Annotated in this window: 71 protein-coding genes and 1 tRNA gene (1 of these 72 running past the window's edge); 41 read left to right on the top strand and 31 right to left on the bottom strand. The window is 48.6% G+C overall.

Annotated elements, in window-relative coordinates:
• Positions 1-937, top strand: the 3' portion of a protein-coding gene (locus J0A67_RS20855; RefSeq protein WP_206571329.1) for an alpha-E domain-containing protein. It extends 56 nt beyond the left edge of the window; only the last 937 of its 993 coding nucleotides appear in the window; its start codon lies off the left edge, out of view; the stop codon is at positions 935-937.
• Positions 938-1,187: 250 nt separating this feature from the next.
• Positions 1,188-2,051, top strand: coding sequence for a transglutaminase family protein (locus J0A67_RS20860; RefSeq protein WP_206571330.1), 864 nt, complete (start codon positions 1,188-1,190; stop codon positions 2,049-2,051).
• A 4-nt stretch (positions 2,052-2,055) separates the two neighbouring features.
• Here the strand turns inward: J0A67_RS20860 and J0A67_RS20865 are convergent, their stop codons facing one another.
• Complete coding sequence (locus J0A67_RS20865) at positions 2,056-2,832, bottom strand: DUF6503 family protein (RefSeq protein ID WP_206571331.1); 777 nt, start codon at positions 2,830-2,832, stop codon at positions 2,056-2,058.
• A gap of 244 nt (positions 2,833-3,076) precedes the next feature.
• On the opposite strand from J0A67_RS20865, the gene J0A67_RS20870 reads away from it, so the two are divergent.
• From J0A67_RS20870 to J0A67_RS20920, 11 genes are all read left to right on the top strand, one after another.
• On the top strand, positions 3,077-4,303 hold the full coding sequence (locus tag J0A67_RS20870; protein WP_206571332.1) for a PepSY-associated TM helix domain-containing protein: 1,227 nt from the start codon (positions 3,077-3,079) through the stop codon (positions 4,301-4,303).
• A gap of 80 nt (positions 4,304-4,383) precedes the next feature.
• Complete coding sequence (locus J0A67_RS20875; protein WP_206571333.1) at positions 4,384-5,496, top strand: glycoside hydrolase family 130 protein; 1,113 nt, start codon at positions 4,384-4,386, stop codon at positions 5,494-5,496.
• A 78-nt stretch (positions 5,497-5,574) separates the two neighbouring features.
• A complete protein-coding gene (locus tag J0A67_RS20880; protein ID WP_206571334.1) occupies positions 5,575-6,243 on the top strand; it encodes a response regulator transcription factor in 669 nt (222 codons plus the stop codon).
• Between the two features lie 85 nt (positions 6,244-6,328).
• Positions 6,329-7,708 carry a sensor histidine kinase gene (locus J0A67_RS20885; RefSeq protein WP_206571335.1) on the top strand — a complete coding sequence of 460 codons (1,380 nt, stop codon included), beginning with the start codon at positions 6,329-6,331 and terminating at the stop codon, positions 7,706-7,708.
• A 72-nt stretch (positions 7,709-7,780) separates the two neighbouring features.
• Positions 7,781-12,103, top strand: coding sequence for a CusA/CzcA family heavy metal efflux RND transporter (locus tag J0A67_RS20890; RefSeq protein ID WP_206571336.1), 4,323 nt, complete (start codon positions 7,781-7,783; stop codon positions 12,101-12,103).
• A complete protein-coding gene (locus tag J0A67_RS20895; RefSeq protein ID WP_206571337.1) occupies positions 12,103-13,260 on the top strand; it encodes an efflux RND transporter periplasmic adaptor subunit in 1,158 nt (385 codons plus the stop codon). Before J0A67_RS20890 ends, J0A67_RS20895 begins: the two co-directional genes overlap by 1 nt.
• A 156-nt stretch (positions 13,261-13,416) precedes the next feature.
• Positions 13,417-14,594 (top strand): IS3 family transposase gene (locus tag J0A67_RS20900; RefSeq protein WP_206571338.1). Its coding sequence is split into 2 segments (ribosomal slippage): positions 13,417-13,690 and positions 13,690-14,594, totalling 1,179 coding nucleotides; the frame shifts between segments, so codons are not numbered across the junction.
• Positions 14,595-14,987: 393 nt separating this feature from the next.
• On the top strand, positions 14,988-15,743 hold the full coding sequence (locus J0A67_RS20905; protein ID WP_206571339.1) for a hypothetical protein: 756 nt from the start codon (positions 14,988-14,990) through the stop codon (positions 15,741-15,743).
• A gap of 243 nt (positions 15,744-15,986) precedes the next feature.
• Positions 15,987-16,631: a dihydrofolate reductase family protein gene (locus J0A67_RS20910; protein WP_206571340.1), complete on the top strand. Its 645-nt coding sequence runs from the start codon at positions 15,987-15,989 to the stop codon at positions 16,629-16,631.
• Positions 16,632-16,745: 114 nt separating this feature from the next.
• On the top strand, positions 16,746-17,099 hold the full coding sequence (locus tag J0A67_RS20915) for a hypothetical protein (RefSeq protein WP_206571341.1): 354 nt from the start codon (positions 16,746-16,748) through the stop codon (positions 17,097-17,099).
• 92 nt (positions 17,100-17,191) lie between these two features.
• Positions 17,192-17,749 carry a hypothetical protein gene (locus J0A67_RS20920; protein ID WP_241265280.1) on the top strand — a complete coding sequence of 186 codons (558 nt, stop codon included), beginning with the start codon at positions 17,192-17,194 and terminating at the stop codon, positions 17,747-17,749.
• Here J0A67_RS20920 and J0A67_RS20925 read toward each other — a convergent pair.
• Positions 17,723-18,583: an oxygenase MpaB family protein gene (locus J0A67_RS20925; protein ID WP_206571342.1), complete on the bottom strand. Its 861-nt coding sequence runs from the start codon at positions 18,581-18,583 to the stop codon at positions 17,723-17,725. The genes J0A67_RS20920 and J0A67_RS20925 overlap by 27 nt on opposite strands.
• A 103-nt stretch (positions 18,584-18,686) precedes the next feature.
• Here J0A67_RS20925 and J0A67_RS20930 point away from each other — a divergent pair, with 103 nt between their 5' ends.
• Positions 18,687-19,115, top strand: coding sequence for a nuclear transport factor 2 family protein (locus J0A67_RS20930; protein ID WP_206571343.1), 429 nt, complete (start codon positions 18,687-18,689; stop codon positions 19,113-19,115).
• Between the two features lie 107 nt (positions 19,116-19,222).
• Here J0A67_RS20930 and J0A67_RS20935 read toward each other — a convergent pair whose 3' ends face one another.
• The 3 genes from J0A67_RS20935 to J0A67_RS20945 all read right to left on the bottom strand — a co-directional run bounded on the left by J0A67_RS20935 (position 19,223) and on the right by J0A67_RS20945 (position 23,900).
• Positions 19,223-21,568 carry a TonB-dependent receptor gene (locus tag J0A67_RS20935; protein ID WP_206571344.1) on the bottom strand — a complete coding sequence of 782 codons (2,346 nt, stop codon included), beginning with the start codon at positions 21,566-21,568 and terminating at the stop codon, positions 19,223-19,225.
• Positions 21,569-21,711: 143 nt separating this feature from the next.
• On the bottom strand, positions 21,712-22,323 hold the full coding sequence (locus tag J0A67_RS20940; protein ID WP_206571345.1) for an acyloxyacyl hydrolase: 612 nt from the start codon (positions 22,321-22,323) through the stop codon (positions 21,712-21,714).
• 365 nt (positions 22,324-22,688) lie between these two features.
• On the bottom strand, positions 22,689-23,900 hold the full coding sequence (locus tag J0A67_RS20945) for a hypothetical protein (RefSeq protein ID WP_206571346.1): 1,212 nt from the start codon (positions 23,898-23,900) through the stop codon (positions 22,689-22,691).
• Positions 23,901-24,172: 272 nt separating this feature from the next.
• On the opposite strand from J0A67_RS20945, the gene J0A67_RS20950 reads away from it, so the two are divergent.
• From J0A67_RS20950 to J0A67_RS20965, 4 genes are read left to right on the top strand one after another with little or no spacing between them, the layout of a single operon-like run.
• A complete protein-coding gene (locus J0A67_RS20950) occupies positions 24,173-24,499 on the top strand; it encodes a PadR family transcriptional regulator (protein WP_206571347.1) in 327 nt (108 codons plus the stop codon).
• The gene (locus J0A67_RS20955) at positions 24,499-27,117 is read left to right on the top strand and encodes an ABC transporter permease (protein ID WP_206571348.1); all 2,619 of its coding nucleotides are present in this window, start codon (positions 24,499-24,501) and stop codon (positions 27,115-27,117) included. The genes J0A67_RS20950 and J0A67_RS20955 overlap by 1 nt, the downstream gene beginning before the upstream one ends.
• A 51-nt stretch (positions 27,118-27,168) precedes the next feature.
• Entirely contained in the window at positions 27,169-29,775 is a 2,607-nt protein-coding gene (locus J0A67_RS20960; protein WP_206571349.1) for an ABC transporter permease, read from the top strand.
• A gap of 7 nt (positions 29,776-29,782) precedes the next feature.
• Entirely contained in the window at positions 29,783-32,422 is a 2,640-nt protein-coding gene (locus tag J0A67_RS20965) for an ABC transporter permease (protein ID WP_241265281.1), read from the top strand.
• Between the two features lie 112 nt (positions 32,423-32,534).
• Here J0A67_RS20965 and J0A67_RS20970 read toward each other — a convergent pair whose 3' ends face one another.
• The 7 genes from J0A67_RS20970 to J0A67_RS21000 all read right to left on the bottom strand — a co-directional run bounded on the left by J0A67_RS20970 (position 32,535) and on the right by J0A67_RS21000 (position 39,733).
• The gene (locus J0A67_RS20970) at positions 32,535-34,187 is read right to left on the bottom strand and encodes a peptidase associated/transthyretin-like domain-containing protein (RefSeq protein ID WP_206571350.1); all 1,653 of its coding nucleotides are present in this window, start codon (positions 34,185-34,187) and stop codon (positions 32,535-32,537) included.
• An 18-nt stretch (positions 34,188-34,205) separates the two neighbouring features.
• On the bottom strand, positions 34,206-35,183 hold the full coding sequence (locus tag J0A67_RS20975; protein ID WP_206571351.1) for a FecR family protein: 978 nt from the start codon (positions 35,181-35,183) through the stop codon (positions 34,206-34,208).
• The gene (locus tag J0A67_RS20980; RefSeq protein ID WP_206571352.1) at positions 35,180-35,761 is read right to left on the bottom strand and encodes an RNA polymerase sigma-70 factor; all 582 of its coding nucleotides are present in this window, start codon (positions 35,759-35,761) and stop codon (positions 35,180-35,182) included. The genes J0A67_RS20975 and J0A67_RS20980 overlap by 4 nt, the downstream gene beginning before the upstream one ends.
• Before the next feature lie 100 nt (positions 35,762-35,861).
• Positions 35,862-36,434 (bottom strand): helix-turn-helix domain-containing protein, encoded by a 573-nt coding sequence (locus tag J0A67_RS20985; RefSeq protein WP_206571353.1) that lies wholly within the window; start codon positions 36,432-36,434, stop codon positions 35,862-35,864.
• 133 nt (positions 36,435-36,567) lie between these two features.
• Positions 36,568-37,698 carry a TIGR03364 family FAD-dependent oxidoreductase gene (locus J0A67_RS20990; protein ID WP_206571354.1) on the bottom strand — a complete coding sequence of 377 codons (1,131 nt, stop codon included), beginning with the start codon at positions 37,696-37,698 and terminating at the stop codon, positions 36,568-36,570.
• Positions 37,695-39,017: a DUF5690 family protein gene (locus tag J0A67_RS20995; RefSeq protein ID WP_206571355.1), complete on the bottom strand. Its 1,323-nt coding sequence runs from the start codon at positions 39,015-39,017 to the stop codon at positions 37,695-37,697. The genes J0A67_RS20990 and J0A67_RS20995 overlap by 4 nt, the downstream gene beginning before the upstream one ends.
• A gap of 2 nt (positions 39,018-39,019) precedes the next feature.
• Entirely contained in the window at positions 39,020-39,733 is a 714-nt protein-coding gene (locus J0A67_RS21000; protein ID WP_206571356.1) for an HAD hydrolase-like protein, read from the bottom strand.
• A gap of 307 nt (positions 39,734-40,040) precedes the next feature.
• On the opposite strand from J0A67_RS21000, the gene J0A67_RS21005 reads away from it, so the two are divergent.
• Positions 40,041-40,613 (top strand): phosphonate degradation HD-domain oxygenase, encoded by a 573-nt coding sequence (locus tag J0A67_RS21005; protein ID WP_206571357.1) that lies wholly within the window; start codon positions 40,041-40,043, stop codon positions 40,611-40,613.
• Positions 40,614-40,860: 247 nt separating this feature from the next.
• Here J0A67_RS21005 and J0A67_RS21010 read toward each other — a convergent pair whose 3' ends face one another.
• From J0A67_RS21010 to J0A67_RS21030, 5 genes are all read right to left on the bottom strand, one after another.
• A complete protein-coding gene (locus tag J0A67_RS21010; RefSeq protein WP_206571358.1) occupies positions 40,861-41,949 on the bottom strand; it encodes an alkaline phosphatase family protein in 1,089 nt (362 codons plus the stop codon).
• Between the two features lie 80 nt (positions 41,950-42,029).
• The gene (locus tag J0A67_RS21015) at positions 42,030-43,580 is read right to left on the bottom strand and encodes a SusD/RagB family nutrient-binding outer membrane lipoprotein (RefSeq protein ID WP_206571359.1); all 1,551 of its coding nucleotides are present in this window, start codon (positions 43,578-43,580) and stop codon (positions 42,030-42,032) included.
• Between the two features lie 34 nt (positions 43,581-43,614).
• Complete coding sequence (locus J0A67_RS21020) at positions 43,615-46,830, bottom strand: SusC/RagA family TonB-linked outer membrane protein (RefSeq protein WP_206571360.1); 3,216 nt, start codon at positions 46,828-46,830, stop codon at positions 43,615-43,617.
• 347 nt (positions 46,831-47,177) lie between these two features.
• Positions 47,178-48,998 carry a Xaa-Pro dipeptidyl-peptidase gene (locus tag J0A67_RS21025; protein WP_206571361.1) on the bottom strand — a complete coding sequence of 607 codons (1,821 nt, stop codon included), beginning with the start codon at positions 48,996-48,998 and terminating at the stop codon, positions 47,178-47,180.
• Positions 48,999-49,058: 60 nt separating this feature from the next.
• Positions 49,059-49,898 (bottom strand): N-acetylmuramoyl-L-alanine amidase-like domain-containing protein, encoded by an 840-nt coding sequence (locus J0A67_RS21030; RefSeq protein WP_206571362.1) that lies wholly within the window; start codon positions 49,896-49,898, stop codon positions 49,059-49,061.
• A 201-nt stretch (positions 49,899-50,099) separates the two neighbouring features.
• Here J0A67_RS21030 and pta point away from each other — a divergent pair, with 201 nt between their 5' ends.
• Positions 50,100-52,241 carry a phosphate acetyltransferase gene (pta, locus tag J0A67_RS21035; protein ID WP_206571363.1) on the top strand — a complete coding sequence of 714 codons (2,142 nt, stop codon included), beginning with the start codon at positions 50,100-50,102 and terminating at the stop codon, positions 52,239-52,241.
• Positions 52,242-52,383: 142 nt separating this feature from the next.
• Positions 52,384-53,589, top strand: coding sequence for an acetate/propionate family kinase (locus J0A67_RS21040; protein WP_206571364.1), 1,206 nt, complete (start codon positions 52,384-52,386; stop codon positions 53,587-53,589).
• Positions 53,590-53,661: 72 nt separating this feature from the next.
• On the opposite strand, the gene J0A67_RS21045 is transcribed toward J0A67_RS21040, so the two are convergent.
• The 5 genes from J0A67_RS21045 to cax all read right to left on the bottom strand — a co-directional run bounded on the left by J0A67_RS21045 (position 53,662) and on the right by cax (position 61,681).
• Positions 53,662-55,047 (bottom strand): efflux transporter outer membrane subunit, encoded by a 1,386-nt coding sequence (locus J0A67_RS21045; RefSeq protein WP_206571365.1) that lies wholly within the window; start codon positions 55,045-55,047, stop codon positions 53,662-53,664.
• Positions 55,048-55,138: 91 nt separating this feature from the next.
• Positions 55,139-58,300 carry an efflux RND transporter permease subunit gene (locus J0A67_RS21050; RefSeq protein ID WP_206571366.1) on the bottom strand — a complete coding sequence of 1,054 codons (3,162 nt, stop codon included), beginning with the start codon at positions 58,298-58,300 and terminating at the stop codon, positions 55,139-55,141.
• A 40-nt stretch (positions 58,301-58,340) separates the two neighbouring features.
• Positions 58,341-59,480 carry an efflux RND transporter periplasmic adaptor subunit gene (locus J0A67_RS21055; protein ID WP_206571367.1) on the bottom strand — a complete coding sequence of 380 codons (1,140 nt, stop codon included), beginning with the start codon at positions 59,478-59,480 and terminating at the stop codon, positions 58,341-58,343.
• 431 nt (positions 59,481-59,911) lie between these two features.
• Positions 59,912-60,568: a GDSL-type esterase/lipase family protein gene (locus J0A67_RS21060; protein ID WP_206571368.1), complete on the bottom strand. Its 657-nt coding sequence runs from the start codon at positions 60,566-60,568 to the stop codon at positions 59,912-59,914.
• Between the two features lie 3 nt (positions 60,569-60,571).
• A complete protein-coding gene (gene cax / locus J0A67_RS21065) occupies positions 60,572-61,681 on the bottom strand; it encodes a calcium/proton exchanger (protein ID WP_206571369.1) in 1,110 nt (369 codons plus the stop codon).
• Positions 61,682-61,973: 292 nt separating this feature from the next.
• On the opposite strand from cax, the gene J0A67_RS21070 reads away from it, so the two are divergent.
• Positions 61,974-63,095 (top strand): DUF4407 domain-containing protein, encoded by a 1,122-nt coding sequence (locus J0A67_RS21070; protein ID WP_206571370.1) that lies wholly within the window; start codon positions 61,974-61,976, stop codon positions 63,093-63,095.
• 44 nt (positions 63,096-63,139) lie between these two features.
• On the opposite strand, the gene J0A67_RS21075 is transcribed toward J0A67_RS21070, so the two are convergent.
• From J0A67_RS21075 to leuS, 5 genes are all read right to left on the bottom strand, one after another.
• Positions 63,140-63,901: a DUF5995 family protein gene (locus J0A67_RS21075; protein WP_206571371.1), complete on the bottom strand. Its 762-nt coding sequence runs from the start codon at positions 63,899-63,901 to the stop codon at positions 63,140-63,142.
• Positions 63,902-63,907: 6 nt separating this feature from the next.
• Entirely contained in the window at positions 63,908-64,633 is a 726-nt protein-coding gene (locus J0A67_RS21080) for a VIT1/CCC1 transporter family protein (RefSeq protein WP_206571372.1), read from the bottom strand.
• A gap of 3 nt (positions 64,634-64,636) precedes the next feature.
• A complete protein-coding gene (locus tag J0A67_RS21085; protein ID WP_206571373.1) occupies positions 64,637-65,800 on the bottom strand; it encodes a dipeptidase in 1,164 nt (387 codons plus the stop codon).
• A 700-nt stretch (positions 65,801-66,500) separates the two neighbouring features.
• Complete coding sequence (locus J0A67_RS21090) at positions 66,501-67,529, bottom strand: glycosyltransferase family 4 protein (RefSeq protein WP_206571374.1); 1,029 nt, start codon at positions 67,527-67,529, stop codon at positions 66,501-66,503.
• Between the two features lie 86 nt (positions 67,530-67,615).
• Positions 67,616-70,390, bottom strand: a complete 2,775-nt coding sequence (gene leuS / locus J0A67_RS21095) for a leucine--tRNA ligase (RefSeq protein ID WP_206571375.1) — start codon at positions 70,388-70,390, stop codon at positions 67,616-67,618.
• A 171-nt stretch (positions 70,391-70,561) separates the two neighbouring features.
• Here leuS and J0A67_RS21100 point away from each other — a divergent pair, with 171 nt between their 5' ends.
• From J0A67_RS21100 to lpxB, 12 genes are all read left to right on the top strand, one after another.
• Complete coding sequence (locus J0A67_RS21100; protein ID WP_206571376.1) at positions 70,562-72,151, top strand: amidohydrolase; 1,590 nt, start codon at positions 70,562-70,564, stop codon at positions 72,149-72,151.
• A gap of 91 nt (positions 72,152-72,242) precedes the next feature.
• Positions 72,243-72,680 (top strand): GNAT family N-acetyltransferase, encoded by a 438-nt coding sequence (locus J0A67_RS21105; protein ID WP_206571377.1) that lies wholly within the window; start codon positions 72,243-72,245, stop codon positions 72,678-72,680.
• Positions 72,681-73,061: 381 nt separating this feature from the next.
• Complete coding sequence (locus J0A67_RS21110; RefSeq protein ID WP_241265282.1) at positions 73,062-73,712, top strand: 7-carboxy-7-deazaguanine synthase QueE; 651 nt, start codon at positions 73,062-73,064, stop codon at positions 73,710-73,712.
• Positions 73,713-73,716: 4 nt separating this feature from the next.
• The gene (locus tag J0A67_RS21115; protein WP_206571378.1) at positions 73,717-75,639 is read left to right on the top strand and encodes an OmpA family protein; all 1,923 of its coding nucleotides are present in this window, start codon (positions 73,717-73,719) and stop codon (positions 75,637-75,639) included.
• A gap of 438 nt (positions 75,640-76,077) precedes the next feature.
• Positions 76,078-79,053 (top strand): SusC/RagA family TonB-linked outer membrane protein, encoded by a 2,976-nt coding sequence (locus tag J0A67_RS21120; RefSeq protein ID WP_206571379.1) that lies wholly within the window; start codon positions 76,078-76,080, stop codon positions 79,051-79,053.
• 12 nt (positions 79,054-79,065) lie between these two features.
• Entirely contained in the window at positions 79,066-80,517 is a 1,452-nt protein-coding gene (locus tag J0A67_RS21125; RefSeq protein WP_206571380.1) for a RagB/SusD family nutrient uptake outer membrane protein, read from the top strand.
• A 13-nt stretch (positions 80,518-80,530) separates the two neighbouring features.
• Entirely contained in the window at positions 80,531-81,382 is an 852-nt protein-coding gene (locus J0A67_RS21130; RefSeq protein WP_206571381.1) for a DUF4843 domain-containing protein, read from the top strand.
• A 237-nt stretch (positions 81,383-81,619) separates the two neighbouring features.
• Positions 81,620-85,072 (top strand): S8 family serine peptidase, encoded by a 3,453-nt coding sequence (locus J0A67_RS21135; RefSeq protein WP_206571382.1) that lies wholly within the window; start codon positions 81,620-81,622, stop codon positions 85,070-85,072.
• Position 85,073: 1 nt separating this feature from the next.
• Entirely contained in the window at positions 85,074-85,772 is a 699-nt protein-coding gene (locus J0A67_RS21140) for a hypothetical protein (RefSeq protein ID WP_206571383.1), read from the top strand.
• Between the two features lie 108 nt (positions 85,773-85,880).
• Complete coding sequence (locus tag J0A67_RS21145) at positions 85,881-86,300, top strand: 6-pyruvoyl trahydropterin synthase family protein (RefSeq protein ID WP_206571384.1); 420 nt, start codon at positions 85,881-85,883, stop codon at positions 86,298-86,300.
• 59 nt (positions 86,301-86,359) lie between these two features.
• Positions 86,360-86,680, top strand: a complete 321-nt coding sequence (locus tag J0A67_RS21150; RefSeq protein WP_317195072.1) for a GxxExxY protein — start codon at positions 86,360-86,362, stop codon at positions 86,678-86,680.
• 73 nt (positions 86,681-86,753) lie between these two features.
• Complete coding sequence (lpxB, locus tag J0A67_RS21155; RefSeq protein ID WP_206571385.1) at positions 86,754-87,869, top strand: lipid-A-disaccharide synthase; 1,116 nt, start codon at positions 86,754-86,756, stop codon at positions 87,867-87,869.
• A 32-nt stretch (positions 87,870-87,901) separates the two neighbouring features.
• Here the strand turns inward: lpxB and clpX are convergent, their stop codons facing one another.
• The 4 genes from clpX to J0A67_RS21175 form a co-directional block, all read right to left on the bottom strand.
• A complete protein-coding gene (clpX, locus tag J0A67_RS21160) occupies positions 87,902-89,125 on the bottom strand; it encodes an ATP-dependent Clp protease ATP-binding subunit ClpX (protein WP_206571386.1) in 1,224 nt (407 codons plus the stop codon).
• A gap of 2 nt (positions 89,126-89,127) precedes the next feature.
• On the bottom strand, positions 89,128-89,799 hold the full coding sequence (locus tag J0A67_RS21165; protein ID WP_206571387.1) for a ClpP family protease: 672 nt from the start codon (positions 89,797-89,799) through the stop codon (positions 89,128-89,130).
• A 76-nt stretch (positions 89,800-89,875) separates the two neighbouring features.
• Complete coding sequence (gene tig / locus J0A67_RS21170; RefSeq protein ID WP_206571388.1) at positions 89,876-91,204, bottom strand: trigger factor; 1,329 nt, start codon at positions 91,202-91,204, stop codon at positions 89,876-89,878.
• A 92-nt stretch (positions 91,205-91,296) separates the two neighbouring features.
• Positions 91,297-91,378 (bottom strand) — tRNA-Leu (locus J0A67_RS21175).
• A 165-nt stretch (positions 91,379-91,543) separates the two neighbouring features.
• On the opposite strand from J0A67_RS21175, the gene J0A67_RS21180 reads away from it, so the two are divergent.
• The 7 genes from J0A67_RS21180 to J0A67_RS21210 all read left to right on the top strand — a co-directional run bounded on the left by J0A67_RS21180 (position 91,544) and on the right by J0A67_RS21210 (position 100,566).
• A complete protein-coding gene (locus J0A67_RS21180; RefSeq protein WP_206571389.1) occupies positions 91,544-93,760 on the top strand; it encodes a RelA/SpoT family protein in 2,217 nt (738 codons plus the stop codon).
• Positions 93,761-93,810: 50 nt separating this feature from the next.
• A complete protein-coding gene (locus tag J0A67_RS21185; protein ID WP_206571390.1) occupies positions 93,811-94,299 on the top strand; it encodes a Fur family transcriptional regulator in 489 nt (162 codons plus the stop codon).
• Positions 94,283-94,624 carry an STAS domain-containing protein gene (locus J0A67_RS21190; RefSeq protein WP_206571391.1) on the top strand — a complete coding sequence of 114 codons (342 nt, stop codon included), beginning with the start codon at positions 94,283-94,285 and terminating at the stop codon, positions 94,622-94,624. The genes J0A67_RS21185 and J0A67_RS21190 overlap by 17 nt, the downstream gene beginning before the upstream one ends.
• 55 nt (positions 94,625-94,679) lie before the next feature.
• Positions 94,680-95,750 (top strand): hypothetical protein, encoded by a 1,071-nt coding sequence (locus J0A67_RS21195; protein ID WP_206571392.1) that lies wholly within the window; start codon positions 94,680-94,682, stop codon positions 95,748-95,750.
• 86 nt (positions 95,751-95,836) lie between these two features.
• Complete coding sequence (locus J0A67_RS21200) at positions 95,837-97,108, top strand: adenylosuccinate synthase (RefSeq protein ID WP_206571393.1); 1,272 nt, start codon at positions 95,837-95,839, stop codon at positions 97,106-97,108.
• A 93-nt stretch (positions 97,109-97,201) separates the two neighbouring features.
• Positions 97,202-99,550 carry a PKD domain-containing protein gene (locus J0A67_RS21205; protein ID WP_206571394.1) on the top strand — a complete coding sequence of 783 codons (2,349 nt, stop codon included), beginning with the start codon at positions 97,202-97,204 and terminating at the stop codon, positions 99,548-99,550.
• Positions 99,547-100,566, top strand: a complete 1,020-nt coding sequence (locus J0A67_RS21210; RefSeq protein ID WP_206571395.1) for a PorP/SprF family type IX secretion system membrane protein — start codon at positions 99,547-99,549, stop codon at positions 100,564-100,566. The genes J0A67_RS21205 and J0A67_RS21210 overlap by 4 nt, the downstream gene beginning before the upstream one ends.
• The last annotated feature ends 220 nt before the right edge of the window (positions 100,567-100,786 follow it).

The raw sequence follows: 100,786 nt of genomic DNA on the forward strand, positions 1-100,786 counted from the left end.
GGAGAATTATGCCAGGTTCATTGATGTCAATTTCAACCTGATGCAGGATCTCCCCATGGACATGAAGGAGCAATGGGCCCCATTGGTGGCTGCCACGGGAGACTGGGATCTCTATCAAAAGAAGAATGAAGGCTTTGAAAGGCACCAAGTGATGTACTTTTTGACCTTCGATCCGGACAACCCAAATTCCATGCTTTGCTCGGTAACCAAAGCGCGTGAAAACGCCAGGATAATCCGCGAAAATCTCAGTAAGGAGACCTGGGAGAAAGTCAATGAACTTTACTACATGCTGAAGGAAGGATTTGATAAGAAAGTCTGGAAGAAGGAAGACCCCAGAGCGTTTTTTGAAAATGTGAAAAATCAAATTCTCCTTCTCTATGGGCTTGCTGACTCCACGGTAGCGAGGACAGAGGGCTGGTATTTTCGACAGTTAGGTCAGTTACTGGAGCGCGCGGACAAAACGTCCAGGATTTTGGACGTGAAATACCACATCCTTCTTCCCTCGACCTATGAAGTGGGCTCGCCCCTGGATTTCCTCCATTGGATGGCGTTGCTTAAATCAGTCACAGGATTCAATACCTATCGCCGCCTTTACGGCAATATCGACCCGTCGGGGGTGGTGGAGTTTATGCTGCTTAACAAGTACTTTCCGAGATCCATCTTCTATTGTCTCAAGGAAGCTGAGCGATGCCTCCACTGCATCTCCGGCAATACCTCAGATGGATTCAAAAACTCCGCCGAAAAGGCAATTGGGGAAATGCGTTCTCGTTTGGAGTATTCGGAGATCGATGATATTATTTCTGTCGGCCTCCATGAATACCTCGATACAATTCAGATAAAAATTAACCATATTTCCGACCAGATAGATATCAATTATTTTCGGGCAAAGGAGGTCTTTGTTTTCGAACCCGCTTCCCAGTCACAATCCCAGTCATGAACTCCTCTTGCAAGTCCGACTTTAAAAATCCAGCTTTGGCGCTCCCATGTCCAATGATAGTGTCTGCCGAAGCAAGTAAATCGGATCAGAGAAGGCGAAATCCACCCGTCAAAAAGAAGTCTTTGCGACAGGTGGAGACGTCGTACGTTTCTTGCCATGGCAAAATAGGGGCTTCACTCACCAGTAATCTGAAAGAAGACCCGCACGGTTACTATAAGGAAATTGGTTTGCTTACTGGGTTTTTTGTTAAATGCTGATTCAGGTTAGTCATCAGTCGCGATATGAGTATAACTCTGAGGTGTTCCTCGGAATCCATAAGTTGTACCTGATCCCACAATATCGTCCATATTTCAGGATAGAATTTCAAAAGTTTCAAGTTTGTCCTCAGCCCGATGGAGACAATTTCCGCCAAGATTTGGCGGGCAACTGGTATAAGCAATGCTGGTTTACGGGGCAAACAGCTTCCCTGCACATCAGTGGGGACTGGATATTCAAGCTTCAGAATTTTAATCCTTTTGGGTTTATCCTCGATAGGGAATTTGAAGAAAGGGGATGGAACCATGCCGACTTCCAGTTTGACTACGAGGAAAAGACGGCCTTTTTGATCCCTTTTATCTCCGACAAGAGAACTGGCCCATTCGACGAGTTTCTCTTGAAAATTAAACACCGGTCTGAGGGTCTCGTAGATTTTTTGGTCAATGTCACGAAAACGATCAGTGAAGGCTGGAAGCATATCCACCGTATCGAGCAAAACATTTGGGCATCGGACTATACTTTTTCGCAGGAGCGGGGTTCTTGCCGGGATCTCGCGGTGATGCAGATGGAGATGCTCAGGGGATTGGGCCTTGCCACTCGCTTCGTCAGCGGCTACGCCTTCAATCCGGATTTGGCTGAGGGCCATGAGCTCCACGCCTGGCTAGAAGTGTTTCTGCCAGGTGCGGGCTGGGTAGGAATGGACCCAAGTGTGGGTTTGTTTACCGACCATCGCTATATACCGCTTGCGTCACACCCTGATCCGGCACGCGCGATGCCTGTGCAGGGTACTTTTCTGGGTGACTCCGACTCTGCGCTGAAGACCCATGTGGAGATGAAATTGCTCCATCAGGGAAAGTAGCGTCTTAGTTGGCTACTACCGCATTCTTTTCTGGCATGGAGAAAAGCTCGTCTTCCATAGGCTCATCCACCAAGATGACGTCGGAGAAACTCACCTGATAACTGATGCGCTTGGTGGAGTCGTTTTCGTACTGGTAGCCGGTCAAGACCCTAGGGAATACCAAACCGCCCGCATCCCTGTAGTCCTCGTATTTTAGAGCGTTTGTTTTGGTATTGGCTTTGTCAAAAAAGGTAACCGTGTAAAGCAGCCATGCCAGCCTGCCGGTCTCGGGGTCGACCAGCATAAAATAAGTGTCCTTTGGACTGTCGCCGACGTTTTCTGCAAAACTCACCTGGAAAGCTTCATAAGACTGCCCATTGACCAGCTTGTTTTCCGTTTTTTCCACTTTTACACCCGGATCGGTAAAGATGTAGGGGATAGAGAAAAAGTAGAAGTACAGGTTGTGGTAAAACCTCACCGAACTTCCCTGAAAAGCCTGTCGATTGGGACTGATCCATACTTTTTCTCCATCGTTTCCAATCTGCCAAGTATCCGCGTCAATTCGGACCTTGCGCGAGACCAGATCAATGTAGTGGTTCTCCCAGGCAAGGTTGGTCTCATGAACCATCGCAAATGAAAACGCTCGGCCGTCAATCCATTTTTCCCAATTTCCATGGGCATCCAGGAGTTTTTTAAACTCTTCTGGCTGGTTCAATCGGGCATCCGGGGCGGAACTCTTTTGTCCGCAGGCAAAAATCAAACTGAGTAGCGTGAGCAGAAGGATAGATTGGGAGATTTTCATGGGGCGATTTTGGCGATAAGTTACCAAAAGGGATCAAATGTGCCAGAAGTCAAACTGTCATTCTTAGAGACTGTCTTTGCATATGGGTTGTCCATTTCAGCTCCGGTCTAATTCAGGCTTGGATTTGAAAGGTGCCAGGCTCGGTTTTCACTGATTTTCAACAGGAATCGAATTTTTTATTAGATCGAATCTAAATAAATAAAAACACTTCTTTAGATTTGTTCCAATTAACAATTAGCACGTTATGTGGAAATCCATCCGGAAGTTTCTTGTTGACATTCACCTCTATGCAGGCCTGACTTGTGGACTAATCGTAATCGCCGTCTGCCTCAGTGGAACCATTTATGTTTACAATACTGAAATACGGGAATTTGCAGACTCAGAACGCTATTTCGTAGAAGCGTCGGGTCAAAAGATGACCTTGGATGGGCTGAGAAGTGAGGTGGAAGCCACATTGTCGGGAGAGGTCGTTGGGGCAAATGTGTACGGGGGTGAAAACAGAACTGTGCAGTTTCAGGTGAAAAAGGAAGGCGAAGAGCGTCCGACGACCTACTACGTGAATCCCTACACCGCAGAAATACTCGCAGACAATAGCGAAAAAACCTCTGCCGAAGAGTTTATGGGCTATATGTTTTCGCTCCACCGCTGGTTGCTGCTCGACAGGATAGAGGAGCCTATGCTAGAGTCCATGGGCAACCGGGACTTGGGACGCTTCATCAACGGAGTAGCCACCTTGCTTTTCCTGCTTGGAGTCTTTACCGGGATGTTCATCTGGTTTCCACAAAAGTTGAAAAACTGGAAGCAAGGCCTAAAGATCAAGTGGTCGGCCAATTGGAAGCGCGTCAACCATGACCTTCACAACACGCTGGCGTTTTACTCCCTGATCATACTCTTCCTGATGGCGGTCACCGGGCCATTCTGGTCCTACGAATGGTATCGCACCGGCTGGCAAAAGACTTGGGATATCTATCAGGCCCAGTCTGCTAATGGTGGAGCAAAACCTGAGGCACGAGGAGGTGACGAGAAAAAGTCTGAGGAAGTAGTGGAAGAAAAAGCGCCAGCTTCCTTTGAGGAAATTGTCGCAGCAAGCAATGCCACCCTTGCCTATGAGGGAAACCTGAGAATTTCTCTGCCCAGCAAACCCAAGGGTGATATCTCCGTCAGCAAGTCCCGAACCGGATTTTTCGCAAAAGCTGGATCGGACCAACTGACTTTGGATCCCGCCAGCTTGGAAGTGAAAGAAGCTAAACTGTTTTCGGATCTTTCGGTCCGCCAGCAAATTGGCCGCTCTGTCAAATCACTTCATACCGGCGAAATCTTTGGCCAGTTTACCAAGTTTCTTTGGTTTGTAGCTTGTCTGATCGCGACCTCACTTCCGATCACCGGAACGCTGATCTGGTGGAACAAGCAGAAAAAGAAAAAAACAACTAGACCCAAACAGTCCAAAAATACCCAGGTCGAGATGGCCTGATTTTTATCAAAAGCGGGTGCTTCGCCCGCTTTTTTCATTTTTCCATGAATGAATGATCGCTTAGCTGTATTTTACAGGCTATGAGAGCAAATCTGAATCTATTTTTGGCTGCAGGGCTGGTTTTGGCTTTGTCATGGTCTGCATCCGCACAGAGCAAAGCTTGGATGCTTGGACCGTTTGAGCGACCCGAAAATGCCCAGCCAATTATTTCTCCACTTCCGGATTCCGAGTTTTTGGATCCCATGAGCGGCAAAACCGTCCGATGGGAGTCCATGGCTACTTTCAATCCTGCCGCGATCGTCCGCAACGGCGAGGTGCAGGTAATCTATCGGGCGGAAGAGAAGTTGGGGGAAAGGGAAATTGGCGGCCATACTTCGCGCTTGGGTTTGGCGACTTCAGCAGACGGTTTTTCATTTTCAAGGGGAAAAGCTCCGATATTCTTTCCGGGCCCAGATTCCCAAAAAGAGTTTGAATGGACAGGCGGTACGGAGGACCCCAGGATTGTCGAGACGGAGGAAGGGCTTTATGTATTGACCTATACCCAATGGAATAGGGAAGTGCCCCGCTTAGCTGTAGCTACGTCAAGAGACTTGAGAACCTGGCAAAAGCATGGGCCGATTTTCAAAAACTGGAAAGAGGGCAAGTACCACAATGTCGAGTCCAAGTCCGGGGCTATCGTGACTGAATTGAAAGATGGTAAGCTGATGGCGGCGAAAATCGAGGGGAAGTACTGGATGTACTATGGAGTCCCCCATATTTGGTTGGCGACTTCGGTTGATTTGGTGAATTGGGTTCCGGTCGAAAACCATGAGGGAAACCGCGTGGCAGTGCTTAGTCCGCGTCCCGGCTTTTTTGATTCCTGGCTAGTCGAGGCCGGACCTCCGCCTGTGCTGACCAAAGAAGGAATTGTTGTGCTCTACAATGCTGGGAACTCCCAACAGGTCGGAGTAAAAGACCTTGGAAACCGTGTTTACACCGGTGGGCAAGCACTTTTTGATGTGAATGAACCTTGGAAACTTCTTGATCGCGCAGAGGAGCCTTTTATCCAGCCGGAATTGCCGTTTGAGAAGTCTGGACAATATCCCGAGGGAACCACCTTTCTAGAAGGCTTGGTTTATTTTCGGGGAAAGTGGCTGCTGTACTACGGCACCGCTGACAGTATGGTGGGAGTCGTGAGCGCGACCATGAAGTGAAAAGTTAAGTGAATCTTAAGGAAGCAGATCCCAGTTATCCGATCTAATTTTTAAATTTTGTGGCTTTAGTCCATCCTGATGCGAATCCTGGTAGTAGAAGATGAGTCCGGAATTTCCAATTTTCTCAAGCAAGGCTTGGAGGAAGAATCCTTTGCAGTCGATGTTGCAGACAATGGAAAGGATGGGCTGAATCTGGCACTTTCGGGAAATTACGACCTACTGCTATTGGATTGGATGCTTCCTGGAATAAGCGGGATAGAGCTGACACGACAGTTTCGTCGGGACTTTCCGCAGACTCCCATTATTTTTTTGACCGCAAAGGATACGCTTGATGAGACGGTTTTCGGGCTTCAGTCTGGAGCAAATGATTACATCAAAAAGCCTTTCCATTTCGAGGAGCTTTTGGTGAGAATCCGGGTACAACTCAGGGGAAAAGAGGGGATCGAGGAGAAGCTTACCTTGGGGCCTATCAGTATTTTTCCCGACAGGCATGTGGTGCTGAGGGAGGAAGAGGAGATTTCTCTTACGCAAAAGGAGTTTGCGCTGCTGGAATATCTAGTGCGGAACAAGAACAAAGTTTGCCGTCGAACCCGGATTATCGAGAGCGTGTGGGATATCCACTTCGACTACAACACCGGCGTGATTGATGTCTTTATCAACTCTCTCCGCAAAAAACTACAGCTGAAGAAGGAGGAAGATTACATCCAGACGATTCGGGGAGTGGGCTATATGGCGAAGGAATTATGAAATCGAGCAGATCTAAACTGATCCTAAGGGGTGATAGCGAATCATGCGAGATTCCATGTGGCAAGAAAAAGCAAATCTCGACCACATGAAATTGGCTTACAAGGAGCGCATTGCCGGGCGGCTGACTCTGGTTACTTCCCTGATCATCTTGGCGGTGTTTGGGATCATCTACTTGGTAGCCAATGTCACTGTGGTCAACAGCATAGACCGGGAACTTGGCTTGGAAACCGACAAGCACCGAAACCAGATTTTTTTGGTAAACGGAGAAATTCGCTTCCTGCACAAGGATGAATGGCAGGAAATGGAACACAGCCAGATCCAGCTTAATCCCATCTTTATCGAGATCGTTGACTTGGAGGGGAACTCCATGGACCGATCCCCTAACCTTCGTACAAATCACCTTAGTTTTTCACCAGAAAAGTCTGCCAGAAAAGAAGCTTGGACGCTTAGAATTGGAGCCAGCGAGGTTCGGCAGATGCAGATCCCCCTGGTCAATGCGGGAAAGCATGAGGGCTACCTGCTGTTGGCGAAGTCCTTTGAAGATTCGAGGGAACTGCTCGATAACCTTAGGAATGTCTTGCTCATTCTGTATCCAGGGGTGTTGCTTTCGCTCTTTTTGACCATGCGATACCTCGCGGGAAAAAGCATCGAGCCTATCCGCCAGATCATCAGCAAGACGAACCGAATCACCCAAAGCAATCTCAATGAGCGGGTTCCACTCGTTGAGCCAAATGATGAAATCGGACAGCTCACCCGCTCGATCAACGAGCTTTTGGAGCGTCTAGAAGCGTCCTTGAACCGTGAAAAACAATTTACGTCAGATGCGTCTCATGAGCTGCGAACGCCGCTTTCGGTATTGCGCGGCACGCTAGAAGTGCTGATCCGCAAACCAAGAACTTCGGAGGAATATGTGGAAAAGATCAAATCGGCCTTCTCCAGCATCGACCGGATGTCTGCGACGATTGATCAGCTTTTGGCTTTGGCCAGGGAAGAGAAAGGCAAGTTCTCGGTGAAGGAAGAATTGGAGCTGATTACGTTTTTGGAGGAAATAACCGACCAGATCGCAAGTGAACAGAAGCGGGTGATCAGCTTTCAATGCGAGGCCAGTGCGCCGATTTTTGTCAAGGCCAACGAACAATCCCTGCAAATGATCCTGAGCAACCTGATTCAGAACGCTGTGAAATATTCCGGTACCGATCAGGAGATACAGGTAAAGACCGGAACTCACAATTCAATTCCGTACATCGAGATTTGCGATGCGGGCTCCGGGATTTCACCCGAGCATTTGGGAAAAATTTTTGATCCTTTTTTCAGGGAGAAAGACGCGATCAACCGATCTGTCCCCGGCACTGGCTTAGGCTTGGCCATCGTAAAAAAGCTGGCACTGGAGTCGGGAATCAGGATTAAGGTAGCCAGCGAAAAAGGCAAGGGCAGCACGTTTCGTCTAGAATTGCCCGATTCTTAAGCAAATCTTAAGAATAGCCTAAGACTGGCCTAAGGTCCAAGCACGACCTTCGTTCGAAAATTTGGCCGGTACATGCTAGATCGCATCATTCAGTGGAGTATAGGGCATAAGCTCATCATTTTCATTTTTATCGCCGTTTGGATAGGATTTGGGATTTATTCCCTTTCGCATCTCCCGATCGGCGCAGTTCCCGACGTGACCAACAACCAGGTCCAAGTCATCACAACGTCCCGAAATCTCGCCACGGAAGACGTGGAGAAGTATCTGACCTATCCAGTAGAGCTGGAAATGGCCAACCTTCCCGGAGTAAAGGAGATTCGCTCCGTTTCCAAGTTCGGTTTGTCGGTGGTGACTATCGTTTTTGAGGAAGAGATGGGAACCTACCTTCCGCGCCAGCTTATTTCGGAGCGCTTAATCATGGCGCAGGAGCGGATTCCAGAAGGCTTTGGCACTCCTTTCATGGGACCTATCTCTACTGGCTTGGGTGAGATTTACCAATACATCATCGATGTAAAGCCTGGCTACGAAGGGAAGTACTCGACCACGGATCTGCGCACTATTCAGGATTGGGTGGTGAGGCGTCAGCTGGCCGGCATATCTGGTGTAGTTGAGATCAATACTTGGGGTGGCTATCTCAAAGAATATGAGGTGGCGATTAATCCCGACCGCCTGAAGGCTATGAATATCAACCTTGCGACGGTCTACGAAGTGCTGAGCAAGAACAACTCAATCGCGGGTGGTAGCTATATCGAAAAGACCAACGAAAGCTTTTTCATCCGTGGAGAGGGACTAGTAAGTAATCTTGAAGACATCGGAAATATAGTAGTTGACCTGCGAAATGGAGCTCCAGTGTTTATTCGGGATTTTGCCGAAGTGCGATTTGGACATGCGAATCGATTCGGCGCAATCACTGCGAATGGAGAAGGGGAAAAGGTGCTAGGCCAAGTCATGATGCTCAAAGGTGCGGATGGCAAAAGAACCATCGACCGAGTCAAAGAGCGCATCGCCGAGATGGAGAATACCCTTCCAGAAGGCGTCGTGATCAACGGCTTTCTGGATCGCTCTGATCTGATCGCGCGAACAACCTTTACCATTGCCGAAAACCTAATCCTCGGCTGTCTCATCGTAGTGTTCGTGGTGGTGTTGCTCTTGGGCAATTTCCGTTCTGGGCTGGTTGTCGCTTCGGTTATTCCATTGAGTTTGCTGTTTGCGTTGGCGATGATGTACATCTTCGGTGTCGATGCCAATCTGATGAGTTTGGGAGCGATTGATTTCGGGATCATCATCGATGGCGCCGTGATTATCGTGGAGTACATCGCGTTCCGATTTACCAAATCCTCTGCTCTTTTTGCCGGGCTTTCACGAAAGGAAAAACAAGGGGAGAAGGACAAGATCGCACTAGAAGGAGCCACCAAGATGATGCACTCTGCCGTGTTTGGGCAGATCATTATCATCATCGTGTTTATCCCGATTCTTTCACTTTCCGGTGTGGAGGGCAAGATGTTCCGTCCAATGGCCGAGGTGTTCAGCTTTGCTCTGATCGGTGCCATGATTTTGGGATTGACTTACGTGCCTGTAGTTTCCTCGCTTTTCCTAAAGTCTGAAGCTCCGGGGCCGAAAAACGTCTCTGTAAGGCTAATCGGATTTCTCAACAAGATCTACGAACCTACCATCAATTGGGCTTTGAAGCATTCAAAAGCCGTTTTGGGCGGAGCGGCTGCGATCCTTGTAGGGACTTTTCTCCTTTTCTCCACTATGGGTTCTGAGTTTGTGCCGACGCTTGACGAAGGGGATTTTGTGATCCAGCCAGTCTTGAAAACCGGGACGACGCTGACTAACACCGTGGAAACCATCACCAAGATGGAGAAGATCCTTTTGAAATTCCCTGAGGTGAAGCAAGTCGTGACCCGAATTGGCGCGGCGGAGATTCCCACCGATCCTATGTCCATGGAGGAAAGTGACGTGATCGTGACATTGCATCCACCATCTGAATGGACTACCGTGGAGACTAAGGATGAATTGGCAGAAAAGTTCAAGGTGGCGCTGGAGGCAATTCCCGGCTTGGACTACGAGTTTACCCAACCGATCGAGATGCGTTTCAACGAGCTGATCACTGGCGTGAGGGCTGATTTGGCGATCAAAGTTTTCGGCGAGGATCTCGACGTGCTGTTGAAGACCGCGCAGGAAATAGAAGCGGCAATTCAAGGAGTTGAAGGCGCAGCTGATATTATCCTGGAAAAAGTAGACGGACTTCCACAAATGAAGATTGACTACGATAGAGCCAAAATCGCAAAATTCGGCTTGAACGTTGAAGACCTGAATCAGGTCGTGACTTTGGGTTTCGCAGGTATGAGTACCGGGACTATTTTCGAAGGCGAGAAACAATTTGACTTGGTTGTTCGGTTTGCGGAGCCTTTCCGCAAGGACATATCCCATCTCGAAAATGCGGCTATTCAGCTTCCGGGAGGCGGAAGCGTTCCGCTGCGTGAACTAGCAAAAATCACCTACACCAAAGGACCCGCGAAGATCTCCAGAGACAACACGCAGCGTCGAGTCGTGATCGGTGTCAACGTGCGAAACCGTGACTTGCAGTCCGTGGTGGATGACATCCAAGGAATTGTTGCCAAAATCGACATTCCGGAAGGCTACCGTGTAGACTATGGCGGACAGTTCGAGAACCTTCAGCAAGCCCGATCCAGATTGCTCATCGCAGTGCCGGTCGCGCTGATTCTCATCTTTATCTTATTGTATTTCGCATTTTCCTCGACTCGCGACGCTTTCATGATTTACACCGCCATTCCATTTTCGGCGATTGGTGGAGTGCTGCTGCTGTGGATTCGGGATATGCCCTTCAGTATTTCCGCAGGTGTGGGATTCATTGCCCTTTTTGGTATTGCGGTACTCAATGGCATTGTGATGATAGAACATTTCAAATCCATGAAAAACAAATACACCTCTATCCGTGAGTTGGTCATCGTGGGGGCCAAAGAGCGTCTCAGGCCGGTACTGCTCACTGCCTCGGCTGCTGCTTTGGGCTTTTTGCCTATGGCTGTGTCAGGCTCGGCCGGAGCAGAAGTTCAGCGTCCTTTGGCGACTGTCGTCGTCGGAGGTTTGATTTCAGCGACCCTTTTGACTCTGGTGGTCCTTCCGGTCTTGTATGTGCTTTTCAATTCTGGAGAAAAGGGGAACAATAAGTTTCCAAAATCGGCAGCAGTTATTTTGGTGTTGATGACCGTACTCAGCCTTCCGGCTTTTTCCCAAGATGACATACAAAAGCTAAGTTTGCCTCAGGCGCTGGAAATAGCCCAGGAGCAAAATATCAGCATCAAAGCCGCACAAAAAAGCCTGGAAACGGCCACTGCGATGAGCCGCTCGGGTTGGAACATCGACAAGACCGAGGTTTATTACGGAATAGACAAAAACGACATTGCGGAAAACGGCATTTACAACCGAGTTTGGGGAGTGAGGCAGCGATTTGATTTTCCCTCGCTCTATTCTGCGCAAAAGGACGTGCTTCAGGCTGGAGAACTTCAAAGTTCCGCTCAGTTGGAGCTTGCAACAAGGACGCTAAACAAAGAAGTAAGCCAAACCTTTGTCAAGGCACTTTATTGGGACAATCTGGAGAAAAACTATAGTTACCTCGATAGCCTTTACGGGGAGTTTGTCCGTGCATCTACGCGAAGAATGGAAACCGGAGAGTCCAATCTTTTGGAAAAACTCACCGCTGATAGCAAGAGAAAGGAGATCAGCCTGAAGATGGCAGAAGCGTCGAGAAACTACCAAATCTCTATGGATCGACTCAAACAGCTGTTGAATATCGAGGGAGAGCTGGAGTTGAGTACCGAGGAAATTTCTTTTGAAAGTCAAGTAGATCTGGAAAGCCACCCCGGACTGCTGCTCTATGAGTCGGAATTCCAAAAGGTGGAAAGCCAAACCAAGGTGGATCGCCGCGCGATGCTGCCAGACGTCAACGTGGATCTTTTCCGAGGTACCAACCCTGGACAGGATGCAAAGGTCTATCCGGGATTCCAGGCTGGTATCGGGGTTCCGCTGTTTTTTGGCTCCCAGTCGGCGAAAGTCAAAGCTGGCAAGATCCAACAGGAGCAGATCCTACTCCAGTCCGAAGCCTATAAGCAGCAACTCCAAACCAACTATGCCAAGATTCAAAGCGTCTTAGCTCAGGATCGGGAAGTGATCGAATACTACGAATCCGAAGGGGAGGAGCTGGCTAAACTGATGCGGGAGCAGGCGATCCGCTCTTTTGCGGAAGGCGATATTGATTTTCTCCAATACGTCCAACTTATCGAAAACTCCAGAAATATCACCCTGCACTACTTGCAGACCAAGCTGGACTACCAACTCAATCAATTAGAACTTATTTATCTGAACAACTGATGAAATCTATTCAGTCCAAGTATATCTTAATCGGTGCCTTTGCTGTTTTGACCGGGGCATTTTCCGGCTGTGGCAAAGACGCAAACACTGCTGCCGAAAGCATTGAAGTAGCGAAAGCGCCCGAGGGCTCTACGGAGATTTTTCTCACTGCAGAGCAGTTTAGTACCATGGAGATGGAGTGGGGGAATCCCACACAAGGGGACTTTTCCAATGAAATCAGCGTGCAGGGCACCGTGGGCATTCCAGTAGAGGGCATGCAGGAAATTTCCGCCTATTTCGGAGGCTATGTGAGTGGGCTGAAGCTGCTGGAAGGCCAAGCCGTGCGAAAAGGCCAGGTGCTTTTCTATCTCGAAAACCCGGATTTTATCCGATTGCAACAAGACTATCTCGAGACCAGCAGCCAGTTGGCTTATTTAAAAGCCGAATTTGAAAGACACCGAACTCTCTACGGGGAGCAGATTTCTGCGCAAAAGAATTACCTGAAGGCTGAAGCAGACTATCAGGGCGCACTTGCGAAAAGCCAAAGTTTAAAAAAGCAGCTCAGCTTGATCAACATCAACGCCGACCAACTCACGCCTGAGACGATCCGGGCCAAGGTTCCGGTTAGCTCTCCAATCAATGGTTTCGTGGAAGATGTGCATGTGGTTCCGGGAGCTTTTCTCCCAGCTTCAGGCAAGGCAGTGACCTTGCTAAACAAGGATCATCTGCACATCGAATTGTTTTTGTTTGAAAAGGACGCTCCAAGAGTTCATCCTGGACAGAAAGTGGAAGTTTCCCTGCCGGATTCCCCTGACAAAGATTTGATTGCCCAGATCTACGTCGTCGGGCAGTCCATCAACGAGGAACGGCAGATCAATGTACATGCGCACTTGGTCAATGAGGAAGAAGAGAAAAGTCTGATTCCGGGCACCTTCGTGCAGGCAATGGTGCAATTGGATCCCCAGCAGTCTTGGGCTCTGCCAGAAAATGCGTTGGTAGAAGTTGATGGAGATTATTTTATCCTAGTTCAGAAAGAGAAAATGGCTCAAGGCTTTAAGTTGGAAAAAGTCAAGGTAACCCCCGGAGCCAAGAGTCATGGTAAGACTGCGATCCAGCCTGTGAAAGGAGTCGATGAATCGACGGTCGTGTTGGTAAAGGGAGGGTTTAATTTGCTTTAAAAAAAGTGTTCAGTGTTCAGTCTCAGTTTGCAGTGGCGGCATTCAGTACTCGGTGTTCAGTCGCAGTAGGCAAGTGTTCAATGTTTAGTCAAAGCCAGCTACTGGACCTGCTACATTTGATTGGACAGTAAGTTAAGCCCCCTTAACTTAGAACCGATGAAAAAAAGAGAACGAAGATCCTTTGACAAGGACTTCAAATTGATGGTGGTGGAACTCCACAAGAGTGGTAAATCCTCCAATGAAATCAGCCGTGAGCTGGGTATTCCTTCCGATATGGTACGGCGCTGGAGTCGGGAATTTGCATTCAGTGGCGATACCAGTTTCGCTGGAAGCGGAAAGCAAATAATGACTGCTGAACAAAAGGAAATCGCCCAATTGAAGAAAGCCCTGAAGGAAGCAGAAATCGAAAGGGACATTCTAAAAAAGGCCGTCAGCATCTTCTCCAAGAGCGACCACAAATATTCCGGTTCATGAAAGACCACCAACAGGTATTTGCAGTCGAGAAGATGTGCCGGGTCTTTCAGGTTTCTAGAAGTGGTTATTACCATTGGCTGAACAGAAAACCCTCCGAAAGAGAATTGAAAAACCAAGAATTGCGCACCAACATTCTGGAAGTACACAGACTGACAAAGTTTCGTCTGGGGAGTCCCAAGATTAAAAAAGAACTCGAGGACAGGGGATTTTATATCTCTCGCCCCAGAGTCGCCAGATTGATGAAGGAGCTGAATATCAGGAGCATCGTCCAAAAGAAATTCAAAGTGGTTACTACTGATTCCAATCATGGGCATGCCATCTCTCCCAATCTGTTGGACAGGGATTTTACAGCCCCTAGACCTGGCCAGAAGTGGGTGTCTGACATTACCTATGTGAGAACCAACCAGGGCTGGCTCTACTTGACTATTGTTATGGATCTGTATGACAGAAAGATCATCGGATGGTCGATGAGCAGAACCATGGAAGCTCACAGAACGGTGGTAGCAGCTTTTAAAATGGCTATTCAAAACCGACCGGTCAACCCGGAAGAATTGATTTTTCATTCAGATCGTGGCGTCCAATATGCCTGCGGGGAATTCCGGAAATTGCTCAAAGCCTATCGAATAGTTCAAAGCATGAGCAGAAAAGGAAACTGTTGGGACAATGCCGTAGCGGAAAACTTCTTCAAAATCCTCAAATCAGAATTGATCTACCAGATCCCGAATCTGCAGTACGACCAAGCTCGAATAGAGATCTTCGAATTCATCGAAATCTGGTACAACAAAAAGAGAAAACATTCCTATCTGGACTACCTCACACCCGAACAATTCGAAAAATCAAACCAATCCAAAGCAGCTTAACCTATTGTCCAGTTTTTTGTAGCAAATCCACTGCGCGGCGCGCTAGAAATTGCGCTTGCCTATGGAATGAAGCCTCCCTTTCAAACAGACCTTTCTATCGATTCCCTACGCTGGGAAATCGTTGTCTGGAAATCCTTAAGCTTTGACTCTGTCACCAATCACGGGGTCGACATTGGCCGAGGTCTGTCGATAGACCGAAAATCGGGAGAAATAAAAGAAATCGAAAAGAGGCGTGATTGGGAGAAATAGTGCTGCCGTGTCCTTTGCTTAATGAAAACACCTAATCATTTGGTTTTTGGTTTCGAAATTGTCAACTTAAAAAAGCGCCTTAGCTCAGCGTTCCGGGCACTCCAGCAGGGCTTCTGGGATGGTTGAGGAGAAAAGAAAAAATCGATGAGATATCCTTTACTAGTTGCCTTCCTATTTTTTGCGAACCTTGGCTATGCTTGTTCCTGTGCGCACTGGGGTCTGCCTGAGCATTTCGATCATGCCGAATTTGTAGGAGTGGTGGAAATTATCTCCATACAAAAGCGGCGGGATTATCGGGATGATTCAAAAATAGAAATTCGACCTCTGGAGATTTTCAAGGGGAAGGAGATCGAAGCTGTTTTTACCACTAGTAGCAACTGTGCTTTTGTCGCAAATGTCGGTTCCAAATGGCTGGTGTATGCTGATGCAGGGGAAGACGGGAAAATGAATACCAGCTATTGCTCTGGAAACCTCAACTTTGAATCCGTTGTGGACTCGGCCGCTTATCCCACACTCAGAGGGAAACTAGAAAGAAGGCTGCAGGTAAAACTCGAGATTTTGCGGAGCCTGAAACGCAACAACATCACGAGATTGTACAATTCAAGCCTCTACGCCACTGGATCTTTCGAAAGTCTGAAAGGGTATTCGGAGGAGAAAAGTTTCGGAATTTATAGACTTGGTATAGGCCCTGATTTGGCAATTGCACGTGTTGAGGCTGTTGATGGATTTGAGAATCAGGAGCTGTCTGGGGAAATCACAAAATTCTTGAAAACTCAAAAATTGGTCTTTCGGGGTACGGGAAAAACTCCAACTAATGAAAAGAGAGAAATTGTGATGATTCTCTTCTACTATCCTCAAGAGGAAGGATATCCAAGTTTCATCAGCACAAGTGATCTGTAACAGCCTGCTAAGATCTCTGGTTTACTGTAAATTGCACGTCTATCCAGCTTGAAAGTCCAGCGGAAATAATTTGGAAGATGATTTTATGCTTTTTTTGCAGTAATTGAATGTGTCTATCGAAATGAAAGGCAATCGTTCGAAGTCGCCGACACTTCGGTCTTCCGACTTGAGTGAAGAAGTAAAGAGGCTCGCTCGCTAGATTAATTACAAACATATTTTATAAACTCATCTATCAGATAAATCATGGGCAAAGTCAAAGTAATGAGTTATACCATCTCCCTGGACGGATTTGGAGCCGGTTCGGAGCAGAGTCTTGAAAAGCCTATGGGTTTGGGTGCCGAAAATCTCCACGACTGGCTGCGACAGACCAAGCGCTTTGCCCAGATGATCGGGCAGGAGGGAGGCTCGACCGGCGTGGACCATGACTTTGCGGAGAAGGGCTTCGAAAACCTAGGTGCTTGGATCATGGGCCGAAACATGTTTGGACCCATACGCGGGGACTGGCCGGATGGAGACTGGAAAGGCTGGTGGGGTCCCAATCCACCCTACCATGTGCCGGTGTTTGTACTGACGCACCATGAGCGCGAGCCCTTGGTGATGGAGGGAGGCACAACTTTTTATTTTGTCACCGAAGGGATAGAATCAGCGCTTACTCAAGCGAAAGAAGTTGCAAACGGCAAAGATATCCGGATTGGCGGAGGGGCTGAGACCATCCGGCAATTCTTGCAGGGCGGCCATATCGACGAACTTCATCTGGCCGTTTCTCCGCTTTTTTTGGGTTCGGGGGAGCATTTGTTTGCCGGGATTGATCTCCCTGCCTTGGGCTATAGGCAGGTGCAGCGGGTGGAAGGGGAGCATGCGACGCATATTCTGATTACCAAAGGCTAGCTGTTTTCAGAGGACAAGTCCTTTGGGCTGCCTGGGGAAGCGTTTGAAAAACTGGTGTGGGAAACCTGATTTTTTCCTACTTTCATCGGGTATAAACCACTAAACCCAAAAACCATGAAACCCTTCTTATCACTTGTCTTATTTTTTCTGTTTATCGGATTTTCCGCCAAAGCCCAAAATGCAATCAACGTAACCGGGACCTGGAATCTAACTGTGGAAACCGACGCGGGCAGCGGAACTCCGACATTTGTCCTAAAGCAGGATGGGGAGAAAATCACCGGTACCTATAGCGGACAGTTGGGAGAAGCGCCGCTCACTGGCACGATCCGGGGCGAGGTCATCCATTTGGAATTCGCCATTGAAGGAAACAAGATCATCTACGACGGCAAAGCCACTTCCACTGAAATGGAGGGAAAAGTCGACTTGGCAGGAATGGCCACCGGAACATTCAAAGGCAAGAAAAAGTAGGAGTCAGACACTATAGGCAATCATCGTAGTTAGGTCAAGATTTTTCATTACCGAAAGGCAAGGAGACTATATTTTACTGGTAACTGGATTTGATGTTTTATAATTTGTTAGTTTATCACCACTGCTTTACCTTGGATTACTTTGAGTTGGCAGCGGACGATCATAGCAATAAAACATTCAAACGAGCTCTTATGCACCCTGTTCTAAAAAACTTTCTTGCGGTTATTGTCGGCATGCTGATCGGCGGCGTTGTAAACGGACTGTTGATCATGAATAGTGCCGCGATCATTTCCCCTCCGAGAGGTGCCGATCTCACTACCGCGGAAGGATTGACTGCCGCGATGGCCTTGATGGAACCCAAGCATTTTTTTGTTCCCTTTTTAGCCCATGCGCTGGGAACGCTGGTTGGCGCCTTTGTTACCGTGAAGATCGCGGCTAACTACAAGATGCCTCTGGCTTTGCTGATCGGACTTCTGTTCCTGATCGGAGGCATCTATAGTGTGATGACAATGCCATCACCATTGTGGTTTAATGTCGTCGATCTGCTAGGTGCCTATATTCCGATGGCCTGGATCGGGGCAAAACTGGCAGGTGCCAAACCTACATCCAAACGCCGACGGCGTTCATCCCGAAGTAGAACCGGTGCCTGAAGGAAAAGTGCCCAACTCCTCGATCTGATAACCTTCCGGATAGCTGGGTCTTTTCCGTTTCGTTCCTAGTACGGGTTGTTGGGGCTCCCTACTGATTTTGTGAAAAAAGGCATGGATGAAGAGGCCTTTCTTTGCTATCCATTTCCGAACTGCCGAGACCTTTCTTATGCCCAGACTTTCCCGAAGGGGATCGTCCAGCAAGGCAAAGACGAAGGGTCGACCCAAACCAAAGAGCCATTTGGGCACATAGAAGCCCAGCATCAGATCTACAGTCTTGTCCGCGATGATGCGGTTGCTCGGCGCAAAACGAAAGTTTTCCCGCTCGTAGCGGATGTTGTATTCCTCAAATTCTTGTAAGGTCTGGGGCACATTCTTCAGATTCATCCGTCGGCCCAATTCCAGGTAGTTTTTGAAAATCCCCTGCTTCTCGACTTCCGACATGGGACGGTAGGCGTAGCGTTCCGTCCAGCGGATCGGCTCGAAGATGAAGGTGGACAACACGTAGAGAAAATCATCGTTGGAGATGTCAAAGCGACCATGCATGGAGTTCATCCGCCGGATGGCCCGTTTTCCCCGGAGGCTGTTCATGCCATGTTCGAGGATTTCAAACAGGATGAGCTCTGTGTCGTCGTACCGCTTTCTGGGACGCTGTACAAACTCGCCCGTCTCAGCGAGCAAGCCTGAAATAGAAGGAACAGCAAAAGTTCTAAACAGCGCAAACTCCAGCGAACGCTCCAAGTCCCAAGGGAAGACATGACCACTCAAGAGGAAGGAGATTTTTTCGTGATCGGTCTCGGGATTCAGGGATTGGATTTGAGCTGAAAAAGGTTTCATGTACGGGGCGGATTGCTGCGGTGTAATTTACTGGCTGGCTGGCTTTTTTACATATCCTGTCTGGATTTTTCCTTATTTTCATGGGAAATCAAACCCAAAAACCATGAAAAGAATCCTGTTCATCCTGCTGTTTTTAAGTTGTCAATTTGCCTTTGGCCAGGCCGAAAAAGAAGTGGATGCCGCCGTGAAGAAAATGCAGGCAGCTTTTTTGGCCGAAGATGTGGCCACTTTGAGAACCTTGACTTCGGAAGATCTTAGCTATGGCCACTCCAGCGGGACAGTGGAAAATCAAGAACAGTTTCTTGCAGTTTTCGAATCCAAGGTGACCGACTATCAGAAATGGGATATTTCCGACCAGACGATCAGCCTACACGGCAAGTATATCGCGTTGGTGCGGCATAATATCTATGCGGAATTTGCCGAAAATGGAAAAGTGAACAGCCTAAAACTTGGTTTGTTGATGGTTTGGGTAAAGGAAAAGGGAGGCTGGAAATTGTTGGCAAGACAGGCGTTTAGAACTCCAGCGGCTTAGAATTGGATGAGGATTCGCTCCATTTCAACTCTCCAAGGGCTTTAACCCCCCTGGAGAGTGCATACTGACAGTATAAGGTACTTCCGTCTCCGGTCTACTGTTTTTTTTCAGAACTCAATTCGATAGCTCAGCAAAGGAATCATAGGCGACTGGTATGCCGTTTCGATTTCTCCAGACATGGGTTCAAAGTAGCTCCCGTAGATGTTTTTTCGATTGGTTAGGTTCTGGACGTCGAGGGCCAAGGTGCTGGTGGACTTGGGTCGATTCCATTTCAGGCTGACACGAAGATCCGTACGGAAATAGGCAGGATTTTGCTCCTCAAAAGCCCGGCTTTTATCATAAACCGTCTCGTTATCTGTTATCGACTGCTCCAGATCTATCGGCGTGGCACGCAGGCCGCCGCCATAAATGCTACGAAGGTTGATGCCTAGCATACGGTTTTTCTTTAGGTGATATTCTTTGCCAGCGGTCAGGGTTAGGTTGGCGTTGCCGTTGTAGAGGGTGTTTCTCCACTTGTTTTCCTGGGTTTTGTACAGGGAATTGTACACCGATGCGGAGAGGAGGAAGTAGAGGTCCTTGTGGGTAAACTGCTCCAGGGTAAACTCTGCCCCATAGTTTTTGCCAAATCCTTCATTGACCAGAGGATCCGTCATATAAGTCCATTGCTGGTTGATGATGGAATACGTTTCGGTCTTGCCTGGCTTGACCGGAATATTGTACAAATGCTGATAGTAGCCCTCGACTTTCATTCGCAGATAAGGATTCAGCTGTCGATCGTAGCCCAGCACCAAATGATGCGATTTGCTAAGATCGAGGTCTTCATTTGGCTTGATGATCTGGCCATTTACCTCCTGCTCCGCAAAGTAGGTGCCCAGCGGCTGTACCTGGCTATGGAGGCCATAGCCCAGGCTAATGCGCTGCTTTTCGTCCAACTCGTAGGAAGCGCTGAAGCGGGGCTCCAGGGAATTGGAGTTGTTGAGCAAAAACTGGAGGTAGTGGAGGCCGACGTTGAAGGTGAGTCTTTCGCTGGCGCGATAGTGCAGCTGGGAGAAAGCCTGGACACTCTGCGAATTGCCCTTGGAATTGATGTGCGTTTTCATCACGTCGCTGTCTTCGTCATAGCCATTTTCCCGGAGATTGTAGTAGAGTTGGTTGAAGTACAGCCCGCTTCGGAGGTTTGCCCTTGCCGAAAGTTTAGAATTCAAAGTGGTATTGACGGTCACCTTGGAGTTGCCAAAGTTTTCATAGCCCCGCTCCTGATCGTTGTATTCGTTGTCCAGACGGCTGTATTCATCGCCGATTTCATGCCCAGAAGCAAGGACGGTTGCTTGGAGAAAATTGGACTTGTTCAGAATGTAGGAATATTTGATGCCCGCTGCTCCGGTATTGGAAAAATAGTTGGAGCTATACCTATCCCCCTCGCTTTCCCAGATCAAGGAATCTTTTTCGGCAGCACTGTTTTGGTCGCTCAGCCCACCAAATCCAAAAACGCTAAAGCTGCTCTTTTTGCCGGCCGGCAGGAATAAGTTAAAGGACAGATCCTGGAAGTTGGTCACAAAATCTCCCAAGGGCACGCCCAGTTGGGAAAGAATGGACAGGGTGGAATATCGATAATTGACCAAATAAGAACCTTTGTAGCCCTTGGCAATCGGCCCTTCTGCAGCAATATCCGTCCCGAGGAAACCCGCCTGAAAGGTGAATTCCCGGTTTTCGTTATTGCCCTTTCTCAGGCTCAGGTCAAAGACTCCTGACATGGCATTGCCATATTCGGCTGGAAACGCGCCTGTGATAAAGTCCGAATTGGCCAGAAGCTGGGCGCTGAGAATGGACACGCCCCCACCGGAGGTACCCGGATTGACAAAGTGGTTGGGGTTAGGGATGTCGATGCCTTCCATTCGCCAAAGCAGTCCGTTGGGGCTGTTGCCGCGGATGGAGATGTTGTTGTTGCCGTCATCGGTGCTGACGACACCCGAAAAGGATTGAGCCATTCGTCCAGGATCATTGACAGCCGCAGCAAATTTGCGGGTTTCCTCCACGGAGAATGTCCTGCCGCTGACAGTCACCATATCGTTGACGGTCCGCTCTTTTTCGGCCCCCATGACCACCACTTCATCCAGTTGGCCAAAATCTTCCTCGATCGTGACAGCCAGGACAACCTCTTTGCCGGAATTGACCAGGATATTGGGAAGGATGAGATCCTTATATCCTACAAAGCTGACTCGGAGGGTATGGTTGCCCAAAGGAACCTGTTGGATTTTGAAGTCCCCGTTTGCGTCTGTAGCAGTTCCCATCAAAGGGTCGGTGTTAAGGACAGTCACCGTTGCGCCGGGAATCGGAATTTGACTGACCTGGTCGACCACCCTTCCCCTTACGGTTTGGGTTAGATTTTGGGCTTGGAGGGGATTGATTGCGAAGCAAAAAATCACCAAAAGGAGTTTACTAAGCGAATTCATAGTGTTGGTTTAGGTTAGGGAATAGAGTTGGGAAAAGGCAAGGCGGTGCCAGGCGGCCGACTGGGAGGCAGTCGGCCGCTGGAGTTTGAGCCAGGAAAGTCAAAATGGATTATGCGTTAATTCGTCCGAAAGAAGTTGGGAACTTAGATGTTGGGCTTGTTTCCCCACCTTCCTCCGCCCACGAAGAACCCGAGGGTAAAGCCGAAATACTCGTTGGTGGCCTTGCCAATCACTTCCCCGTTGACATTTTGGAGATTGCTGGAGGGCACGAAGTTGTATTCGGCGCCAATCCGGAATTTTTGGAGCTCTACCCCAACGCGTACCATGGGCGCCCAGGCAAAAGAAGCCTCGAGGTTATTTGCGTCCTCGATGTTGTCGCCCTCTACCTCGATATTGCTCAGGGCATAGTATCCAAATCCAGCTCCCACATAAGGGGCTACTTTTCCTTTACCGTAGTTGAAGTAATAGTTGGCTGTACCGGAGACTGATAGGTTGGCGGAGAGCTCACCCTCGTAGTCATCGGGGATTTCGTAATAGGTGACGTCCTTGGCCATACCGGTCACGCCCATTCTCAGGCCGACGGCTAGGTTGTCCAAGACAAGGATCTGGGGCTCAAGATGTACCATGGCACCGATTCCTCCGTCTTTTGGCGCGGCGAAACCGAGATCCATTTGGTATCTGAATTTGCCTGCTTGCTGACTATAGGCGGTGTTTATGATTAGCAAAGCGACTAGTACTCCAAGTAATTTTTTCATTGTTTTTTTGGTTTTAAATGTGGATCCTTCGTTTCGTCTGGCCGTAGCTGAGGAGAAAAGAAAGAGTTGGTTTAGCTTTCGTTTATAGGACAATCAATCAGGGTTTTACCCCTACCTAATTTTGAATTATTTTGACTTTTTTTTCCGCTAAGCGCAAAGGCTGAGAGAATAGATTTCCGGAGGCTGCGAGAAATTTCAGGCCGAAAACTCTCGCAATCCTTATTGAGGTCGCAAAGGATAAAAGCTTCGCTTCTTCTTGGTGTTGTTGGAAACGGCCGCTGAAAATCAGATGGCCAAAGGCTCATTGAGCAACAAATCGCTCTGCTTTTAATTCTTCCTGTTCTTTGTGGTTAAATTTATTTGACTTATAAAAACCGGAATCCGGCTTTGAAGCCCCACCAGAATTGGCTTCCCAAGTCTTCAGGGTGGTAGACATCATTGTGGATTTTTGTATTGGTGTAGGTGAAGAGCTCCGGATGGAAGGCGTAGGAAGTATCGTAGACGCGGAAATTCGCAGTCGGTCCGGCGAAAATTGCGAAGTTTTTGGTCGCTTTGAATTCCGCACCTATGTACCCCCGGTTGATCAGGTTGAGCGCATGCATTCCACCCTGACTCAATTGCTCAGAGCTGATTTCGATATTGAGGTAAGTTTTTTTGCCCAATTTGGGTGAGGTACCTAGTCCATATCCGAAGGACCAAGTCACTTGCTCATTCGATTCAGGCCGGAGCCCCGCGAAGAAAATGTTGTAAAACTCGCGCTTGCCGGTGCGAAAGGCCAAGTTGAGGGGAAGAACCTCGTTGACGCTAAGTTCGATGCTGTGGTATCCCGCTCTCACAAAGCTGAAAACCCCAACGGGAACCCCACTGATGCTGTCGGAATAGTTGAACACTCCGAGCTGAAATCCATTGACTTTGTTGGCGAAGTTGACTGTTGCTACTTGAGAACCCTTGACCTCACGAGCAGCGAAATTCAGTACGCCAGCGACCTGGGTGCCTTCTAGCGCTGAAGCGGTAAAATTCACCACGCCTGCAACCTGCACGCCGTCGACTTTCTTGGGGGAGAAATTCATGACTCCAGCTAGCTGCACACCATCAATTGGACCAGTACTGAAGTTAGTCAAGCCTGCCAGCTGGACCCCTTCAACCGAGTCTAAGTTAGAATTGAAAAGTCCCGCGAGCTGGACTCCGGCGACTTTCCCTCCAACTTGGTTGAAGAGGCCCGCCAACTGCACCCCGGTCATGTCACCTCGGTTGATGTTGAATAAGCCTGCCATTTCGAGTTTTCTGGTTCCCGCGGAATAGCCTCCCAAGAGGTTGAAAGAATAGTCATTGACCATATTTCCTGAATACATGCCGTTGGTGCCGACATAGGGTACAAAGGAAAATTGAAAACCGATGGAAGTCGTGTCGCTCAGGTCTTTACCAAAAGGATCAAATCGGAAAGGTTCGGATTTTTGAAATGCCAAAGGTTTTTGCTTTGATCCAACGCTGTCCGATTGGGTTTGGAATGCTTGGGTTTCCAGTCCGAGTAGGGAAGAGAACAGGAATGCTGCTAGAATTTTGCTTATCGTATTCATGATCTGGTTTAGTTTCGCCTATAGGACAAGCGAAATCAGATCTACCCCTATTCACCAAGAAAAAAAATTTACGAAGGACGATTTGAAGTACTCAGACCAGTCGGGAGCCTAGGACCTACCGGGACTTGGCCAATTTTGTAACCTGCCAACATAATTGCCCCTGCAGACATGGATGCTGGCACGGTCGGTGGGGAAATTACTTTCCTCTCATTTACTTAACAAATGTGAATTAAATACATTACATTCACTTTTGTTAAGTAAATAAATCCAACATGGCACAACATTCATTGGGCGAATTTGAAGAACTGGTATTGCTGATGGTGGCGGCGCTCCACGACGAAGCGTATGGCGTATCGATCCTCTCCGGGCTGGAGAAGGAACTTGGAAAATCACTGAACATCAGTGCGGTTCATGTTGCTCTGAAACGGATGGAAGAGAAGGATTTTGTGAAGTCGCGATTTGGGGGGATCACAGAGGATAGAGGAGGCAGACGCAAAAAGTACTACGTCATCACTGCCTTGGGCAAAAGAGTGCTGGATGAGCAATTTGCTTTGAGAAGCAATATTTATAACCGGATTCCCAAAATCTCCTTTGGCTAATGCAACCTCCACGAAAGGCGCTTGCTTTCCTCCGCTGGTTTTGCCGAGAGGATTACCTTGAGGAGATCGAAGGGGATCTGGTGGAATTGTTTGAAAACAGGCATACCAACCTGTCTCCATCCCAGGCAAATCGGAAATTCACCTGGGATGTGATCCGGTCCTTCAGATTGCGAAACATTAAAAAAATCGACTTATCACATCTGGTTCATCCAATCATGTTTCAACACTATGTCAAACTCGGCGGAAGGCAGCTCCTGAGAAACAAAGCTTTCTCTGGTATCAATATTTTCGGCCTTTCGATGGGGATTGCATGCTGCCTTACCCTGCTGATTTTTGTTGGATACGAATCAAGTTTCGATAATTTCCATCCCTATGCAGAACGGAGCTACAGGGTCGTTCAGCATACCCAGTACCCAGATCAGACACTTTATTGGAATACCACAGCCTATCCTTTGGCCGAAGCACTGAGAGAAGATATTCCAGAGCTGGATTTGGTCACTCAAGCAGCCGGACCATTTCAAAGATTTTTCACGCTGGAAAAGGAGGGCATGGATGACTATAAATTCGAGTCGAAGTATGTCTTGTTTGTTGATCGATTCTACTCTGAAGCATTTGATCTAACCTGGATTGCCGGGGATAGAAAATCGGCGTTTCAACACCCCAATTCAATTGTTTTGACTGAAAGCATTGCCCAAAAATGCTTTGGGCAACAGGTTCCCAGTCAATCGATCCTTGGAAAAACCATCATGCTTGCAGGTAAAGACCCCATGCAGGTGACCGGAATTATAAAAGACGTACCGGGCAATTCCAACCTCAGGTATGAAATGCTGGTTCCCTATGAATTTTTCAAACAGAACAATCCCTATCCTGCATCAAATTGGTCAGGAAACTATCAAGGGACCACATTTGTGGTGGTTTCAGACCAACACCGCCCGGAGGAAATCGAGTCGTCGATATCCGTTTGGAAAAAGAAGTATCTCACGAAAGAAGATGATAGCCGGATCTCCTATAAGCTTCAGCCTTTGGCCGAAATTCATACGGAATCTCTCTACGGAAGCAGCCCCGGAAGCTACACCATGCCCGGTAATATGCTCCAGACTGCCAAGTATGTTGGAATATTTATTTTGCTGATCGCCATTGGCAACTTTGTCAATCTTGTGACGGCTAAATCTGTAATCAGGGCCAAGGAGGTCGGAATCAGAAAAACGATTGGAAGCACGGGGTTTGATCTGTTTAAGCAATTCGCCTTAGAAAATTCCCTCCTTGTTGCGATCTCGGTTTTACTTGCGCTGGCATTTTCTGTTTTCTTAATCGGTGAGGCGAACTCAGCCTTTTCAATCATCAATCTCCAGTTGACGTTTCATTGGACTGATGTAGGGACGATTGCATTTTTGGGAGGGATCACCAGCTTATTGGGCACAGCCTATCCGGCTATTGTTCTTTCCTCCTTCAAACCTCTTCAAATCATCAAAAATGACCTTCCTACTTCAGGTACACGGGGGTTTTCTGTAAGAAAGGCGGTCACTGTGTTTCAGTTTGCCATTGTGCAATTATTTATCATTGCCACAATTATCGCAGCTGTCCAAATGGATTGGTTCAGGCACAAGTCACTCGGGTTCACTACTGACGCCGTAGTGATGTTGCCCGTTCCACAATCCGATAAAATAGAAACCTTCAAGAACCTCCTGACTAACAATCCAGAAATCAATGATGTTGCCATTGGTTCAGGTCCGCCTATGGCTGTCAACGGCTTCCAATTGGGAACCAGGTTCAGGACTTCGGATATGCCAGATACAGATGGGTTTGAGGCCGAGATGAAAATCGGGGATCGCAATTACCTGGACTTTTATGGGTTGGAGCTGATTTCCGGTAGAAATTTCACCGGCAATAAAATGGAATTTGACGAATTCATAGTCAATGAACGCCTTTTGAAATCCCTCGGCTGGACGCCAGAAGATGCCGTCGGAAGGAAACTGACCATCAATGAAGGCGAAGCAACTGTCATTGGGGTGGTGAAGGACTTTCACAACAACTCCCTTCAACATGACATTTCTCCCTGCATCATACTCAACTGGAGTTATTTTCAGGATCAAGCATTTGTCAAGATCAGCAATATTAATCCGCAGGTTTTAGAATCCCTTGAGCAATCATGGAAAACCTCTTTTACAAAATCTGTCTACAAGTATGAATTCGTTGATGATTCTATCGCGAGGGAATACTTCGTTGAAACCCTTTCATTCAAAGGATTTACGCTGTTCTCGATCATTGCAGTCATTATTGGGAGCCTTGGGTTGATTGGGCTAATGACCTTCATCACCACCCAGCGGACCAAAGAAGTGGGGATCCGTAAGGTGTTGGGCGCCACCGTTGCCGAGCTTGTCTTATTCTTTTCAAAGGAATTTACGGTATTGATAGGGATAGCCTTTTTGCTGGCCTTGCCTTTTGCCTATTTCCTGATGCAATACTGGCTGGAAGATTTCGCCTACCGCATCGAAATGTCCTGGTGGATGTTTTTGGTAGGAGGAATCCTCACTTTGATTATCGCAGGACTGAGTTCTGGAATACAGGCCACCAAAGCAGCTCTGGCAAATCCCATCAAGTCGATAAAAACCGAATAAAACGAAATTCTGCCCAATTGAGTCATCTGAAAGACTGATTGAAACACCAGCATGAAAACCTCCCCTCCAAAACGTCCCCTTCAATTTCTCCGCTGGTTTTGCCGAGAGGACTACCTTGAGGAGATCGAGGGGGATCTGATTGAGGTATTTGGTAGAGAGGTGGAAGGCTCTCCGAGAAAGGCCAGATGGAAATTTTCCTGGAATGTCATTAAGTATTTCAGGCCGGGATTTATTAAGAAAATGGGAGTATTTGAACCAAGAAATAATTATGGTATGTATCGCAACTATCTAAAAGTTTCCTTTCGCGTTTTTAACCGGGAAAGGATGTACAGCCTGATCAATGTCTTTGGGCTAGCACTGGGATTTGCCTGCTGCCTCCTGATCTTCCTCTTTATCAAAGATGAGCTCAGCTATGACAAATTTCATAAGGACAGCGATCAGATCTATCGCGTCGCCTCTGCTTACATGAGACAGGGAAAGTGGGAACCCTATGGCTCAAACTCTTGGAGAACCGCCGATCTGATCAAGGCCAATTTTGGCGAAATCCAGCAATTGATAAGAATAAGAGATGACTCAGAGGTCTTTGTGTATGAAGAAAAGCAAATTATTGAGCGGAAGATTGCCTATGTGGAGGAAAACTTTCTGGAGGTTTTCAATTTCCCACTGCTCGAAGGCAATCCAACCCAAGCTTTGAAAGGCCCAAACAAAGTGGTGATCTCAGAGTCTGCAGCCGCCAGGTACTTCGGAAATAATCCGGCAATCGGGAAAGTATTTGATGCAGGAGACGGGGCTTTTCAACTTGAGGTAAGCGCGGTCATGAAAGACATGCCGGCTAACTCGCATTTTCATTTCGATTTTTTGATTTCCGGAGAAACCCAACGTCAGGTGTCTCCAGAAAGCCTATTTACCAATGTGGGATGGGACTCACAGTACGTTTACATCAAAGTAGAACCCGGAACGGATCCTGCTGCAATTGATGCCCGATTTCCTGACTTTATCAATGACAACCTCGATCCTTTCAACAGTAGCAATTTCAAGCTGTTTCTGCAGCCACTCACTTCCATTCACCTTGAGTCGGACACTGGCTTGGAACTCGAGCCGAATGGCAGCCTCAAAAACGTCTACACCTTCTCAGTGATTGCGATTTTCATCCTTGCCATTGCCTGTGTCAACTACATGAACCTGACTACTGCCCGCTCGCTGCGCCGGGCAAAAGAGGTTGGCATGCGGAAAGTCTTGGGAGCAAAGCGCTTCGATTTGATCAATCAGTTTTTGACCGAGTCCTTCATGATGACCTTCCTAGCGATTTTGCTTGCGGGTGGGATTTCGGTGTCGGTTTTGGAGCTGTTCAACCAGTTTGCGGGTAAAGCGTTTTCCGCAGATCTGCTTTTCCAACCCGAGATCCTTCTGGTCATATTTTTGGCGTTTGTCATCATTGCAATGGTTTCAGGTTCATATCCTTCTCTGGTCCTGTCTGCCTTCAGACCTCTCAACAGCATGAAAGGTGCGGGAAAAACAGGCAAGTCCGGGTTTGTATTCAGAAAGGGATTGGTGGTCCTGCAATTTATCATCTCAATGGGCCTGATCGCCGCTTCGATGATTGTCTTTAAACAGTGGCAATACCTAAAAACCAAAGAATTGGGGATCAATCAGGAAATGATGGTGACCATTCCGCTCCAGACTATGGAACGAAGTCAGTTGGATGTATTCAAGAATGAGCTTTTCAAAAAAGCATCTATCAAAGGCGCAGGAACCTCCAACATGAAGTTGCCTGGATGGATCTTCAACAGTACTCCCTACAAAGCACAGGATGAAGTCGTGGATGCGGAAGCGGGAAAGAGCATGAAAATCATCCGGGTGGACATGGATTTCCTGTCGACCATTGAAGCTGAATTCATGGACGGCAGGAATTTCAGCGGGGAATTTCCCGCAGACTCCAGTGCCTCGGTTATCCTGAATGAATCTGCAGTCGCCCAACTCGAATGGAAAGATCCGATCGGGAAATGGATTGAACTGGGAAACGGGCAGCAGTACACGGTGGTCGGGGTGGTAAAAGATTTTCATTTTGAATCCCTCCACCGAGAGATCCCTCCTACTATTTTCATCTTTTCGCCAGACTTTCTCAACTACGCATATGTCAGGATCGACGGTCAGGACGTGCAATCTAGCATAGCGCACATTGGCGAGGTCTATTCGGCATTTGTCACCAATAGGGATTTCAGTTATTCATTTATGAATGAAGACATCGCCCAGCAATATGAAGCTGAGGAAAAATTCGCCTACATCTTTTCCATCTTCACGGTGCTTGCAATCGTGATAGCTTGTCTGGGCACTTTTGGACTAATCTCCTTCTCTGCGGAGCAAAAGCAAAAAGAGATCGGCATCCGAAAAGTACTGGGTGCTTCGGCGAGACAGGTGACCTATATCCTGATCAGAGAGTTCCTTACTTTGCTTCTGGTTGCCAGCCTAGTTATGTGGCCGTTGACTTGGTATCTGGCCAATAACTGGATGGGAAGTTTTGTGTACCGCACCCAGGTTGGGATTCAGCCTTTTTTGATTGCAACCGTCCTTGCGATGTTTATAGTCCTCCTCACTATTGGCTTTAGAGCGTTGAAGGCAGCATTGGCTAATCCGGTAGAAAGCCTCAGGTCTGAATAAAGTTTCCATGAAAACCACTCCACCTAAACGTCCACTCCAATTTCTCCGCTGGTTTTGCCGGGAGGACTACCTCGAGGAGATCGAAGGGGATTTGATGGAGGTTTTTGTCAGTGAGGTGGAGGATTCTCCGAGCAAGGCAAAATGGAAATTTTCATGGAGCGTGCTCAAATATTTCAGGCCGGGGTTTATCAGGTCATTTTCAAATTCTAACCAGTTTTCTCCAATGGGCATGTACAAGAGTTATTTCAAAATCGGGTGGAGGAATCTGCTTAGGGAAAAAGGCAACTCTTTCCTGAACATCATTGGCTTGGCAACCGGAATGACAGTTGCCATGCTGATCGGACTTTGGGTGGTTGATGAACTTTCCTTCAACAGGTATTTCAAAAACTATGACCGGATCGCTCAGGTAACCAAAGCTGGAAACTATGAGGGCAAGTATTATATGGGCCAAAAGTATCTTCCTTTCCCACTCATCGAGGAGCTGAAGAATACGTATGGTCAGAATTTTAAGCACATCGTTCCCATCTCCGGTCCCGAGGGATTTGATGCGGTGCTTTCCACAGAGGATAAAATGCTCACTAGAAAAGGCATGTATATCGGCGAGGGTGCTCCTGAGATGTTTTCATGGAAAATGAAATATGGCAGTTGGAATGGTCTGGACGAGATACAGGGAATCATGATATCAGAATCCACTTCCCAAGCATTTTTTGGGGAAAGTGATCCTGTGGGCAGGGCGATGAAGGTAAACAACCACACCGATGTCAAAGTGACGGGCGTGTTTGAGGATTTCCCAAAGAACACAGCATTCTACGGCATGATGTTTTTTGAGCCCTGGAATTTTTATCTGAAGTACGCCTCCTACATTACCAGGCAGGGTTGGGAAAATAATTTTCTCATGGCCTATGTGGAGATCGCTCCAAATGTCACGATGCAAGAAGCAGGTGACGCTATCAAATCCGCTGAGAAAAAAGCTACCCAAAATTTGGACTTTAGGAAGCAGGATGGGTCGGAGGGTTCTGATGTTTTATTGCTTCCGATGGCAGATTGGCACCTTTATTCCGACTTCAGGGATGGTGAACTCCAAAAGGGTCCCATCCAATTGGTTCGGTTCATTGCAGCGATCGGTGTATTTGTACTTTTGCTAGCCTGCATCAATTTTATGAATTTGAGTACGGCCAGGTCAGAGCGGCGAGCCAAAGAAGTCGGTATCCGAAAGACAATGGGTTCTTTCCGTTCTCATCTTATCGGGCAATTTTTCAGTGAATCTTTCCTGGTAGTAATTCTTTCCTTTTTGCTCGCCTTGATCGCTGTGTATGGAGTCTTGCCCTCGTTCAACCAGATGGCTGGAAAAGAAATTGTCCTTCCATTGGAAAACAAGTGGTTTTGGCTCAGTTGCCTTTCTTTTACATTCCTTACAGGTCTCTTGGCGGGCAGTTACCCCGCCTTATACCTTTCCTCATTTAAACCGATAAGCGTTTTGAAAGGGACTTTCCGCGCTGGTCGATACGCTACCCTTCCCCGCAAAACGCTCGTTGTGCTTCAGTTTGTCGTATCTGTGGGATTGATTAGTTGTACCGCAGCCATCTACCATCAGCTCATGTATGTCAAAGACAGGCCGGTGGGATATTCACGCGAAGGCTTGATAGCAGTACGCAAAAAATCAGAGGAATTCAACACAAAAGCCCTTGCGCTTCGGGAGGAGCTGAAGCGAACAGGCATGGTCACAGAAGTAGCCGAGTCAGGAGGGGATGTCACTGCCACTTGGTCCCATAATGGTGGATTCAATTGGGAGGGAAAAGACCCAAACTTTGAGGCATACTTTGCTACGCTGAATGTGTCTCCGGAATTTGGGAAAACCGTGGGTTGGGAGTTTGTCGATGGCCGGGATTTCATGGCTGAAATGGCCAGCGATTCTTCCGGGATTGTCTTGAACGAGGCGGCGGTGAAATACATGAACCTCAAGGATCCGGTAGGAAAATCAATCCGCTGGACCAACCGCTCTTGGAATGTGGATCAGGATTTTGTGGTATTGGGAGTGATCAAGGATATGCTGATGAATTCACCTTTCGAGCCGGTGAAGCCTGCCGTATATATTACCTATGGGTATGAAAGGGTGCTTCTGATGCGTATCACGCCCGGCATCAGCACTGCTGAAGCATTGCCCAAAATCGAAAAGGTATTTACGCAGCTTATACCCGATATCCCTTTTGATTATCGATTTGTCGATCAAGAGTACAATTCCAAGTTTTCCACAGAAGATCGTATCGGCAAGCTGGCCGGTGTTTTTGCAGTGCTTGCAGTTGTTATCAGTTGTTTGGGGCTTTTTGGCTTGGCATCTTTTATGGCTGAGCGAAGGACCAAGGAAATCGGCATCCGAAAGGTGCTCGGTGCTTCTGTATTGAACATGTGGAGACTCCTGTCTCAAGAATTTGTCCTGCTGGTTTTGCTGGCTAGCCTTATCGCCATGCCACTGGCATATCTTGTTCTCGAAGAGGGACTTCAAAAGTATGAATATCGCACAGAGATCAGTTGGTGGATTATTGTACTTGCTGGCGGCATTGCGCTCTGTGTCACTTTATTGACGGTGAGTTTTCAGGCGATCAAAGCCGCACTGATAGATCCGGTGAAAAGTTTGAAGTCAGAGTAGGAATTTCTTAGGGCTGGTAAAATTGGATTTAGGAAGGGCGATTGACGAGCTTAGGATTGATCCTTTGGCTCTTGGAAACTTTGCTGCCTTCAAACTTGTCTCCTTCCAATTTTCAAAAAAACCTTACCCCAGCGCGTACGCCAAACCAGAGCTGGCTGGCGAGATCCTCTACCGGGTAGGTTTTTTCAGAGAGAATCTTGGGTTCGGCGTAAGTGAAGGTATCCGGATGGTCAGTGTAGGAACTGTCATAGACTCTCCAGTTCAAGCTCGGTCCGGCATAGAGTCCGAAGCCTCTGGCCATTTGCCAATCAAAACCCAGATACGCTCGGTTGATCAGGTTCACTGCGGCGACATTGCCTTTGTTCATCTGTTGGGAACTGAACTCGATATTCAGATAAGTTTTCTTTCCAAGTCTGGGAGAAAAGCCAATCCCATACCCAAAAGCCCAAGTAGTGGAGTCGGCCTGTTCAGGTCTCATTCCTGCAAAAATCATGTTGTAGAAGGCCCTGGTACCCGTGCGTAGGGAGATGTTCAAAGCCATCATCTCATCAGCCCCGATTTCAACTTTGTGGTATCCTTTTCTGACAAAGCTGATCAGGCCGACAGGAGCTCCCGTCGTGCTGTCTGAATAATTGATGAGACCGACTTGGGAACCGGTCACATTTCGGGCTATGTTCAAAATCCCACTGATTTGCGCCCCTTTGAGGTCCCGATGGGTGTAGTTGGCAATGCCGGCAATCTGTGTTCCCGATACATTTTTTGTAGCGAGGTTAAGAAGGCCGGCCAGCTGAAATCCTTTGACATCCCCGGTAGTAAAATTGCTGAGTCCAGCTATCTGAGCGGCTTTTACGGAGTCCATCGCGGAATTGACCAAGCCTGCCAATTGCAGTCCCCGCACCTCACCTCCGACTTGGTTGAATAGACCAGCTATCTGTACAACTCCAGCATCGCCTTTGTTGATGTTGAACAAGCCGCCCAGCTCGGCTTTTTCAGTTCCTCCCGAAAAGCCACCCAACATGTTCAAGGAGTAGTCGTTGATGACGCTCCCGGATATCTTCCGATTGGTGCCTACAAAGGGAACTACCGAAAACTGGAAGCCGCGGTGGATGGTGTCGGTCACGTTTTCGAGGTTGGTCACACCCACCGAGTTTTTGGTCCACAGCCAGAAATTCTTCATCGGTTCTGCGATGCTCTTGCCGAGGTCTTCGGATTTCAGCAGAATTTTCTGAAATGAATTGGTAGAGTTGTCTAGTACCAGTGTGTCAGCATAGTCTTTCTTGTTGACGACGAGTTCGAAGTTTTCACTTGCCGGATTTTTGACTTCAAACTGAAAGTAGCCAAACTCATCCGTGGTGGAGGACTTCAAGGTGATAGGGTCGTAGACCGTCGCATCCCGGATACCTTTTCCGCTTTCATCCACCACATAGCCGCTGATCGAGATTTCCTTGGAAGACTCCGGCTTCGGTGTCAGGATCACATAAACGCCTTTTGATTTTAGTTGCACATTGCCCTCAAAGACTACTTCCAAAATCTCACGAAGTGGCCTGTCGGAAAAAGTGCCGGACACACTTCTTGTTACATCCAGCGCGGAGGGGCTGTAGGAAAAGAGGCATCCCGCATCTTGGGAAAGCCGCTTCAAAAACAAATCCAGACGTTCGTCCTGTGCGGAGAAAGACACCTTTCGCTCCAAAATAGGTGTAGTCTGGCTTTGGCCTTGCTTCAAAAAAAGGAAAAATGCCAGCGTAAAAAGTAGGAATCTAGTCATAATTCTGATGCTGCGGATTTAGTAACAGCCCTCGCCGCTCAAGGTGATTTCGTCGCCGTTTTCACTGACGTCCAGTCCCATGGTTTCCGACAAAATTGAGATGATCGTGTCCAATTCTTCATTGTTGAACTCTACTGTAATCTTGCAGGTCTCGATACCACCCAAAAGGATGATTTTCTGCCCATACACTTCGCTGATTCGATCGACTACCGTTTGGAGATTTTCTTCGGTAAACTGGAAAGAACGGGTTTTGAAGGCCACCACGTTGGTGTCGGCCAAGGTTTTGTTATAGTTGCCGGAGGCTTTGTCATAAACTCCCTTTTCGCCAGCCTGAAGTAGGATTCCCTCATCGCTATCGCTGTAAAACTGTACGGCACCTTCCAGCACGGAGACTTCTACTTGCTGTCCATCTGGGTAGGCTTTCACATGAAATACCGTCCCGATGTCACGAATTAGTAGGTTTTCCGCTTCCACGGTCCACTGGACTTCTTTTCCCTTTCCGATGCTGATCGTCGCTTCCCCTTTGAGCTGTATGGTCCCTGTTTTTTTGCGGGCATTGTAGTCTACCTTGATCTCTGAATCTTTGTTCATCGAGATCTCAGTCTGATCAGGCAGAGTTTGGGTCACTACTTCATTTTTACTCAGGTAGACATACTCGTCTCCGGGCGCGAGATTCCAATAGAACAGGTAGGAGACGACCGCCAAGAGAGCCAGTCCCGCCGCGACTTTCCACAAAGGCGAGAAGAGTGTTCGTTGGGTAGCCCTTCCCTTCTTGAGCTGAGGCGCCACCTTGGTCCACGCTTTTTGCGGGTCAAAACTGTGGCCGGAGGGCAGTTGTGCTTTTTCGTAAATGAGCTGGGAGTGCTCCAAAAAGCGCTGGTTTTCAGAGCTTTTTTCTCTCCATTCATCCACGAGTTGCTCCTCTTGGGCGGTAGCCTCGCCAAGGATATACTTCACTACCAAATCTTCTATATGTTCCCTTTCCTGCTCGCTCATAGTTCCAATAATCCCCTCATCAGGATAATAATTAAGGGTAGATAATCTTTTAACTGCTCCCGCATGATCTTCAGTGCCTTACCCATCTGATTTTCGACGGTTTTAACCGAAAGACCCAGCTGCTCGGCAATCTCCTTGTATTTGAGCTCCTCGAATCGGCTCATCTGGAAGATCAGCCTACACTGTTCAGGCAGACAGCTCATGGCTTCCTGGATTTTTTCCTCCAACTCCTGCTTCATCGCTATCCGGTCGGAAGCTTCGGACTGGGGTTCGCCATCCATAGCGACTTGGCTGGCGTGGAGTTGCCTTACTTTTTGCCGTTTGAGCTCGTTCAGGCAGGCATTTCTAACGCTCCGAAAGAGGTATGCCTTTAGGGAGGTGTCGATGGAGATGCTTTCCCTCTTTTCCCAAAAGCCGATAAACGAAGCCTGGACCACCTCCTCGGCATCCTCTGGATCCCTGAGGTACGATACTGCAAAACGGCATAGCGTGGAATAGTAGGTGTTGAACAGCATCTCAAACGAAGCGATGTCTCCGGAACGAATGGCAAAAAAAACCGACTGATCTGTGGCCTGCATGAAAAACGGATGCTTTCGCGCAAGTTAAGACTTTGGTTCTTTTTTGGAAATGACAACTGAAAGGCTTGATACCCCTATGTCGGAATAAATATTTTCTGCGCTATTCTTCAAAAAAGTAGATAACCAGCATTTTGGCGGGATAGGAGCCTCTGTTCACTGGATTGTGCTCGATGCGTCCGTCAAAAAGAAGGGAGTCTCCCTGTCGAAGCTCGATCGTCTGATCCCGAAATATATACGTCACCGTACCCTCGATCAGGTATTTGTACTCAAATGCTTCTGTCTGCACGTACTCCCGTTCTGATCCGGGTTGGATTTCCAGTAGCACGATGTCGATGGTACAGGCATTGAATTTTTTGGTGAATATCCTCGAATATTGATAGCCGGAGGCAGGTTCCTTCTCAAACTTCACGTACTGATCGCTGCGCTGCACGAGAATCTTGCCTTCCTTTCCATAGAAGTTGAGATCGTTGAAAAAGTCGTCCAAATCAGTCTCCAGCGCCTTTACGATCTGGATCAATACTAGGAGAGAAGGGATGGTCCGACCGTTTTCGATTTGGGAGATCAATCCCTTGGTCACTCCCGCGCGGTCTGCTACCTCCTGTAGGGTGAGATTTTTTTCCTTCCTGACACTTTTGATCTTATTGCTGATCTGTACGATGACTTCTAGCTCCATTTACTGAGGGTGGGGATAAATTTGGGGCAAACTAAGGAAATTGCCCGGAGTATCCTTGGCTGATCGGGTAAATGCCTCTGGCAGCGTTCAAGCCCGCCGGATAGTCTATGAGAAATGTGCTGGAGCGGACGGGTCAGCTTGGCATCGCCTCGACGATTTCCTCTCCCAAACCCAAGGAGAGAGTCATTCCATTGCCTCCCAGGCCATTGACGATGGTGGTAATGTCGTCGACTTGCTTCACGAATTCGGTGGCACCGTTGCTCATTTTGGGATAGATCCCATGCCAGGTCGACGCAATCTGCCAGTCCTTAAACTGGGCGAAGCGCCCGAGAAAGCCCAAAATCATATCGTTGACCGACACGAGGTCGAAGGGCGAAGGGTTGGGTCCGTACTCGTGGCTGTCACCTACGGTAAGTTCCCCTTGTCCGTTTTGGCAAACCATCACGTGAATGCCCCATTGGATCAACTCGGGAAACAGGTCTTGGTATTCCCTACGGAGCAGCTCCAGGGACGGTGCCACCTGAAAGCCTTTGTAGTGGATGAAACTGAGTCCAGCGCAAAGTGGCGGTCCCATGCGCCAATTGTTGGGCTGCTGCACCAGGCGCATCATTTGTAGTTTGCACTTGGTGATGGGGGTACCTTCGAAAATCTCGGGATAAAGGGTTTCAAAATCGGCTCCCGAACAGACAAAAATGCGGTCGGCCGACCAGGATTGTAAGCCTGAAAATACCGTATGACCCTCGATGCGGGTTATTGCCCGATTCCAAACAAACTCGATCCCATGTAGTCCAGCGAGGTAGGAGGCTGTCTTGAAGATCGCCTCCCGTGGGTCTACGATCACTTCGTCTTCAGACCAAAGTGCGCCTTTCAGACCCTCCATCCTTGCAGCCGGGCTGATGCGGGAGACCTGCTGGGGATCCAGGATCCGGGCTGATTTCGCATCAGCGCTGGCTGCCACATATTCTTCGACGACCTGGATCTCCAGATCCGAATAGGCCAGATGGAGAGAACCGGTTTTTTCCGCAGCAAAACCCGCCTTATCGGATAAGCCCAGCCAGATCTCACGCGAGCGCATCGCACGCTCATAGCTTCCTCCATTAGGCTGGCCAACTGGCCAGATCATGCCAAAATTGCGAACCGATGCTCCTTGGGCTTGAGGGTGCCTTTCGATCACCGTGACCGACCAGCCTTTGGCGTGAAGTGCCTTGGTGATGGCCAGGCCGACTATGCCGGAGCCGATGACGATTGCGCTTGGGTTTTTCATAGAGTATTGACAAGGGTTACTGGGGCTGCGATGTTTTTTTTGCGCATCCTGAGTTTTTTCTGAAAGTAAATAAAAGATCCGGTCATGAGTACGAGACAGCAGCTCAGAAAAAGGGTAAGCACAGATGTATAGAAACTGAACCAGGATAGGCTTTCAAATCCGCCGAATTCTTTGGTGACCAAGACCAAGCTGGAGCCAAGATAGCCGAAGCTGTCCGACAAATACATCAGAAACCCCACGTTTCCGGCTGACTTGAAAAGGGCAATCAACCGATCAAAGAGGAGGATGTTGAAGGGGATATAGGCCATATACACGCCTGTACCGACCAGCACCATCCACAGAAATGGTTGGATAAAGCCGCCATTCAAACCCAAGGTGGCGAGGATAGCAAGCGCGATTCCAGCGAGAATAATCCAGTGGTTTAGAAAGAAGGCGGCCTCGTTGCTTTTTACCAATACCAGACAGCCCATCAGCGCAAGGAGTGCCAACGCGACGGGAATTTCCGTCTGGGTCAGAAGCTCTGGCGCTACGCTCACCTTCAAGCCCTGCCAGATTTCCACGGCAAAATTGTCACGCAGATCTCGCAGACCAGTTAGCATGGTATACACGAGGATCAAAAGAACAATGCCCGGCCAAAACTCCCTGAAAAAGCGCCGTCTTTCAATTGTGTTCATCACGGGTCTTGGACTACGCAGCAAGCGGTCTTCCGCACTCGGTTCGGGAATGTGGTTGAGGAGAAAAACGCCCAAAAACAACAGGGGAAAGAAGATCGCTCCGGTGCAAAATGGCATCCAAAACTCGCTGACGCCAAGATCCTGCATCATGAAGGTGCCGACGGCTTTGACAAAGCCCGAGGAGAAAATGAAGCTGGAGGCGAGCATGCTCCCCATCATCTCGGTGAACTTTCTGCCTTCCATGTAGTGAAAGACGATGCCCCAGATTAGGCCGAGAGGGAATCCATTGATCAAAAAACACAGGATGCCAAGGGGAGTCGGCAGCAGGGCAAATCCCAACAGTGCCAGCCAAGAAAGGGATATCAGGCCGACTATTAGCCTGGCCCTGCCTGTGGCTTTTAGCTCAGAGATCATCTTGATCCCGTAAAACTTGCTTGCCATGTAGCCCAGTGTTTGGGCCAGAATCAGCCAGACCTTCAGGTCCATTCCCAGAATGGTGTCTCCTTCAAAGGTGGCGGCGGCAAAGGGCTTGCGAAAAGCGTACATGCTGCTATACACCAAAAATCCCATCACCGCGGCGAAAAGACTCATGTGAAAGGGCCGAATTCGTGCCAAAAGGGAACTCAGACGGGCAACTCGTCGCATGCCTAGGCTTCGGTTTGGGACTCGTAGGTACGCACCAAATCCAGCACTTCCGTCAGAGAGTGTGCCAGATGGCTAGGATTGTGGGGGATCAGTTCATTTGCAGAGAAAACCCCGGAGGTGATGCCAATGCTCATCAAGCAGCCGGCATTGTGGCCTTCGTGGATGTCGACTTCGGTGTCGCCTATCTTGATGACGGCTTTTGGGTCGTCTATTCCCAGCTCCGCCATGATTTTCTCGATCATAAAGGGGAAAGGCCTGCCCTGTGATACCTCGTCGCTGGCAGCCGTGGCGTCCACCAGTCTATAGTCATCCCAGCCCACCCGCTTCAGGATGATGTCCGTGATGTCCCGGCTGAATCCCGTATCCAAGGCTACCTTGATACCCATCTCGTGAAGTCCAGCGAAAACAGCCTCGGCATCGGCTATGGCTCTGATTGTGGGATCGGTGGTATAGTACTCCAGCATTCCCGCCACAAATGCGTCGTGTATAGCCGAGATGGTGGCAGCTGTGATTTTGGACTTGTCCGGCTCGTGGATATAGAGAAGGTCCCGGATTGCCTGGGGCTTGGAATACCCCATTTTTTCGTTTGCTTCCTGAAGGGTAACCCCAGGATAACCATGGCTGTTGAGGGCGTTTTGGAACGCTTTGGCCACATTGTTTTCGTCATGGATGGTGGTGCCGGCCATGTCAAAGACGGCAAGTCTGATTTTGGGCATGAACAAGGTTTTTTATTGATTGCTCTGCACAGGGAAGGCTGTGAAAGTCATCAGCCCTCCCTTGTGTGCAAAACCAACTCAATTGATGTTTAGCAAAATTAAACTTTTGACTTTGGTACGATGGAGAAGAAAGGGTTATCCTTTTGTTAAAAAAATGCTTCCCTCTAGGAATGCTTTATCCAATTAAAGCTTAAATAATGCCATAGCGACGATTCTTACGTATTTTTTCGGTTTACAATTACTTAATCTGATTGCTTTGATTCGCTGGCTTGGATTTTGCAATTTAGTATTTGTAAACATGTATAAAATGGATCGTACGAAGTATAACAAGAAAGAGAAGCTGGATTTCATTTTTGGACTTTATGAAAAGTACGGGGCGGAGGACTATATCGGAGAGCCGGTGTCCCAGATTGAGCACATGTGCCAGAGTGCACAGTTGGCTGAAAAGGAGGGTTTCGATGAAGAAGTCATCCTCGCTGCCTTTTTTCATGATATAGGGCATTTGTTTTCCCACCTGCAGGATGCGGATTCCATGGGGGGCTTTGGTGCAATGCGGCACGAGCAGCTTGGGGGCCAATACCTACGCGAACTGGGTTTTCCAGAAAAAGTAGCCAAGCTGGTGGAGAACCACGTGCAAGCCAAGCGCTATCTCACTTTTCGGCATCCGGAGTATTACCAGAAGCTCAGCGAGGCCAGTCGGCAGACGCTACGCTTCCAAGGCGGCCCGATGAATCCCGAAGAGGCGACGGAATTTGAAGCCGACCCGCTGTTTGAGGCCTCGCTCAAAATGCGAACTTGGGACGAGGAAGCCAAGGTCGAATTTGTTCCACTGCCGGATCTCAGAAAGTATCGGGAGATAGCTGAGCGGGTATTGGCGTGAAGCACTTGTCGCTCCAATGAAAAGAGGCTGTCTCACAACTGATGTTTGTCACATTGAGCGAAGTCGAAATGCGGTTGTATTCACTGGAAATGGCCTTCGATATACGCTGCTCTCGTAGCTCCAGTGCTCAGGCTGACACAGTCAGGCCTTTTGAAACAGCCTCTTTTGGTTTTGAAAAATGTAATTCAGCTCAGTTCTATACTAGACTTTAAGCTCGTGTAGAAGGCTTGTTTTCAGCAATAGGAAGCTATTTGATCATCTCTTTAATGGCAGGAGCTGCGGAAGCATCAGGGTATTCCAACCCTAGGAGCTCATAAACGGTCCTAGCGACCATGGAGCTATGCCATTGTCCTTTGGTTTTCATTTCTCCACTTGCCGGGGTATCTGGTCCAATGGCCATCAGCCAGATATGCCCGCCCTCGGGGACGGACTGCCCGTGATTCTTCCAGCTGGTCTTGGTGATGCCGCGACCGTGGTCTACTCCGACGATCAGCGTGGTCTTGTCCTTGTACTGCGGGTCGGACTGGATGGTTTCCCAGATCTCGCGGATGTATTGGTCGGTCTGGCGAGCAGCCCAGAGGTAATGGTCGTATTTTCCCTCGTGAGCCCAATCGTCGGTCTCTCCATAGGAGATATAGAGAACTTTGGGCTTGTCCTTTTTGAGGGCCTCCATGGCATAGCCGTGCGTGAAGGCGTCCAGTCTGACCCCGCTCCAAGGACCGCGGATTGCAGTTTGTAGGCGGTTGATGGTTTTTTCCGCCTCAGTCAACTCGCCGCCTTCTGCCAGATCAAACCCGGCATTAACGGGCACGCCACTTCTTTCCTCGTTGATGATATAGGGGAATACGTCCCAACTGCCAAATGCCATCACCTTTCCATGGTAGCCGGGCTGTAGGTTGAGATACTCCAGAATGGTCACGTTGGGGTTGTTGAACTTGTCGTTGCTGTCGATCCGCTCATCGTCAGCCTTTCCTGTGAGAAACTCATTGTAGCCTGGATAGGAAAACCACATCTTGTTGGCGTTGTCCACGAGATTGCCATAGGCGCGGTTTCCGTAGAGCTGTCCTTGTTTGGCAATGGTGCCCCAGAAAAAAGGAAACAGCATCTCCCTCCTTTTGATGGGATCTGCGTGCCAGAAATCCTTCAAAAGAGAACCGGAGGACTCGATCATGCCGGTATCGTCCACCAAGAGGGAATCTGCCCCCCTGAAGAGTTCTTGCCATCTCAGTCCGTCAAAAGTGACAAGGATGACATTTTCGGTTTTGGTGGTTTTTTGGGCGTGGGTTTCAAAAAGCAAGAAGAAAGCTGCAAAGGCAAAAAGCAGGTTTTTTTTCATGATAGGAGAGGGTTATAAATGGCTGCTACCGGCCAAAGCGACCGGTAGCAACTGAGGTGGTTTTTGATAAAATTAGTGGCTTATTTCACATCCCACCAAACCTTTGTGGTGATATCGTCCGCGCCTTGCCTTGCGATGGCTGCTTTATAGCTGTCACCGTTGAGCGACTGCACGCTACTTGGGTACATGAAGCGTACCGGGACGCTATTGATGTAGGCCGCCGGTCCGGGAGTGATCTTCGGATAGTCGGTGCGTCTCCAGTCATACCATGCTTCCATGCCGTTGAAAAACAAGGCCAGCCACTTCTGTGTACCGATTTTGGCCAGTTTTTCTTCGGACGTTCCGGTATAGGCGACCTTGGCCTGGGCAAAATAGCTGTCATCAATCGTCAGTTTTTCGGCAATTTGGGGAAGGTTGATTGCGGTATATCGAGCCTTGTAGTAAGAAAAGGAAGCTTCGATCCCGTTTTTGTAATAATCAGCGGCGGTGCCCACCGTGATATAACCTCTTTCCCTTGCCTCAGCCAGGATAAACTGCAACTCCGCATAGCTCATTAGCACCGCCTGGTAGCCGGTGGGGCTGGCGAGGCTGGTACAGGCAGAACAAGACCAAAGCAGGCCCACCCGAGAGATGTAGTTGGAGCCTCCCTTGGAGGGATCGCCGGACGGAGAGTAAGCCAATGCTTCCTCATCGGCAAGTCCGTTGGGGACGCCTTGGTAGTCGTCCACGCTGCCGATAACCCCTTTGCCAGAGGCAGTGGTAGGCTGGGCGTAGGCGAAGAGGCGTGGGTCGTTCAAGTCTTTGAGCACGCCCTCCATTTTTTCGCTCAGGCGATATTCGTCAAAGGAACCCGAACGGGTTGTATACAGAGGGTGCTGGTTGGGCACATCAAGAAGGTATTGCAATGCGGCCTCATCGGCGGAACTGCTGAAAATGGGGGTCTGGCTTGGATTGCTTAGGATAGCCTGCATAGCTGCCGAAGGATCCTCGCGGTCGGAGATCCTCATCAAGATTCTCAGACGCAGGGAGTTGGCGTACTTTTTCCAGCGGGTCAAATCCCCGTTGAACAGGATGTCTCCAGCTACCTGCTCTGAGGTGGTGCCTATCAGGGAGTTGGCTTCTTCGAGCTCCTTTAGGATGCCGTTGTAGATTTCCTCTTGGCTGTCAAACTTGGGATAGTTGATGCCGTCTTTGGCCTGGATGGCCTCCAGATAGGGGATCTCTCCGTAGGCATCACTCATGTAGGAGAAGAGGTTGGCGCGGATGATCTTAGCCACGGCCACATAGTTTTGCTCATTGGCATTTCCTGAGATCTGGATCACGTTGTTCAGATCGCGGAGGGAATTGTAGAAGGTGCTGTAAGGACTGCCGGAAGGCCCCCAATTGTACCGGTCTTCGTTGGTGAACTGGATTTTTGCCGTTTGCTGCATCACGACGTTGCCCGTGCCCCAGGCATTGCCTGCGATTTCGTTGGTCGTGGAGCGGATCACATTCGGAAGGAGTAGGGAAGAGGATACCGTCTCTGGGCTGTTGGGGTTCATGTTGACTTCCTCAAAGTCCTTGTCACAGGAACTGAGGCCAAAGGCCAAAGCCAGAGAAAGTGCGGAAATATATTTTCTGTTGAATTGCATGATTTCTTTCTTTTTGGTTTGGAGATTCAGCCGCTTAGAATTTTACATTGATGTTGAATCCTATACTTCTGGTGGAAGGGAAAGCCATGTCTTCCACTCCTGGGATCAAGGTGCCGCCGCCCATTGACAAGGTCTCCGGGTCGAAGTGTGGGTTTTCGGTCCACAGCGCAAGGTTTCTTCCGACCAAGGATATCTTCAGATCCTGGATTGGAGTCTTGCCCAAGACTTTGCGAGGAATGCTATATCCTATGGTCACCTCTCTCAGCTTTAGGAATGTTGCGTCATATAGGGCAGCTTCGACGTTGTTTCGTTCATAGTAGCGGTTGTGCCAGTTTCTGGAAGAGATCTTCAGGGTGTTTGGCGAGTAGGTGCCGTCGGTATTTTGTACCACACCTTCGGAGATGATGCCATTACCCTCGATTGTCAAATCGTAACCGTTTTCACGGCCATAGAGCGTCTCTTCCAATTGGCCGGAAGTGGAACCGATGGTTTTGGTTCGGGATACCACAATGCCTCCATATCGAAAGTCCAGCAGGAAGCCCAAAGAGATGCCTTTGTAGGTAAAGTTGTTTTGCAGGCCCAGCATCCAGTCCGGATTGTAGTTGCCTTGATGCTTCAACGTGGGGTCGGTGATCGGCGTGCCGGTGGAGGTGTGGATGATCTGTCCGTAATACTCCGAGCTGGGGTCATCGACTCTGGCAAAGCCGGCACCGTAGATGTTTCCCATTCTTTCACCCACCCGCGCTTGGATGTTGGCTCCGTTTCTGCCCACAAGCGTATAGGTGTCCAGTCCTTCGGTCAGTTCCAGTACATAGCCTCGGGTTCGGGTGAAGTTGGCCACTACATCCCAGTTGAATCCGGAGGCGCTTTGGACAGGGCGACCGTTCAGCACTACCTCTATCCCTTTGTTTTGGATTTCCCCGGCATTGATTATCCTTGAAGAGTAGCCGGTGGCGATGTCCAGTGTGATCGGGATGATTTGGTTTCTGGTGCGGTTGTCAAAGTAGGTGAAGTCCAAACCCAAGCGGCCGTTCATCAACCTTAGGTCAAATCCAGTCTCGAATGAGCCCGTTCTCTCCGGCTTTAGGTCGGCGTTGGACAGGGTGCTGGATTCGGTTTTTACCTGCGTGGAGCCCCAAGCGGTGCCGGAGTTGAAGACATTGGTCAATGAGTAGGGGTTGGTGTCGTTGCCCACCTCTGCATATGCCGCTCTTACCTTGAAGAAGGAGACTGCATTTGGCAGCTTAAACATATCGGATAGCACAGCGCTTAGTGTCGCCGATGGATAGAAGTAGCTGTTGTTGGATGTTGGCAGAGTGGAAGACCAATCGTTTCGGCCTGTTACATCCAAGAAGAGGATGTTTTTGTAGCCTATTTGCCCAAAGCCGTATAAGGAGTTGATACGCTTTTCGGAATTGTACTGGCTTACCTGCAGGTTGACTGCCGTGTTGGTAAAGTTGTAGATCCCGGGGATCAGCAGCTGAGGTGCCACTGTTTGCAGGTAGCGGTTGTCTTGGCGCATCATATTTCCTCCCAAGGCAATGCTGTATGACCAAACCGGCTTGGTGGTCTCAGAATAGGTAAGGAGAAAATCCGAGTTTTGCTCGTTGAAATACACGTCGTCTTCACGATAGTTTCCCTTTGGAAATCTCTGTGTGCTAAAGGCCCTTTTGCGGTCACGAAGTTCATTGTACGTGTCAAGGCCAGTTCGTAGCATCAGACTCAGTTTGGGTGTAAACTGGTAGGATATTGACACGTTGCCATAGATCCTGTCTTTGCTCTGTCCGTTGGTGTTTTCATACACGTTGAAATACGGGTTGTCGTGGTAGTTATAGTTGTAGTTAAACTGCTGCACGCCTTCCATACCTGGCATCCAATAATCTCTGAGGCTGCTGGTGTTGATCTGTCGACCGTACCAAATCCAGAGGTACATGAGATTTTCGGTTCCGTAGGAGATGTTGGGGCGGTTGTCGGAGTTGGTACGCTGATAGTTGACGATGGCGTCCACCTTGAGTTTATCGGTCACCTTGATTCCACCGTTGATGGCTAGGGTGTTCCTGTCTAAGCCCGTATTTGGCACGATGCCCTTTTGGTTTAGGTTGGTGTAGGAAAGTCGGATGTTTGACTTTTCGTTGGCTCCTTCTATAGACACGTTGTTTGCCAGGGTAACGCCAGTTTCGAAGAAATCGCTGATGTTGTTTGGAGATGACACCCATGGCGTTGGCGTGATAGTGCTGCCTTCCGGAGCGTTGAGGTCGCCGCCTCTGAAGCCCGGAACATCTCTTGGAGAGTCAAACTGTGGAGTCACGAAGCCCGCGTCCAGCATGGGGCCCCAGCTTTCGTCCACTCCGTCGGCGGTACCTGAGCCTGATCCATCGACAAAAGCAAATTGCCCGTTGTTACCCTGTCCGTATTTGTTTTGCCACTGGGGCATCACCAGAGGATTGTCAAATGTAGTGTTGGAGTTGATCTGCACTCCCAATCCTTTTTTGCCTTTTCCTGATTTGGTGGTGATAAGGATTGCGCCGTTTGCCGCTCGGGAACCGTAGAGCGCAGCAGCTGCGGGTCCTTTCAACACCGTCATGGACTCGATATCGTCTGGGTTGATCTCGCCTGCCGCATTACCGTAGTCTACCTCCTGGTTTCCGGAGCCAGAGGAGCCTACCACATTGTTGGAAATAGGGACTCCGTCCACTACGAAAAGCGGTTGGTTGGCATTGATGTTTAGAGAAGATTCGCCGCGGATGGTTACCCGGGTGGAACCGCCCAGTCCGCTGGAGCTATTGGTGACCTGTACACCCGCTACGCGACCGCTGAGGGAATTGATCACGTTGGTTTCCCTGGCCTCGGTGAATCGTTCACCGTCAACTGCCTGCACGGAGTAACCTAGGGCTTTGGTTTCCCGCTCTACACCCAGGGCAGTGACGACGATCTCGTTTAGTGCGAGTCCTTCGGAGAGCGTCACGTCGATCGTGGAGCTGTTTCCCACGGGAAATTCCTTAGTCTCAAATCCGACAAAGGAAAAAACAAGCGTTTCCGATGGTGCAGCCTCAATAGAATAGGAGCCATCAGCGTCCGTTACCGTTCCTCGAGTGGTACCTTTTACCAAGACGGTGGCGCCGGGCAAAGGCTCGTTGGAGACATCGCTTACTTTTCCGCTGATCCTGCTTTGCTGGGCCATGGAAAAATTCAGGACGAACAACAGGCAGCCCGTCGTCATCCAGGTCCAAATGCTTTTTTGAGCAATCATTCGTTGTAGAGGTTTGGAATAGATAGTATTATTTATTTTCAAAATTTTAACAAAGCTAAACCTTGGTGGTTTTCTGTTCTTTAATCAGGGTTTAACAAAAAGTGAATTATCTCTAGGTTAATTGGTCAAAACGCTAACAAAAATGCCTTTTGGCTGCTTTGGATGGATATATTCTCTTAACAAAATAAATCGGATTTCCCTAAAGTTTAGAATTTGTTAAGAAAAAAGTATATAAATATTAAACAATTAGCTTGGTTGGCTAAACTTCGTGGGGGAGTTGGCCAAACAGAAAGGAGACCCGTTTTTGAGTCTCCTTTCTGTTTGGTATGGTAATAAGCTAGGAAGGGTCATTTGACCGCCTTTTCCAAGGCTGCTTTTCCCCCTACCACTGGCAGCGTCAGCACTGTGCCGTCCAGATCCACGGTTAGTTTTGTTCCGGGCTTGGGCAAAAGCGTGAATTCTTTATCAGATGAGAAAATCATCAAGCCGATCTGCTGTCCTGCAGGGATGATCTGGTCATCGGGCTGCAGCTCAAAGCTCACCTCGTAGAATTTGCCAGGTTCCAGGGGTTCCCCTTTTCGAATGTCCTTATGGTTTTGCGGATCTGCCCAGCCTCTAGTGATGATGTTGTCGGTAATCTTGGCGTTGCGTCCTTCGGTCCAAGGTAGGGAAACCAGCCAAATGGAAAGGTTTGCCGCAGGCTTGGACGATGCTAGTTTGACGGTGATTTTCGGAATGCCCGAGATGTGGACCGCTTTTTTCAGAACAGGGCTGAGATAAATCAATCTGTGTTCGGTGTAGTCGGCTTGGGCCAAGGCTGAACCGGAGAAGGAATAGTTGTCCACAAGCGTTTCCTTGATGCCAGTGTTTTGTTTTTCGAGATCAAGCGATCCCGCAGCCGGTGCTCCGCCATTTAGGAAAAAGTTTACGTCAGACGCTTGTGGGTTTGGGAAGTCGGCGTAGGCAGTAGGATTGGTCCGCTCATCCTGTTCGCGTACGATCCAGGCGCGTGGCTCTTTTTCCACCCCATTTTCGACTCCGTGCAGATAGCGCGTAAACCAGCGGTTCATCATCGAAAAGGGCGGTGGTCCGCCGTGGCCATTTTGGTGATAGTAGATCATGGAAGGAATGCCTTTGGAGCGGGCAGAGTCGTAAATCCGATAGCTATGCTCGGGCATCACGTTCCAGTCGTTGAAGCCATGGGACATAAGCAGGGCAGCATTCATGGGCTCCATGTCATTTAGGTAATCCCTTCCCGCCCAAAAGTCATTGTAGTCACCCGTGATGCGGTCCATACCCTGCGCCATCTCGGTGTCTCGGATTGTTTTGTTGCTATACGCTCTTTTGGACTCATCGCCGCTATGGATGAAGTCATACAGCACGTCAATGTCCTCCCCCAGATAGCCCCCGGGAGAGCGAACGAGGCCATTGGATCGGTAGTAGTGGTAGTAGGAGGTGTTTGGTGCGATGGGGATAATAGCTTCGAGCCCCTTCACGCCGGTGGTCGCCGCAGCGAGAGGAAGGGTTCCATTATAAGAGGTGCCAGTCATACCGACTTTGCCAGTGGACCAGAAGGCCATCACCTTCTCGTTTCCGTCAGGGGTCGTGTAGCCGTTGTCTTTTCCGGTCAGCCATTCGATGACGGCTTTCGGTGCCAAAGACTCGTTGTCACCTCCCACGGTGGGAGAGCCTTGGGAAAGTCCGGTGCCTGGCGAAGAGGAATGGACGACAATGTATCCCCGCGGCACCCAAAGCATGATTTCCGAATTGGAAATAATAGGACGCTCGCCGATGCGCTTCACCTCCGCATGCGCTCTTGGCGGACCTACCGCTCCTAGCTCGTGTTTGACATCCCAGAAAATTGGAGCGTTGCCGGTAGTTCCGGCATAGTAAGGACTGCTGGCGTAAACTACTGGAAGCTTCAAACCCTCAGTTTCCGTCTGCGCAGGCCGTGTGACGTCGACGTGCATACGGTCCTTTTTACCATCTCCGTCGGTGTCAAATTCGGTTTCCACCCAGAGGTCGTGGCGTATCCAGTTGGCGGAATCTTTCAGTTCGGGAACGATTTGGGCTTCTCCGTTTTCGAAAATTGGCTTTATCTGCGCGGAGACGTCGATGCTAAATCCTAGAAGCAAGGCTAATATAGGAGGTATTCTAAAGATCTTCATGTAAGGGTTTTTATGAAGTAGTCGCTAAAATGATATGTTTTGTTGTGTTTCCGATCCGGTTCAATCGCTCAATCTGCAAACCATGATCCCAGATTGGGATTTGTTTGCAAGAAGGTATTCGCTCAATGGTCTGGCGGAAATTTCCACTTTCATAGAACCCGTGCTGGCATGCATGAGGTGGATTCTACCGTTTTGAACGACTGCAAAACCCACATGGACGACGTCCAGATTTTTCAGGGGCGTGGTAATCGCGATGAGGTCGCCTGGCCGGATGTTTTTCTCCAGGGATTCAACCTCGGCTTTCGGAATATAGTAGTAGGTTCTTTTCGCTATCTCTGACTCGGAGACCTTGATTTCCGCTATAAACTCGGGGTTGCTGAGCTGGGGATAATACTTTGGGTTTTCTGACATGAAAGTCGGCTGGTTGGGATAGATTGATCCGCCGATCTGTTCCGTGATGTCAGTCAGGATACCTTTTTGCGCATTTTGATAGATCCAGTCTGAGAAGTAGTGGAGTCGGGAGGAGTAGCCATCACGCCTGCCTCTTCGATAACGAAGGTGCTCCAGTTCTTTTTCGAAGGCTTCATAGCTGGGTTCGGCCCTTTGGGAGATTTTGGCCAAAGCGACCACCGTCTCCAGATAAGTCGTGCAGTCCAGCCCCGTCAGGTTGATGACCAGCTTTTCCTCGCCAGGTAGCTCCAGGGTTTTTTCTACGTAGGGGACGCCAAGCAAACTTTGTCCAATTGTGACGGCCAAGGTGGCAACTGGTTCGCCCTTCGTTTCTTTTTGGGAAATCTCTTGCAAAAGCGCATCGAGTTTTTCCCTGCTTTCCAGCGAGCAAACCGTCTGTCCCCAAAGGGAGACTGGGAAAAAGAAGAGAACATAAAAAGCAAAACGCATGGATAGGGGAGTGTTTGGAGTCTTGAAAATGCAGGAATTCTTTGAAAAAATCACGGATTTTTGATGTGTGGCGATGCGGTGGGTGTTTGGTTTACCGCCCAAAAACCAAAGACGATATGATCTTTGTCAGGCTTTTTCCTCGGGCTTATTTTCTAATTTGAGGATCGACATCAAATTTTTATCAGGGTAAGCCATTTCACCATGACAAACGCCATTTACCTTACCACGACAGAGCCTTTTTCCGGAAAATCGATTTTTGCGCTGGGGCTGATGAGCCTTTTGGCTGCGAAAACGGACAAACTCGCCTATTTCAAGCCGATTATTTCCGGAGGCAAAAAGGAGAAGGATCGGCGCCTCGACCTGATCAAAAGCCAGTTTAAGCTCACCCAATCTTACGAGGATATGTATGTGTTCTCCAGAAAGAAGGCGATCAAAGAAATCAACAGCGGTAACGAGGCCTACCTGATCGACTCGATCATAGAACGCTTCAAAAAACTCCAAGACAGCTCAGACTTTGTGGTGGTGGAGGGTACGGACTTCATCGATACTACCACCAATGTGGAGTTTGACGGAAACATAGCGATCGCGAAAAATCTGGGCATTCCTGCGGCGATCATTTTGAACTGTTCCAAACGGACGGTTCCCGAAATCATCGACTTGGCCTTGGCTACGTTCAAGGGTTTTGTCAATCGGGGTGTTCAAGTACTGGTGCTGGTGGCCAACAAGATCGAGGAAGACATGGCTGATGAAATAGAAAGCCAGCTAAAAGCAGTGATTCCGCAGGAGACTTTGGTGACAACCATCCCGATGCTTCTCGAGCTGAGCAACCCCACCATGGGTGAGATCAGGGAATCCTTGGACGCGGAGCTGCTCTTTGGGGAAAATCTCCTGACCAACCGCGTGGATCATGCCATCGTCGGGGCCATGCAGCTACCCAATTTTCTCAATAGGCTAGGTCAGAATACACTGGTGGTGACTCCCGGCGACCGTGGCGATCTCATCATCGGAGCACTGCAAGCAAACGTCTCGCGGAGCTTCGGCAAGGTTGCGGGCATCATTGTCTCCGGAGGGATTCCACCCGAGCCTTCGATAATGAAGATGATCGAGGGTCTCGAAACCATCGTGCCCATCCTGCAAGTGGAGGCGGGTACTTTTCAGGCAGTGACGGAGGTCAACCGTATCCGAGCGAGGATTGCCCCGGGAGATGAGGAGAAAATCTCGATCGCCATCCGTCTTTTCGAAAAATGGGTGGATGAAAAGGCCCTTTCTGAACGAATCGTGGCCTTTAAGTCAGATACACTCACCCCGAGGATGTTCCAATACCAACTCGTGAAGCGAGCCAAGGAGGTGAAAAAACACATCGTCCTTCCAGAGGGAGATGACGACCGAATCCTGATCGCCTCGGATATGCTGATCCGCCAGAATGTGGTGGATCTGACGATTCTCGGCGTCAGGGAGTCCATCGAGACGGCCATCAAGCGCCTCAATCTTTCCCTTGATCTCGAAAAAGTAACGATAGAAAATCCAGAGACTTCAAGCCGATTCGAAGGATATGCGCAGACGCTCTATGAGCTGCGGAAGAGCAAGGGGGTGACCCTTGAGATGGCGAGGGATCTGATGCACGACGTCTCCTATTTTGGAACCATGATGGTGTACAAGGGCGAAGCCGATGGGATGGTGTCCGGCGCGGTGCATACCACCCAGCATACTATCCGGCCGGCGCTGCAATTTGTCAAGACCAAGCCTGGTGTTGCGACGGTTTCCTCGGTTTTCTACATGTGCCTGCCTAATCGGGTCTCTGTCTTTGGGGACTGTGCAGTCAACCCCAATCCGACCTCGGAGCAGCTGGCGGATATCGCGATATCTTCGGCCGAGTCGGCGCGCATGCTGGGCATTGAGCCGAAAGTGGCCATGCTTTCCTATTCTTCTGGCGCTTCCGGTGTCGGAGAGGATGTAGACAAAGTCCGAAAGGCCACCGAACTGGTGAGGCAAAGACAGCCGGATTTGAAAGTAGAAGGACCGATCCAGTATGATGCCGCAGTGGATCCTTCGGTAGGGAAAAAGAAAATGCCCGATTCGGAGGTGGCTGGGCAGGCCAGTGTGCTAATTTTTCCCGATCTCAATACCGGCAACAACACCTACAAGGCGGTGCAGCGGGAAACAGGCGCCTTGGCCATAGGCCCCATGCTACAGGGGCTCAACAAGCCAGTTAATGACCTGAGTCGCGGCTGTACCGTAGCGGATGTGTTCAATACGGTGGTGATTACGGCTATTCAAGCCCAAGAGGCTTTGATATCCAAAATTGATCCGACCCCCTCGGAAAGCGGGAGTAGCGCTAACTAAATTTCAATCGGTTTGACACATGATTTAACCCTCGAAATGGCCAATTCAATTAATTTACCCAATCGTTGAGCATCAGCCAATTCCCCCTTCGTCAGGCGACGAAGGGGATTTTGAAACCAATTAAACTCCATACTCCAAATCCATGAACGTATTCGTCATCAATTCCGGCTCCAGCTCGATCAAGTACCAACTTATTTCCATGCCAGATGCCAAGGTGATTTGCTCAGGAATGGTGGATCGGATCGGACTGGAAGGATCGAAAGTGAAGTACAAGGCTTTTCTCGAAAGGGGAGTGGTCAAAAAAAGCAACTCTAGACCCATTCCTGGACATGCAGAGGGATTGAAGACTGTGGCCGCTTTGCTGACGGATCCGGAGGTGGGGGTGATTAATGATCCAAACCAGGTTCATGTAGTGGGACATCGCGTCGTGCACGGGGGGGAGGACTTTTCCCAAACCCAGCTTATTACCGAAGAGGTAAAAGCAAAAATCAAAGAACTGTTCCCGCTCGCTCCCCTACACAATCCAGCCAACTACCTCGGGATTGAGGTGGCTGAGAAGATATTTTCAGCTGCCAAACAGGTAGCGGTGTTTGACACGGCTTTCCATCAATCCATGCCGCCAGTCGCTTTCCGGATGGCGATCCCAAACGAATACTATGAAAAGCATGGCATTCGAGCCTACGGGTTTCATGGCACCAGCCACAAGTACGTTTCTGAAAAAGCATCGGAGTATTTGGGGAGAAAAGACACCAAAATTATCACCATACATCTGGGCAATGGATGTAGTATGGCTGCGGTGAAAGATGGACTTTGCATAGACACGACCATGGGACTTGGGCCGATGAACGGATTGATCATGGGGACGAGAGTAGGCGACGTGGACCAGTCGGTGATCTTTTACTTGGTCAATCAGCTAGGTTATTCCTTGGACGAGGTCAATACCGTGCTCAACAAAAAGAGCGGAATGCTGGGCCTCACGGGATTCAGCGACATGCGCGATATCGGTGAGCGGTATAATGCAGGAGAAAAAACCGCAATCTTGGCCTATCAAATGTACACCTACCATATCCGCAAATTCATTGGATCTTATGCAGCCATTTTGAACGGCTTGGACGCCATTGTTTTCACGGCAGGAGTTGGGGAGAATGACGCGCTCACACGCAGACTGGTCTGCGAGGACATGGATTTTCTGGGAATTCTGTTGGATAGTGAGAAAAACTACTTGGAAGCCAGTGGGATGAGAGAGATCAGCACAGGAAATTCACCAGTAAAGGTGTTGGTCATCCCGACGAATGAAGAGTTGGAAATAGCGAGGCAATGTTTCAGCCTGCTGGATTCCGTGGACTAAATCTGGTTTTAGCTAAAACCGAGAAGGGCTGAAAATCAAGTTTTCCGCCCTTTTCAGTTTTCCGCTAACTGCTTACCATCCCCCACCAAGCGCCTTGTATAGGCGTACGGAAGCGGTGAGCTGGTACTGGAGCGCCAGGGATTTTTCAAATTCGGAGTAGTATAATTCCCGCTCGGCGTCCAACACCTGGAGGAATGAGGTGTAGCCATTGTCGTAGAGCGCTTTGGACAGCATCAGGGATCTTTCGGTGGCGGCAGCTTGGGTCACTCGGGCCTCGTACTCGTTGGTGTAAGTGCGTATCTCGGCCAGGGAGTTTTCCACCTCTGCAAAAGCCTCCAAGATAGTCTGCTCGTAGTTGTAGGCATACTGCTTGGCACGGGCGCGCTCGGCTTCCACCCTCCGCTTGTTTTGGCCAAATTGGAATAGGGGACCCGCCAGTTGCCCCGTGACAGATCCCAAGACGGCCTCTGATGTGAAAAGCTTCGAAATGTCCGGACTTGCGACCCCAAAGAAGCCGGTTAGGCTCAGTGATGGAAATCTCATGGCTACAGCCACGCCGATTCGTTCGGTCTGCGCCACGAGTAGCTGTTCTGCTTGGAGGATATCAGGCCTTCTTTCGAGCAATTCGGATGGCAGGCCGGTAGGGATCTCCAGCGGTAGCATCTGCTGATCGTTTCGAAGGCCCCGCACGATGGGCGAATAAGTCTTGCCGGTAAGGATTCCTATGGCATTTTCGACGAAAATGATCTCACGCTCCAGGCTGTACATACCGGCTTTGGCATCGGCGGCGATCTGTTCGGCTTGCAACTTGTCCAGCTCCGATACCTCGCCTTTGTCAAATCGCAGCTCGATGATGCGGAGGTATTCCAGACGGGTTTGGTAGGTTCTTTCGGTGATTCTGAGCCGGTCATCCAAGCCTCTCAAATTGAAATATAACTCGGCAATTTGCGCTACCAAACTGATGTAGATGGATTTTCTGTTTTCCTCCGAAGCCAGAAGTTCGGCGTAGGCTGCACGATTGGCGTGTCGCAGTTTTCCCCAGATGTCAATTTCCCAGGAGATGTTTCCCAGGACGGAGTAAGAATTTGTGTTGAAGCCTACTCCAGCTTCCTGGGCACGCTCGCGATAGTCGCTAGCTCTGGCCGCGGCCCCATATCCTATCGCCGGTCCCATATTGGCTTTGTTATATCCAAGAATAGCCTGGGCCTCCTCTACCCGGGCCATGGCGGTCAGGAGGTTTAGGTTGGAATCCACCGCATTTTGGATCAGCGAGCGTAATACGGTATCCTGATAGACGTCCCACCAGGCTAGGTTTGTGATCGAGTCGGTTTGGTCGCTGTTTTGAAAGTACCCTGCCGGTGTTGTCGCTTCGACTGATTCCGGGCGGGAATATTTTGGCCCCACTGCGCATCCAGCTAGAACCATCAAGATTACTATCGGTATGACTAGATTTTTCATGTGTTCAGATCGATTTTTAACGGCCACATGGAATCTCGCATGGTCTAACATCACGTAGCGTTTGGGCTCCTTCATCATGCTCGATTTCATATCAATGGGTCGGTTCAGAAGGTGAAACAGCTGGAGTCGAAGGAGGGGTGGGTTTCTTTTTCTTTCCCAGACTCTCGATGAGGATATACAATCCGGGAACTACGATCACTCCGATGATGGTGGCGATCAACGTTCCGCTGAATACGGCCATTCCCATGACCTTTCTGGCCTCCGCACCTGCGCCGCTTGCCGTAAGCAGCGGTACCACTCCAAGCATAAAGGCAAATGAGGTCATCAAGATGGGGCGTAGTCTTAGTTTGGCTGATTCGAGTGCCGCATCGTAGAGAGACTTTCCTTGCTCTTCATGAAGCATCTTGGCAAATTCCACGATCAGGATGGCATTTTTGGCGGTAAGACCAATCAGCATTACTAAGCCGATCTGAGCAAAGACGTTGTTCACGTAGCTGACGCTCCAAAGTCCTCCCAGCCAAAGTCCCAGAAAGGCTCCAAACACCGCAGCCGGTACGCCGAGGAGTACGGAGAATGGCAGGGTCCAACTTTCATATTGGGCTGCCAAAATCAGGAACACGAAGACCAGCGCCATTAAGAACATGGTGCCGCCGGTTCCTTCTGCTGCTTTTTCTTGGAAAGACATGTTGCTGAATGCCATGCCTATCTCTTTGGGCATGGTGGAGGCTACCTCTTCCAGTGCTTTGAGCGCATCCGCCGAACTGTAGCCTTCCTTGGGTGCGCCGGAAATCTCCGCTGCGCGGTACATATTGAAGCGGTTGGTGTAGGAGGGACCAGTAATGTCCTCCACGGCGGCTAGCGTACTCAGCGGGACAATAGCTCCGTCTTTACTTCGGACATAGTAGCTCGCGAGATCATCTTGATCAAGTCGTTTTTGGCCCTCGGCCTGAACGAAGACTTTGTATTGTCGTCCAAACCTGTTGAAATCATTGACGTAAGCGCTGCCGAGGTAGGTAGATACAGTACTAGTAATCTCGGAGAGGTCAATTCCCATTTTTTCGGCCTTGTCGTAGTCGATATGGATTCTTTTCTGGGGGACATTGGATCGGTACAGCGTAAAAATGTTTCCTATTTCCGGTCTTTTGCGGGCTTCTGCCATGAAAGCTTGGGCCTGCTGGTCCAGAAATTCCGGCGTATTGCCCGAGCGGTCTTGAAGCTGAAGGGTAAATCCAGCCGAGGTTCCCAAGCCCTCGATGGGGGGAGGCCCAAAGGCGATTGCCGTCGCGTCGGTAATGGATTGCCGGAAGGCCATGTTCGTCTCCGCAATCAGCTGTTTGGCGGTTTTGGTACGTTCTTCCCAAGGTTTCAGTGATACGAACACGAAAGCGGTGTTGGTGGAGTAGGTCGCTGTCAACAAGCTATAGCCCAAAATCATGGTGGAGTACTGGATTTCCTCGTGTTCCCCCAGAATGGCTTCTACCTTTTTGGCAATTTCATCTGTCCTCTCCATGGAAGCCGCGTCAGGCAGCTGCATGTTGATCAGGAAATAGCCTTCGTCTTCCTCGGGAACGAATCCCCCAGGGATTCCTCCATTTAAAAGAAAGATTCCGCCGACGACAAATCCGATGATGATCAGGGATCGGATGGATTTTTTGGCCACCGCTCCCGCCACGCCTGTATAGCCTAGGGTAAACTTGTCAAATCCTCTGTTGAAGGCATTAAAAAACCGCTGAAGCAATCCCTTTGATTCTTTCTTTGGTTTCAAAATAATCGCAGATAAAGCAGGGCTAAGGGTCAATGCATTGAATGCGGAAAACAAAACCGAGATTGCGATCGTGATTGCAAACTGCTGGTAGAGTCTTCCAGTAATGCCTCCCGCAAAAGCAACGGGAACGAACACCGCCGCCAAAATCAGGGCAATGGCGACAACAGGTCCCCCTACTTCCTTCATCGCCTTTTGCGTGGCTTCCTTCGGTTTCATGCCATGCTCGATGTTGTGCATTACAGCTTCCACCACCACGATGGCGTCATCCACGACCAGTCCGATGGCGAGCACCAGCCCCAAAAGTGAGAGTACATTGACCGAAAAGCCCAGCATGGGAAATACGATAAAGGTACCCAATAGCGAAACGGGCACCGTCAGTAGTGGGATCAAAGTAGCCCTCCAGTCTTGCAGAAATAGAAATACGACGATAATCACCAGCGCAACAGCCTCAAAGAGGGTATGGACGATTTCTTCGATACCCACCGAAATTGCCCGGGTCGTATTGAGTGAAATATCATAGGTGAGGTCTTCGGGAAAATAGGCCTCCAGCCCGCTCATCGCCGTCTGTACAGCTTCTGATACTTCCAGCGCATTGGAGCCCGGAATCTGATAAACCACTATGGACGCGGCAGGCTTGGTGTTGAGGCGGCTGCTGGAGTTATAGTTGTCGAGGCCGAGTTCTAGTCTTGCGATGTCCTTGAGTCTGACGATGGAGCCTTTTTCATCCGATTTTACGATGATATTTCCAAACTCCTTCTCTGTTACGAGTCGTTCCTGGAGGGTCACGGTGTAAGTGTATTCCACTCCCGAGGGAGCGGGGGGTGCACCAAACTTGCCCCCAGGGGCAATAGCATTTTGTTTTTTGACCGCGTTTGAGACATCGTTGACAGTGAGGTTCAGTTTGGTCAGCAGATCAGGATCCAACCAGATCCGCATGGAATAGTCGGCGCCCCCAAAGAGGAACACGTCACCCACTCCCCGGATTCGCTTGAGCTGGTCTACGATATTGATGTTTGCGTAGTTGTTGAGAAAAAGTCCATCGTAGGTTGCGTTGGGAGACGACAGGGAAACCAGCATCAGGGGGAAAACGAGGGACTTTTTAGTGGTCACGCCAAAGTTCTTGACTTCCAAAGGCATTTTGGCGCTCGCCTGAGATACCCGATTTTGCGTCAGCATGTTCGCGTTGTCCAGATCGGTGCCTACTTCAAAAGAAACCTGCAGGGAAAGGGAGCCATCTGATCCGTTGATGGATTTCATGTAGAGCATCTCTTCCACCCCGTTTACCTGCTGCTCTATAGGTGTGGCTACAGCTTGTTCGACGTTTACTGCATTGGCACCGGTGAAGGTCGTGGTCACCTGAATCATTGGCGGAGTGATATCAGGGTATTTTGATATCGGAATGCCGCTAAGAGTGATCAATCCCATGATAATCATGAGAATGGATATCACCATCGCTACTATGGGTCTTCGTATGAAAAACTCACTCATATTTCTGGAGTATAGAGGTTAGGGTAAAAAGGAGATGAGATCATTTTTGGTCGTTTGGCCATTTTTGATCGACTACCTCGATTTTGGAATTTGCCGTCAGTCCGGCAGCGCCAATGATGGCAACGCGATCCCCTGGATTAAGACCGCTTTTGATTATCCATGCGTCCCCGACTTTTGGGCCGGTCTCCACGGAGGTCACCTGTAGCGAGCTTGAATCGGTCACCACGTACACTTGGGAGATATGCTGCAGTTGTGCCACTGCCCGCTGGGGAACCAGCACTGCACCAGGATAGGTGCTCATCAGGATTCTGGCTTTCACAAAAAGTCCCGGTCTCAGCAATCCGTTGGGGTTGGGGAAGGAAGCTTCCAAAGTGAGTGTGCCGGTGGAAGGGTCAATTTCCCTATCCCCAAAACTCACGGATCCCATTTCGCTGTAGACAGTGCCGTCTGCGAGGATCAGTTGGACATTGTTTCGGGCTTGGGCGCGTACTTCCGGGGAAAGTTGAGCGATGCGGAGGTACTCGCGTTCACTGATTTGAAACCTTACCCTCACACCGTCTATACTGGATATGGTAGCCAATACGGATGATCCCCCCGCCCGGCTGACGAAGTCGCCTTCACGTACATTGGAAATACCGATGATGCCGTCGAAAGGCGCGTATACCCTGGTATATCCCATTTCTATTTTGGCGTTTTCCAAAGAAGACTTGGTTGCGGCGACATGGGCTTTGGCTGCCTCAAACTGAGCAACAGCATTATCTAGATCTTTTTGGCTCAGGGCATTCAGCTCGGTGAGAGGACGTACGCGGCTCAATTCACTTTCGGCCCGCACAAGTTCAGTAGTTGCCTGGGCAACCTCGCTTGCCTGCCGGTCCATCCTGTTTTTGTATTCGATATCGTCGATCGTGTAGAGTAGTTGGCCCTTTTTTACCTCTGACCCTTCCTTGAAGTTGACCGAGGTGACCCAGCCTTCCACGCGCGCACGAATGTCTACGTCGGATTGGCCATACACTTGGGCGACAAATTCTTCATAAAGCGGCACGTCGTTTTGGATGGCGGTCACCACGTTGACCTTCATCGGAGGAGCCTCTGTGACGACTGCTTCCTTGCAGGCAGGGAGCAAGACGATAAGCGTCAGAAGGCCCAGTACTGTTTTTTTTGAATCAGAATATAATTTCATACAGGAAAGAGTTAAGCGGGGTGAGGATGTCATTCGAAGTGGTGGACGCATTCGTCATCTTTTGCATTTGGGGAGTGATGTTGTGGAAAAACAAAATCGAAACCCTAAGGCCTCTTCCAAAAGTTGACATTTATTCCAACATAAAAACTGAGAAAAATCAGGTTGTTGCGTTTGAACAGACTTTATTCAGATTGTCACTAAGGCAAGGACTTAACCGGGCAGAAAAAATATGTTCATGCCATTTCGGCACGAAAAGGCGCAGGTTTTAGTCAATTCCCAAGAAAGCAGAAAGGCATGGGCGAAGGCTGTTTCTTGCTTTGGGATTCGGGAGAAATATGGCTTGGAGCTGACCAGAAGTCGGAAGCGGCGACCGCCATTTTGGTTTACTCAGCTCGGAATCACTTTACCGCTTATTCAAAGGGGCTTATTTTTCAGAAAAAAGGCTCAAAAAGCTCGGTCCAAATCTCATAGCCCTGTTCATTTAGGTGCAGCTGGTCGCTGAGGTAAAGTTCGGGTCGGGCATTTCCCGACGCGTCGGTCAAGGCTTTCCAAGTGTCGATGAACTGGACTCCCTCATTTGCCTGACAATACTCCCTTAGATTCTGGTTAAAAATCACGTAGTTCTGCTTCTTTTCCCAGCGGGAAGGGCTTGGCTTGGCTCCGATCAAATAGATTTCCATATTGGGATTGATCAGCTGCAGGCGGGTGACGATATTGTCCAGGCTGGTCATGATCTCCGCCACAGGCACATCAGCCCAAAGGTCGTTGTCCCCCTCGTAGATGAAGACCCGGCTAGGCTCGAAGCGGATCACGAGGGGAAAGAGGTGGTTTTCCAAGTCAGATGCCTTGGATCCTCCAAATCCCGTATTGAGGATGGCTTCATTGGGAAATTCGGACTGCAGGCTTTTCCACATTCGAATCGTAGAACTTCCCGTAAACACAGCACCGCCGCTTTCCCATCCCACACTGTCTATTCTGGAGGAGATCTCTCGCACTTCCCTCTCGAAGGGTACTTCTTGGGCAAAGCCACTTCCAAAAAACAACAAGCTGGCTAGAAGAAAAAATGCGGAAAATCGAAGAACTTTCATGGCTTAGGCGGTTGATTCGGGTATAAAGTAAAACATCATTGCCAATATCAAATACACCAAAATCAATTGGATGCCCTTATACCAGTTTGAACGGCCGTCACCTGCTATCATCGAAGCAAGGATCACTCCCAAAAACAATGACCAGATCAAGGCTCTGTTGAAAGATAGGTTCATTTGCTCCGGGCCTACGAACAAACTGGCCAAAACCAAAACAGGGGCAATAAAGAGCGCGATTTGGATAGAACTGCCCAAGGCAATACCTATACTGAGGTCGACTTTGTTTTTTGAGGCCATCACGATTGCCGAGATACTCTCGGCGGCTCCGCCGATGACTGCAAGGAAGACTACGCCGATGAAGATGCTGGACATTCCCATGACTTCGCCGGTTTCTTCCGCAGCGCCTACTAGGATTTCACTCATAAATGCGGCCAGCACTGAAGCAAAAACCAAAAAACCGATGGCCTTTGGCAAAGAAAGACGGTTTTCATGCGCTTCTTCTTCGTGGGAGCTGCCACTCGTGAAGAAGTCAGCATGGGTTTTTAGCATAAAAACGAGGTATAGTCCATAGGTCGCTAGCAGGGCAATACTGAGGAATATATTGAGACTGTTCTCTGCCTCGGCAAATTCGGCGGTCCCGAAAAACCTGTTGAAGGCACTGGGGACGATGAGGCTAAGTACGGCGATCATCATCATGGAACTGTACATCCGAATGCTGGTGGCGTTGTATTCCTGATAGTGAAACTTGATGCCTCCGACTAAAAATGAAACGCCCAGGGCGAGCAGCAAGTTGGCCAATATGGCCCCCGCTATCGAGGCAAGAACCATCTCGTGCAGACCTGCTTTCAGGGCAATAAAGGCGATAATGAGCTCTGGCAAATTCCCAAAAGTGGCGTTCAACAGGCCTCCCACCGCATCCCCAGTATAGGTGGCTAGGTTTTCGGTAGAGGTGCTGATCAGTCTGGCTATAGGGATGATGGAAAGAGCCGCCGAAAAGAAAACCATCGGAGCTGATGCGTGCGAGTATTCCAGAAAAAGGGAGATCGGAATAAAAGCAAATAGCCAATGGATTCCAGGCGTCAGGATTTTGCTCGTAATGGAGGTGGGTGTGGACATTCGAAAGGATTTTCATGAAGCTAGAATATTGATTTGTTAAAAAACATGATCAATCTCAGCTTATGGATGAGGGTGGGCTATCACCGAGCAATTTTTGACCGAAAGTGTACAGGTCGGACAGAAGCGAGCTTTGTCACGGGGAATTGGGCAAAAAAAACAAACTGTTTTCTGCCCCTGAAAATCGGGTTTTGGTCACAATAGGGGCTGCTCTTGAGCCTTCAGCGTAAAACTTGCATCTTTTTGGAACTGTTTTGGCGTTTCTTATTAGTATCCAACACTCAACCTTCTGGCTATGCAGCAACTCACTCGCTTTTTCTGGTTCTGTAGCGGGGCAAACTTTGCCTTGCTCAAGCGCGCCCCTACCGAGTCCAACAAATATGTAGGCATAGGGGCAACCGTATTCTTTACTGGCGTATTGGCTGCGCTGGCAGCTGGCTATGCGCTATACACGGTTTTTCAAGCCTTGGTTCCTGCGATCTTTTTCGGCCTGCTTTGGGGTCTGATGATCTTCAATCTAGACCGGTTTATAGTATCCAGTATGAGAAAGCGAGAGAACGCCTGGGCGGAGTGGAAGCTGGCTATTCCGCGTTTGGTGCTGGCCGTATTGCTCGCTTTGGTCATATCAAAGCCGCTTGAACTGAAGATGTTTGAGCGGGAGATCAACCGCAAGCTGGATGAAAAAAAGACGGAGTTCATCGCACAATCCAAGGCGAATCTGGCAAAAGGTTTTCCCGAGATCCAGGAGCTGGAAACCAAAAAAGACTCACTGAAAGCGGAAGTGGCGGCTGCGGAAGCCTTTCGCGATCAGCTGCAAAAGGAGTACGATGCGGAGCGCTTTGGAGAAAAGACCTCAGGGACGAGCGGGATTGTGGGGCTGGGCACCAACGCCAAAAAGAAGGAGCGGCAACTTGACGCAGCGCAACTCGTGCTCGAGGATTTGCGGAAGAGAAATCAGGTCCGCGTCGATACATTGGAAGCTCAGATCAGGGCTTTTGTAGCGCTGAGGCAAGCTGAATTCGAAAAGCAACAACCAGGAATAGAAGGTTTTGACGGGCTTGCTGCCAGAATGGACGCGCTCGCAACCTTGACCGACGAGAGTTCGGCTATGGCCATGGCCAACGTCTTTATTATGTTGCTTTTCATTTCCATCGAGACAGCGCCGATCTTTGTGAAGCTGATATCGTCTAGAGGTCCTTATGATGAACTGCTGGAACTGCATGAGGATAGGGTGAAGCTTTTCAAAGGGGAAAAATGGACCAAAGCAAAAGGCGAGTCCGAAGCCCGCGTAGGATATTTTCAGGACACGCACTTCTATGCTACGGATCTGAACAAGGAGAAAACCAACCGAAAAAACAAAGTCCAAACGGAAGCGGAAATCGCAGAAATCGAGGAGAAATGGAGAAGGAAAGTCTGACGGACCAAACTGTTTAATAGCGCCCGCCAAACTGGTAAAGACAACTATTGACTCACTGCCTTGTCGATTACCACGTCCAGCTGATCCATGGTTCGGCTTACCGACTTCCACTCGGCAAAGCAGACAATCTTAACCAGGAATGCCAAGAACTTGCCTGGACTGATTAGTTTTCTTGCCAAAGCCGAAATGTTTTGGTCCCGATCCTGAATCTGAAAAGCTTTGTTGTTGTCGGCATGATATTCACCAGCGTATTTCCAGGCACCGTTTCTGGCAATCTGTATGGAGAAGTTGAGGAGCATTTCGTCCCTGCCCTTTGCCAGGGGAATCAGCCAGCCGAAGATAGGGGAGACTTTGCTGATGTTGCTTTTGACCCCATCGACCAACTCAGCCAAAAGGGAATTGATTTGATTAAAGTCGCCCTGTATCCCGGAAAGCTCTTTTTCCGCCATCGTTTCGGCGGCGGCGATCCCCAGATCCAGATTGATGTGGGCATTGATGCCCAGAAATAGATGTTGTAGTACGAGGTGTTTTGCCTCTTTGCTTGCTTCAAAGGCCAGTCGCCAGCTTTCGGTGCAGCCCGCGCCCTGCTGCCAGAGCTCATACGCGTCGATGAAGCGCTTCGCAAAACATACGTCCAACACCTCCATTCTCGGATTGTCTTCAAATTCCCCAGCCAGTATGCCGTCCCTGACTCTTCGGGTGACCTGCCGGTACAATATTGCGAAGTAGCCGATTCGGGACTGCTTGGATTTACATTCATCTACAATCTGGTCCATTCGGAGCAGCACGTCGTGGATGGTATTCATATTCAGTTATTTGATAAAAAATGCTTCGAGGATATCACCGACAAAATAGGCCACAACAGCCGCAAGTGCACCCAACGCAAAAGTCTCGCTAATGCTCCTGATCGCGGATGTCTGATTGACGTAGCTTTTCAGCCAGCCGACGACCAAAAAGGCGAACCCAGTCAAGACGCAAGTCCAGAAAAAGATATCCCTCTCCGTGGGGAAAAAGAAGTCCCAGAGATAGATCAGGAGGGGAATAAGTCCGACCGAGACGAAGGACACCAAAGTCGCCAAACCTATGGTGAAAGGACTCTTGGTGTCGCGGATCATTTCGAGTTCATCCTTCATCATTTCCGCAACCCAAAGATGCTTGTCCGAGCAGATGTGGTCAACGATTTTATCCAGAAGATCTCCCACAAATCCCTTCTCTCGATAGATCTGCTCGATTTCCCTGCGCTCTGTTTCCGGTAGGTTTTCCACTTCCCAGTATTCGATTTTTTCATGCTTGGTATAGTTGTCCCGCTCGCTTTTGGCAGAAAGATATGCGCCCACCGACATCGAGAACCCGTCCGCAAACAAATTGGCGAAGCCAAGGATGATGAGTATTCCCGAATCCAGATTCGCGCCAAATCCCCCAGCCACCACGGCAAATGTGGTAACTGCGCCGTCTATCCCGCCGTATACGAATTCCCCGAGGTATTCTTGGATCTTACCAAACCTGGCAGACTGTTGGTGGATTTTACTCTCTTTCATGCCTTATTCGAGATTTTCGAGGAGAAATCGTTTCACATTTTCTCCCATGACGGATCGGATTTCCTCTTCGGTGAAGCCGGATTCCATCAGCCCTTCGACGATCAATGGTAAGCCAGTAATGTCGAAAGGCACACTTACCGAACCATCATAGTCAGAGCCAAGGGCAACATATCGAACTCCAACCAAGTCCCTCACATATTTGATGGACGCGATGATATTTGGAAGCTCTGGACTGCCGACCGCACCGTCAAAAAAAGCGATGCCGATAATCCCGCCTTTGTCGGCGATCTTTCTGATCTGTTCGTCGCTCAGATTGCGCTGTGAGTCCAGCACTCCGCGCACGCCGGTATGCGAGATGATCACGGGCTTTGTACTTAGGTCCAATACATCGTCCACGATGGCAGGCGAGGAGTGGGCCAGGTCGATGAAAATCCCAAGCTCATTCATTCTTCTGATGGCAGACTTCCCAAATTCTGTCAGCCCTTCGTTGTTTTCCCCATGTGCGGATCCACCGAATTCATTGTCGAAAAAGTGGGTGGGGCCTATCATGCGCACTCCTGCCTGATAGACTTTTTCCAGATTTTCGAGCGAGCCTTCGATCGCATGTCCACCTTCGATGCCGAGCATAGCTCCTATGACCTCTTTGTTGGACATTCTTGCCTCGATGAGCTGTTCCAGTTCTTTTTTCGAACGGATGAAAATAGCGTTCCCTTCTTCTTTTTCCACAAAATCCGATAAGGCTTCTGATTGGGAAAGAGTTCGTTTAATGAGGCTGAACCAGTTCCATGGCCCTTCGCCTTTGGCAATTGTAAGGGGAGTGATATTGTCAAAGGTGTCGGAGGAATTTTTCTTCATATTTTGGCCAGAGGGAGACTTCGACACAATGGTGAACATCTCTAGGGCGACATTTGAGTCGCGCATCCTAGGGAAATCCACGTGTCCGCGTGAACCCCGCTGGGTCAGATCTCTTCCCCACAATAAGGCGTCGCAATGAAGGTCCGCGATAAAATCCAATCGTCCATACAATTGTCGGGCTTCCAAGGAAACCGAATAAGGAGAGCTTTGAGTTACTGGGTTTCTTTGAGCTTCGATGTAGGGTGGGATAAAGGCAATGCCGGCTAGATATAGGGCCAAGATTACGCCGGCAAAAAGGAAGGTCTTTTTCATCTGGGTGGGTTTTGGTTCAAGTTAAATGAAAAATTCAATGCCTGTGGTTTGGCGTTGGACAATCTTAGTTTTGGATTGAAGAAAAAAAATCCGGTTTTTTTTATTGAAGTTTTGAATATTTGAAGTCTTTTCTTAGGTTTAAGAAACTTTTGCATACTAAAACATAGCTCAACCTAGCCTAATGCCAAAGTTTATATGGTTTTAATCCATTAACAATAAACCCTAACCGGGAGCCTATTTTCAAAAAGGCTCCCTTTTTTTATATCTCTTTGTTTTGGTATTTTGTGAACTTTTGAAAAATCGGTTTAAAAAAGTATCCCATTGCATGATTTTTTTGTAAAAAGTTAAAAAACTGGTTTTTCCATTTGTAAAATCTTGGATTTTAGAAGATTCTGAATTTGCTCGCAAATAGGAGGATTCCTTTTTGAAAATTTGGAAACTGGAGATTTTGGTTAGGAAACTGTTACCCGATTTTTGGGACGCGATCCAAGGCGGAACTTATTATTTCAGAGGGCTTAATGTAAATTTTTATGGAAGTCTGGAATGCGATTTTTTGAATTGGAGACAGATTTCCATGGTAGGGACTTTGTTGGTGATAGAATAGTATTCCAATCCTTTTTTGGAAACTCGTGATGCTATTCGATTGAATTCAGATCTCCATGAGGCGATCTATCGGAAAAATTTCGGGTTGATGTGAGTGCTAGGAGAGACCTAGGCTGGAAAGGAGCGAGCTTTTCCTTTTGTCAAAATTGAATTCCAAGGCAATTCTCTTCGAGTTCTCTTGGGAAAGGTGGTCGAGGTCCTTTTTGAACAGATTCTCCAACTCATCTTCTAGGAGCTGCAGGTCTTTTCTTTGCAGAACCAAGCCGCTTGTTCCAATGATTTCTGGAATCGCTCCTACTGCTGAACCAATTGGAATGCAGCCGCAGGCCATTGCTTCACCCAGGGCGTTTGGAAAGCCTTCTGAGGTTGAAAGCTGAAGGTAAAATTGATGTTTGTTGTAGAGCTCTTTGAGCTGCATAGGGCTCAATTTTCCCAATACCTTCACGTTTGAGTTACGGGAACGGTAGTCTTTGTCCCCGACTAGAGTAAAGCTCCAATCGGGGTGGTTTTCGGCCAACATTTCGATCAGGTCATAGCCTTTGACAATAGCTCGGGAAGTAGTGGAGGTTCCGGTGGCAACCGATATGAAGCTTTTTGGATGTCTTTCAAAATTCAGCTGTTTCCAAAAATCGGTATCGAAGCCATTGTGAACGACTTGAATGGGGGTTTTTAAGGTGGGAATCAAGTTCAAAAGGCCCTGCTTTGGGTTGATTCGTGGATCGTATCGATAGTCATGTTGGACAAGGGACGCGGCTACGGGAAGGATTTGGCTACAATTTTTGAAAGAGTAAACGGTCGCTTTTCTAAGCCATTTTTTCCGGAAATTCCCATAGCCTATTTCCGGCATATTCATGCAGTCCATGCCGCCTGCTTGAATGGTACACTTTTTTCCAAAGACCTTTCCAAACCATACGGGCAAAACACTGTGGTATCCCCCAAAAAAGCATAGGTATTGATCTGTTTTGGGCAAAAACCAAAGTAGCTGGAAGAACTGGAGGAAAAAGTAGAAGGGGAGTTGGGTGGGCTGATTGGTGAAAACCAGCGGCCGGATCTTGGCAACTGGGCTGATCATTTCCAAATCCCGATCGATAAAAGTGGTGCGAATAGGGAAGGTATAAATGATCATGCTTTATTAGAAAGGCAACTTGAAGGTAATTTAGAAAATGAAAAAGGGGAAACAACGCTCCCCTTTTCCTTTGGTTTTGTCTGTTTTTATAAGACGAGGTTTACAATCTTACCTGGCACGATGATCGCTTTTTTTGGTGCCTTGCCTTCCAGCCACTTTTGAACGCCTTCGTCGGAGAGCGCGGCTTTTTCGATCTCCTGAACGGAGAGCGAAAGGGAAAGGTTGATTTTAGCGCGCATCTTGCCATTGATCATCACCGGGTACTCAAACGCGCTCTCTACCAAGTACTCTTCTTTGAAATCAGGAAAAGAAGACTTTGTGATAGACTCCTGATGACCTAGTAGTGCCCAGAGCTCCTCGGCGATGTGCGGAGCATAAGGAGAAATCAATACCGCCAAGGGTTCCAAGATCTCCCGCTTGTTGGATTTCAACGCAGTCAGCTCATTCACGCAGATCATGAAGCTGGACACGGAAGTGTTAAAGGAATGGTTGGCCATATCCTCTTCCATCTTTTTGATGGCTTTGTGCAAGGCTTTCAATTCTTCTTTGCTCGCTGGGGCATCGGAAACAGAGAATTCGCCAGCTGCATTGTGGTACAGGTTCCAGAGCTTTCTCAAAAACTTGAACACGCCGTCGATCCCGTTGGTGTTCCAAGGCTTGAACTGCTCCAAAGGCCCCAAGAACATCTCATACAAGCGAAGCGTGTCGGCGCCGTACCGCTCGATGATGTCGTCCGGATTGACCACATTGTACTTGGACTTGGACATTTTTTCGACCTCAGAGCCGCAGATGTATTTGCCATCTTCCAGGATAAATTTCGCATCGGCCAAGTCCGGTCTCCAGGCTTTGAATTTTTCCAGGTTCAGCTGATCGTTGTGCACGATGTTTACGTCTACGTGCATGGCAAAGGAATCGTATTGATCCTTCAGTCCGTAGCTCACGAACTGGTTGCTTCCTTTGACTCGGTACACGAAGTTGGATCTACCTTGGATCATCCCTTGGTTGATCATTTTTTGGAAAGGCTCATCGATATGGACAGCCCCTATATCATGCAAGAACTTCGTCCAGAATCTGGAATACAGCAGGTGTCCCGTGGCATGTTCCGAACCTCCGATATAGAGGTCTACTGCCCCCCAGTAATCCGTTTTGGCTTTGTCAGCAAACACCGAATTGTTTTTCGTATCCATGTAGCGGAAGAAGTACCAGCTGGAACCGGCCCAACCTGGCATGGTGGACATTTCCAAAGGAAATTCTCCCTCCGCCGTTTTGTAAGTCCAGTCTTTTGCACGTCCCAAAGGCGGTTCTCCGTCTTCGGTCGGCAAATATTTGTCTACCTCAGGCAATACCAAAGGCAAGTCTTTTTCCTCGATCAGATAAGGCAGGCCGTCCTTGAAATAAACCGGAAGCGGCTCACCCCAGTAGCGCTGACGCGTAAAGATCGCGTCCCTCATCCGGTATTGGATTTTGCCTTTGCCTATGCCTTTCTCCTCCAAAAACTCAATGGCCTTGGCCATCGCGTCTTTCATGTACAGGTTGGATATAAAGCCGGAGTTGATGATGAAGCCGCCTTTGCCTGGGAAAGAACCATTTTCCATGGAACCGTCAATCACTTGGCGGATCTCCAAGCCAAAGTGCTTTGCAAAGTTGTAGTCTCGCTCATCGTGCGCAGGAACGGCCATTACGGCGCCTGTTCCGTATCCAGCCAGCACATAATCAGCTACCCAGATTTGGATTTCCTCCCCATTGAATGGATTGATGGCATAGGAGCCAGTGAAAGCTCCGGAAATGGTCTTCACATCGCTCATTCGCTCGCGCTCTGAGCGGTTTTTGGCCACTTCTATATAGGCCTCGGCAATCGCACGCTGACCTTCGGTGATCAGGCTAGCCGCCAGCTCCGATTCCGGTGCCAAAGCCAGGTAAGTCACTCCATAAATAGTGTCCACGCGGGTCGTAAAGACTTTGATGGTTTGGTCCGATCCCTTCACTTGAAAAATCACCTCGGCTCCGATCGACTTTCCGATCCAGTTGCGCTGCATTTCCTTGATGGGTTCTGCCCAATCGACCCGGTCAAGTCCTTGTAGCAGGCGATCGGCGTAGGCGGTGATCCGCATGGACCATTGCATCATCTTTTTGCGCTCCACGGGATGGCCGCCTCTTTCGGAGAAGCCATCTTTCACCTCGTCGTTGGAAAGTACTGTTCCCAAAGCGGCACACCAGTTGACGGTGGTTTCAGCAAGGAAGGTTAGACGGTATTTGAGCAACATTTCCTGCTTTTCCTTTACCGAGAATGCCTTCCAGTCCTCAGCGGAAAATGTCGGAGTGTCCTCATCGCTCACAGCATTTACCCCTTTATTGCCCAAAGTCTCAAATCGGGAAATTAAGGAGTCGATTGAAAGAGCCTTATTCGCATCCAAATCATAATAGCTCTTGAAGAGCTGCATAAAGATCCACTGCGTCCACTTGTAGTAGGCAGGATCGGAGGTTCTTACCTCCCGGTCCCAATCAAAGGCAAAACCGATGTTTTTCAACTGCTCGGTATAGCGAGAAATGTTTTGTTCGGTAGTGATGGCAGGATGCTGTCCGGTCTGAATGGCGTATTGTTCAGCTGGCAGACCAAAGGAATCATAGCCCATAGGATGCAGGACGTTGAATCCCTTTAGGGCCTTGAACCGGCTCACGATATCCGATGCGATGTATCCCAGTGGATGGCCGACGTGTAGACCGGCTCCGGAGGGGTAGGGAAACATATCCAGGGAGTAGAACTTAGGTCGGTTGGGGTCGACTTCCGCCTTGAAAGTGCCCTTCTCATTCCAATAGCTTTGCCATTTCTGCTCGATTTCCCGGAAGTTGTAATCCGCCATGATTGAAATATTCTTGATTTTTTGACTGAATGCCTGCAAAAATAGAAAAATCAGGCGGCTTTGGTAGGCAATTTTCCAATTCCTCTCAAATCGGGCTTTTTGCCACTGGTCAATTTTGTTTCAGACACTTGGGGCTTTTTTGTATTTTCCAAAACCTAACCAACCGACCTTATGAGAAAGAAATTACTGTTAGCCTTTGCACTGGCAGCTGGAGTTTGCCTTTCGGCTTTTCCCCAAAAAAAATACTCTACCAAGCAAATCGAAGCCCTCAAGACTGAGGTAGCAGAAATCGTACAGGCCAATCACAAGCAAAGTCAGGTGATGGTCGATAAGATTTTCAGCTTTGCGGAACTGGGTTTTCAAGAGATCGAATCTTCCAAATACCTTACTGGCATACTTGAGAAAAATGGTTTCAAGATAGAAAATGGCGTGTCTGGGATTCCTACCGCATGGTTTGCGACCTGGAGTAACGGAGAGGGACCTGTCATCGCTTTGGGGTCTGATGTGGATGATATTCCGAAAGCATCCCAATATCCAGGTGTAGCCTATCACAAGCCGATCGTGGAGGGAGCTCCTGGCCATGGGGAAGGTCACAATGCAGGAATTCCGTTGAATATCACGGCAGCACTTGCTGTCAAGCAAATCATGGAGCGCGAAAATATCGGCGGGACGTTGGTTCTTTGGCCTGGAATTGCTGAAGAATTGGTAGCAGCTAAAGCTTGGTTTACGCGAGACGGAAAGTTTGACGGAGTGGATATCTGTATTTTCACCCACGTGGCCAATAATCTCGGAGTTAGCTATGGCCAAGCTTCCGGAACGGGTTTGATTTCTGTAGAATACACCTTCTCGGGAGATGCTGCACATTCTGCTGGAGCTCCATGGAGAGGAAAAAGCGCCGCAGATGCGACTGAGCTGATGAATATCGGATGGAACTACAAGCGCGAGCATTTGCATCCGCTCAAGCGTTCCCACTCGGTGATTACCGACGGGGGAGACCAACCAAATGTGGTCCCGTCCCAAGCTTCGATTTGGTACTACTTCCGAGACGTGAAATACGATGGCATCATGGAGATGTACGCCCAAGCCAATGATATTGCCGCAGGTGCCGCGCTCATGACGGGGACTACCATGACCTCCAAAATAGTTGGAACCGCTTGGCCACGCCACTTCAACAAGACGATCGCCGAGACGATGTATCAAAACATCTTGAAAGTAGGGCTTCCGGAATGGGATGAAAAAGACCAAACCTTGGCAAAAGCCGCTCAGAAGGAACAGGGTTCCAAAGAAGAGGGGCTGGCTACCAAATTGGACACCCTGGGCTTGCCGGTGAAGGAACCGATCTCTGGAGGTTCGGATGATATTGGGGATGTTTCTTGGGTGGTGCCTACTGTGACCTTGAGGTTTCCGTCTAATATCCCAGGCCTGCCCGGCCACCACTGGAGCAATGCTATTGCCATGGCTACACCGATTGCGCACAAAGGGGTGACTGCCGGTGCCAAAGCTGAAGCGATGACTATTTTGGATTTTCTGTTGAAGCCGGAATTGGTGGATCAGGCTTGGGATTACTTCAAAAACGTCCAGACCAAAGAGGAAACTTACAAACCAATGATTAACCAAGATGATCCAGCACCGATCTATCTTAATACGGAGACGATGAAGCGCTTCCGTCCCGAGTTGGAGAAGTACTACTATGACGAAACCAAGTACGATACCTACTTGGAGCAGCTGGGCGTGACCTACCCAACAGTGAAAAAAGATTGAAAAATGGGCGGATTTGAAAATTGAAACGGCAAGCAGCTAAATTAGATAGCTGGTTCGCAAGAGTTTTTCAATGTCTCAAGTTTCAAATCCAATGAATTTCATAATCAGGGAAGCCTCTCTGGAAGAACTCCTATGGGTGCATGAGCACATCCCGGAGTTTCCCGGAAAGGCTTCCCTCAATTTTTATGAAGACCGATTGAGGCACCGTCTTTACTTGGCTTTGGTAGCGGAAAACCAAGAAGGGCTATTGGGTTTTAAGGTTGGGTATCAGAGCGAAACACCCAATACATTTTATTCCTGGATGGGAGGAGTGCTTCCCGATTTCAGAAAACACGGAGTCGCTGATGCATTGGCGGAATACCAAGAGAAATGGGCTAGAGAGCAAGGCTTCAAATCTGTCTTTTTCAAAACGAGAAACCGCTTTCCGGCCATGATATGCTTCGGGCTAAGCCGTGGCTTCAAGATCATCGAGGTTTTGCCGAAGGGAGGAGTGGAAGATTATCGGATAGTGATGGGAAAGGATTTGTGATTTATAAATTTATAGTTGTTAAGCTTTTTGGATTGTTTATCTTCGGGAAAGGGAATCTTATAGGCTTTCGCAACCATGAAAAAAAGCAACAAGCAAATGCTGAAACTTATTCTTCTGAGTTTTTGGGGTGCTATTCTCGGTAGTTACTTCAAAATAAATGGAAACCCGAATGGGGATATTATTTTGGCCTGCGCCATCATTTTTAAGTTTACTGGAATAATTGGTTTACTCTACTTTAACAGGAAAAAGATCGTCGAATTCCTTAACTGATTTCGTGTCGAAATGGGGGAGTCTTTGCCTTTCGGTTTCTGAAAACACATTTTTTGCTATTTTTGCATTCTCATTCACCAGCGGTTCAATCGCCCGCTTTACCAAAAATTCATGAAGACTCTAGAACTCATCGCGTCGAGCAAACAAGAATTAGTGGCCGCCGGCCTACAGCTTCCGATCATGGAGGCGTTTTATACCATCCAAGGAGAAGGCAGATTTACAGGCTATCCGGCCTATTTTATCCGGCTGGGAGGCTGTGATGTGGGCTGCGTCTGGTGCGATGTGAAGGAAAGTTGGGAAGCGGAAAAGTGGCCGGTTTTGGCTATCGAGCAGATCGTGGAGGATGCCTTGGCCCACCCCGGCCGATTGGCCGTGATCACCGGAGGTGAACCTTTGATGTACGATTTGGGTCCGCTGACTAAGCTTTTGAAGGAAAAAGGCTTCACCACCAACATTGAAACTTCCGGCGCGCATCCTCTTTCGGGCGACTTTGACTGGGTTTGCTTTTCACCAAAGAAATTCAAAAAACCGCATCCATCCATCTACAAGCATGCCGACGAACTCAAGGCAGTAGTCTTCAACAAAAGCGATTTTGCCTTTGCCGAAGAGCATGCCGCCAAAGTAAGTCCCCTGTGTGAACTGCGCCTCCAGCCTGAGTGGAGTAAGGCTACGCTTTTCATTCCCGAGATCGTCGAGTACGTTAAAAACCACCCAAATTGGAAAATATCTCTGCAAACGCATAAATTTATGGACATTCCATAAGTAAATGCGCCCTGTTTTTCTCTTTGCCATTCTGTTTTTCTTCTTTCTGCGAGCTGAAGCCCAGACCTACTCGATTATAGATGGCCGGGCAATCAAGTTTTATCAAGAAGGCGAAGAGCTGACCCTTGCGAGGCGCTACGATGAAGCGCTGGCGAAGTATCAGGCAGCAATAGCAAGGGAGGCATCGTTTTTGGAAGCCTATGTCAAAGCCTCCCAATTGCTGATCACCCAAGGTAGACTGGGTGAGGCTGAAAAAATAGCCGTTGCAGGAAAATCTAAGCTTGGCGGAAAGAATGCTACCCCCAAGAATTCGGCGGATTTCGGCTGGCTTTTTTCAAACCTCTATCTCAAGCAGGGCAAATTCACGGAAGCTTTCCGGCAGTTTCAGGAAGTGGATCCACTTTTTGACGAAGCATTCAAAAAGTCCATGTACTACACCCAGATGAAAAGCCAGATGGATTTTTTGGGAACGCAGCTGGGTGATATCCGCTCAATCGAGAAGGAGATACTGAAGTCCCCTTTGAATGAATTCAATCTCCAGTATTTTCCAGTACTGACCGCTGACGGCGAGCAGATCCTTTTTACGAAAAGAGACGGTACGGGAAATTTTGACAAGGAGGATATTTTCACTGCGTTTTCGAATGGCGACGACGGCTGGACCAGCCCTCGCAGCTTAGCCCAGACTATCAATTCCCTATACAACGAAGGCACTTGCTCGGTGACGGCAGACGGAAAGATACTGATCTATACCTCCTGCGATGCCCCGGACTCTCAGGGGAGCTGTGACCTCTACGTGGCCTACAAGGTAAATGGGGCCTGGGAACGCCCTACCAATATGGGAGCCAAAGTAAATTCCCGGTCTTGGGACTCGCAGCCCTCGCTGTCTGCCGACGGGCGGATTTTGTTTTTTTCCTCCAATCGTCGCGGGGGATTTGGTGGCAATGATATCTGGTACAGCGTCCGTCAAAACGACGGTTCCTGGTCGGATGCCAAAAACCTCGGGGACGTGGTGAATACACCAAAGGATGAGATATCGCCTTTTATGTTTTTCAACAACGAGATCCTTTTTTTTGCCTCGGATGGGCATTTCGGCTTTGGGGGGATGGATATTTTTCTTTCGAGGGTGAAAAATGGGGAATTCCAAAAACCCGAAAATCTAGGACTTCCCATCAATGACCAGTTGGAGCAGGTGGCACTTTTCATCACGGCCAAAAAAGACTATGCCTACTACACCGAGCTTTCTTCGGAAGAAGATGAAAATGACCGGTCTTTGCTCTACCGTTTTAAGTTTCCCGAGGAAATTTACTTGGGGGAAAATCTGACCGTAACGGAAGGGAAGGTTTTCAACGCCAAAACTGGGCAGCCCGTAGATGCGACCCTGTCGCTGGTGTCATTGACGAATGACAGTACGCTGTACCAGTTTCAGTCCGACGGAAAAACCGGCGAATTCATGATGCTCTACCCGGAAAATGCCGTGTCTGGGCTATATGTGGAAAAGAAGGGCTTCCTGCCAAAAATCTACAATGTGGAGCGGGACAAGATCCAAAACGTAAAGGATCTCAAAGTGGAGCTGACTCCCGTTGGGCCGGGTGAGGAGTTTGTGTTCGAAAACGTGTTTTTTGAGTTTGACAAATATGACTTGAAGCCTGAATCAAAGTCTTCGCTTACCCGTCTCTTGAAATTCTTGCTTGAAAATCCCAACGTGAACATCCTGATCACGGGCCATACCGATAATGTCGGGAGTGAAGCCTACAATCAAACGCTAAGTCTGCAGAGGGCCACAAGTGTGCAGTCGTTTTTGGTCGCTGCCGGCCTTCATCCCGGGCGGGTGATGGTGGAAGGCAAGGGTGACAAGGAGCCGATGGTTCCAAATACCAGTCCCAAAAACCAGGCCCTGAATAGGCGTATCACCATCAAAATCCTTTGACTTTCCTCAGTCGCTTCAGCCCGCTCATGCGTTTTTTTTTTTATGGCTTTCGGGTATGCCAATTTTAGGTCGTTGAAAGCTAGCATCTTGGCAATTTTTTGAAGGATTTTGTTGCTCAATCCTAAAGCCAACAACTGACTGAGGATCTAGTCGCAATCGTCCGTAACGGACTTTCGGTCTACCATTCATGTATTTTTTGATTTTCAGGACATTTTTTTGTGAGAATTAACTTTTGTTAACATTTGCTTCTCGAAATAATAATCTGATTCAGTCCGTAATTTTTCATTTAACAGAATGATATTCTAAAAAGGTTTATAAAGGCGTGGATATTATTTGCCAGTTCTCATAAACTTTTGTACATTCTTACCGGTACTTCAAGCAGAATGTCAGAGTTCGGGCGATAGTACTTGTTATAATCTTCAACCAAAAACAAAAATTATGAGGAAAGTTTTACTTCTAGGACTCATGCTGTTTTTTGTAGGCGTTGCGGCGTTTGCTCAAAATCGTGTGATCACCGGTACCGTCACCTCCGTGGAGGATGATATGGGAGTGCCGGGAGCGACAGTTCTGGTCAAGGGGACCACCATCGGGACGGCCACGGATATAGATGGCAAGTTTTCGATTAACGTCCCCGCCGGAAGCAATATTTTGGTCATAAGTTTCGTGGGGATGACTACGCAGGAAGTGGTGATCGGGAATCTCACGGACATCACCGTAGCAATGGAGCCGGACGTGCAGTCTCTGTCCGAATTTGTGATCACCTCCTACGGTGACCAATCCAAACGGGAGATGACGGGTGCGGTGTCCTCTGTAAAGGGCGAGGTGTTTCAGGATCTTCCCGTCCAATCTTTTGACCGAGCGATGCAGGGAAGGATCGCGGGTGTGCAGGTCACTTCATCTACGGGACAGCCGGGCGGTGCCTTGAATGTCAGAATTCGTGGAACAGGCTCTGTCAATGCCAGCAATGAGCCCCTCTATATAGTAGATGGTGTGCAGGTTCAGGGCGGAGGCCTGTCTGGACAGGGTTCACAAAACGCTTTGGGTTCCATCAACCCAAATGACATCGAGTCGATCGAAGTACTGAAGGATGCGGCGTCCGCTGCAATCTATGGTGCTCAGGCGGCCAACGGGGTCGTGCTGATCACGACCAAGAGAGGAAAAAAAGGGAAGACCAATGTAAGGGTGTCTGTCCAGGAGGGAATAGTGAAGCCGCTAAACCTCTATGACGTGATGGACGCTACCCAGCTGGCTACGATAAAACGGGACGCCTACATCAACGCAGGGCTTAATCCTGCAAATGCAGCATCGACCTATGGAGATCCCGAAGATCCAAATCTTGAAAGTTATAACTGGGTGGATGAACTGTACAGGGATGCAAGGGTAAGCATCTATGATCTCTCCGTGTCTGGGGGAGACGAGAGAACGACCTTTTTCCTTTCGGGATCTTATACTGATCAGGAGGCACAGATTATCATGTCCGACTACCAAAGGGCTACCGGACGCCTCAATTTGACCCACAAGCCCAATCAGAAATTTACGGTATCAGCAGCTCTCTCATTGGCCTATCAGACTACCAACGGGACGATTGATCGGGGAAATTTTGTGAACGGTCCTTTCGTCGCGGGCTATTCTGCTAGACCAAATGTGCCGATTTACAATGAGGACGGGACTTTTGCGGCCTATCCCTCGAACCACTTGTTTGGCTACAACATCGTCCAAGGGGTGACTGAGGAAGTCCGAAATGCCAAGACGGTTCAAACCGTTTCCAACCTTTCGCTGACTTACCAATTTGTGCCTTGGCTGAGCTGGACCTCCTATTTTGGATTGGACTTCTCCGACAATGCCGACATCAACAACAGGCCATCGACTATTCCGGTCTTTGCCGCCTACGGTGGAGCATCGGTTTTTACCGCCAGAAGAAAAACGAATTTCAACACGAACCACAACTTCAATTTCAACAGGACCTTCAATGAGGTTCACAACGTTTCCGGCGTATTGGGTTTTGAGTATAAGCTGGGAAATGAAGACCTCCAGTCGGCAACCGGCCGTGGATTTCCCAATCCCACACTGATCTATCTGCAAAACGCAGCGACGCCTTTTGCTGTCAACTCCAACTACACCGAATACAAACGAGCTGGTTTCTTCGGGCAGGCTAAGTATGACTATGACGACAGATACACAGCAGATCTGACGATCCGAAGAGATGGATCTTCCAGATTTGGTGCGGAAAACAAATGGGGAACCTTCGGTGCATTTTCCGTGGGTTGGAGAATGTCTTCGGAAGCATTTCTTCAGGATGCTACCTGGCTGGACAACCTCCGGGTTAGAGCTTCTTATGGGCTTACGGGCAACTCGGACATCGCGAATTTCGCGTCCAGAACCTTGGTTGGATCAAGCGGACAATATCTTGGAAATGGGGGCTTGACTATCTCTCAATTGGGAAATGATTTGCTTACTTGGGAAGAAGCCCACACGATGAACGTCGGCGTGGACGCGACCATGTTCAATGGGCGGATCATCGCAACTGTTGATTTTTGGAGAAAAGACTCCAAATCACTGTTGTTTGACACTCCACTGCCAGTGGACTCAGGTTTTGGGACTATCACGAGAAACACGGGAGAGGTGAGAAATCAAGGAATAGACTTCGACTTGCAAACCACCAATGTGGTTTCTGGGAAATTCCAGTGGTCTTCAGCCTTTAATTTCACTGTCTTGGAAAATGAGCTGCTATCCCTTTACGACGGCCTGGACAGAATCGGCAACGACCTGATCGTAGGCAAGCCTATCGAGTTTTTCTATACGAACAACTACTTGGGCGTAAACCCCGCCAACGGCTTGGCGATGTATTCGGACGAGGCGGGCAGCTACACCTACGTGGCCGGCGAATCCACCCTTGCCTATAGGGGAAGCGCACTCCCCAGCAGCTATGGAGGCTTTACCAATAATTTCAGCTATGGCCCCCTGAGCTTGGAGGTGTTTTTCCAAGGTCAATTTGGGAACCTGGTATGGAACTCGGATATCTACAACCTGGGATCTTGGGGCTCCGGACCTGACAACCAGTTTGTGAGCCAGGAAGACTACTGGAAGCAGCCCGGGGATATCACCACGGTTGGAAAGCCTTACGAAGGTGGGCAAGCACCCGGAACCTCCAATATCGGTACCGAATCAACCCGACTACTAAGCGATGGGGGATATATCCGTCTGAAGCAAGTAACTTTGAAATATACGCTGGGAACGGAGATGGCACGCAGAATTGGCATGAGCAGCGCCAGCGTTTTTGTCCAGGGCATGAACTTAGCCACTTTCACCAAGTATAACGGAATCGACCCCGAAGTCAACTCCGTAGGAACCTCTACCTATGGGTCCTATCCAAACGGAAAACAAATCACTGCTGGGATCAATCTTAACTTCTAAAGGGAATCGAGAATGAAAAATATATTTAAAACACTTATTCTGGGAGGAGCTTTGTTGATCGGATCCTGCGATAGCATGCTGGAGACAGAGCCAAGGCAAAGCTTGACCCCCGAGACGGCTTTCACTGATGTGGAGAGCTTTGAGTCCTTATTATTCTCCATCTATGGTAGAGTCAGAAGCTTCAACTACTACGGGCAAACCATGATGATCGCGCCTGAGATCATGGCGGATAACCTAAGGATCATCGCCAACACGGGCAGATATATTGGGCAGGAAGCAAATGCGGACCGCCAGCACATCAATCTCTGGACCTATCCAAATAACGATGGTGTTGGTATCTTTTTGGGAATCAACGAGGCCAACATCTTACTGACGGAAATCGACAAGGTCGAGGGAGATGAAACGCTCCGCGCAAAGCTAAAAGGAGAGGCATCTTTCCTCCGAGCCTTGTTCTACTTCGATCTGGCTCGAGTCTATGGCTATGAGCCGGGCCGGGAAGTGAACGGCTGGAATGCTTCCGTGATTCTGCGTACCACACCTACTCTTGGTCTTTCCAATGCGGACTTCAGATCCAGAAGTACGAACCGCGAAGTCTATGACCAGATTGAGGCTGACCTGAATACGGCTATTTCCGGATTAGGAGCGGCATCTTTGGGGACCGCGGGAGTCTACCGGGCGTCCAAGGGGGCAGCCGAGTTGCTCTTGTCGAGAGTTTATCTCTACGAGGGCAAAAATGCGGAGGCTGCCGCAATGGCTACCCAAGCGATGGCAACCATGGGACTGACCAATAGCGGTACTGGCTTGGTAGATGCTTCCGGCTACGAAGCAGCCTTCAATACTTTTCCCAATCCAGAATCGGTATTTGAAATGGAAATCAGATCGGTGGACTGGTCCACGGTGGATGGGGTAAACAACTCCATGTGCTCGCTGACTGCCGATGTGTACACGGGTGCCCAGTTTATCGTGACTGCTACCGATGAGTTGCTGGCTGCCTACGATGCAGGCGATATCCGAAAAACCATGTGGGCAGAGACTACGAGAAGCGGTGCCGATGGGATTGTCTATGAGTCCAAGAAGTGGCTCGGTGCCAAAGGCGACTTTTTGGAAAACCTTCCCATCCTTCGTGCTTCGGAACTTTACCTAATCCGAGCTGAAGCGAGACAGAAGACAGGAGATAATGCCGGTGCATTGTCGGACCTAAATGCTTTGAGAGGCAAAAGAGGGGTTGTGGCGCTGTCCGGTCTGTCAGGAGATGCCCTTTTTCAAGCGATTCTGAAGGAAAGAAGAACGGAGTTTGCCTTGGAAGGACACCGATGGTTTGATCTGAAGCGAAATGGGCTGACCATTTCCAAAGCAGGGTCTTTTGAGCCGGTTCCTTTTGACGACTACCGACTATTGGCTCCGATCCCGCAGGACGAGATCACGCTCAATGAGCTGCTGGAAAACAATCCCGGTTACAACTAAAAATCAGAAGATCATGAAATTCAATAAGATATTTATATTCCTTGCGGTGATTTTGGCATCTGCGTCGCTGACCGGTTGCTTTGACGATCAAGGAGACGACGTACTCTTAAGAGACAGCTTTGTTGAGTTTGAAGATGGACGACTGCCCAACGGACGAACGGTTTCGTTTGTTCGGCTGGGTGCAGACCAGACGGACCTCGTCGAATTGCAGGTGAACAGGGTTTCCACCAATAGCTCCTCGCCGATAACCGTGGATATTGAGGTTGACCCAACTTCTACCGCGATACGGGGTGTACACTATGAATTTAGCGAAGCATCTGTCACGATTCCCGCAGGTGAATTTACAGCCACCGTGCCGGTGACCGTGCTGACGGGTAATATTGATCCCGCAGAGACTCCGGATCTAGTTTTGAAGATGACCGCAGCCAATGGTGCACAGGTTTCTACCAACTACGGAGACCTTTTGGTCGCAATCCGGGTGATCTGTTCCTCAGAATTGGCGGGTACTTACACAGTTTTTTGGGAGTACCTGCAGTTGGGAGACGGAGAAGGAGGAGCCGGTCAGACCACTACCGATTACGTGATAGCTGGATCTGATGAAGTAGTATTTACCACTGCTGGCACTGGAGTTTATTCTGTAAATGACATCTCATTTGGTATGTATCCGGGTCTCTATGATGACTCTGCTCCTTCGGGAAGAATATCTGAGGCCTGTGGGGAAATCACCGGCGATCCTTCCAACGCGGACCGATATGGCGATCCCTTTACCATTAACGGTGTGGTAAACGAAGACGGTACCATATCCATCAGCTGGTCCAATCGTGACTATGGCGATGCGGGAGATATAGTTTTGACTAAAAAATAGCGACAAGTCAATTGATTAAAGGGAGGGCTTCGGCCCTCTTTTTTTTCGGATTTGTGCGAAAAGTCGTCGCTTCAGTTAGTTAAAGAAATGGGTTGTAGGCCTTTGGATCATGACCGTGATAGGTAAGAAGAGTTCGGTTAAAATGCCAAAATGCATGAGAAACCTAAAGGGGCTGGGATATAGGCAAACTTTAATTACTTTGTACAAGTTTAAAAAATTGAAGCTGAACGTGTTGATATGAAAAAAATTCTACTGTTTCTACTGAGTTCTTTTTTTTGGATTGGCGCCGTACGTGCACAAAACAGTACTTCCCCAGAACGCCTAGACCAAGTCAGATCCGAAATAGCATCAGGTTTTGCGACTGAATACGAGCACCTTTTTTTGGGAAGGAAAGCAATTTTGCTGAAGGCCGCCGCCAGAAACATCCCGGTGAGATTTTCCCTGGGAAATGGAGAATCCGCCGAGCTACTTTATTTTGATCTTCTCGATCAGCCGGTCTACTACAAAGTGATGAATGTAAATACGGCAAAGACTACCGGGACGAATTCGCTTCAACCTGGAGGTGATCTGGGATTAAATTTAACTGGAAAGGGCATGGTCGTGGGAATCTATGACCAAACCAGGCCGAAGATTGATCACCCAGAATATCGAAACAGACTGACCCAAGTCGACGGCTCCACGGAGACGATATCAAGCCATGCCACCCACGTGACCGGAACCATTCTAGCAACGGGAGTCAATGCTAATGCGAAAGGAATGGCTTCGGAGGCAAGCGGCTGGGCTTTCAATTGGGAGTCTGATTTGGACAAGATGAACAACAACGCCTATGACCCGGTGAGTAAGCCGGACGGACATTTGGTTTCCAATCATTCCTACGGCGTAGTCTTGGGTTGGTATAGAAACTCCAGCAACGCCTGGGCTTGGGCTGGCAATGCCAGTGTAAACGCAAATGAAGATTATAGATTTGGCTTTTATTCCACCAAGAGCAAAGGCATAGATGATTTGATCTATGCAAAGCCTTACTACACGGTGGTGTGGGCTGCTGGCAACGACCGTTCCGATAGTGGAGACGGTACTAAAAGCCCCGATGGACCAGATGATACGATCGGGCCGGAAGGCGTCGCGAAAAATGCGATTACCGTTGGTGCGGTGTCCAATGTGCCCACTTATACTCAGCCCTCTGACGTCAAGATGAGCGATTTTTCAAACTGGGGGCCTACGGACGACGGTCGGATCAAGCCCGATTTGGTAGGAATGGGCGTGGGCGTTTTCAGTTCTTCGGTGACCAACGATGGCACCACGAATGCCTATGCCAGCTTGAGTGGTACCTCCATGGCTTCACCCAATGTCGCGGGATCCTTGCTTTTGCTGCAGCAGCTGTTTGGGCAGCGCAATGCAGGTAAGTACATGTGGGCTTCGACTGTAAAGGGCCTTGCCATCCATACCGCCAAAGAAGCAGGGCAAGCAGCAGGGCCTGATTATATGTATGGCTGGGGACTTTTGGACGCGAAATCCTCCGCGGAGCTTATCTTGAACGAAGATGGAAGCAGCCGCATTATACGAGAGCTGGTTTTAAATCAGGGGCAAACCTACGAATACCAAATCCTATCGGACGGCATCACCCCGATCAGGGCTACCGTCGCGTGGACTGATCCATCCGGCACGCCGACAGGAGCTGCGCTCGATCCGACGAATCGCATGCTGGTCAATGACTTGGACATTCGACTGATAGATGAGGATGGCGTGGTTCATTTTCCCTGGACTTTGGATCCTTCCCTGGGAGCCGGTGCCAGGGCCGTCCAGACAACGGACAACTTCCGGGATAATGTTGAGCAGGTGTTAGTCGCGTCACCAAAGCCCAAAAAGTACACGCTGAGGATTCGCCACAAGGGGGAGTTGAAATTTGGGGCACAACCATTCTCCCTTCTCTTTACCGCGGGAGTGGTGGATGGCGCCGAGGAAACGCTTTACTGGATCGGAGGTACTACCGGGAATTGGAGTGAAGGCGGAAACTGGTCCTTGACGGCAAATGGCCCTGCAGCCGGAAAAGTGCCAGGCGCTAGTACTCGCGTTGTTTTTGATGGGCCTGCGGGACAAAATAAGACGGTCGTCTTGACCGCGGCGTCTCGAGCATTTAGCGTCAACGTTTTTGGGAGCCAAGTGCTGAACTTAGACTTGAATTCCAATTCACTTTTTGTTTCCAATGGCTTGAGAATAAGCAATCAAATTACTGAGATCAAAAACGGATCTGTGGTCTTCGAGAATGGCAGTTCCAATGAGATGTTGGTCGAACTCGGACAAACGCTCTTTGACAATGTTTCCCTGAAATTTGGGGACGGAAGCTGGCGGGTACTCTCGGGGTCGAAAATGGATGAGGTGGCCATTGAGTCAGCTTCAGTCATTGTTGATCTTGCGACTTTGGAGGCCAATAAGATTTCTGTCGGGCCAAATGCAAGCTTGACAGGTGACTTTGAGTCGCTGAAGTTTTCAGAGGGTCTTTCGATAAGCGCGACCGGCCAGATCAAACCAAATTTGCAAGTGGAATTTGCCGGGACCTCTGGTCAGTTTTCAAATGCATCTTCCACGGCAATCACGAGATTGAGGCTTGCCGCAGGTGTACTTTCGATGGGTAGCGACGGAATTGATAATCTGGATATATCGGGAGCAAAGGCGGTGTTGAATGTGGCAGCTGCTAATGTCAACGTGCTCAATCTTGGTCCCGGAGGCATATTGGAGTTTGGCCAGACCGCGGCATTGGCTGTCTTGGAAAACATCACTTCGTCAGCGACACAAGCCTCCAAAGCCTTGATTACGGCCCCTTCTTCGGGAAGCACCTTAGTCTATGATGTCTATCGAAAGCTCTGCTTCGAACATATCAATGTCACCAATGTCAACAAGTCGGGACAGGGTATCATCAACTTGGGAGCAGGGGCGACGATACAGAGTGCGAGTGGTTGGCTTGCCCAGAGTTGCGCCGAAGTGCTTTTCGCCAACTTTGAGACTTCCTATACCTGCGTTGGTTCGGCTGTCACTTTTGACAACCAAAGCGAAGGGGCTGTCTCTACCTATCTCTGGGACTTTGGGCAGGGATCGACCTCCAATCTGGAAAATCCGATCTTTGTCTATAACACCGCTGGCACCTATCTAGTGAAGCTTACCATTTCCAATAGCCAGGGATCTACGGATTTTGAGCAGGAAGTCACCATAGGTACAAATGCCTTGGCAAAACCCGTTATCGTCATTAACGGCGACCAATTGACTTCGCAGCAGCCAGGCACCTCTTACCAATGGTATCTGAATGGACAGGCGATTTCAGGGGCCACCCAGCGAAGCTTCGTTGCCAATGCGGATGGTTCCTATCAGGTGGCGATATTTGACGAGACTTGCAACAGCATCTCTGATCCGGTGGTCATTTCTGCCATTCCTGAGCCCGATTTGAGTCGGTTTGGAATCTTTGTTGGGCCGATTCCTTCCTATGATCAAGTCACCGTTCAGTTTGCAAATGAGTATAGGGGCAAGATTACCATGACGCTGGTTGACTTGGCCGGACGGGTATACCAGACAAGTGTTTTGGGGAAAAATGCGGACGAGCTCGTCGAATACATTTCTCTGCCAGCGGCCTCCGGCATGTATCTGCTGAAGATTGAGACAAGTAGCCTGACCTTGCATAAAAAGCTAATTAAGTACTGATATGAAGAGGCTGGTGATTTTTGTGTTTTTGCTTTTATCTAGGGGAGCGATCGGCCAAATCTCAAACCTCGATTTCAACGGTGTGCCTGCGCGGGTAACCCCTTATTCCGGGGTTGACGGTTCGCCTTATCTCTTTCCGGACTGGGGAAAGGCCTCGGTCGCCACGAGCAATGGCGGAGTGAAAGAAAATGTGCCCTTTCGCTTCGACATCCACACCAACGAGCTGGAGGTGGTAAATGAGGCGGGGAACAATATTATCCTCGACAAAAATTATCTTGAATACGTGGTCTTGGAGCGGCCGATCAGCCAGATTGCTCAGAGTACCTCTCCAGGTTTGTTGCCTCAGCTGCTTTTCAAGAAGGGTTTTGAAATCCTCCCCGGAGTCAGCGAGACGGATTTGGTCAATGTATTGGAAGAGGGAGAGCGATATACCCTGGTGCGCAGGTTCTACTCGGATCTGGTGACTCCGCCAAAAAACAGCTATGCACCGACAGCGGGAAAGATGTTTGTTTTTGTTGAAAACTACTATCTGATCGATCCCAATGGAGATGTCAGCTCGATAAAACCCAAAACCAACGCAGTTTTGAAGGAACTCGATCCTCGGGACTTGGAAAAGGCCAAGCAGCTGATCAAGGAGCAAAAGTTGGATTTGGGTAGGGAGGATCATTTGGTGGCTTTCTTCCAGGAACTCAATAAGTGATCGTATTAGCTTGGATGATGTCGCGCGTGGTCCTTCTAAAAGGCAATCACGATTTCTGGTTTCTTATCCTTGTTCTTTTGCCTAACTTTGCAGCGAATTTCAAAAACGATGATTCACATTTCACGAAAGGAACATTTCAACGCTGCTCATAAACTTTGGAACCCGAACTGGTCCGATGAGAAAAATTTTGAGGTGTTCGGTCCCTGCGCCAATGTCAACTGGCATGGGCACAATTTTGAACTGATCGTCACGGTGAAAGGACTGCCTGACCCCGAGACTGGCTTTGTGGTTGACTTGAAGCAGCTTAGCACCTTGATCCGCAGACTAGTCATAGACAAAGTGGACCATAAAAACCTGAACGTTGACGTGGATTTTATGCAGGGCAAATTAGCCAGTTGCGAAATCCTGGTGATGGAATTTTGGAAGATCCTTGAGCCTGCCATCAAAGAGATCACGAAATACGGAGTCTTATACAAGCTCACCCTCTATGAGACACCGAGAAACTTCGTGGAGTACTTTGGAGAGTGATTTTTAGTTTTTCCACCACAGAGTTCACGGAGTTTTCAGAGAGCTTTTTAAATTTAAAAATGATTGGATCTGAACTGACCGAGAAAATTATTGGTGAAGCGATTTTTGTTCACCGCAATCTAGGTCCCGGTCTTTTGGAGAGTACGTACGAAACCTGTCTTTTTCATAGGCTGATAAAGGCGGGTTTGTCTGTGGAAAAGGAGAAACCAATTCCCGTTTTTTTTGACGGAGTCCGTCTGGATTGCGGCTACAGGTTGGATTTGGTGGTGGAGGATAGTGTTGTTTTGGAGTTAAAGAGTGTCAAAAAGCTTAGGGAAATCCATCTGGCCCAGATGATTACCTACTTGAAGCTTGGCGGATACCAAACGGGCTGCTTATGAATTTTAATGTGCTACGCCTGGTTGATGGCATCAAACGTGTAAGGGTCTAGTCCTCTTTTTCTCTGTGATCTCTGTGGTTAAAAATAAAATCTACATCATCTCCGGAGAGCGTTCTGGAGACTTACATGCATCAAACCTCGTTCTCGCGCTCAAAAAACGAGAAGCCAAAATCCAATTCCGTGGCATGGGAGGAACCTATTCCAAAGAGGCAGGTGTAGACCTTGCAGTGGATTATTCAGAAGTGGCGGTGATGGGCTTTCTCGAAGTGGTGTTGGGCTTTCGAAAAGTCCTCAAATATCTCAACTTGGTAAAAAATGACCTGTTGAGCTACCGTCCTGATGCCTTGATTTTGGTGGATTATGGGGGATTCAATATGAAGATTGCGGCTTTTGCAAAGGAACATGGAATCCCCGTCCACTTTTACATTCCTCCGAAAGTTTGGGCTTGGAATCAAAAACGCGCCTTGAAGCTTAAGCAGATTACTGATCAGATCTATTCCATCCTACCTTTTGAACCTGAGTTTTTCGAGAAGTTTGGGATGAAAGTCCACTACGTCGGAAATCCGCTTTTGGATGAAATCAGGAAGTTCCAAGCCCACGATTTCTTTTTTCAGAAGAACGAACTCAGCTATCAGCCTATCGTTGCCCTGCTGCCCGGCAGTCGAAAGCAGGAGATTTTGGCGATGCTCGAAAAGATGGTCAGCCTGGTCAGGGAATTCCCGAATGCGCAGTTTGTGGTGGCAGGAGTGGACAGTCTTCCCGAGTCGATCTATGAGCCCGCCAAAAAAGCGGGAATCAAGTTGGTCTTCAACCAGACCTACGATCTGCTTTCCCATTCTACAGCTGCTGTGGTGACGTCAGGAACTGCGACTTTGGAGACGGCTTTGTTTCGAGTTCCTCAGATCGTGGTTTACAGGACTTCTTCTGTGTCCTATTTGATCGCAAAGAATCTGATCCGAGTTCCGTTTATTTCCTTGGTCAATTTGATTGCAGGAAAGGAAGTTGTGAAGGAATTGATTCAGGATGATTTTTCTGTGGAAAAAATCAAAACGGAACTGATGCAAATCTTCTCCAACGTGGTCTATAAAGGTGAGATGCTGCAGGGTTATGACCTGGTTCGCGAGCGGATTGGCGAAGCCAGCGCATCGGATACCACCGCCCAATTGATACTCGATTCTCCGAAAAAATAAAACCCCGCCTCATCGAAGCGGGGTCTGTAAGTCTAGGCGACTTGGAGTCGCTTGAATTTTGATTTGTCAAATTTGGACCTCGCGTAATCCACGTCTATGGTCAATTCCTTGACGGAGTCATCCGAAGGAAGCTCATACATCGCGTCGGTGATGATGGCTTCGCAAATAGAGCGAAGGCCACGCGCACCTAGATTATATTCCACTGCTTTGTCCACGATAAAATCCAACGCGCTGTCCTCAAAGGTCAATGCTACGCCCTCCATTGCCAGCAACTTGGTGTATTGCTTTACCAGGGCATTTTTGGGTTCGGTCAAAATCCTCTTCAGGGCATCTTTATGCAAAGGATCCAAGTGAGTCAGGACAGGAAGCCTACCGATCAATTCCGGTATTAGGCCAAACGCCTTCAAGTCTTGAGCGGTCACGTATTGAAGGAGGTTCTCGCGATTGGCCTGAGGCGTGTTGCTAGTTTTGCTGAATCCCATAGGCTGGGTGTTCATTCGCTTGCCAATATGCCGCGCTATTCCGTCAAACGCGCCACCGCAGATGAAAAGGATGTTTTCGGTATTTACGGCAATCATCTTTTGGTCTGGATGCTTTCTTCCTCCCTGAGGAGGCACATTGACGACAGTTCCCTCCAGAAGCTTTAACATCGCCTGCTGTACGCCTTCGCCGCTCACATCGCGCGTGATGGATGGATTGTCTGACTTGCGGGCTATCTTGTCGATTTCATCGATATAGACGATACCTCGCTCGGCAGCTTCCACATTGTAATCTGCGGATTGAAGCAAACGGGTCAGGATGCTTTCCACATCTTCTCCCACGTAACCTGCTTCGGTCAGAACCGTTGCGTCAGCGATGCAGAAGGGGACTTCCAGTGTCTTGGCAAGGGTCTTAGCTAGATAAGTTTTGCCCGTGCCCGTGTCGCCTACCATGATGATATTAGACTTTTCGATCTTGATCTCGTCATGGTCATCCTTTTGCTGGAGTCGCTTGTAGTGGTTGTAAACCGCCACGGTCAATACTTTTTTTGCCTCTTCCTGGCCAATGACATATTGATCCAAGTAGGACGTGAGCTCCTTGGGCTTCTTTAATTTAAACTTTGGTTTGGCGCCTGGCTTCTTGGTTTTTTCCTCTTCGCCAAGAATCATGTGCGCCTGGTCGATGCAGAAATTACAGATATGGGCGGAAATGCCCGATACCATCAAATCCACATCTTTTTTGTTTCTGCCGCAGAAGGAGCAGGTAACTTGAGCCATGCTTATACTTTTTTAACTAATACTTCGTCGATCAGGCCGTATTCTTTGGCCTCCAGAGCTCTCAGCCAATAATCCCTGTCAGAGTCCCTTTCAATTTCTTCGTAGGTTTTACCCGTATGGTTAGCCAGTATTTGATATAATTCCTCTCTCATCGACAATATGAGTTTCAAAGAGATTTCCATGTCTCTAGACTGGCCTTGCATACCTCCAGAAGGTTGGTGAATCATCACCCGCGAATGCTGAAGCGCTGACCTTTTGTTTTTGGCACCTCCAGCGAGAAGCACAGCGCCCATCGAAGCCGCGATGCCGGTACAGATAGTCGCTACATCCGGCCCAATGTACTGCATAGTATCATAGATACCGAGACCGGCGGTCACAGAACCTCCCGGACTGTTGACATAGAGAAGTACATCTTTCTTGGCATCCACGGACTCCAAGAAAAGCAATTGCGCCACGATGATGTTGGCAATGTGGTCATCGATGCCCGTGCCCAGGAATATGATGCGGTCCATGATCAAGCGGGAAAACACATCAATCTCTCTGAAGTTTTGCGGTCTTTCCTCGATCACTGAGCGGGTCATGTTTTCGATGTGCTGGGTATATTGGTCAAAAGCCGTCCCGCTTACGCCCTGGTTGTGAATGGCGTATTTTCTAAATTCTTCTTTGTTAATCATTTTTGAGTTTGTTGTGGTAACAAAAATAAAAAAAGTCCTTAGTAAAAGGACTTTTCAATATAAACTCTAAATCGTATTACTTCTCTAAAAGTTCCTTGAATTCATCGATGGAAATCGCCTTTTCGTTGAGGTCGATTTTCTCCTGGACGAATGCGAGTACTTTTTCATTCTGCACCGAGGTCATCATGTTCATGTAGTTTTGCCCCTCGTTGCCTTTGAGGTAATTGTCGACAAACATGTCCATGCTCGCCTCCAACTGAGAACCAAGACCTGAGGAAGCAAATTGCTCCCGGATCATTTCCTTGGTTTTTTCGACCACATCGGCGTGCTCGGCTTGGATGCCATTTGCCTTGGCAATTTCGTTGGAAATCAGAGACCAAGTCAGTTGCTTGGCATAGATTGGGTATTCGTTTTCTACGTCAGTTTCGGATACCTTTCCCTCGTTAGCCCTTAGCAGCCACTCTTTGAGGAAAGAGTCTGGGAGGTCAAGGTTTGCCTTGTCGACCAAAACCTTCTTGAGTTCCTCTTCTGTGAATACCTTGGATTCACGGTTATAGCTCTCCTGAAGGGTTTCTTTCACTTTTGCGATAAATTCCTCTTCGGATTTCACGGTGTCAGGACCGAAAATCTTATCGAAAAATTCCTGGTTGAGTTCAGCATTCTCGGTTCTGTTGATGTTTTTCACCTCAAACGTAAAGGCTCCGGTAGCTTCTGCTGCCTCCTCGTCCGTCAAGCTGAAAGCTTCAGACCATTCGTCCTTTTTAACTTCTTTCGCATTGAATTCAACCACTGAATCTTTGCTTACCCCGACGAATTTGGCGGCAAGTTTTTTGGAAAGATTTGCGGTGGGAAGAGAAAGAGTTTTGGAGAATTCTCCTTCAGTAGCCTTCAAGTCGCCGTAGATGTTGTCACCTGCTTCGCTTACTTCAGGGTTGGTGCTGTTGCCATACTGCGACTTCAGGTTGTCGATGGTTTCATTGACCAGCTTGTCGTCTACTTTGATGGAATACTTGGTTCCTTTGACTGTGCTGTCCAACGCGACCGCCACTCCGTCAACAAATCCGATCTTGTATTCAAAGTCGAATTGTTTCTGGGTTTTCCAGTCAATGGAATTGTCCTCCTTTTCCACGGGAAGTGGCTCTCCAAGAATCCTGAAAGTCTGCTCTTTTAGATAGTTGTTCAGCGACTCACCCAGGATAGCGTTGATTTCATCCACCAATATGGAAATGCCATACATGCTTTTCACCATTGAGATTGGGGCTTTGCCAGGACGGAAGCCTTTGATGGCCGCCTTTTTAGCATAGTCCTTGAGTTTGGCATCAACCTTCGGTTGATAATCTGCTTCGTTTAGCGTAATTTTAATTGAAGCTTGATTTGCTGAATGCTTGTCTAACGTGATTTCCAAGGTGTATAGAATTAAACAGATGATGAACTAAAAACCCCCAATCTCTTTCCTGTCTGATCAAAAACAGTGGAGTGATTGAGGGCTTGATGCTGTGCGGATAGAGGGACTCGAACCCCCATGCCTCGCGGCGCTAGATCCTAAGTCTAGTGCGTCTACCAATTTCGCCACATCCGCATTGGATTCAATCAGACCGAGATTAAATTGATCAATCTCCTTTTCCAATTGTGGATGCAAAGGTAAAAACAATATTGAATTTTTAACAAGACCCAGAAAAAAAATATTTCCAAAAATGTGGAATGATTTGATCCCAGTCCCAATTTTGAATAAAATTCCACCCCTATGATCCCTGTGGACGTCGAAGAAGAAAGAAAGGAAATTCTCAAACGATATCGAAAGTTGCTCAAGCAGGCCAAGCCGATCTTGAAGCCAGGGGATACCAAGCTTATAAAGAAAGCCTTCAATATCTCTCTGGAAGCACACAAAGATATGAGGAGGAAATCCGGCGAACCCTACATCTATCATCCGCTAGAGGTAGCATTGGTATGCGTAGAGGAGATAGGGCTTGGCACAACCTCCATTATTGCCGCATTGCTCCATGATGTGGTCGAGGATACTGACTTGGAGCTGGAGGACATCGAGCGGGAATTTGGCCACAAGGTCATGACCATCATCGATGGATTAACCAAGATCTCCGGTGTATTTGAATACGGGAGTTCGCAGCAGGCGGAAAATTTCCGGAAAATGCTGCTCACCCTTTCCGATGACGTCCGGGTAATTCTGATCAAACTGGCCGATCGGCTGAACAACATGCGGACCCTCTCCAGCATGCCAAGACACAAACAGCTGAAGATCGCGTCAGAGACCATGTATTTGTACGCGCCACTAGCCCATCGTCTCGGGCTCTATACGATCAAATCCGAACTGGAGGATCTATATCTGAAATTTACCGATACGGATACCTATAAGGAGATCGTCAAAAAGATCAACGAGTCTAAAAGCTATAGGAATAAATTTATCAAAACCTTCGTCCAGCCGATAGAGGAAGAGCTGGTCAAGCAAGGTTTCAAGTTTACGATCAAGGGGAGACCCAAATCTGTTTTTTCGATCTACAACAAGATGAAGAAGCAGGGAATTCCTTTTGAAGAAGTTTATGACCTGTTCGCCATCAGGATCATTCTGGAGAGCGAGCTGGAAAATGAAAAGGCGGACTGCTGGCAGGTCTATTCTATTGTCACGGACTTTTACCGTCCCAACCCAGACAGGCTGAGGGACTGGATAAGCACTCCCAGATCCAATGGCTACGAGTCGCTCCACACGACAGTGATGAGCAATACTGGGCAATGGGTGGAAGTACAGATCCGCACGGCGAGGATGGATGAGATTGCTGAGCGAGGATATGCCGCACACTGGAAATACAAGGACAGAGACAGCTCTGGCAAGTCGGGCTCAGGCCTCGACGATTGGATCGGTCAGGTCCGCGCTATTCTGGAATCCAACGATGGCAATGCCATCGAGTTCATGGATGATTTTCGAGGTAATCTGTTTCATGACGAAGTCTTTGTATTCACACCCAAAGGCGATCTAAAGGTACTTCCAGTTGGTTCAACAGCTTTGGATTTCGCTTTTGAGATACATACCGAAATTGGGGCAAAGTGCATCGGTGCAAAGGTTAACCAGAAGCTGGTGCCGATCAGTCATAGGCTGAAAAATGGAGACCAGGTGGAGATTTTGACTTCCAGCAAGCAAAAACCCACCGAAGACTGGCTGAACAACGTCGTCACCTCAAGGGCCAAAGCTAAGATCAAGGACGCACTCAGAGAAGAAAAGAAATCGGCGATTTTGGACGGGCGTGAGATCGTGCAGCGCAAGCTCAAAGCCATGAAGATGGAGTTCACGTCGGAGCGAGTCGAGCAGTTGCGGGCCTATTTTGAGCTGAAAACCGCCAATGAGTTCTACTATAGGGTCGGAAAGGGAATCATCGATCCGACTTCCATCAAAGCGTTCAAGGACTTTAAGGAAAAGCAAAAGAGCAAAAGCAAGGTCAGTGAAAAGGTGAAAGATGAGACCACCTTCACCAAAGAAATCAAAAGCCTCAAGGGTTCGGAGCACGATCAGCTCCTGATAGGTGAGGATATGGATGTGGTCGACTACATCTTGGCAAAATGCTGCAATCCCATCCCTGGAGATGATGTGTTTGGCTTTGTGACTATCAACGAAGGCATCAAGATCCACCGCACTTCCTGTCCAAATGCCCTGGAGTTGTTATCCAATCATGGCAACCGCGTAATTAAGGCTCGATGGACCAGCCAAAAGGAAATCGCATTTCTCGCAGGCCTGAGAATCCTTGGCACAGACCGTGTCGGCTTGATCAATGATGTGACCAAAGTGATCTCAAACGAACTAAAAGTAAACATGCGATCTATCACCGTGGATTCCGACGCCGGGATATTTGAAGGGGCTATCAAGCTCTACGTTCATAGCACGGAGCATCTGGACCACCTCATCAAGAATCTTCAGCAAGTCGACGGGATCATCAAGGTCTCCCGATTTGACTGACGGAATCTTTTTTTGGATACAAAAGTTATATTTGAAAAAAAACGCAGAAAATGCCTTTGAATACCGCACATTTCGAGGAGGTCAAAAAGATATTCACCGCATATCTTGAAAACCAGAAACTCAGAAAGACCCCCGAACGCTATGCGATTTTGGAAGAAATCTATAGCAGAACAGGGCATTTTGATGTAGAGGGGCTCTACATCAGCATGAAAAATAAGAACTATCGTGTGAGCCGGGCAACGGTCTATAACACCCTGGATCTACTTGTCGAATGTGACCTGGTAACAAAACACCAGTTTGGTAAAAATCTGGCTCAGTTCGAAAAATCCTACGGATACAAACAGCATGACCACATGATCTGCGTCGAATGTGGCAAGGTGTATGAATTCTGTGATCCACGCATCCAAAATATACAAAACACGGTAGGAGAAATATTGAATTTCAAAGTGCTGCACCATTCCCTGATGCTGTATGGACAGTGCAACAACGGCGAATGCCATTCTCAAAAAACGGAAGTACAGGATGAAGCTAAACTATAAGACCAGCAAAGACGAAAAGGCCCACTACCTATTTATCGAGGGAGATTTGATCGGGGATGAAGTGGGGCCAAAATTGGTCGAAGTTGTTTCGGATTCGATCCAGGAAGGGGAGAGAACCTTCGTCATTGATTTGAGTGAAGTAAGGTACATTAGCTCCAGCGGAATCGGTTTGTTGATCACTATCCTGACCAAGATGCGCAACGTGGGCGGGGAAGTTTATCTCACTGCACCTTCCGAGCACGTCAAAAAACTCTTGATTATCACCAAACTAAACAATATTTTCACCGTCTATGATTCGGTGGATGAATTTAGGGCAAAAAATTAGCGTAGTAGGTTTACTGAGCTGTTTGATTCTGATATCCTGTTCTGAAAGAAATTCTTTGGAACAGGATTTTTTATTGGAAGTGTCTGATCGGAAAGAGCTTCTGATAGGGGATGGGGGCCTGACTTCTGAGCCTACCTATTTCGTTTCCCTTGACTCCTCTAGAAGCAAAGGCGTGATATATAACAGCAAAGCCCATTCGCTTGACAGTATTTTTCTGTCGGCGGACTATGCGTGGGTGAAGGACGGGGATATTCTGGAAACCGAAGGCCCCTATGGTGTGGGAACTGTTTTCTCGTTTTTCACTACCCAAGCGAATGTAGTCTATTTGAATGGACAAGAATTTTTCAGACAAAATATCCTGGATAAGGAAGTCTCCCGAAAGTTTATGCATGAATACGGGATTTTTGGGGAATCAAAATATCCAGCTATTTCCGTCCCAACTTTTAAAGTCTCCCATGAATTCAATGGACTGGATAAGAATACCCTTACTGCCTACTTCGTCTATGAAAGTAAAAGGAATATTCAGGTGGCTGGATTTGATTCCTTTTTGGATTCAATGTACTTTCTTCCCGTATCATTGGACTCAGTGAGTTATTTCGAGACCAGATTCAAAGTAAAGTCAGGGAACTTGATACTTGGCCTCAACGATGAACCCCAGCTAACTGTCAATGGTAGCCAGCTTATCGTCAGCTACCCAACTTTCAGCGATATTTTGGTTTATGATTTGAAGGCCCGGACTCAGCGGACTCATGCTTTTACATCCAGCTCGTTTCTTTCTAAAAGAATTTTGCCAACGAACTATGCGGATGAGGTTGGGTCTTTTGAACAATTGCATGAATTAGAAAACGTTTGCCGCAACCAAGTTCGATTTGGAGTAGTCACTTACTTAGGAAATGTGAATAAGTATGTTCGTCTGGTGAAGGGGGAAGGAGCGGACGCTTCCTATTTTTTGGAAGTTTTTGATTCTGATTTCCAAAGACTACAGGAATTTAATCTAACAGCAATCAATCCCGATCTATCGGCTGATTATCTGAATAGTAAGTACGGATTGATGTTCCGGGCGAAAGATCAGCCTGCCGAGGATGTGATGTACTACTACAATCTCAATCTGATCAAAAAGAAATAATTACCTTCTTTCCCTTGGTTTTCCCTCTCCTTATGGCGACTTTCGCGCTTTAAAAAACTCAAAAGTTCGCTTAGAACACACATCAAATGAAGATGGATGTATTGTTGGGTCTCCAGTGGGGAGATGAAGGAAAAGGTAAGATTGTTGACGTGCTGGCTCCTCAATATGAGGTCGTTGCCCGATTCCAAGGAGGGCCAAATGCTGGCCATACGCTGGAGTTTGACGGGATCAAACACGTCCTTCACCAGATTCCGTCCGGGATTTTCAGACCCCAGATACTAAACATAATCGGCAATGGAGTAGTACTCGATCCCATCATCCTCAAGAAGGAGATCGAAGGCTTGGGCAAGTTTTCTATTGATTATCAGAAAAACCTGGTGGTCTCCAAAAAGGCTACCATCATCATACCTACCCATAAGTTGTTGGACGCGGCCTATGAGCAGTCCAAAGGTGACAAGAAAATCGGCTCTACTTTGAAGGGTATTGGCCCGACTTACCAAGACAAGATTGGGCGGTCAGCGCTTCGGGTCGGTGATATCTTGAGTCCCGATTTTAAAGAGAAGTATCAACTTCTAGTCGAAAAACACAAAACCACGCTTTCCTTTTACAATTTTTCCGTTGACAAATTGGAAGAAATGGAAGGCCAATTCTTTGAGGCCGTCGAATTTGTCAAATCGCTCAATCTGATAGACAGTGAGTATGTTGTCAATGAGGCTTTGGCTGCTGACAAGAAAATATTGGCTGAAGGTGCACAGGGATCTTTATTGGATGTGGATTTTGGTAGCTATCCTTTCGTCACTAGCAGTACAACGATGACGGCGGGAGCCTGTACTGGACTCGGAGTAGCGCCATCCAAAATTGGAGAGGTTTTTGGGATTTTCAAGGCTTACTGTACCAGGGTAGGAAGCGGTCCGTTCCCGACAGAGCTGTTTGACGAGATAGGGGAAGCGATGAGGAAAGAGGGAAATGAATTTGGAAGCACCACTGGTCGTCCGCGAAGATGCGGCTGGTTGGATCTTCCAGCTTTGAAATATTCGATCATGATCAATGGGGTGACTCAACTATTCATGATGAAGGCGGATGTGCTTAATATTTTCAAAGAAATCAAAGTGTGTACGCAATACGAGCTTCCCGATGGGGAGAAGATAGACAGACTGAGCTTCGAAATTACCGACACAGAAGTGAAGCCAGTTTATAAGACTATGAAAGGATGGAATTGCTCTCTGGCAGATGTGCGTTCCTACGAGGAATTCCCGGTAGAATTGAAGGACTATGTCGCCTTTTTGGAATCGGCATTGAATGTTCCGATCAAGTTGGTTTCAGTCGGCCCTGACCGGGTTCAGACGATTATGAGATAGAAGAAAACTTCTTGACATACTAGGCTCCCGAGGTTCTCCTTGGGAGCTTTTGTTTTATAGTCCCAATGTCAGTTTATTTAGGGCGGTAAATAAATGAACTTGAAGGGGATCGTTAGATTTTTGGCGTTGTCATTTTTCTTCTTGGTGGCTGCGAAAGCGGAGGCTCAGGTCGGGTTTCCCTATTGTGAGTCTTTCCAGACAGCTAGTACCCAGGCCAATACGATATTTGGAGGGGATGCAAAGCTGGTGGACGGTGTCCTTCAGCTTACCACCAATGGACTCAACCAAACGGGGTACATGTACATTGATGTTCCTTTTCCCTCAGTTTATGGGATCAAGGTCGAGTTTGAGTATTTCATGTATGGCGGATCCGGGGCTGATGGGCTGTCCATGTTTTTGTTTGATGCGGCGACTCCCAATTTTGCACCAGGTGGGTTTGGTGGATCTTTGGGGTATGCCCAGCGAAATGAACAGCCTGGCCTGACTGGAGCTTATTTGGGCTTGGGCTTTGATGCATTTGGCAATTTCAGCAACACTACAGAGGGGAAAAATGGAGGCTTCCTGCAGGGATTTTCCGCTTTGTTTCCCAATAGTATCACGCTTAGGAAAGGGGGGAGTGGCTTTTCGGGATATGACTATGTGATCGGCCGAATGACGCAGGATCCGCCCGCCGGAGCTAACGACCTCGCGCTGGATGTGCAATACCGATTTCCGCTAAGTTCGGGTGGTCAGGGAACCCAGCGTGTCGAAGAGTCCTCCAAAGTGGGGTATCGCAAAGTTTTTTTGGAGCTGGAGCCACATCCTGCTGGCACCGGGTATTTGGTTAAGCTGGAGATGGAAGTGACCACAGAGGATGAAAAACCAAGGTTGGTGACGATTTTTCCGGATATATCTTTTCCCTTTCCTGCTCCGAGTAACCTAAAGATCGGTTTTGCGGGTTCTACTGGAGGTTCTTCCAATTTCCATGAAATCCGTAATTTGGTAGTCGAGGTGTCAGCGGATGATGCGCTGCAAGACCCCGAGGGAAGTGACATCGTGGATTTCACCTCCTGTGCAGGCCAGGAAAACCAATTCTATATTACGAGTGATGAGGTACTCCTGCCCAATACAAATAGTGTGATCCGATGTCTCCAACTTTACGAGACAAGGGATGACATTGAAGCAAAGCAGGACGACATCTGCAGTCAAGCCCGGTGTTTGGAACAGAACCGCGTTTTGATCTTGCCTGAGGGTACTTTTCGGGCGACTGACCAAGAGGGGGGATTTACCTTTTTTCCAAATGAAGAATATGCTGGCAAAGAAGTCACGATCTTCTATACCGTCACGGATAGCTATGGAAAAAGCTCTCAGGGAAACTCAATCTCGGTGAAGATTGAAGAGTCTCCCGAGCCGATTAGGCTTTCGGTTTTGGGATATGGCGAAGTAGTCGATCTTGTTGAAATCTGCCCCGGCGAATCTGTGACTCTGGAAGGAATCGGGGAGGAAGTGTATGATAGGTATGAGTGGTATAAAGATGGGGAAATCGTACAGGGCGAGTTAGGGGCTTCGCTTTCGACAGGTGAGGAGGGAGAATATGAAATCTTGGCCTACAACCGCAAAAATTGTCCTGTCGCAAGCAATAGCCTTAGGGTCGACCTACCCGATCTTCCAGTACTGGATATAGATTCCCCGATTGTAGGCTGTACGCCTGGCCAAGTGGTCGATCTGGCATCGCAGATTTCAGGGTATGATATTTCGAGCTATGACTATCGGCTCTCGGGTATGGGGCTTATGCTGATTAATGACCAGTTGAAATCTGTCAGTATCGCTGGAGCCTACGAGCTTAGCATCAAAAGAAAATCCTTGGAATGCTATTCTGATCCATTGCCAATAGAGGTGTTTATACAAGAGGAAGAACTTGAAGTTGATTTTGACTTTGGTGTGAAAGGCACCGGCGTAAAAGACGAATCAGGAGGAGGTGTGTTTCCAGACGATGAAATTCAGTTTGTAAATCTCGCGGACGACCGAGCAGTGGCATGGGAGTGGGATTTCGGAGACGGGACAATTTCTGAGGACCAGAATCCCGTTCATGTGTTCGGCAAAAAGGGGGAGTTTGATGTGGAGCTCTTGGTGACGGATCAATATGGTTGTCAGAATAGCGTTAAAAAAACGGTTGCGATTACGCGGAGTTATCGTTTGATGGTTCCTACAGGGTTCACGCCGACTGAGCCTGAGAACAAAAAGTTTCTTCCCAAATACAAGGGATTGGTCAAATTCGAATTGTTGGTTTTCAATACCTGGGGCGAATTGATCTTTCGAACGGAAGATCTGGATACTGAAGGATGGGATGGAACGCTAGAGGGCAAGCTATTGGATGCGGGGGTATTCGCCTACAGAATCAACGGGGTCGCGACCGACGGAGAGCAGGTTAGGGAAAGTGGTAAATTCAGATTGATTCGATGAGACGCAGCTTGTTCCTTGTATTTTTTGCTTCCTGGAGTACTGTCCTTGTAGCTCAAGATATTCAGTATAGCCAGTACTATGCTAACCCCATCTATCTTAATCCCGCATTCACTGGTAGTACGGGCTTGACCAGGGCGGGAGTCAATTTTCGGAACCAATGGCCCGCTATGGAAGAGAGCTTCGTGGCATATACTGCTTATTTCGATCATTTCGAAGAGAGGTTGAATTCGGGTTTTGGACTTATTATTCAAGGCGCCCAAGAATCCTTTACCCAAACCAGCCTGAATGAAATCGGTCTGGTTTATTCTTACCGCCTCCGACTTGGGGAGAAGAATTATATCCAGGCGGGCTTTCAGGGTAGTTTTGTGTCCCGTGACGCATTGTTTGACCGGGTAATTTTGGGCACACAGTTGGATATCGACAGAGGTGTGATAGTGGGGAAGCCGGGGGGATCATTTGAAGGCGATAGCCAGATCAGATCTGCTGACGCCCATGTCGGTCTCTTGTATTATGGGGAGAAGGCTTGGTTTGGTGTCGCTGTTTCGCATCTATTGGAGCCCCAGATTAGCTATTTGGCAGAGGATACCAATGAGTTGCCGATGAAGTATTCGCTTCATGGTGGATATCGGATAGACTTGGCGCCAGGGGACATCAATGACTATTTTAACAACACGGACCAGGAACGAGCCCTCACGCTTGGGTTCAACTATAAAAAGCAGGGTGCGTTTTCGCAATTGGATTTGGGTACCGAGTTTTACTTTGAGCCCCTAGTCTTGGGAATTTGGTATAGAGGTTTGCCGACCAAGTATGCGCTGCCAAACAGCGAGTCTCTTGTTTTTTTGCTTGGGGTGAATATCCCCATGGGCATCGATCTTGGGTACAGCTATGACTATTCAGTTTCCAAGTTGGGTTTTGTCGGATCTGGTGGCGCTCACGAGTTGTCTGTTCGCTATGTTTTTTCGCCAAAAAGCAACAGGAAGCGACGTTACTCCGGTCAGTCTTTCTTTAGGTACTGATTTTCAGGAATTTTTGAAATATAAATCTGTTTCATCAAAATGAATGTGGGATTATTCAGAATATTCGTATCGTTTTTGGGAAAATGGAATCAAAATTTTTCCCGATCATTTCCAGGGACTTAGGGTTTTTGGTGTTTTTTTTCCGTCCTGGGTATTGTTGTGGAGGAAAAAAGGGGGATATTTGCACTCCCAATCGACGCGGACGGCGTCGGGGGGAGGT

This window comes from Algoriphagus aestuariicola (assembly GCF_017254835.1).
Classification (GTDB): Bacteria; Bacteroidota; Bacteroidia; order Cytophagales; family Cyclobacteriaceae; genus Algoriphagus; species Algoriphagus aestuariicola.

Coding starts and splice junctions, on each gene's coding strand:
- J0A67_RS21030 (WP_206571362.1), bottom strand. CDS start 49,898: ATGCGTTTTGCTTTTTATGTTCTCTTCTTTTTCCCAGTCTCCCTTTGG.
- J0A67_RS21115 (WP_206571378.1), top strand. CDS start 73,717: ATGCGCCCTGTTTTTCTCTTTGCCATTCTGTTTTTCTTCTTTCTGCGA.
- J0A67_RS21080 (WP_206571372.1), bottom strand. CDS start 64,633: ATGAAAGAGAGTAAAATCCACCAACAGTCTGCCAGGTTTGGTAAGATC.
- leuS (WP_206571375.1), bottom strand. CDS start 70,390: ATGGCGGATTACAACTTCCGGGAAATCGAGCAGAAATGGCAAAGCTAT.
- J0A67_RS20905 (WP_206571339.1), top strand. CDS start 14,988: ATGAGATATCCTTTACTAGTTGCCTTCCTATTTTTTGCGAACCTTGGC.
- J0A67_RS21150 (WP_317195072.1), top strand. CDS start 86,360: ATGATTGGATCTGAACTGACCGAGAAAATTATTGGTGAAGCGATTTTT.
- clpX (WP_206571386.1), bottom strand. CDS start 89,125: ATGGCTCAAGTTACCTGCTCCTTCTGCGGCAGAAACAAAAAAGATGTG.
- J0A67_RS20950 (WP_206571347.1), top strand. CDS start 24,173: ATGGCACAACATTCATTGGGCGAATTTGAAGAACTGGTATTGCTGATG.
- J0A67_RS21040 (WP_206571364.1), top strand. CDS start 52,384: ATGAACGTATTCGTCATCAATTCCGGCTCCAGCTCGATCAAGTACCAA.
- J0A67_RS21100 (WP_206571376.1), top strand. CDS start 70,562: ATGAGAAAGAAATTACTGTTAGCCTTTGCACTGGCAGCTGGAGTTTGC.
- J0A67_RS20870 (WP_206571332.1), top strand. CDS start 3,077: ATGTGGAAATCCATCCGGAAGTTTCTTGTTGACATTCACCTCTATGCA.
- J0A67_RS21125 (WP_206571380.1), top strand. CDS start 79,066: ATGAAAAATATATTTAAAACACTTATTCTGGGAGGAGCTTTGTTGATC.
- J0A67_RS21165 (WP_206571387.1), bottom strand. CDS start 89,799: ATGATTAACAAAGAAGAATTTAGAAAATACGCCATTCACAACCAGGGC.
- J0A67_RS20895 (WP_206571337.1), top strand. CDS start 12,103: ATGAAATCTATTCAGTCCAAGTATATCTTAATCGGTGCCTTTGCTGTT.
- J0A67_RS20980 (WP_206571352.1), bottom strand. CDS start 35,761: ATGCAGGCCACAGATCAGTCGGTTTTTTTTGCCATTCGTTCCGGAGAC.
- J0A67_RS20875 (WP_206571333.1), top strand. CDS start 4,384: ATGAGAGCAAATCTGAATCTATTTTTGGCTGCAGGGCTGGTTTTGGCT.
- J0A67_RS20915 (WP_206571341.1), top strand. CDS start 16,746: ATGAAACCCTTCTTATCACTTGTCTTATTTTTTCTGTTTATCGGATTT.
- J0A67_RS21010 (WP_206571358.1), bottom strand. CDS start 41,949: ATGAAAAAAAACCTGCTTTTTGCCTTTGCAGCTTTCTTCTTGCTTTTT.
- cax (WP_206571369.1), bottom strand. CDS start 61,681: ATGTCCACACCCACCTCCATTACGAGCAAAATCCTGACGCCTGGAATC.
- J0A67_RS20955 (WP_206571348.1), top strand. CDS start 24,499: ATGCAACCTCCACGAAAGGCGCTTGCTTTCCTCCGCTGGTTTTGCCGA.
- J0A67_RS21085 (WP_206571373.1), bottom strand. CDS start 65,800: ATGAAAAAGACCTTCCTTTTTGCCGGCGTAATCTTGGCCCTATATCTA.
- J0A67_RS20970 (WP_206571350.1), bottom strand. CDS start 34,187: ATGACTAGATTCCTACTTTTTACGCTGGCATTTTTCCTTTTTTTGAAG.
- J0A67_RS20885 (WP_206571335.1), top strand. CDS start 6,329: ATGAAATTGGCTTACAAGGAGCGCATTGCCGGGCGGCTGACTCTGGTT.
- pta (WP_206571363.1), top strand. CDS start 50,100: ATGACAAACGCCATTTACCTTACCACGACAGAGCCTTTTTCCGGAAAA.
- J0A67_RS21140 (WP_206571383.1), top strand. CDS start 85,074: ATGAAGAGGCTGGTGATTTTTGTGTTTTTGCTTTTATCTAGGGGAGCG.
- J0A67_RS20945 (WP_206571346.1), bottom strand. CDS start 23,900: ATGAATACGATAAGCAAAATTCTAGCAGCATTCCTGTTCTCTTCCCTA.
- J0A67_RS21070 (WP_206571370.1), top strand. CDS start 61,974: ATGCAGCAACTCACTCGCTTTTTCTGGTTCTGTAGCGGGGCAAACTTT.
- J0A67_RS21015 (WP_206571359.1), bottom strand. CDS start 43,580: ATGCAATTCAACAGAAAATATATTTCCGCACTTTCTCTGGCTTTGGCC.
- J0A67_RS20890 (WP_206571336.1), top strand. CDS start 7,781: ATGCTAGATCGCATCATTCAGTGGAGTATAGGGCATAAGCTCATCATT.
- J0A67_RS20865 (WP_206571331.1), bottom strand. CDS start 2,832: ATGAAAATCTCCCAATCTATCCTTCTGCTCACGCTACTCAGTTTGATT.
- J0A67_RS20995 (WP_206571355.1), bottom strand. CDS start 39,017: ATGCGACGAGTTGCCCGTCTGAGTTCCCTTTTGGCACGAATTCGGCCC.
- J0A67_RS21045 (WP_206571365.1), bottom strand. CDS start 55,047: ATGAAAAATCTAGTCATACCGATAGTAATCTTGATGGTTCTAGCTGGA.
- J0A67_RS21020 (WP_206571360.1), bottom strand. CDS start 46,830: ATGATTGCTCAAAAAAGCATTTGGACCTGGATGACGACGGGCTGCCTG.
- J0A67_RS21135 (WP_206571382.1), top strand. CDS start 81,620: ATGAAAAAAATTCTACTGTTTCTACTGAGTTCTTTTTTTTGGATTGGC.
- J0A67_RS20940 (WP_206571345.1), bottom strand. CDS start 22,323: ATGAAAAAATTACTTGGAGTACTAGTCGCTTTGCTAATCATAAACACC.
- J0A67_RS20935 (WP_206571344.1), bottom strand. CDS start 21,568: ATGAATTCGCTTAGTAAACTCCTTTTGGTGATTTTTTGCTTCGCAATC.
- J0A67_RS21205 (WP_206571394.1), top strand. CDS start 97,202: ATGAACTTGAAGGGGATCGTTAGATTTTTGGCGTTGTCATTTTTCTTC.
- J0A67_RS20960 (WP_206571349.1), top strand. CDS start 27,169: ATGAAAACCTCCCCTCCAAAACGTCCCCTTCAATTTCTCCGCTGGTTT.
- J0A67_RS20910 (WP_206571340.1), top strand. CDS start 15,987: ATGGGCAAAGTCAAAGTAATGAGTTATACCATCTCCCTGGACGGATTT.
- J0A67_RS21105 (WP_206571377.1), top strand. CDS start 72,243: ATGAATTTCATAATCAGGGAAGCCTCTCTGGAAGAACTCCTATGGGTG.
- J0A67_RS21110 (WP_241265282.1), top strand. CDS start 73,062: ATGAAGACTCTAGAACTCATCGCGTCGAGCAAACAAGAATTAGTGGCC.
- J0A67_RS21075 (WP_206571371.1), bottom strand. CDS start 63,901: ATGAATACCATCCACGACGTGCTGCTCCGAATGGACCAGATTGTAGAT.
- J0A67_RS21000 (WP_206571356.1), bottom strand. CDS start 39,733: ATGCCCAAAATCAGACTTGCCGTCTTTGACATGGCCGGCACCACCATC.
- J0A67_RS21060 (WP_206571368.1), bottom strand. CDS start 60,568: ATGAAAGTTCTTCGATTTTCCGCATTTTTTCTTCTAGCCAGCTTGTTG.
- J0A67_RS21190 (WP_206571391.1), top strand. CDS start 94,283: ATGAAGCTAAACTATAAGACCAGCAAAGACGAAAAGGCCCACTACCTA.
- J0A67_RS20920 (WP_241265280.1), top strand. CDS start 17,192: ATGTTTTATAATTTGTTAGTTTATCACCACTGCTTTACCTTGGATTAC.
- J0A67_RS20985 (WP_206571353.1), bottom strand. CDS start 36,434: ATGGAGCTAGAAGTCATCGTACAGATCAGCAATAAGATCAAAAGTGTC.
- J0A67_RS20930 (WP_206571343.1), top strand. CDS start 18,687: ATGAAAAGAATCCTGTTCATCCTGCTGTTTTTAAGTTGTCAATTTGCC.
- J0A67_RS20880 (WP_206571334.1), top strand. CDS start 5,575: ATGCGAATCCTGGTAGTAGAAGATGAGTCCGGAATTTCCAATTTTCTC.
- J0A67_RS21180 (WP_206571389.1), top strand. CDS start 91,544: ATGATCCCTGTGGACGTCGAAGAAGAAAGAAAGGAAATTCTCAAACGA.
- J0A67_RS20990 (WP_206571354.1), bottom strand. CDS start 37,698: ATGAAAAACCCAAGCGCAATCGTCATCGGCTCCGGCATAGTCGGCCTG.
- J0A67_RS21200 (WP_206571393.1), top strand. CDS start 95,837: ATGAAGATGGATGTATTGTTGGGTCTCCAGTGGGGAGATGAAGGAAAA.
- J0A67_RS21130 (WP_206571381.1), top strand. CDS start 80,531: ATGAAATTCAATAAGATATTTATATTCCTTGCGGTGATTTTGGCATCT.
- J0A67_RS20925 (WP_206571342.1), bottom strand. CDS start 18,583: ATGAAACCTTTTTCAGCTCAAATCCAATCCCTGAATCCCGAGACCGAT.
- J0A67_RS20975 (WP_206571351.1), bottom strand. CDS start 35,183: ATGAGCGAGCAGGAAAGGGAACATATAGAAGATTTGGTAGTGAAGTAT.
- J0A67_RS21025 (WP_206571361.1), bottom strand. CDS start 48,998: ATGAAGATCTTTAGAATACCTCCTATATTAGCCTTGCTTCTAGGATTT.
- J0A67_RS21185 (WP_206571390.1), top strand. CDS start 93,811: ATGCCTTTGAATACCGCACATTTCGAGGAGGTCAAAAAGATATTCACC.
- J0A67_RS21005 (WP_206571357.1), top strand. CDS start 40,041: ATGGATCGTACGAAGTATAACAAGAAAGAGAAGCTGGATTTCATTTTT.
- J0A67_RS20965 (WP_241265281.1), top strand. CDS start 29,783: ATGAAAACCACTCCACCTAAACGTCCACTCCAATTTCTCCGCTGGTTT.
- J0A67_RS21210 (WP_206571395.1), top strand. CDS start 99,547: ATGAGACGCAGCTTGTTCCTTGTATTTTTTGCTTCCTGGAGTACTGTC.
- J0A67_RS21055 (WP_206571367.1), bottom strand. CDS start 59,480: ATGAAATTATATTCTGATTCAAAAAAAACAGTACTGGGCCTTCTGACG.
- J0A67_RS21090 (WP_206571374.1), bottom strand. CDS start 67,529: ATGATCATTTATACCTTCCCTATTCGCACCACTTTTATCGATCGGGAT.
- J0A67_RS21050 (WP_206571366.1), bottom strand. CDS start 58,300: ATGAGTGAGTTTTTCATACGAAGACCCATAGTAGCGATGGTGATATCC.
- J0A67_RS20860 (WP_206571330.1), top strand. CDS start 1,188: ATGCTGATTCAGGTTAGTCATCAGTCGCGATATGAGTATAACTCTGAG.
- J0A67_RS21120 (WP_206571379.1), top strand. CDS start 76,078: ATGAGGAAAGTTTTACTTCTAGGACTCATGCTGTTTTTTGTAGGCGTT.
- J0A67_RS21145 (WP_206571384.1), top strand. CDS start 85,881: ATGATTCACATTTCACGAAAGGAACATTTCAACGCTGCTCATAAACTT.